Below are 114,250 nucleotides of genomic sequence, written 5' to 3'. Positions count from 1 at the left end.
ATCATTTATCCGGCGGTCGACGAATCAGCGGCGCGGTTGCGTTTCTTTATCAACTCTGAGCATACCGAAGCTCAGATTCGCAGCACGATCAATATTCTGCGTCAACTGTGCGAAGATATTCGCAGTGAAGACTCTGACTTTTTGAGCAACGGCGGCGCCAACGTTTCGGCATAGGCAATTCGGCCGACAGTCAATAACCAATTCCTTCAGCGCAGCAAAAAAGGACGGCCGATTGGCCGTCCTTTTTGATTGCATCTTAGCAACGCCATCGTTTAGCGATGGAAGGTGAACCCAAAGGCGACGCCGCTCATGAAGAGCGACTGCTGTTGATCACCGCTCGAAGCATAGGGGTTGCGACCGACGCCGCGTCCCATATAGATCGTGTTCCAGTTGATGTCGATCGCGAGTTCGCGAGTCAGGTAGTAGGCGGCGCCCAGTGTCCATTCGCCGCCAACAACGCCGGTCGAGTAGGTGTCGTCTTGATTCATGCGATAGACCCAGTTGTTACCGCCGAAGACTTGAGCCTCTCCATACAGTTTCCAGTGACCGCGATGCGTGTACATCCGAGCCCCCAACTGTCCGAGCAGCATATTGTTTTCCATCGCTAGATGGTTATCGACCGGGACGATCTGACGAATCGGGAAGAAACGTTCTTCGTAGGAAACCCGCAAGGATTGATCTTTGAATTGGAAGTAACGGACGCCGATCATCGGCTCGATCCAGAGTCCGCTATGGAACTGATCTAAACGCCACATCTTGTTCAAACCAACGCTCACGGTGGAACCAACGTTCCGTTCAGCGACTTGCGGTCCGTCGATGTGCAGGGTCGATAGCAACCAACCGTGACCTTCGTCCGACATCCAGCCGGCGTCAATCTTGTTACCCCAGGTAACATCCCCTTGGCTGTTGTCCGGGGCCGCTTCACCGCGAGTGACATTCACATAGAAGCGGTGATAGTCAAAGAAGGGGCCGGTCTTGGGATCGACTCCATCCTGACCATAGACTTCGGTGATCGGCGGAGCGAACCACTGGAAGTCGTAGTCTTCTACCGGGACGTCCGTAAACGGCTGGTAGAAACCGGAATAACTTTGGTCGTACTGGGCAAATGCTGTCGTCGCCGCTAGCGAATATGCTACGACGAAGAGTCCCCAGAGCATTTTTCGGTTCATCAACATGTTCCGGTTATACCTTGTAAAGTGCTTCAGCGCTCGAGGGCTTGCCTGCCGCAATTTGATCGGAAAAATCCTGCTGTGCCGGTAGTATCGGAATTCCCATTGACGCGAGTTCAGTAAGATTGCCTTTCTCTGCCGAAAAACCGTCGCAATCGGCAGACTCGTACATCACACAGGGAGCACCAGGAGACATAGGCAAACTGCGACGATTTTAACCCTGAAAACCGCCGATTCGTTGAGCCTGCCGCCGGTCGGTTCTATATTGAAGAAGGTAATTCTTATCCTCCCCGGAGATCGCGATGTCCGCCCGATCCTACTTTTCCCTGCTTCTTGCACTAATCTTCCAGTTCACCTCCGCTTTGCTAGCGGCCCGAGCTGCGGAGACGCCAGAAAAAACGCCGGAGGAAAAGTCGAGCCCGACGTTTCTTCGCATTCATGAAGACGCCAGCGGCGCTCCGCAAGCATTGCAGACCGCGATCGTCCGCTACGTCGATCCGAAAAAGCCGGACGCCTATGTGGACCTGGTCGGCGCCGTTCATATCGGCGAACAGGCTTATTACGACCAATTGAATCAAGAATTCAAAAACTACGACGCGCTCCTCTACGAGATCGTCGCTCCCAAAGGAACGCGAATCCCCAAAGGGGGCCCCAAAAAGAACGGCAGCGCGGTGAGCGGACTGCAAAACGGCATGAAAGACTTGCTGGGACTTGAGTTTCAACTGGAGCAGGTTGACTACACGCCGAAAAATTTCGTCCATGCGGATATGAGCCCCGCAGAAATGGCGGCCGACATGGAAGAGCGTGGGGATGGCTTCTTGCAGATGTTCGCTCGTTTGATGGGAGCAGGTCTGGTCCAGCAGACCAAAGGAGAAGATATGAACACGGCGATGCTGCTGGCGCTGCTGGCCGATGATCGCCAGGTGCGAATGAAACGAATCTTCGCATCCCAAATGGATGACATGGAAGGCCAAATGCGGGCGATCGAAGGGAAGAACGGTTCGACCCTGATCTCGCAGCGCAATGCGAAAGCGTTTGAGGTGCTGCGCGAAGAGTTGGATGCTGGGAAAAAGAAAATCGGCGTCTTTTATGGCGCGGGACACTTCGCCGATATGCATCGCCGATTGGTCGAAGACTTCGGAATGCAGCCTCAGTCGACGCGTTGGCTCGATGCTTGGGACCTGACCAAGTAGTTGACCTGCGCTCTCCATCTGTCAACGCCGCTAGCAACCACCCCAGGCAGCGGCGGTTTACAGGACGATGCGGCTTTCTATACTGGCCGATTACTTTCCGAGACGCCAGCCGAAGGATCGGACCTATTCACTTCAAGGAGGCAATGCGCGTGCCGCTTCTCGCGATCAATCAACTTACAACGTTTCGCTGGTCATTTGAAATGGACGCTCGGCGACTGGCCGAGGCCGGAATCCCAGGCGTGCACGTCTGGCGACAAAAGTTGGTTGACTACGGCGTCGAAAAAGGCGCCCACTTGCTGGAAGAATATGGGCTTAAACCGGTCGCGCTAAGCTGGGCCGGCGGCTTTACCGGCAGCGATGGCCGGACTTTTGCCGACGCACTAAGCGACGGCAAGCTGGCGATCGAACAAGCGGCCGAATTGCAAGCGCCGATCATCGTCGTCCATAGCGGCTCGCGCGGCGGTCACACCGTCAATCACGCGCGGCGATTATTTCTGTCCGCGCTAGGCGAACTGCTGCCGCTCGCCGAAGAACATGACATTCAGCTCGCCGTCGAGCCGATGCACCCCGCGGCAGGCGCCGAGTGGACTTTTCTGCAATCGCTTGCCGATGCGATCGAGCTGACGAAGAAGTTCGAGAGTGACCACCTCAAGATCGTCGCCGACGTCTACCAACTATTCGGCGAAAAGAATCTGATCGAGCAGTTAAAGCAAGCGACTCCTTACCTGGCGTTGGTTCAGCTTGCCGACGCCGACGAAGCCCCGATGGGCGAACCCGATCGCCGCCCGCTCGGCTCCGGCAAACTGCCGCTGCGCGAGATTGTCACCGCGCTGCAATCGGCGGGCTACGAGGGAGCTTTCGATGTCGAGCTAATGGGACTCGAAATTGAGAACACGGACTACGACCAACTGATCTCCCAAACTCGCGGTTACTTCAACGACATCGTCGGCGCGACGACCGCCCCCCAGTCGCAACCGCTGAAATAAATCAGCGTGCCCAAGAGCTTGTACGGATCACAAAATCGACTGTCGCCCGCGGCGCACTTTCGAGATTATGCGGTGAGAAGAAGCCAAAGGCGACCGAGATATGCCGCTCTTCTAAGCGATGCAAATCGTGCGTCGCTGATGAAATCTGCGCGTTTTCTCTCCACCTGTTCCGACGCTTGAACTTTCGAGGATCAACGCGCCGCCGATCTTCCCATTTTATTGCACACACATCGCGTCTCTTGCCCTCCCAGACTTTTCCACCGTCGATTGCCGTGGTTCTCTTACCAGGTTCCAACACGTCGAATCGCGCCGCGCAGCCTGTTGCTGAATTTCACGTCAGCTCTTTGCTGAATTGAAGGCAAGCAGCAGCACTAGTAACGAAATGGGCGCCATCCGAAGGATATCACGTTAAATCTCTAACTCTAAACGTGGCCGTTGCTTGCAACCATTTCGGGTAGTCGGCACGTGCTATTGGCATGGGAAGTGCTTTAGATAACCCCCACTTGTCTTGGCTCCAAGCCTATTCCGTCGAACGGCATGCAAACTCGTTCGATCGCTATTTTTCATTCTCATTGCACAGGGCTTAGTGATCTCATGGCTCATACGATTCGAACCAAACGTGCTTTTACGTTGGTGGAACTCTTGGTGGTGATCGCGATCATCGGCGTTCTCATCGCACTCTTACTTCCGGCCGTCCAGCAAGCGCGCGAAGCGGCTCGGCGGATGCAATGCAGCAACAATCTGAAACAACTGGGACTGGCGCTGCACAACTATCACGACACGTTCGGAACGTTTCCATCAGGCGAACTCACCGTGAGTCGAATCAGTTGGCAGGCGCTGATTTTGCCGATGATCGAACAAGGCGCGCTGCGAGATCAGTTGGATACGGCCGGAGCGTTTATCGGCATCAATGGCTCGACGACGGTTCCGCCTTGGTACGCGATTCCTGCGATTGTCTCTACCGGTACGACGCCGTTGGCCCAAACGGTGATTCCGGGCTATATCTGCCCTTCGGATCCGGCGGATGAATTGAACGAACGTCTGAAGTCTGACGACACGACTTACCCCGGAGCGTTTGGCAAATCGAACTATGTTGGCGCCTACACGGCCGCTCTTTACAACAGTTCGGGGACCAAGACGGCGGACACAAAGGCCACGTTTTACGAAAACTCGAAAATCGGTTTCCGCGATATTATCGACGGAACCAGCAATACGCTGATTGTCGCCGAACGATCGAGTAAGACCCCCTACGTTGGTTCATTGTGGATTGGTTGGCATTCGTATGCACCGGGCGCAACGACCGGCGACAACGCGTTCATGCTGCGGGTCCGAATCAATCGGCTCTCCAATGACTCTCAATATGCAATCAACGGAACCATCAACCATGCTTCTAGTAGTTCGCATCCCGGTGGAGCTCAATTTCTGTTGGGAGACGGTTCCGCTCGATTTATCGGTGAGACGATAGATATCCGGACTTTTTCGGGCCTGGGAACGATCAACGGCAGCGAAGTCCTCGGCGAGTTCTAGACTCGCTGGCGATTGTCTCGTGTTCAATTGTCAAAACGCAAACTAATTTGGGACAACGTTGATGACTCGATGCTTTGCAACACTCGTTCTGATCTTGGTTCCAGTGGTCGGCCTGACCGGCTGCTGGCAAAGTGGGGGCGAATTGGGCCAAGTGACTGGAACCGTCACCTTAGATGGAAAGCCGCTTCCCGAAGCGATGGTCAGTTTTTATCCTGAAGCTGGCGGAAGATCGGCTCACGGCGTAACCGACGGGGCAGGGCAGTATCTGCTCCGCTATACGGGATCTAAAGATGGAGCCCCTCTGGGTCCACATCTCGTCAAGGTCGAAGTCGGGATACCGATGGGAGAAGGCGATTCTCCCGCCGTTCGCAAGGTTCCCCAATTGCCGGCTAAATACAATACGACCTCGGAACTAACCGCCGAAGTCAAATCGGGCTCGAACGACATCGACTTTGAATTGAAGTCCAAGTAGATGATCGCGGCCGTCGCCTTGCTCATGCGAACAGCAAGAGCAAGGCGCACTGCTGCGACACTTTATGGGGATCGCTGCTCAGTCGAACAACGGATTTCGAGTCGCGCAGATTGCTCGCAGGCCAAGCCGGTTATTTCTTTTTGCGAGCACTTTCTTCCGCCGCAGCAATTCGCCCCCGAACTGCTTCCACCTCTTGCGACTGTCCCCAAAAGTAAAGGGTCACGCCCAGGAGCAGTCCGACCAGACTCGCCGAGATGACCGCGAACGGACTTTGCGTGAACGTCGAGTTTTGGACGGCGGCCTGCGTGGTTAATACAAGGCCAACCGCGCTAATCACGAAACCGAGCGCATCCGAAAGAATCTCGCGCAGACTAAAGCCATAGTGAGCAAACACCACCAGTTTTCCGATGACTAGCTGCAGCGCAAAACCGACGACGCCAGACAGCATCAAAGCAAAAGCGATCCAGTGGAAGGCCGGAAATTCCAGCGCTTCGGCGACCCGATAAATCGGGGTCAAAATCCCAGCGCTCGTTTCTTGGGCCGCCTCCGAGTGGTCAACGCTCTTCGCGATTTCGTCCAACTGTTGCGGGAGATCGCTCTTCGGCTCATTGGCTACTTCCGGCTCGGCAGACTCTTCCTTAATCGGCGGCGCTTCCTCCGCCGGAGCCGTTTCTGCGACGGCGGGCGGATCAGGGTTCTCCTCTTGAGCCCAAGCCTGCGGTTGAACGACGCAACATGCCAGAGCGAGCAAAAAGATCAACGTTAGGAGTCGAGACATAACCTTCGCCTTTCTCACAAAATCGAGTCCAAATGGATGGGTAACGCCACGAACCTCGTTCGGGCGATCGCAATTTCGCAAATGTTTCGCTTTTCTAATGAAGACTTTCCTGCTTTCGATGGCGAACTTCAGCCATCGAGCGGTTGAGCTCAAATGGGTATTCGTTGGTCGCAGCGTAAACTTGCTTCGATTTGACCGGCTTTCGCTGTGATGAGGGAAACAGCGCCGCGAGAGGATTGAGAAAGCGGAAGAATGCAACTAAAGTAGTCCTGCGGCTCGTTTTCCGTCTTCGGAGTAGCGAGCCTTCTCGTCAGCATCGATATTCGCCTCAGACAACATCCTCTATCGATCTCCCACCAACCTTCCATTGGAGAACAGCCCATGAATTCTTTCGATGCATCGCGTCGAACTTTCCTGAAGACGACCGCCGCAGGCGTCGCCGCGACTTCTCTCGCTGTGCAAGCCCATCAATCGCAAGCCGCCGACGCGAACTCGAAACTGCGGATCGGCTTCGTCGGAGTCGGCGGACGCGGCTTTGGAGCGCATGTGAAGAGTCTTTCGGCCCTGGCCAAAGAAGGCTCCAATATCGAATTGGTCGCCGTTTGCGACGTGTACGAACACAATCGCAACCGCGCCGCTGACTACATCGAAAAAGAGAACGGCGGCAAGGTCGCTCGTTATGTCGACTTCCGCGACATGTTCGAGAAAGAGAATCTCGATGCGGTGAGCATTGGTACGCCCGACCATTGGCATGCGATTCAGGCCATCGAAGCGATGCAGGCCGGCATGCATGTCTACTGCGAAAAGCCGATGGTCAAGCAGGTCGAAGAAGCGATCGAACTGGTCAGCGTCTGGAAAGACACTGGCAAGGTAATGCAGGTCGGCGTGCAGGGAACAAGTCTGCCGATCTGGGACGCCGCTCGCGAGAAGATTGACGCCGGGATGCTAGGCAAAGTGCTGATGTATCAGACCGAGTATTTCCGCAACTCGGACATCGGCCAATGGCGCTACTACAAACTGTCGAAGGAGATGACTCCCAAAACAATCGACTGGAAGCGTTTCCTGGGCGTCGATGAAGGGCTGGCCGAGGACCAACCGTTCGATCGCGCCGTCTTCGCCCAATGGCGCCGCTTCTGGCAGTTCGGCAGCGGCATGTTCACCGACCTGTTCGTCCACCGCACGACCCAGATGATGAAAGCGACGGGACTACGGTTCCCGGCTCGGGTTACCGGCAGCGGCGGCTTGTATCTGGAATACGACGGCCGCGAAGTGCCGGATGTCGCGACGGTGGTCGCTGAGTTCAACGAAGGTTGCCAAGGTCTGGTTACCGCGACGATGGCCGCTTCAGAAACGCCGATTTCGCAACTGGTCCGCGGTCACAATGGTTCGATCGTCTTTGATCGCCCCGATACCTCGGGAGAATTCACGTTCGTCCCTGAACGTCCGCAGGTCACGCACATCAGCCCGACCGAGCTCCCTTACGAAAAGCAGATCATCAAGGCCGAAAAAGAGGCGCCCAAGGATCAAACCAAAGCGCACTTCGCGAACTGGATTACTGCGATCGAAGAGAACAAGCCGCAGTCGGTAAACAATCCGCCAGACCTGGGCGCTGCGGCGATCGTGCTAGTTAACCTCGGCGCTCGCAGCCACCGTGAAGGGAAGATTTATCGCTTTGACGACGAGAAGATGACCGTCAGCGAAGCGGACGGATCCTGGTCGAAGAAGTGGGAGAAGATCTCCAAAGAACGCGGCAAGCCTGAACATGTCCCCGGCTGGAAAGCAGGCGACACCGGCTCGACCATCAACAATCCCGACCATCAAAGTTTGGAAGGTCCGTGGATCAACGGCAAGGATCCGGCGAAGTAATTCGATCCTGGTTCGATAAATCGGATGAAAGCGGCGTCTCGCAAGAGGCGCCGCTTTTTGCTTGGCTTCGACCCAGGAAAATCGTCACACTAGCCCGTTGCGCGAGCGAGGGAATACGGCTGGCGATTCGAACACGGATTGAAGTGGCGAGCCGTATTCCCTTGCTGCCGCAACGGGCTAGTCTTTGAGTGGATCGTTACTTCTCTGGAATCACTTCCAAACAAACCAACCGATCGTCACCGCGGACATACATCAAGCCGTGCGACAAGATCGGCGCCGCCCATGCGGGATATTTGAGCAGGGGACGCTCGCGCTGGCCGGGCTTGGCTGCCTGTAGCAGATTAACCTCCGACACTAGTTCGTACTTCTCCGGGTTCGCTTTGATCAGCCGCAAGACGCCATCTTCGCTGAGACAAACGAAGTGTCCGTCCGCGTAGAGCAATGACGAGCGTGACAAACCTGCAACGCTCCACATCACTTTTCCCGTTTTCCAATCGACGCAGCGCAGCTCGGCGTTGTTGCTGTGTCGGCCGCTCGATCCGTACAGATATCCCTGGTGATGGATCGCGGTGTTCCAGTGAGTCTGCATCGACTTGTCCCGCTTCTTCTCATCATCTTGCCAAACGATGTCGTAGCCGCCGGTCTTGACCTTCAAGAGCGCACTGCCGGGCCCGTACGTTTCGGAGATGAAAACTTCGTCTCCCACAATTACCGGCGTGCTGGCGTTGACGCTATCCCGAATTCGGGCGCGCCAGGGAAACTGAAAATCGATCACGCCGGTTTCCGGCTGAAACGCGAGCAACCCTGCGCGAGCAAACGCGAAAGCGTACGGTCGGTCGCCGATCTGGGCCCAAGTCAGGCTCGCGTAGCTGGCCAGGTCGTCGCTAATGTGATAGACCACTTCGCCGGTTCGCTTGTTCAATGCGACCACGCAGCTATCATTACCGACGACGCGATCCAAATCAAAGCGGCCAAAATTGTGCGACTCTGGCGGGCTGCCGCCGACCATCACCAACAGCAGGTCGCCAAAAATCACCGGTGAACTGCCGACGCCAAAAAAGTTTTGCACCACCGCGAACTTTTTATTGAGGTCGACCTTCCATAATAGTTTCTGCGTCGAGATCTGCAGGCAATGGAGTTTTCCCTCGGCGCCGTAGATATAGACACGATCCCCCTCGATAATCGGCGACGTGCGTGGACCATTGTTATAGCCAAGCGAATCTTCGTAGGCGGTCGGATATTCGAACTTCCAGAGCAACTCGCCGGTTTCGGCGTTTAGTACGCTCAGTCGCTCGACATCGTCATAACGATCAAATTGAAAAAAACGACCGCGGCTGACCGAACCGATTCCATAGCTAGTGCCCAACTCGCGTTGCCAAACGATGCGTGGTCCCGCGGCCGACCAAGGAGCCGTTAAACCGGTCTCCGGCGACTTACTGTCGCGCGTGGGCCCTAGAAATATCGGCCAGTCGACGCCTGAGTGTCGCGTCGCCAAATCCAGCGGGAGCGTCTCGTCCCCTCGCACGGCCGAGAAGCAAGCGAGAATACCAAATACCAAAGCCGCTAGTGCGGCGATTTTTTTATTTTTCATGGCAGGATAGTTCGGTAGGTAGGTCGATGCGAAGCGAGAGATTGACTACCAGTCTACAATGACAAGCAGACGATTGCTTTCCCAGGTGCTCCGATGCCCGTTTTACGCGTCAACAACTCGATCCAGATTCCTCTGACGGAATTGAAGTTTACCTTCTCACGCAGCAGCGGCCCCGGCGGGCAAAACGTGAACAAGGTCAACTCCAAGGCGATGCTGCGCTGGGCCTTTGACCAGTCAGAGCATATCGACGATCGCGTCAAAGAGCGTCTGCGAACTCGCTGGGGAGGACGCATCAATAAAAACGGCGAGATCATTATCAGTGATGATAATAGCCGCGATCAACGAGCGAACATCGACAGTTGCCTAGAAAAGCTGCGCGTCATCTTGCTAGATTCGGCCGCGCGAGAGAAACCACGTCGCGCCACGCGCCCCAGCCGCGGTTCGGTAGAACGGCGAATCGACGCCAAAAAGCAACGGGGCGAAACCAAAAAAATGCGCCGTCCACCCGGCGCTCCGCCTGAATAAATCGCGTCAAACCGCAACTCCCCGTTTGCTTCTCGCCGGGGGGGCACGTGTAGGTTCTATTAGCACTACAAATCGGCGGCAAGATCCGAGCATTCGATAAATTCGCGCCGCCTAGCTCAAAACAGGCAGCGTGCGCTATAATTTGTCTATGGAAAATCCCGAGCATATCGACTCCATCTTAAATGATTGGCCCTTTGAAAACGGGCACCTCAGCGCGCGAATCGTAACGGGCGATGATGGTCGCGACGTGGTTCAGATGCGGATCGAAATGGGTTTGATGCAAATGGAGGTCGACGGTCGCCCCGATGGAGGCGAGCCGTTCGGTTTTGTAACCTATGCCGACTACCTGCAACAGCGGATCGATGAGGATCCCGATTACATCCTGACCGACGGCGATTGCACCGAAATCGATCGAGAATTCATCCAGTTCTATCACCGCCGCATTTGCTGGCTCGGCCTGCGTGAGTATCAACGGGCCGTTCGCGACGCCGATCAAACGCTGCTGCTGATGGACATCTGCCGCGACCACTCGGACGATGACGAGTGGATCGACTCGCACGAACAGTTCCGCCCCTTTGTTCTCTTCCATCGAATTCAAGCCGCCGCGCTAGCGACGCTTACCGATCTGACGCCGGAACGCGCGATTGAAGTGATCAATCTGGGGCTCGAAGAGATGCGCGAGGTCTTTACTGAATTCGAGTTAGAAGACGAATACGATAACGACGAGCTCGTCAAACGCTTGATCGAACTGCGCGAGCAACTACGCAGCCAATACGAAGTCGGACAGACGCTGCAAGAACAACTGTCCGAAGCAGTCGCCCAAGAAGAATACGAACGCGCCGCCCAAATCCGCGATCGCATTTCAAAACGCGAACGGTAACCTCGCAGGGCGTCTCACGCGGTTTTACTTGCGATCGCCGCGTGGAATCTCAAAGTCTTGATCCGAGTCGTCCCGCGGCAAATCACGCTCGATGACGAACTCAGGAAAAAGCGGACTTCCGTCTCCTAAACCATCCGGCGACTTGCCGTCGTAGCCGACGATAACGACACGGTAGGGCCCCCCGACGACTCCTTTGCCCTCTTCGGTCTTGTATCGCCCTTGCGTAATTCTAGCGCTGGCGCCGGGCCCCGAGTTACCTGCGGTGGTGTTGGGCTCAAAATTGATGTACCCCAACTCCACCGGCTCGCCATTAAAAGTAACGATGCCGGAACATTGGTAGGTTCGCAGACCGGATGGATCGGAAAAACAGCCGACGGCAAGCAAACAGGACAAGAGCAGAGCGCCAAGAGCCGATGTTTTTGCGTGAGAGTATCTCATTCCAATAAACTCGCTGGAGAGGGAGAGAAAATCATGATGGGCGCGACGCGGTTGCGCCGAACGATTCGACGGTGAAACGCGTGTGAAAAAGCCGAACTTAGTATCGACTTCCTACTAAAAGTTTGTGACGACTCCTTCGTCGCGACTACCTAAGACGCGATGCGTTTCCAAGTCCATCGTCTGGCTCATGAATCGAACGGAACCGTCGGCAAAATTTGCATTGCAACCACCGGGATGAAAACTGCCCATTGTCCCGTTTTGAGCGCCGCGATTCGAGAAAGCGGTGTCGATCTTCGATCCATCTTGAGCGAGCGAATTAATCTGCCATCGCGACGCGGTCATTACACCGGCGACGCCGCCGCCGGCGTCGACGCTGCGCACGCTCGACGCCCAGCCAAAATAGGCGTTGGGATAAGTAGCGGAGGCCGCCGCTCGTCCTCCGGGTCGCAATTGATACTTCGTTTCGCCGACAAGATAGGTGTTGGTCGATCCGTCGAGGACATCGCGAAAACTAATCTTGGAATCGACAAAGAGAATGCCTTCGGTAAAAAAGTAGCGATCGGTTCCCGAAGAGCAGATATCCGGCTTTTGCGTCGCGACGTTGCCGATCGCCCCGCCCATGACTCCAAAGTAAGTGCTGTTGTTCGCGTCCGACGCCGAGTTCGGATCGCTAGGACATTGATACGCGGGATTGGGCGTCAAAAAGACCGCATGATTGGCCGCGGAACCATTGGGGTCATCCGTCGGACTATGATCGGCCATCCCCGTAAATCGTGATCCCATTTCGACCTGGGCATGGAGATTCCCCTGTTCCAATTGCGGCAGAATCAGCACCGACCAGGGAGCGCCGTTGTAGGCGGTGGAAGCAGGCCATGTGCACCAATTCGTCGGATAAGACCCGCGTTTGGCCGACATCACATTGCCCGGCGGGAACACGCTGAACGTGTCGTGATAGTTATGCAGCGCGAGCCCCAACTGCTTCAGCTTGTTGGTGCAACTCATGCGACGCGCCGCTTCGCGCGCTTGCTGGACGGCCGGCAATAGCAAAGCGATTAACACGCCGATGATCGCAATAACCACCAACAATTCGACCAGCGTAAAACCGCGGCGTCGAAAATGACGGCCTCGATCGACAAGAACATTCATGGCTAATCTCCTGCGAATAAGATGAGACGGGAAGGATGCGGGACAAGCTTGACTGCGTAGCAAAGGAAATGGGAGTTCGCTGAAACTTGGATACTCGCGAAATGACTCCTTGAATTCTGTTCTGGCGGGGACAGGACCTATCGGAAATAAATCAGTCTGGCGATTTGGCCGAGGCCCAGCCGATACGGCCTGAAATGACGTTCGCCTGTTCGATCGTCACGCGTCGAATCGTCTCGAGCGATGCCTTCTTGAAACGAGCGCTGGGGCCGGTCACCCAGATCGCCGCGATGACTTCATTTCGCCGATTTCGAATGGGGGCGGCGATGCAATTGACCCCTTCGACCTGCTCCTCGCGATCGACGGCGAAACCATGCTCGCGAACTCGTTCCAACTCTTGGATGTAGGCGGTACGATCCGTAATCGTGTTATTCGTATAACGCATGAAATCGATCTGCGCGACGATCTCCTCCATTTCCGCCGTAGGAAGATGCGCAACCATCACTTTCCCCGGCGCCGACGTGTGCAATGGAAATTGGTGGCCGATCTCGACCATTACTTTGACCGCCTGAGGGCTGAGCAACTGCTCGACGACCACGCCGTGCCCTCCACTGAGGACGCCCAGCAAGACGGTTTCTTGCGTCGCGTCTCGCAAACAGCGCATCGGCCCCAATGCTTTTTCCAGCAGGTGCGACTCATTGACCGCCGCGTACCCCAGCGCCAGCAGTTTGGTCGAAGTGCTGTACAGCTTGAGAACCGGCTCTCGATTGAGATATCCGTAATCCGCGAGCGTCGTGACGATCCGAAAGATGCTGTTCTTGGGAATGCCGAGCCGCGCCGCCATTTCTGAAACGCCGAGCGCCGAGGGATCGCCAGCGATCAGTTCCAGAATCTGCAGCGCACGCACCAAGCTAGGAACGTGGTATCGGGAGTTCTCGACGACGTCATCGTGCATTTTCGCGGTAGTCATGGATGTTTCCCAATGGTTGAGCTTCGCTGCTAGTCGGCCAAAGTTGTTTGACATTTAAACTATCGTTTCATATAACAAACAGCAAACAAATTTCTAGATTTTTCGCAAATCATTTCCTTGAGCGACTCTCAGGCGCCGGACGTTGTCCTCGCCGCGCGAGTCTTCGCTGAAATCCCCAGGAGAAAAAGCATGTCGCTCACCGCACGGCATCGATTGAATTGCTTGATCGCAGCGATCCTTTTAGGGAATGTCGGCGCCGCTTTGGCGAACGACGAAGTTGCTCCGCCGGTCATCGAAGCCGACCTGCTGGTCGTTGGCGGCGCCGAGTCTGGCTGCGCGGCGGCGGTGCAAGCGGCCCGCATGGGCGTCAAGCGAATCGTGCTGGTCAACGACACCAATTGGGTCGGCGGGCAGTTCTCTTCCGAAGCTCTGGGAGCGATCGATGAGAATCGAGCGCATGAATACAACGGCAAAGTCCCGATCCCGCGTTCTGGCCTGTTTCGGGAAGTGATCGACGCGATGGAGGATAAGAACGAAGAACTCTACGGAGTGCGTCGCCCTGGGAATACGCGGGTCATTACGACCTGTCGCCCGGTGATCGCCAATGAGGTCTTTGAAGCATTGCTTCAACCGTACGAAGCGTCGGGGCAAATTCAACGCTTTTCTAATCTGCGGGTGAAGTCGGTCACGGTGCAAGACAGCCGAGTAAAGGCTGTAACCTTTGAACCGCTCGCCGAATCGGCGACTCCGTTAAAGGTGCACGCCCAATTGACGATTGACGCCAGCGACTGGGGGGACGTGATCAAGCTTTCTGGCGCTCCTTATGATTTCGGTCTGGACGCTCGCTCCGAATATGGAGAACCGCGAGCGCAAGAATCTCCGGAGCCAAACACCGATGTGAATCCCATTACCTGGTGCATGATTCTCGTCGCTCAGACGGAAGAAGCTTTGATTCCTCAGCCGGCAGGCTACGATGAACGCGACTTTCTCGGGCAATGGAAATGGATCGATGACAAATTCAATTTCGCTTCGCGGCGACTCGTCGATGGTAAAGCGCTCAAAGATCGCCAGCAGGCCGACATCTACCTAATCAATAATCCGCAAGTTGACTATCCGCTGGATGTCTTCACGGCCGACGTAGCCGCCGCACTAGAAGCGATGGAAGCAGGCGCATCAAAGAAACAGTTTGTTGACTTGACGCCGCAGCAGCGGGAGATTGTCTTTCGAGACGCGCGGCTGCGAACTTTGCAATATCTGTACTTCATGCAACAGAAATACCCCTCCTTCCGTACAATGGCGATGAGCGATGAGTTTGGCACCGCCGACAAACTCCCGCCTAAACCCTATGTGAGAGAGAGCCTGCGTCTGAAAGCGCTGCACATGATCAAAGAGCAGGAAGTCGTCGGAGCGGGCGCACAGTCCAACTACGCTCAGACGATGTTTGCCGATGGCGTCTTCTCTTGGCAGTTTGAACTCGATTTCCATCCGACGGCCCGGAAGTGGCTCAGCTCCGAAGGCGCCGCAGGCCCCTGGGACGCGACTTTTCGCGGCCAGAGAAAGTTCGGCGTGGGAGGAACAGGGCTATCGATTTTTCCGCTGCGCAGTTTCGTACCGCAGGAGATGGATGGCTTGCTAGGAGCCCAGAAGAACTTGGGGTACACCAGCATCGTCAGTTCCTCTTGCCGCTTGCACGATCAATCGATGGCGGCTGGTCAAGCGTGCGGAGCGGTCGCGGCGGTTAGCTTGCTAAAGGACGTGTCTCCGCGCGAGATGTGGCGCGATCCCCAATACCTGGCCGAAGTCTGGACCGGCTTGCTCACCCAGAAAGACGCTGCCGCCGTGGTGATCTGGCCCTTCAATGATGTCGATCCCTACGACGATGGATTTGTCGCGATTCAACAATTGGCTGTCCGCCGCTTATTTCCCCTTGCTCCCCATGAAACCAGTTTTCGGCCAGACGCACCGGCCGAAGCAGAATGGGTGGCCGAAGTGGTGAAGCACATACAGTCCCAGGGGTATGACTGCGCCGTGAACGCGATAATGCCGACGAAGACGCGTCGCGAAGCGGCAATCGCGCTTTGGAAAGCGATTCAATCGCAACCCATCCCGGCCTATGAGCGCCAGTCGCCGGACGATGCGGATGGAGACGGGATCGCCGATGCGAACGATGCGCTCCCGTTTACCGCCGGCGAGACCTCGTGGAAGTAATTCGCGAAGGACTCCGTCGCGCGATAGGCGATTAAGCGGCGCCTATCGCCAGGGAAGATAGGTGATCGCCATCGAGAACAACTCGGGAATTCGTATCGCCGTTCCGCCAAAAGCTTGCCAGCCGATGGCGCACCCGCCGACCGCAACGGCCCCGATCGCACAGCCGCCGGCAGCGCCCAAGATCCCAATCGCCAGGCCGCCTGCGGCGAGGATGCCGATCCCGACTCCCCCCAGTCCGATCGCTCCGATCGAGAGCCCGCCAAAGGAGATGAGCCCAATCGAGATTCCACCGGAGGCGAACATGCCGATCGCGACATCGCCAAAGGCGAAGACTCCCCGCGCGACGCCCATCGGCTCGGCGCCTTCTGGCCCGTAGGCGATACTAACGATCGGCAGACCGAAGAACTTTGATTCGGATTGATAACGGTACGGCTGGTGTCGATAAGCGCGACGCATGGCAAATTCTCCCGGGAGTTCGCTTATTCATTCGTCGCCCAAGCGACCTTATTAGAGCACGCGGCCAAAATTTCCCAAGAAAATAAAGCGGCGAGATCAGACGATCCCGCCGCTTTTACCAATCGCTCCCAAGTAGCAAGCTTCGTAGTTCTTAAGGAATCCAGTAGACGGCGCCGGTCACGACGGCGGCCTGAGCGGCGGCGCCTCGCAAGCTGATCGGCACCGGCGGCAGCAAGTAAGGAGCACAGCTGCCGGGGCGATAGTAGCCCAACGCGTACTGACATTCGCTCGGTGGATACATCCCCATCTGGTACGGCAGCACCGCAGCACTGACGAAGAAGTGGGCGCCGGAGAGGAGCGGCTGCGTGATCGGTCCGGTCATGTGACCGTAGCGTTCGAGCGCTCGCTCTTCAAAGTAAAGCGGTTTGTGGCAAAGAGCCGAAGCGGTCCAGTTGACTTCGGTGGTCGCCCAGTGACGGCCCGGGAACGCGGCGTCGGTCCAACCACACTCGTAGGGCAAGTCCCAATAGGCGGCGACAAAGCAGCGATCGTCGGCACTGAGCGTGCGAAGGTCAAATCGTTTGATCTCGCGACCGGTGTCGATCAACACGCGCTGGTTTTTGAAGTCGAGCATCCGGCCTTCGGCCAACAACTCGCCGTTCAACGAAGTCCAGCTGCGGCTCGGAGCTTCGGCCATCGCTTCATTCTTCATTTGCTCCGCGAGTTCCGCGTCTTCTTCATCCGGGCGAAACGCAGGCGTCATATCGAGATTGATCATCGGCAGCTTGAACGCTTTCAAACGATCGACGATCGCATTGCAGTTATCTTTGTCGTCGCAGCAGTTGCGGTCGTTGTAGACCGTGTTGCACGGAGCCGACTGCGGCTGGCGCGGTTGGATCGGCAACCCATCAGGGCCCAGTTCCATCGGTTCTCGATCACTCGACGACGGCATCGGACTGGGGACCTTCGGAGCGTTCATCGGCGGATTGGTCATCGGCAACGGCGGCTCAACGTCATTCGATGGAGCAAGCGGTTGCGGAGCGCCAAATCGGCTCGGCGGAGTCGCAGGCGCGACTTCTTCTTGATCCAATTGCGTCAGCTGATCGCCAAACGGATCGTTGAACGGATCGGCTGGCGACAACTTGCTGGCCGTTTGCACCATCCGCTGACCCGCAGGCGGAGCGAGTTCGACGTGGGCGACCGGTTGCACCGAGCTCGTCTTGTGAACCGGTTTCAGCTCGACAGGCGCGTTGACGCCGGCGGGCGTCGCGACTTCTGGAGCCGTAGAAACTTTGGTCGAGCGGCGCCACTGAAGATGGCTTTGCGGCTGACCATCGGCGGCCCACAGATCGGCCGCCGAAAAGAGGATAACAGCTCCGCACAGCGCTCTAGTCGTTGTTTTGATGAACGTCCGGGCTGTAGTTCGGGGCTTCCTGAGTAATTGCGATGTCATGCGGATGGCTTTCCCTAACACTGGCCGGTGTGACCCGGATGAACTTGGCGTCCCTGCGTAGTTCTTCAATCGTTCGCGTACCGCAGTAGCCCATCCCGGCTCTCAAGCCGCCGACAAGCTGATACACGAACGGACTCAAATTTCCTTTGAAGGGAACTCTCCCTTCGACCCCTTCGGGGACCAATTTGCCCCCGTCGCTGACTTCGCCCTGGCGGTATCGCTCTTTCGAGCCTTTCACCATGGCGCCCAGCGAACCCATGCCGCGGTAAACCTTGAAGGTTCGACCTTGGTACAGGATTACGTCGCCTGGGCTTTCGTGCAGTCCGGCGAACAACCCGCCGATCATGACCACGCTAGCGCCCGAAGCGATCGCTTTACAAATGTCTCCTGAGAACCGCACGCCGCCGTCGGCGATGATCGGAATCCCATGTTTTGCCGCGACCTGAGCCGCATCGCGAATAGCGGTGACTTGCGGCACCCCCACTCCCGAGACCACTCGCGTCGTGCAGATCGAACCAGGTCCGATCCCCACTTTGACCGCATCGACGCCGGCTTCGATCAAGTCGGCACATCCTTCGGCCGTCGCGATGTTTCCCGCGACAACGTCAATAGGCCAGTTCTTCTTGATCTCACGAACCGTCTCGATCACGTTCTTCGAGTGGCCGTGAGCACTGTCGACGACCAACACGTCAACGCTGTTATCAATCAGGCTCTGGACTCGTTCAAAATCCATCACGCCAACTGCAGCACCGACTCGCAACCGCCCCAAACTATCCTTCGACGCTTGGGGAAACCGGTTCATCATGTCAATGTCTTTGATCGTGATGAGGCCGGTCAGTTTGTATTCTTCGTCAACCAGTAAAAGTTTCTCCACCTTTTTAGCCGTTAAAATCTGCTCAGCTTCCGCAAGCGTTACGGTCCCCGTTGCGGTCACCAGGTTGTCTTTGGTCATAACCTCTTCGATACGAAGGGTATGCGACTCAAGAAACCGTAAATCGCGACGCGTCAGGATGCCTACCAGCTTGCCATCAGCTAGCGTGATCGGCATGCCTGAGACGTTGTGCTGCTCCATCACGGCCCGCGCTTCTTGCACCGGAGCGTCCGGCGGCATCGTCACCGGATCGACGATAATCCCGTTGGCCGAGCGTTTGACTTTATAGACTTCTTCGGTCTGGCGCTGGATTGAGAGGTTCTTATGGATGACCCCCAGTCCCCCTTCTTTCGCCAGGGCGATCGCCATAGCGCTTTCGGTGACCGTATCCATCGGCGAACTGATCAGCGGGATGTTCAGCTTGATGTTCGCGGTCAGTTGCGTTTCGGTCGTCACATCGGACGGGACGAAATCACTGAAGCGCGGGACGAGCAGAACGTCGTCAAAGGTGATAGCGGTTTTGGCGAAGATCTCGTCCATGGCGCGGCTCCCGAATCTAGCGTGATCGAAGCAGTGGGGGTAAACCCGCAATTATTGCGGCCCAAGCGACTGCTGGCAACGCTCTCACGGGGAGTCGCAGGCAGGAAAGACGACTATTTACCGACTTTCCCCCGCCTGACCGCTCAGCGATTGCGGCGGCTAAACAGCCCGCGACGGCGAATCGCCGTCGCCGACGTCTGCTCGGCGGGCGTCGCTTCGTAGCTAATTAGATTGGTCGTCGTGCGGTTAATCGTCTTTCCGGACGCGTCGACCGTCGTGCTCGAACTGGAAACAACAAAGCCCGGCACATCGGCGCAATGAATTTCAACCGAAGTTGTCGAAGTTTTCTCCGGAATAATAATCCGAGTCCGAAAAAAGGCGACGGTTTTGTTCTCGGCTAACACAGGGAAAGGCATTTCCAGTGCGATCGGATCGGTCGCGATCGTTTTGGTGACCACGTCCCCGCCGATCGCTTTCGCTTCAAATCGCCGTCTCAATACCCACGGCGCCGTCGACGGACAATACAAAATGTTGCCGCTGATTTCTTCGGATTGACCGGTGATCACCACTTTTCGTAGCTGGCACGGGTAGGTCACGCCGTTGACCGACAGCGCCTCTTGCTCGCCGGGGGTCACCGTCGCCGTATAGCGATCGGGCTCGCCGCTGAGACCGCTACGAAATGAAAGGGTCGGCTTATCAAAGACTTGTCCCCCTACTTCCGATTGCGACGCTGTTTCCAGCACCACATAGTTGTCACCGACCTCTTTCAGACGGATCGTCTGCGTCGACACGTTGATCGCGCCGGCCACGCCATCCTTATAGACCTGCGTCGTATGACGCAGCTTCTTCCACGAGCCGGGGGCAAAACGGGCCCATTCGTGGTGATCGTGGGGAGTGAGAAGATCCGGAGCATCCTGCGCCGCACAAAATGTGACGCTGGCCAGCCAGATCAAAATCGCAAGTCGTAACATCTCACCCACTGATCTAAATTACCGAAACCCCGAAGGCTATGAATTCTCCTTAAACTACGCTGAGGAAGCAGCTTTCGCAATGAATCCCAGAAATGTTAGCCACCAAACGGCCTATTCGGAGGGTTCTTCTAGTCCCAATGGGAACATTCCGGCGATCAAAAAGTCTTGTCTCGGGAAAATTGTTCGCAAGTCGATCTCAATATGCTCCGCCGTCGCACGGACAAACAGCGGATACAAACTCTCCTGCAATCGGGCACACAGCGCCGGGACATCGCCATCGGCAGGGACCAGCGAAATGCAAACGGAATCGATCGGCATGCTGCCTGCGATCAGATGCGCTTTGCATGGCTCCACGGCGACCGATTCGACCAGCGGCGATGCGATGATCTGCTCGGCCAGTCGATTGGCCCGCAGTTCCAGGTTCGCCTGTGAGGTCGTCAGCAACGACAGGAGGGGGATCTCGTCGCTGACCATCTCTCCCATCCGATAGATTTCCAAAGTTTCGGTCAAAGCGGCCAACGAAAGCGGAGACGAAGCGATCAGGGGAAAGAGAGCCGACTGACGAATCTGCTCAATCCACTTCCGCTGACCGACCAGTAGCCCGGCGTCAGGTCCGCCCAACAAGTGATTGCCGGCGGCGATCACCAAGTCGGCGCCCTGCGAGATTGCGGCCTGCACGCTATCGACGCCCAGTTCACGATACTCATCGCGATTCTGTAATCCGCCGACGCCCACGTCGTGCACCAGCGGGATGCGGCGCGATTTGGCCAGCGCCGCCAGTTCGACCAGGCTCGGATGCGTCGAGTTCGACGCGCCGGCAAAGTTACTCGCATCGATCGAGAGGATTGCGGCCGTTTCGTCATCGATCGCTTTTTCGTAGTCGGCGATCGTAGCGCAGTTGCTCGCGCCCACTTCCACCAAGCGTACTCCGGCGCCGGCGATCAGATGGGGCAAATGAATCGCATCAAACGTTTCTCCCAATTGTCCGCGAGCGACGATCAACTTGCGACCCGCCGCTAGTTCGTTCAGCGCCAAGTGCAGTGCAGCCATCCGCGAGTTGACGATCGCCGCTTCGGCGGCCGCCGCTAATTCAGCGATTAGCTTGGCCGTCTCGGCTTGCGAAACGCCGGGCTGGGCGGTCGCTGCAGCGAACTGCGTCGTGTGATAATCTCGCAGGCGAGCATACGCGCCTTGAATCGCGCGTTCAGGAAGCGCACATTTGCCCAATTCTGGCGCCAACACGACGCCGGTCGCGTTGATCGCCGCACGAATTCCGGGAGGCGCATCGCCAGAGAGCCAACGCGAGATCGACTCCGCCATTTGATGCAGCTTGGGCGCTGGAAAATCGGCGACGCGGGTTTTGAAGTCGCGCTGATACCGATCCAAATATGCGCCGACGCTGCTAACCAGCGTGGCCGGGTTCATCGTCTCACGCAACTTTTTCAGCGGCGGTCGTTCAAGCAATTCGCTAACAGTCGGCAATTTGCCGAATAGATTGGTTGGCATTCGTTTTCTCCCGGGGACCTTTTCTTAAATTATTGTCCCTACGAGAGTTGCGGGAAAGGTGCTGCCTGACCCGGCGAGACCGAACCGGCCAATCGTGTGTTACGGCCGCTTGACCTCCGGTCATCGCCTGGATGTCAGAACCGGGGAACGAACGTGCTGATCTAGAGCCCCCGCTTGGAAAGCTCCCCAAATAGCTTTGCCTGGGCGGCAAAAAGCCACGAATAGAGGGTCAGGCATACGATTTGCGATGGTTCTCAATGCAAAACTTCTGCCCCCCCAAAGGTAATCTGATGAAATCATTTCGACTGATGGCTCTTTTAAACGTATTGGTCGGCATCGGCCGGGCCATGATTGGCTATGCGGCGATCACAGGCGGAGGCGCCTATTACGGACAGGGAATCAACAGCCCGCAGATGTACATCGCGAGCGGCGTGATCTCGATCGTGTTGGGCATCGGCAACTGGCTAAAGTGGCAACTCGCGACTGTGGGATCGATTCTGATGATCGCCCTTTCGATCTATGACAGCCAGTATGGAGACGCGAACCAGGATTGGCGATTTTGGGCGCTAGTCGTGTACGCCACCATCTTGACGGTCTTGGTGCTGTGGTCGTACTTCGATACGGCGAAAGAAATGAAAGCGAAGAATTCTTGAGAACGTCATCCCACGCGGCCCCGCGAGATCTCGTTGCTGGACCAGGCAAAATCAATCACGAAGCGATGCAGGCGTGGTGCGCCCGGACGGAAGTAGCTCGGATGATTGTGCTAACCGTGACCAGACTGATCGTACCGCAGCCAACATGTCGCCAAATGACAAAGTTCACCTCGAAGGCACATGCTTTTTTGTTCACGTTTCTGAAGTTCTCACCCAGGGCTGCGTCGCCCGGCGGCGGATGGACTTCAGACATGCTTAAGGACGACGTGTTGGGTCGGAGAAGAGGGGGCGTCGCTTGATCCTAAAGAGGCCGAAATCCCTGCCGGTCTTTGCTTGTCAGCTCAGTTCGGCAGGAATCTCCAGTCGCACCGGAACGAGCACGGACTTGGAGTTGGCGCTTCCGTTTCTGGCGCTCTCGAGCAGAAGTTGCCCCCATTGAAAACCTTGATCCTTCGGGGTCATGGTCGACCGAATCGCCGGATAGGGGAGCGGCTTGGAGGTTCCCTGAAAGTAATCGGCGACCGCCACGGCGACATCCTTTTGCGGCGTGAGGCCGGCCGCTTCAATCGCCTCATAAATGGGTTCGATCATTTGCCAGGGTCGCAGCAAGATCCCCGGCAGATCATCACAGGTCTCGAGGAAATGTTGAATTTCTCCACGGACGATGACCGGATCATGCGGCAAACTGCGAACGATCAGCGCGTTTGCCGAAAGTCCTTCACCCGATGCAATCTCGGCGATCGCATCTGCAACCCGATAATCTCCCGCTCCTAACCCAGGACGCTGGCGGGTAATCATCAGAATTTTGCGATGCCCTTTGGAGAGCAGATAGTTGGCCAGCAATCGTCCCAACTGCGTCTGGTCGCGATCGATACAAGAGAGCCCTTGGCTCGATGCATAGAGACTGCCGGCGACGACCGTCGGCAAACCGGTGTCGCGAACGCCATTTGGACCTTAACCATCGCCTCGATTGCCAGCGGCACTCGCCGGCAGCGGGCTCGATTTCGTCTTCATCGATACCGAGCATATCGCCCTGGATCGCGCCGAGCTTTCTTGGATGTGCCAGACCTACCAACAGCTTGGCATGGCGCCGCTGGTCCGTATTCCTGAGCCAAATCCGAACCTCGCGACCATGGTTCTGGATGGAGGCGCAGCAGGCGTCATCGCTCCTTACGTCGAGACCGCCGAGCAGGTCCGCGCACTGGTTGGCGCCGTCAAGTGTCGTCCGCTGAAAGGAGAGCGACTAGAACGCTACCTGCAGGGAGAGTCGCTGGGGCCGGAATTGCAGCAATATATCGAGCAGCACAATTCGCAACATACGCTGGTGATTAACGTCGAAAGCACGCCTGCGATCGCGGCGATCGACGACCTGCTTGCGGTTAACGGACTCGACGCTGTTTTGGTAGGCCCTCACGACCTTTCCTGCAGTCTGGGCATCCCCGAGCAGTACGATCATCCGCGGTTTGACCAGGCGATGCAAACGATCATCCGCAAAGCACGCGCTCGTCAGGTGGGCGCTGGAATCCATTTCTGGGGCGACGTCGCTCAAGAGGTGGACTGGCTGCGCCAGGGACTCAACATGCTGATCCACAGCGCCGATATTTCGCTGTTCGTCAAACAACTTCGCGCCGAGCTAACCCATATTCAATCTGAACTCGACCCGCTCAACAAAAAGCGGGAATCAGACACGCCAGGCATGATCGCTTAGTTCGCCGTGCGACCAGTCCAGACAGCCGCTGCCCCAATCATCCCCACTAGTTATCGCACTCGCGGAGTATTCATTGATGCCGATTCCGTTCCATCGCATTGCATTGTTTGGCAAATCGCTCGGCGCCGTTCTTATTTGCCTGGCGCTGTTGCCTGCTGTTGGCTGGGCGGAGGGACTGCGAGTCGAATCGGTTGATGTCGAAGTCCTGTTGCATGCGCCGGAAGATGGTACGCATTGGATGCAAGCGCGTCCCGGCAAAATTCCACAGCAAAAGGGGGACCCCCAAACAGACCGACCGATAGAAGTCATCACGCTGCAAGCGATTGATGGAAACGGCACGCACATGTACCACGGCATGAGCAGCATGTGGTCCGACGATCACGGTAAGAACTGGCACGGACCGCAACTTGATCCTGCGCTGGATCGTCGCACGCTGGAGGACGGGCTTATTGAGGTTCCAGTCGACATGACCCCGCACTGGCACGAAAAGTCAGGCAAGCTGCTCTTAACGGGCGCGACGTTTTGGCTTGATCCGAAGTTGAAGAAACATGCGCCCAACGGCGGCAGCGACATCGCCTATTCCGCCTATGATCCCGGTGCGCATCGCTGGGCGCCGTGGAAGAAGGTGGAGCTGCTAGATTCGCCGGAGTTCCATTTTGCTCGTTCTGGCTGTTCGCAGCGATACGACCTTCCGAACGGCGACATCTTGCTGCCGATCTACTTTGGAGGGGGCGGAAACGATAGCCGCCACTCGGCGATGGTGCTGCGCTGTCAGTTTGATGGAGAAACGCTTCGTGTCATCGAACAAGGAAATGCGCTGTCGATCGACATCGACCGGGGCTTTGTCGAGCCGTCGCTCACCAAGTTTGGAGAGACCTTTTTTCTCACCCTGCGAAATGACCGGGGAGCCTATGTCACGACCAGCCAAGATGGGCTTCACTTCGCTCAGCCCCAGCCGTGGGTCTTTGACGATGGCCAGCCGCTCGGGAGTTACAACACCCAACAACACTGGGTGACTCATTCGGATGGGCTGTTTCTCGCCTACACCAGAACAGGCGCCGACAACGATGACATCTTTCGTCACCGAGCTCCGCTGTTCCTCGCGCAAGTCGACCCTGAGAAGCTGGTCGTCCTTCGCCAGACCGAACAGGCGCTCTTGCCAAAGTTGAAAAACGGCTTCGGCAACTTCGGCGTGGCAAACATCTCGCCGGAGGAGACCTGGGTGGTCGCTGGCCGCAGCCGAGCAAAATCAGGAGAACCGAGTCTCTATCTTTCGCGCATCCGCTGGTCGCAGCCCAATGCAGCGCCCTAGCGGCGTCTCCAACGAAGCAGGGGGGGGGCGGCTATTCTGTCGATAGGCGCCGGCTATACTCTTATCTCCATGGATGTGGCGGCGGTTCGTTGGCCATATTGCCAACGCCGATCACCTGCAGTTCCTCATTCGCTATGCCGGACTCACCTTCCACGTCACGCATCCGCCTCGGTCTCTGCTGCATCTTTCACGACCAGCCGATCAAGTTTCGTAACACCACCGTCAAGTCGATCAGCGGCATGCCGCGTGACGCCGGGTTGGCCAAGTTGTCAGCTCTTTGCCTGGCCAATGCTGATGCGTTGCTGCTGGCGCTGCAGTTTTGTGCAGAGCAGGGGATCGGCTCGTTTCGGATCAATAGTCAGATCCTGCCGCTGAAGACGCATGCCGAGTGCGGGTACGACATCCGCGAACTGCCTGACGGAAAAGAAGCCGTTCGCCGCTTTCGGAAATGCGGCAAGTTCGCCGCGGCCCACGATATTCGCACCAGCTTTCATCCCGATCAATTTGTGGTGCTCAATTCGCCGCGTGCGGAGGTGGTCGAGCGCTCGCTGGCGGAACTCGAATATCAAGCGGAAGTCGCCGAGTGGGTTGGCGCCGATGTGGTGAACATTCACGGCGGCGGCGCCTATGGCGACAAGCCGGCGGCGCTGGCGCGGTTCGCCGAATCACTATCGCGCCTCTCCAAACGAGCCCGCAGCCGCTTGACGGTCGAGAATGACGACGTCACCTATACGCCTGAGGACCTGTTGCCGCTTTGTCGGTCGACCGGAATTCCGTTGGTCTACGATGTGCATCATCATCGCTGCAATCCCGATGGTTTGTCGGTCGAAGCGGCGACCGAGCAGGCGCTGGCCACCTGGAATCGCGAGCCGCTGTTTCATCTTTCCAGTCCGCTGGAAGGCTGGAAGGGACCGAAGCCGGGTCGCCACCATGACTTTATCAACATCGTCGACTTTCCCGACTGTTGGCGCGAGCAGACATTGACCGTCGAAGTCGAAGCGAAGGCGAAAGAAGTCGCCGTGCTGAAGCTGATGAAGCAACTAGCGCGCCCCTGGACCGTCTACATGCTGCAGTGCGCCGATGGATCCCTCTACACCGGCGTCACCAACGACCTATCGCAGCGCATCGCCAAACACAACGCCGGCACCGGCGCGCGGTACACGCGCAGTCGTCTACCTGTGGTGGTCGTTTATCAAGAGTCGCAGCCGAATCAAAGCGCGGCCTTGAAACGCGAACTGGCGATCAAAGCTCTGTCGCGAGCGGCGAAAGAGACGCTGATCGGAGATCGGTCCGGATAACGTTGCTGCTAGGCCGACAATTTGCGGTTAGATCTCATCGGAAGCCGCTCGGCGACATCTTCCACGACCTCGGACCTACGGCGATATGCAGCGAGATAGCTGTGTCCGAAAATCGTCAATGTCTTTCCCTTTTTCGTCACGGGTTTCCGAAGGATTGCCGGAACGCAAAAATATCTGCGCAGCCGCTGGAGCAGTTTATCCATCGTGCATAGCAAGCGAACAATCGCTGTAATCCACTACCAACAAATGGCTTATGATCGAGTCGCCCATTCTGGCCCAATCATCACAGGAAGATATCTCACCATAATTCCGTCTTGGCGGAGTCCCGTACGACCTCCGTTGACGCTCCTTTGTAGGATCGCGGTTGAGTTGATTGATCCGAGATCCCCTAGATAGACTTCCATTAAGACGCATTTTACGTGGGCCTAATTTCCCGGAATCTTCTATTCAAAACGCCGATTCGCATTTCATTCTCCAATTTGGGCACATCATTCATTACCTGAGAAAAATCATGAAAAAGAATGCTTTCACTCTCGTCGAACTGTTGGTTGTCATTGCGATCATCGGCGTATTGGTCGCTTTGTTGCTGCCGGCGGTTCAACAAGCACGCGAAGCCGCGCGCCGCATGCAGTGCACCAACAATCTAAAGCAAGCGGGATTGGCCCTGCACAACTATCACGACACCTTCGGCAAGCTGCCGGCGATGTGCGGCGGCACCGGCAGTGGTCCGATCCATAACGACAATCGCCTGGGAGGCTGGGTTGCGCTGCTGCCGTTTGTCGAACAAGGAGCTTTGTACAACCAGATCACCTCCTCGTTGACGATCGGTTCGACCACGTATCCGCCGTACGGCGATAATCCGTGGAACACCAGCTATACGCCTTGGCTGACGAAGCTTTCGTTCCTCCGCTGTCCATCCGATCCGGCGACTCCGGCCGAGACGGACTTTGGGTTCTCCAACTATGCGTTCAGCATGGGAGACCGGCCGGCATGGGCGGGCTCGACCAACCCAACGAGCGGCATGTTCGGCTTCCATAGCTGGAAGAATTTCGCCAGCGTCACCGATGGCTTGAGCAATACGCTGGCCATCGGCGAACGAGCCGTCGGCGAAGCGAACACCACGAAGATCCGGGGCGGCGTCGCGATCGCTTCCGACGCGTGGAACGGCAGTTCGGAATCTGACATCACTCCTACCAGCTGCGCCGCCAAACGGGGACAGAATGGAAACTACCTGAGCAGCGTGACGGTGAAAGAGTACCCGGGGCGTCGCTGGGCGGATGGAGCGCCGCTTTATTCTGGGTTCCTGGCGATTTTGCCGCCAAACAGCCCTTCGTGCGTGCTGGATGACTGGGACGGTCGTCAAGCGATTGTTACAGCAACCAGCTATCACCCAGGCGGAGTGAACGGTGCGATGGGAGACGGATCCGTTCGCTTCTTTTCGGATACCATCGATGCCGGAAACCAATCCCTAGCTCCTGCCAACGGCGCTTCTAACTACGGAGTTTGGGGTGGTCTAGGAACGGTAAGCGGTGGAGAAGTCAATCGTTCGTAGTACGGACATTCTCACTCGCCGGAGTATTGTTTGTGCAATCAGGCGCGCCGGCATGATCAGGGCGCGCCGTGTCTGCCCTTTCCCCATCCGAGACTTGGAACCGACACGATGCGATATTATCTGTTAGGAGCGCTGTTTCTTTTGTTCGCCGGATGTTACGGCGGCTCTCAATTGCCCAATGCCGTACATGTCGCTGGGATCGTGACGCTTGACGGCGATCCGCTAGAAGGAGCGACGATCGCGTTCGCACCGGTCGACGCGACCGGACGATCCGCCACGTCGATGACCGACGAAGGGGGCCGTTTTAACATGGGCACCCTCGCCTTCAATGACGGAGTCGTCCGCGCAAGCTACAATGTTACGATTGCGAAGACCGAGGTCGATACGTCGAACCTGGTCACCGATCCCCAAGCTTACTATGAGCGGACAGGACGGCCGGCGCCGGCGCCAAAGATGACCTATATCGTTCCTAAAAAGTACAACAGCATCGCCAAGTCCGATCTCAGCATCACGGTGGATGAGCCGCGAGATGACCTACGGTTTGAGCTGTCGTCAAAATAACAGAGACAGACGTTTTGATGCGTGAATTATGCGTGGTAATATTGCTGGTTTTGCTCGGCGATTTTGCGGCGGCGGCCGACGCCGTTCCGCTGTCGGCCTTGGATCTTTCCCAGATGTCGTCCGGCTGGAGCGTGCCGAAAGCGAACGCCAACATCATGGGCAAAGCGCTCTCGATCCGCGACAAAAAATTCGCGATGGGGATCGGTACGCACGCTTCCAGTCGCTTGCGGCTGCAGCTTGGACAGAACGCGCTTCGATTTCGCAGCGTCATCGGCATTGACGATAGCGCCGGCGGACAAGGCTCTGTCCAATTTCGCGTCTTCGCGGATCGCCAACTGGTCTTTCATAGCGGGACGGTCACCGGCAAGAGCCCCGCGCAGCGGATTGATCTGGATATTGCCGGCGTCGACCTGCTAGAGCTGGTGGTGGATGACAACGGCGACGGCAGCGCCAACGATCACGCGGATTGGGCCGACGCAAAGCTGACGTTGCGCGACGACAAACGTCTGCCGCAAGCTCTCGCCCCCTTCGAAACGATCGATTTAAAAACCGCGTCGTTCCACCTCCGTTTTGTCGTGGGAGACGATCGGCGGCTCTACCAGGCTCCCATTTGCGCAGCAGAAGAGCAGCTGCCGCCCAGCCGCAACCAAGTCGCCTATCCTCAGGGAGGCGATGGGTATGTATGGGAACCGGCGCTGCAAGTGGTCCACGCGGACGGCGACCGCTCAACTTCGCTCCGCTTTGTGGATGTCGAGCGCACCGGCCTGGAGGACGAACGTGAGCAGGTTCGCATCCGCTTGCAAGATGACGTTTACCCACTGCAGGTCGATCTCTACTTCCGCCTAGATCCGGCTCGAGATGTAATCGAAGAGTGGCGCCATATTCATAATCAGGGAGAAGGGAAGATCGCGCTCGAGCGGATGGCTTCGACTAGCTGGTTATTCGACGCGCCCGATTTGCATTTATTGCATTTCCACGGCGACTGGGCCGACGAGATGAACCCGATCGCCGAAAAACTGACTCCCGGCGTTAAATCGATCGCGTCACTGCTGGGAACCCGAGCGACGCAATTTGTCGCTCCCTCGTTTGTGCTCTCCCTGGATGGACCACCGCAAGAGCAACAAGGCCGCGTCATCGCCGGATCGCTGGCCTGGTCCGGAAATTTCCAAGCGGCGTTTGAGCACAACGGTTCGCAAGTACGAGCCCTTTGCGGCGTCCATCCGTTTGGGTCGACCTATTATTTGGACGCCGGCGAAGGCTTTCAGACTCCGACGATGATCTGGGTCAGCAGCAACCGCGGCCTGGGCGAGATGAGCCGCAAGTTTCATCGCTGGGCGCGGAAACATGGGATTCGTGACGGCGATAAGCCGCGCGATACGCTGCTAAACAATTGGGAGGCGACCGGCTTTGACTTTGACCAACAACGGATCGAAGGCCTGTTACCGCCGGCGGCGGAAGTTGGCTTTGAGCTCTTTTTACTCGATGACGGTTGGTTTGGCGACAAATATCCGCGTGTCAATGATCGCGCCGGGCTGGGAGACTGGCGCCCCAACCCCAAGCGATTTCCAGATGGAATGGAGCCGATCGCGCAATCGGCTATCGAACAGGGCATGCGGTTTGGAATTTGGATTGAACCAGAGATGGTGAATCCCCAGAGCGTGCTGTACGAGCAGCATCCCGATTGGGTCATTCGGCAGCCTCACCGCGACCTGGATTATCAGAGGACGCAACTGGTGCTTGATTTGACGCGTCCCGAGGTCCAGCAGTTTGAACGCAGTGCGATTCAAGAGACGCTAAAGACCCGCGGCGTCAGCTGCGTTAAATGGGACGCTAATCGCTATGTCACCCAGCCTGGCTCCGCTTATTTGCCATCGAACCAACAGACCCATTTATGGATCGACTACACGAACAATCTCTACCAACTGATGCAACAAACGGCCAGGGAGTTTCCACAGACCGAATTGATGCTTTGCGCCGGTGGAGGAGGCCGCGTCGACTACGGCGCGTTGCGTTATTTTCATGAGTTTTGGCCGAGCGACAATACGGACGCTGTGCGCCGCGTGGCGCTGCAATGGGATTACTCCTATTTCTTTCCGGCGATCTCCATCTGCAGTCATACGTCGGAAATGGGGAATCACCCGCTCCATTTTGCGACCGCCGTTTCAATGAGCGCACGGCTGGGAATGGATATCGATCTGGCGGAACTATCTGCGGAAGAAATCGCAACTTGCCGCAGTGCAATCGCGGCGTACAAAAAGTTCCGCGATGTCATTCATCTGGGCGACCTGCACCGCATCGAATCGCCGCACGACGGAGCACGAAGCGTGGTGAACTTTGTCTCGCCAGAGAAAGAACGAGCGATCCTCTTTGCCTATCAGTTAAAATCTGGAGCTCGCCGCGTCGTCAAGCCGCAAGGACTTGATCCGCAAAAAAGCTATCGTCTCTTCGAGCGTCATCCGCAGAGCGGGCGGCCCCCGGTGGCCGCCGAAGGCCAGTCAATGCGGGGACATGAGTGGATGGAGCAAGGGGTACGCTTATCGACTTCCGCAGCGATTCAAGCGACGATTCTTGAATTTACGGCAAACGAAGCAACGTGAATCCGAGCAAGCCACCACGATCCCAAGTTGTGCTCTTGTTGATCGAATCGTCGCGCGGCTATGGTCGAGCGTGCCTGCATGGGGTCGCCGACTATTGCCGGATTCACCGGAACTGGCAGATCCTGCATGTCGAACGCCGTCTGAACGAAGCGCTTCCCGAGGCGATTCAACATTGGAATATCGACGGCGTGATCACGCGGATCGAAACCGATGACGTGATGGAGACGATTGATCGACTCGGCCGGCCGACCGTCGATTTGCGAGGTTCTTACTTTCCCCAACGGGGAGCGACGTTTGATACCGATCATGCCGCGTGTGCTGAGATGGCCGTCGAACACTTTGTCGAACGCGGCCTGCGGGATATCGCCTACTGCGGATATCCCGGGATCGACTTTTCGGACCTGAGAGCGGCGCCTTTTGAGCGGATCGCTCGGCAACATGGTTGTCGCACGCATAGCTTTGTCGGCAGCCAGGTGGATCGCGATGCGATGGTTCGAGAGTTGCTGGGAGAATCAGAAACCAACGAACTCGGCAAGTGGGTTCAAAGTCTACCGCGACCTTGCGGCATACTCGGCTGCAACGACGTTCGCGCGCGGCAAGTCCTGATGAGTTGCAAGCTGGCAGGAGTCGCCGTGCCAGAAGATATCGCGCTATTGGGAATCGACAATGACCTGACCATCTGCAATCTGGTGACGCCGCTGCTTAGCAGTATCGAACCTGATGCGCACCGCATCGGTTACGAAGGCGCCGCAAGTCTGGATCGGCTGATGAAGGGAGAACAGGTCGAGAAACACGTTTTGATTCCCCCCAAGTCCATCGTCGTCCGCGGATCGTCTGACGTGATGGCGATCGCCGACCGCGAAGTCGCCGCGATCGTGCACTATATCAGCGAGCATGCATGCAGCGGGCTATCGGTCGAGATGATCGCCAACCAATTTCACCTCAGCCGCTCGTCCTTGGATCGCCGCTTTCAACAGGAATTGGGCCGCGGCATCAAGTCAGAAATCGACCGCGTGCGAATCGATCACGCCAAGGCGCTGTTGCGATACACCGATCTAAAGCTGATCGCCATCGCGCACCACACTTCGTACTCTTCGGCGGCAAAGCTGGTCTCGGCGTTCAAACGCATTACTGGCGTTACGCCGGGAGCGTTTCGAGCCAATTGGCAGTAAGATGGCGTTGAGGGCGGACGGTACAGACGTGCGCCCCAGAAATTGACTCGACCCAGCAGCTTAAAACTTTGGGCGATCCAACGACATGAACTGATCGACCGTTTCGGGCGGTTCCGGTTCGCCGCCGCCGAACATCGAGCCCCACCAAGAGCTGCTCGAAGATTTCTTCGGCTTCTTTAGGCTCGGGACTACTTTCTTTTTCGGCTTGTCGTTCGCATCATCAAACGGGTTCAAAAAATCGGCCGTTTTGCTGAAGAACTGCTGCGTGCTCGAACCCATCTTCGACAGCGTGCTGGGTTCTTTTTTGGCCGTCCTTTTCGCCGGTTTGCTGGCGAACGGGTTATAGTCGGACCAATCGGCCTGGGCCGGACTGCCGGTTAGCGCTAGTAAAAACAGACCCAACAGCGCCAAACTCATCCATTTTCGATACATGACTCGCTCTCCTTCCGCAGTGTGTTGAGACTTGCGCTGCGGACTTTGTCAAAAATGAAGGTCGGCGTCTAGAGCAGTCTAAGGCCTCCCAAGGCCGCAATCCGCTGACGACGGACCGCCGACGCATTGTCCACTAGGGGGCAATTCTTTAGCATTGAGCGTTTCCTACATCCAACTTGCCAGAAAGTCGGCTGAAAATGAGCAAAATCGGTTTCCTGGGCGCCGGCCAGATGGCGCAAGCCCTTGCCAGCGGCTTTGTGCGAGCCGATCTGGTCCATCCGGCCGATATTATCGCCGTCGATCCGTTTCCGGCGGCTCGGACTAGTTTTGGCCAATTGGTGCCTGGCGCTAGCGTCAGTGACAGCGCCGCCAAACTGGCGGCCGAGGTCGATGTGATCGTCTTGGCGGTCAAGCCGCAGATGCTGCAAGCGGCGATCGCGGGACTTGGCCTGATCGGCGATAACGTGCTGCTGGTTTCGATCGCTGCGGGAACCTCGTTGGCTCGCTTGGCCGAGTGGACCCGGTCGACGCGGATCATCCGCGTGATGCCGAATACGCCGTGCTTGATCGGCGAAAGCGCCTCCGCCTTTTGCGCCGGGGAAGGAGCGACGACAGATGATGTCGCGCTAGTCGAGAAGCTGTTAGGCGCCGTCGGCGTCGTACGGAAAGTCGATGAAAAGCTGATGGACGCGGTCACCGGGCTCTCCGGCTCGGGACCAGCCTATGTCTATGTGCTGATCGAGGCGCTCGCCGACGCCGGAGTAAGGGTCGGCTTGCCGCGCGATGCGGCGCTGCAACTGGCGGCGCAAACGGTCCGCGGAGCCGCCGGCATGGTGCTGCAGACCGGCGACCACCCCGGCGTACTGAAAGATCGCGTCACAAGTCCCGGCGGGACGACAATTGCTGGGTTGCAAGCGCTGGAGGCAGGCGGATTTCGCTCGGCGGCGTATGATGCGGTGATTGCGGCCACCGCCAGGTCGAAGGAATTAGGGGCGGAATAATTCTGCGGGCGCCCCTTTCCCGCGAAACTATAATTTACTGCAGGCGGTTACCAGGCGATTAGCGCCTCAGAGGAGATGTCGAAATGTCTTCGTTGTTTTGCATGATTGACGACAAGCACGTTCCCCTTTACCGGATCTTATGGATCGCGGACGTGCCGCACTTTTGCGGCGCCGAAGATTGCTTGTGCGAAGGTCAGTACGAAGTCCGGTTGGAACAAGGTGAGTCGCTATGGACGAACCGCGAAGAACGGGACACCGTCATTGCTGCGCTCGAGCGTTGGCATGCGGGAGACGATTTTGACGATGTCGAAGGGGAGGAACCCTGGGACTAACGTCTTTTAAAATGTCGCGCCTGTAATCGGCAAGAAATAAAAAAACGGCCGAGCGAGTGATCGCGACGGCCGTATTTCGTGAGATCGATTCTGGGAGCCGATCAAGCGACATCGTCGCTACTTCTTTTTCTTCGCCGTCTTTTTCACGGCCGCTTTGGCCGACTTCTTTTTGGCGGATTTGGCGGTCTTCTTGGCGGAAGTGTCGCTCTTTTTCGCAGGCTCTTTGCCGAACGCAGATTCCCAACCGCTGGAATACTTTTGATTGGAACCAAGGCGAATAATGGACACGGCTCAATACCTCGTAGTTAAACAGATTCTTTGAATTGCTTGGGGCAAGCATTTGTTGGTAACGGATCGCCGCCGCAAGGTCAAGACTCTACGGCGAAGCGAATCCGAAAACGAACGATTAGTGTTTCAGCTTTTTGTACTTGAATCGCGGCGGTTGGTCGGGATTGATGCCGAGACGTTCACGTCGCTGACCTTCGTATGTACTGAAGTTTCCTTCGCACCAGTGAACGTATCCATCTCCCTCAAACGCAAGGATATGGGTCGCCAGACGGTCGAGGAACCAACGATCGTGACTGACCACCACCACGCAGCCAGCATAGTTCATGATCGCTTCTTCGAGCGCTCGCAACGTGTCAACGTCCAAGTCATTGGTCGGTTCGTCCAACAGAAGAACGTTCGAGCCGCGACGCAACAGCGCCGCCAAATGGACGCGATTTCGTTCACCGCCAGAGAGCACGCCCACCTTCTTCTCTTGGTCGGGTCCGCGGAAGTTAAACCGCGAAACGTACCCGCGTGAATGAACTTTGCGATTCCCCATGACGATGGTGTCGTGCCCGCCGGAGATTTCCTGGAAGACCGTTTTCTCGGGATCGAGCGCATCACGCGACTGATCGACGTAACCCATCTCGACCGTCGTACCGATCCGGAACTCGCCGGTATCTGGCTCGGTTTGGCCGGTCAACATGCGAAACAGGGTCGTCTTGCCGGCGCCGTTGGGACCGACCACGCCGATGATGCCGCCGGCTGGAAGGTGAAAGCTGAGATTGTCGATCAAGATATTATCGCCGTACGCTTTGGTGACGTTTTTGGCTTCGATGACCAAATCGCCCAAGTGCTTGCCCGGCGGGATCTGGATTTCGAATTCGTCGTTGCGTTCTTCAAATTGCTCGGCCGACAATTTTTCGTAGGCGTTGATACGCGCCTTACCTTTGGACTGCTTCGCCTTCTGCGAACTGCGAATCCATTCCAATTCATTGGCCAGAAACTTCTGACGCGCCTCGGACTGCTTTTCTTCCAACGCGAGCCGCTTCTGCTTCTGCTCGAGCCAAGACGAATAGTTTCCTTCGTACGGATAGCTGCGGCCATGCTCGATTTCGAGAATCCAGCCGGCGACGTTGTCGAGGAAGTAGCGATCATGGGTGATCGCGACGATCGTCCCGTGATAGGCCTGCAGATGATGCTCCAGCCACAAGATCGACTCGGCGTCGAGATGGTTGGTCGGTTCGTCCAGCAGCAGCAGGTCCGGCTTCTTCAACAGCAGCTGACAAAGAGCGACGCGGCGGCGCTCGCCGCCTGAGAGCTTCGAGACATCGGCGTCGCCGGGGGGCAAGTTCATCGCGTCCATAGCGATCTCGATCTCGCGATCGAGCTCCCAACTGTTGGTCGCTTCGATCTCGTCCTGCAGTTTGCCCATCTCTTCGTAGAGGGCGTTCATCTCTTCATCCTCGAGCGGCTCTCCCAGCTTCATGCTGATTTCATTGAACCGCACGAGCAAATCGCGGCGATGGGCGACCGCTTCTTCGACATTCCCATACACATCTTTTTCGGGATTGAGTTGCGGCTCTTGCGATAAATAACCGACCGTGAAACCGGGGGTCAACTGCGCAACGCCGTCAAACTCCTTATCGATGCCTGCCATGATCTTGAGAATGGTGCTCTTTCCGGCGCCGTTCCTCCCCAGCACGCCGATCTTGGCGCCGGGGTAGAAAGCGAGCCACATCTCTTTGAGGATCTCGCGTTGGCCGAACTTTTTGTTCAAATTCTCGATCGTGAAGATATGTTTTTTACCCATGCAGGAACTCTCTAACGTCTTTCGTAGCTAGCGTTTAGTGGTGATGCGGGTAATGTAGAATCGCAACCGATTATCGCGATTTTAAGCAATCGATCTGCCCGCTGTTTATCGACACGCAGATAGCTTCCCTAAGGAGCGAATTAAGGGTTGTGAGATCGGAATAGCGTGATATCATGATGCCAACGAACATTAGTTCGGGCAAAGACTCTTATCTTAACTCCACGCGATCGTTAGCGGCCTCGACTTCGAGCACCCACCAGCTCGCCCCGCCTGTTGAGACTGTAATACGAGCGATGATCCCGTTCATGGGCGCGACTGTTCCCAACAGTCGCGCCTGTTTTTTTGCGCTGTCGGCTTTCTGCGTTGCCGGACGAGCCAGCAACGGCCCCTGGTCGCCGCTTGGACACGATCCCGCGGCGCCAGTTTTGTGGTGGCACATTCGGCAGCGATTGAGCTTCATTTCATCGTAGCTTGAGGTACAAGCCGAGGGAATTTGGCCCCAAGCTTCGACCCCGGCTTGAAGCACCCAACCGCATTCCCTCGGCTCGCGGCTCGGGCTGTTTTCGGCTTAGCGATACCCACACGGATTGAAGTGGCCAGCCGGATTCCCTCGCTGGCGCTGCGGGCTAGTGTTACGGTGTTCGACTTGATTCCGACCGTGGTTTACCCGCTCTTCATCCGTAGCTTCGCTGCGTTTTTTTCTTCAACCAAATAGCGAAACTTCAAAATCGCCCGAGTTCTATTGTAAGGCCATACAGCCAAAGCTGTCATTCCCGGCGCGGCGTTTCTCTTGGAAGGGCGTTATTCCCACTCGATCGTCGCCGGCGGTTTTGTGCTGATGTCGTAACAGACGCGATTGACCCCTTTGACTTCGTTGATGATTCGCGTCGAGATCCGGGCCAGCACTTCGTACGGCAGGTAGCTCCAGGTTGCGGTCATAAAGTCATCGGTGTTGACGCAACGGACGGCGACTGCATTTTCATAGGTGCGTGCGTCTCCCATCACGCCGACGCTCTGCACCGGCAACAGCACGGCGAATGCTTGCGACGTTTGGCGATAGAGGCCGGCGGCTTTGATCTCGCTGACGACGATCGAGTCGGCCTCACGCAGCACGGACAGTTTTTCTTCGGTGATGTCGCTCAAGCAGCGAACCGCCAGACCGGGACCGGGGAACGGGTGTCGCCAGACCAGATCTTCCGGCAGACCCAACTCCAACCCCAGCTTGCGGACTTCGTCTTTGAACAAATCACGCAGCGGCTCGATCAGCTCGAAGCCGAGCTCTTTCGGCAATCCGCCGACATTGTGGTGCAACTTGATCGTCGCGGCCGGGCCATCAAGAGCAGCGCCGCTTTCAATCACGTCGGGATAAAGGGTCCCTTGCGCCAAAAACTTGGCGTCTTTGATCTTGAGCGCTTCAGCCTTGAAGCATTCGACAAATTGATAGCCGATGCGGCGACGTTTCTCTTGCGGTTCGGTGATCCCGGCCAGCTCTTTCAGGAACTGGTCTTTCGCGTCGACCACATGCAAGTCGGTCTTGAAATGCTTGGTAAACTCGGCGATGACCGACTCGGCTTCTTGCTTCCGCAACAGGCCGTTGTCGACCAAGATGCAGGACAATTGCGGGCCAATCGCTTGATAGAGCAGGGCCGCGACCACCGCCGAATCAACGCCGCCTGAGAGGCCGCAGATCACGCGATTGTCGCCGACACGCTCGCGAATTTCGGCGATCGTCTGCTGGGCGAAGTCGTGCAGTTTCCAAAGTCCTTCGCAATCGCAGACCGAGATGACAAAGTTGCGGAGAATCTGAAATCCCAGCGGCGTGTGGGTCACTTCGGGATGAAACTGCATCGCGTAAAGCGGCAGTTCTTTGTGTCGCATCGCGGCGATCGGACAGGTCGACGTGCTGGCCAACGGCTCAAACGATTCGGTCACGTTCGTGACCTGATCGCCGTGACTCATCCAAACGTCGGTCTCGCTCGGCAAGCCTCCAAACAGATCTTCGTTCGGAGAGATGCTAATCTTGGCGTGACCATATTCACGCTGCGACGTGTTCTTCACCTGGCCGCCAAACGCCTGGCAGATCAGTTGCATGCCGTAGCAGATGCCGAGCACCGGAATCCCCATCGCGAAGATGCCGGGATCGCATTGCGGCGCTCCTTCTTCATAAACGCTGGAGGGCCCGCCAGAAAGAATAATGCCGCGCGGGTTATGCGCCGCGATCCGCTCGACTGAGATGTCGTGCCGAACGATTTCGCAATAGACGTTTTGCTCTCGTACGCGGCGAGCAATCAGCTGGGCGTACTGCGAACCAAAGTCGAGGACGAGTATCTTTTCGTCAGAGATGCGAGAGGCGTCAGAGTTGTGATCAGGCGCAGGAGCCGTCATCGTCATCCTTCCGTCGAAACCGGAAAACGAAAAAGCCCGCCCAGAAACCGGCGGGTGAAGGAAACCGCGTATTATATCGCGATCGCCAAATGCTGCAAACTAGCTCTTCGGCCGGCTTCCTACTGCGGAAAGGCGCGATTGATGAAGATTGCCCAACGCGGCTCTTCGTTGGTTCTTCCCCGGTTTACCCCTGTCGCGGCGCCGCCTAGCATGAAGATCGAACCGCATCTTTGCTGCGCTCAATCAGCCCCCCCTGCGCTCTATTGGATGGAACGATGGAAATCTTGCTGACGAATGACGACGGAATTTACGCCCCCGGATTGGCCGCGATGGAGCGCCAACTGCAAAAACTGGGAAATGTCACCGTGGTCGCGCCCGCGACCGAACAAAGCGGCGTCGGGCACTCCATCACCTTTCTCAGCCCGCTGGTCTGCAAAGAAGCGTACGATGGCGATCGGCATCGGGGTTACGCAGTCGAAGGGAGCCCGGCCGACTGCGTGAAGATCGGCGTTTTCGAGTTTTGCAAAAAACGGCCTGATTTGATCGTCAGCGGCATCAACGGCGGGCTGAACGCCGGGATCAACGTCCTCTACTCAGGCACAGTCGCCGCCGCGATCGAAGGCGCGTTTTTCGGCATCACCAGCGTCGCCGTCTCGTTGGAATGGGACGAAAACCCGCAGTTTGACGTCGCCGCGCTCAAGGGCCGCGAGATTATCGAGAAAATTTTGGCTCAAAAAGGGGAGCCGGCCCAGTTGTTCAACCTTAATTTCCCGACCGCCGCACTGCGGAAAAAATCGATTGTGCAGGTTGTACCGATGGGCTTGGCCCGCTACGGCGAACATTTTATCAAGCGAAAAGACCCCCGTGGACGCGACTATTACTGGTCCACCGGCGATCCCAAGCCCGAACATGGCTCGGAAGAAACCGATCTCTCGGCGCTGGAGAAGGGGGATATCACCCTCACTCCGCTCCACTTTAATTTGACCGAGAGTGCGTATCTTGACCGAATGAAGTCTTGGGATTTGCAAATCGCTGACTAGACTGGAAGTTACCCCCCAGTTCTGCATGGCGAATTTCGTCATGCCGTATGCCGTCGCAAATGAAGCGGCGGCTCTCTGATTTGATCGCCGCAAGTCGTAACGGACGCGCGCGGCGATGCGCCGAACTCCCTGTTCGAAAAATGAACGTAAGCCGCGTTATCGCCGGCCTGTGCTTGATATTTGCCGCCGTATCCTCCAGCTATGCGCAAGATTGGCTGACCTCTCCCAGCTTCTATAGCCATAGTCAGGAAACAGGGGATCGCGTTGCGCAGTACTCGCCCGACCCGGCCGTGAATCAACCGTACAACCCCAGCTATATGAGCTCTGGTTATCGCCAGTTCCGCAGCCGAATCGGCAGCGGCGGCAGCGTCGACAACTATCACATCGTCCAAGAATGGGGCCGACCGGTTCGACCTTACGGCGAATGGTTGCATCCGTATCGCCCCTACTCGGTCCCGTATCAATTGTGGGGCGCACCCTATCAAGGCTTGGGTCCGACCTTCAACAACAATTTTGGCGGCTTTCCCCAACCCTACGGTCCCGCCGGCGGCGGAGGATATGGACCCGGCGGAGGCGGACCCGGAGCTGGTTATGGTCCCGGCGGTGGTGGCTATCCGGGCTACCGCGAAGGGGACATCTGAGCAAAGTCGAATTGAGAACGACCTGCTTTGTTAGCTCAGACTGGACGCCCAAAGATGTTCAGCATCCTCTTGTATCGGACGCCATTCGGAAAAAAGCGTGAAAACGGGCTCGTTGCGCGGCGTAAATTTCGTGCCGAATATCGTCAGGCCAAAGGCTTGACCTACATCCGCTTTCCCGTTTCCGCTTTTCTTCTACTTCTTCCCAATCCGATACAAGCTGTTTTCGGTCCGCAGCACAATCGCACCGTCTAACAACAGCGGGCTCGCCATGATTTGGCCGGCGATTTGGCTTTCGGCGAGCACTTTGAATTCTCGTTCTGGCGCAACGACGATCGTTTTGCCTTCTTCGTTGCAAAAGTAGATCCGCTCTTCGGCGATCGCCGGCGAAGCCGAATAGTTGCCGCCGAGACGTTCGGTCCAGACGGTTTCGCCATTTTCGGTATCAACGCAGGTCGCAATGCCGCGGTCCGAAACCATGAACAACAAATTCTTCCACAGGACGGGAGAGGGCTTGGTCGGCACTTGTTTGTTCATGGTCCAGCCGACGTGCGAATCGGTCACGTCGCCGAGTCCCTCGACGCTCATCGCCCACAGTTCGGCGCGGGTAAAGCCGGTGCAGATATAGACAATTCCATCCTTGAAGACAGGTCGCGGCACGTTCGAAAACCCGTCGCCGTGATCGACGCGCCACAGTTCTTCGCCCGAGAGCGGATCGTAGGCGCAGTCCCACTGGGCGCCGGGGACGATCGCCATTGTCCGCCCCTCCCAGGTGACGACCAGCGGCGTCGCGTACGCCTTTTGCATGTCGCCATCTTCTTTGCGATGCGGGGGACGATCGGTCTTCCACATCTGTTCGCCGGTGGTCGCGTTGAGTCCGCAAACGTATTGCTGGTCGGCGCCGTCACACGTCAAGATCATCACTCCGTCATGCAGCACCGGCGAACTGCCGGGCCCCACATTGTGTTGCAGCGGCAGTTGATTCTTCCAGACGAGTTTTCCTGTGATCGTATCGACACAGCACGTGCCGTAAGTGCCGAAGTGGCAATACAAACGGTCCCCTTCCAACACCGGAGTCGGCGATGCGTAGCTGTTGGTCGAATGAATTGGATCCGGATCTTCGATGTAGAACAGGTCGACCTGCTTGCCGATCTCCCCAGTGGCGTAGTCAATTTCAATCGCACGCAACTGAATCGACGCCGCCAATTCGCTGGTCATCTGTTGGAACTTTGGTTTCCCCTTCAGTTTTTTTTCAAACGCTTCTTTAGAGGCCTCTGTCGTGATCGCGGTGGTCAGCCATAGCTTGCCGTTGGCGAGAACCGGCGATGACCACCCTTTGCCTTCGATCGGCGTTTTCCACGCGACGTTCTCTGCTTCCGACCACTTCAGCGGTACATTGGTCGCTTCGCTGACGCCGTCTCCTGATGCGCCGCGAAACTGGGGCCACGAATCGCCAGCCCAAGCCGGAGAGCAGAAGGTCAGTGCGAACAACGTCGTAGCGACCAATCGATTTCGGAAGGTCATCGTGGGCGAACCTGTCTGGAGATAGCGGAAGGGTAGGGGGGCGGGATGCGGAAACCGAATCAACTAATCACGATGGCAGCCGCCGCCGCCACACTGCGGAGCGCCGCAGCCGCCAAAGGAACTCGGCGGAGCCGCCATCGGCAAGCTTTGCGAAGATCCGCCGCTATGCGCGGCCGGCACGCTCCATGCCTTTTCGAGCTTGGTCGCGCCGCACTGGGGGCACGCAGGAGTTTCCTCGCCGCGAACCAACGTCTCAAACTCGCAATTGCACTGAGTGCAGACATATTCAAACAGCGGCATCGTAGTGCGGCTCCTTCGGGATCGATTTCCCAGCACGGGGGGTTTGTCTTATCATACGGGACGGGGCTTTTTCTCGAATACGCCAAACCGACCGAATTATTATGCCCAAACCTACCGGTTTTTCGCAAATCACCCGGCAGCAGGTTCGCGCCGTCGACCAGATTGCGATCGAGCAATATGGCGTTCCCGGCGTCGTTCTCATGGAAAACGCCGCTCGGGGGTGCGTTGATATTCTAGCCGCGCGCACGGCCCAATGCGTCCGCATCTGCTGTGGAAAAGGGAATAACGGCGGCGACGGGCTGGCGATGGCCCGGCATTTGGACCTGTTGGGGATACCGACCCAAACATTGCTCTTTTGCCCGGCCGAAGAGATCACCGGCGACGCGGCGATTCAACTGAACATCGTGCGGAAAAGCGAGTTGCCGCTAGAGATCATCCCCGCCGACGTGACGGACGAGACGCTCCATCGGTTGCTACTGGATGCCGATTGGATTGTCGACGCGTTGCTGGGGACCGGTATCAAAGGGAACCCGCGTGCCCCCATGGATCGCGTGATCCGCGCGATCAATCGCAGCAACGCCCAACGCATGGCGATCGATCTGCCAAGCGGCTTGGACTGCGATACCGGCACGCCGGGCGATCCGACGGTCGAAGCGACGGTAACGGTGACATTCGTAGCACCCAAGATCGGCTTCACGGCGGAAGCTGCAAAGCCTTATCTGGGAGAAGTGGTCACGGTGGGAATTGGCGCGCCGCGTCAGGCGATCGAGCAGGCGATGGGAGCGGGACATTGAAAGGCATTTAAGCCGAAGGAGTCGGGTACACCGGACCACCGGAAGAGGAAAGCCGCCGATGCAAACGCTGGGTCGTGACCATGTCGCTTTCCGTTTTCGCTTCACGGCTCAGTTGCGGTAACGGTTGGTCATCAATGGCGCCTCGATCAGCATGAAAACCGGGTCGGCCAATTTCATCCCGGTTGGTTTGGGCTCTCCCTGAGAAAGCCCAAACCTAGTTCAATTTTATTCGTCCAGTTCCGACTACTGCGGCAACACCTCCAATGTCGCGGCATAGCTCAAACGACGACTTTGCGCTTGGGGAATTGTCGTCTTCTCATCTTGGGTCGACGTTTCTAACCAGTACATGCCGGGCTCGTCCCACGTAACGCTAAATTCCCCTTCGGCATCGGTCGTAAGATGAGTCGCTTCCGGAGAGTTGCGATAACGCGTTTCCCCGCGAATCACTTGGACCTTCAGCCCTGCGGCGGGCTTGCCGTCGACCAGGAAGCGAAAGCGGCTCTTTTCGCCAGCGAAAAGATCGTTCGGATGGGTGACTGCAATCAACTCGATTCCTTTACCGGTCGGTTTCAAAGCCACCTCGTTGGGAGCGCCGTTGGTGACGAACGTCTCGACGCGTCCGACGCTTTCCGAAACGCGCAGGTCTTGCGCGTCTGACGGCACTTCTTTCGCAAACGACTCAGGCGTACCGCGCCAACGACGCGACTCTCCGTTTTCGTTCCAACTTCCGAAAAGCCCATGATTCAATACGGCGATTCGATACGTTCCTTGCTGCTGCAACTGCAGGTCGAACACGCTCCGATACTTACCGGTCGCTTGATTCGCTGCTTCGACTTGCGCGCCATCGGGGGCGACAATTTGCAGGTTGTCGAGCGACAGCGGAAAGTGATTGAAATAGAATAGATCGTTGGAGACGGCCGCATCGACCGTGATCCAGGGATCTTCTCCCGACAACACCGTCTGCGACGGCAATAGCCAAACGTTATGCGCCACTGCGGTTAGCGAAAACAAGCTGACGAATAACAGCGAAGTCAAAGTCGAACGTAGCACAAGCATCTCCTTGATCGGTCAAATCTAATAAAAATAGGGCAGGCTGGATCAGGGGCGAACCGTCAGCGTCACTTCGCCCAACTCTTTTTCTCCGCTCACAGCGTACGACTGCTCGGCGGTCGCCGGCCAGGAGAACGGCACTTTTACCAACTCGCGACCACCATGCTCGCGGGCCGCTTCGACCACCAATGCGTACTGCCCGGGTTTCAATTGGGCCAACGCGGCTTTGCTGTCGATCGTTAGTTCGTGCTTGCCAACCGGGCGCGTCGCCCCCGAAATTCCGTCGACCGGCATCTCCAACTCACGACCAGAGCGCCGCCACCACTGTCGCAGGTCAGGCAACCACTTGGTGCCTGAGCCTTTTTTCTTTCCCTTCAACTGATACCAAACGGCGACGTTCTGGACGACTTTGGCGTCGGCGTCCTGAACCCAAACCGCGACATAGGGGCGGTGATAGCCGCCGACGTTGAGCTGTGGAATTTCGACGGTGACCTCGAGCTTTTCCGCTGCTTCCGCGGCCAGGATAACGCCGTTACCAAGCAGCGATAACGTCACGGCGACACAAGCGCCAAAGAGACGATTTTTGTTCATAAGCGACTCACGTAATGGGATCGTAGGCGAAAAGGAAAAATCAACGCAAAGGTCAATGCATCAGAAACATCGCGATCAACAGCGGCAGCACAAATCCGAGCCCAACCAACGGCCAGGTCATCCGCCGCTGCTGAGCATGGAAGTACAGCAAGTAAAGCCCGGTCAGGCAAAAGACGAGCGTTGCAATTGCAAAGATGTCAAGAAACCAACTCCAGGCCGTCCCGGTATGGCGTCCCTTGTGCAGATCATTGAAATAAGCGATCCAGCCGCGCGACGTTTGCTCAAACTCAACTTCACCGCTCTCTCGATCGATGCTCAACCAAGCGTCGACGCCGGGCCCTTGCATCGAAAGATAGACGTCATCTTCGGTCCACTCGGCCGGCTTCGGCGGAGTGGAAACCGCCAATTCACGGCGCAGCCAGCGGGTCACTTCGACCGGCAAAAGATGGTCTCCTTCCTCCGGCTGCTGACGCAAAATGTCCATCAGCTTTCCAGGAACCTCGGCCGTTTGGTTGACGACCTGCGGCTCGGACGAGATCTGTGCGGCATGGTTCAGCGTGATACCGGTAACCGCAAACACGATCATGCCAACCAAGCAAATCGCGGAACTGATCCAATGCCATTTGCGCATCGCCTTGTTCCAGTAGGCGCGGCTTTGGCGACGACGCTCTTGGAGAAGCCGCTTTTTCTGCAGGATTTCGGCTGTTTCTGGCATCGACAACTCAGAGAGACGGGCGGTTTATTGAGAACAGGTCTCAACTACTATTGGCCCCATCTTAAGAAATCGTTGAAGAGAAATCAACGCGGCAGAAAATTTGGATGCGAAGTTTAACGCCAAACGCCGCAAAGAGTGTCGCAATAAAACCGAGAGAGCAGGCCTCGTCGCTTGTTGCGCCGATTGAAGCGGGGCCTAGCGGCGGCCTTTCCGCTTGGCGGTTTCTGCCGGAATCTCGAAGTCTTGTTCCGCGTTGTCGGCAGTCAGAACGGCCTCGGTGTGGTGCTCATAGAACTGCATCGCGCGAGATTTCTCCCCTTCGATCGGCTGTATCTCTTCGATCCGCACCATGTTCGGCCCTGACTTGACGCCGCGGCCGCTTTTTTGGGTGCTGTAGTGACCGTCGATAATCTCGGCGAAACCTTGCGGACCACTGTTCCCGGCTCTCACATCTGGCTCAAAATAAATCATTCCCCCCGATATCGGTTGGCCGTCGAAGGTGACGTTGCCGGTAACTTCGATCTCGCCGGGGAAGTCCTGGCTTTTACTGCAACCCAGAGCGAAAGTAATTGCGACGGTCAGGCCGAGCCAACAGGTCAAGCGGCGTGTCGGTAGATGCGTGGGCATGGGGCAGGGTTTCCGTTTAGGAATGAAGCAGGAGGGGGGACGAAGCGATGACAATTGCAAAGGGGGCGACGTAACCCTATTCCGATAGGACTTCGCCGCCATCACGACTAGCGGCCGCTTTGTACGTCGCGATGTCGATTGTTTCGCTATAGAAGCTGACCGAGCCATCGCAACTGACGAACAGGGCGCCGCCTGGGTGATTGCTGCCAAAACTGGTGCTCATCCACTGCCCAATAGGAACATTGATGCCGGCGTCAATGTTCTTGAAACCGCCGGTGGCCGACCTGACGATGCCGCCGTTGCCGCCGCGGTACCAGGGACGATAGTGCGTTTCGACCCCTTTCCACGAGATCTCGCCGACCATCAGCGTATTGGAAGTACCGTCGGTAATATCTCGGAAGCCGATCTGCCCCATCTTTTCGTAAAGTCCCAGCACGCCTTGCAAGGCGTAACCCCCGTAAAAATCGGGCTCGTCGGTCGGATTCTCGTCGTAGCGATAGGCAGCGCCGTTGGCGGCGTTGGTTCCCTTGGGGCCGGCCACGCCATAGTAGTGCGTCGTCAGCACCCCAGGATCCGCATATTGCGCCGCGCGTTCGTCAAAGCTGGGGCAAAAGTAGGTTTCGACCGAATTCGTTCCGGCGCTGTTATTTTGGCTCCAGCCGGTGGCTTTCATATTGAACTGTTCGTAGAGCGCCCCTTGCTCAATAAACGGCAAGATCTTCACCAACCACGGCAGGCCATTGCCAATGTGCATTGCGCCGGCGGGAAACTTACCGAACGTGTCGTGATAGTTGTGCATCGCCAAGCCGATCTGCTTGAGCTGGTTGCTGCATTGCATCCGCCGAGCGGCCTCGCGAGCTTGCTGAACCGCCGGCAACAGCAGCGCAATCAAAACGCCGATAATGGCGATCACCACCAGCAATTCGACCAACGTAAAACCGAGAAGCTTGCGACGGGATGGGGCCAGCATGGAGGGGTCCTTAGCATATAAAGTATCTGAGAATAGCGCAGAAAAAGCATTTTAGTAGTTATTTCGGGGAGAAGCGACGATTCGCCCTGAAATTGCAAAAAAACATGCTCTTTATTTAGAAAAAGAAGACGTTTAGAGCCGCTTCTTCCAGAACGCCATCTCATCCGTCTGAGGATCCCCGCCCACAAATCCGCAGCGCTGATAGAGTCGCCGGGCCGGGTTGTCGTAGCGGACTTCCAACGTGAGATACGAACAGCCGTTCTCTTGGGCTACGCGCGACATTTCGTCAAGCAGCGCTTGCCCGACGCCGCGACCGCGATGTGCGGGATCAACCGCCAAGTCGTGGACGTTGATCACTGGGCGAGCCGAGAAGGTCGAGAAGTTGTAAAAGCCGTTGGCCAGGCCGACGTATTGGCCGTTTTCTTCGGCCAAGAGTCCGACGAATGTGGGGAAGTTTTTCAGCCGCTCGATCAGGTGCTGGTGGACTTCGGGCAACAGCGGCTTGCCGCCCCCCATGACGTCGAGAGCGTATTGCTCAAGCAGACGCATCAGTGCGGCGGCATGCTGGTCGTTGAGTAGGTCCACAGTGACGACCTTACCGGCGAACGGCGCCGGACCTGAAGCAGCGGGCATTAATTACTCTCCCGCGTTGTCGAAGTCGAGATCCTTCCACTTCATAGCGCGGCGGAATGGTTCGATGCGGAGCATCACTTCGCCGTTCTGGAAGACGCGAACCGTGCCATTCGACTCGCTGACCACAATCGCGATCGACTTCGTCTTCTTGCTGATCGCGGCCCCGGCCCAATGCCGAGCGCCCAGTCCTTTGGACAAGGTAACGCTGGCCGACGAGACGTCGACCAACCGGCAAGCCGCTTCGACCACGCCGTCGGCGTTGATGATAAACGCACCGTCCAACTGGGCGATCTCTTTGATCCCCTCGCGGACGCGGCCGTCAAAGATGCTCCGCTCTTTGCGATTGTACCCCTTGATCGGGTCGAAACCGCTCGCGACGCTGTGATGCAGCACTTTGCGATGGTCGCCCACCACAAACATGGTGCCGACCGGTTTCCCCTCGCGGCCTTCGCGGCCGATATCGACCGCCAGATCGATCACATGCTTGAGCGTCTCCAGCGGCACGCTGGTCTCCAAGCGGCGGAGATCGCGCGAGGTCAGGCGGCCGAGATGCTCAGACAGGCGAACCAGGCTGATCGTGTCCAACCGCGACTCGTCGAACCCGCTGTAGAGCGCCACGACCGACGCGCCGGTGGCGATAATATCGTCAGCGACAGATTCGACCAGCGCGTGGGTCAACTTTTCCAGAATCGGGCTTTCGTCCAATTCGACGACGATCGGCATCAGGCCGGCTTCTTTGGCGCCTTCGAGCGCCTCCTCGTTATCGGCGGCGATAATCGTTTTGGTATCGCCGGCGCCGGCTTTGATTTGGTCCCATTCGCAAACGCCCTCCGCGAAGATGAGCAATGCGTCGGCCTCGGCTTGCTTCACCAGCGCAGCGCCGATCCGGAGAAACTCTGCGAATTGCTTGGTGAATTTCTGTTGCTTCATCCGTGGCGGTCAGTTCGGCAATTCGCCGAGTCAGAAGTGCAGGCCCCAGGCCCAATGCGATCGTGAACGCATGGTAGAAAAGATCGCAGGCCTCGGCAACTACGTCGACCGTCGGAAACCATGATCTGCGCTGCGATTAAGGCAATTTCGTCGCGACTTCAGCGCTGCGATGCCCTGGAGGCGTGTCGAAGACGCGTTGGTCGTAGATCGCCAGAGCGTGCAATCCGTGTCCTAGCGGACCGATGCTCCAGTCCATGCGAGGATTTTTCTCGAGGATCGTGGCTAAGTAATCGATCGCTTTTTGCATCCGGGGCGCGGTCAGTTCTTCGTCGGTCAGCGAATAGGCGAGCCATTCGGCGATATGTCCTGTCGTTTGCAGGCGACGCTGCAGATCTGGCTTCGCGGCGCGACCTTCAAACCATTCAGTGCTGAAGCTGCCGTCCGGATTTTGCAGCCGAAAAGTGTACGCGTAGTAGTCATCCAGGAAAATCTTGGCTCTTTCCCAGTGGCCGTCCATCGGCTCTCCCGAGAGTTCGCGTTTGCGGACCGCATAGGAGAATCCCATCAGGCGATGCGTTCCGCCGCAGGCGGCGCCGATCACCGGTTGACGCAATTCTTCGTCAATCAGCCGCTCAATCGTCCAGGTCTGGCCATCGTCACTCTTCCACTGGGCGTCCACCGGCAGATAGTAGGCCAACGAGATCAGCTTGAAGGTCAATTCGCTGGCCGGGCGGCACGTTTCCTTTTCAAACTCGATCAGGTCGGAGATATGAAAAACCTCGTTGCCGACGCGAACTTCGTACGACGGCGTGACATAGCTTTGGGCGAGCATCGCCAAAAATTGGCCATGATGTCCTTGCACGCCGGGCCCTTGGCGAGCTCCCAAACGTCCGCGGTCGACGTAGAAGAGATCGTAGCCCTTACATTTGCCGTTCCAGCAGAGCCAGCCGATCGCATTGACCGAGCGATTTTCGCGACCGCCGGTGCGGACATGCGCGTCAACGCCATACGGCAGCATTCCGTGCATCGTCGCCCAGACGTTTTCTTTCGCGACGTCGATCGGCTGCTTGTAATAGTAGTCCAGCACACGGTGGATTTTACTCCGCAGGCGGACTTGGTCGGCGGTCAGCTTTTTTCGCGGGGGAGCTTCCGGCGCTTTCTCGGCCGGCATCTCTTGTTCCGCAGGGACAAGTTGCTTGGCAGGCGCCGTTTCCGACAGCTTTTTGGGCGCCATTTCGTCCGCTGGCATTTCGAGCGGAATTTCCATCGGCTCGATCGAGCGCGGGGCCGTTTTGGGCTCGCTTTTCATCGATTCGGCGACGCCTGAACCGATCTCGCCGGGCTGTTGGTTCAACGGCAACAGCTTCAGCATCGGCTCTTCGGCGGCTTCCGCTTCGGCCGCTGCACGCTGCTCTTCTGCGGTCAGCGGAGCAATGGGAGCGGGCGCGTCATTGACCGGAGGAGCGGCTTTCTCGGCGCCAAATCGCAAGGCGATACGCAACACCGGTGCATCAAGACTCAGCACGGGAGCTTCGACTTCCGACATCGCCCTACCGGCGTTGGCGGGCGCTTGCAATCCTGGACCGTCCGCCGCCCAGCAGGGTGCGCAAAGGTTAAAAATTGCCAGAAGTGTAAATAACGTCAAAGGTTGTCGCATCATCCGTGCCCTGAGTATCTGTCGAAAGTTTGCTGGTGGGGCAAACTACGCTTTGCTGCAATCGCCTTATTGCAGCTTGGCATACGCAGTTTTCGGACGCAACCGCGAATTGAAATCAGATCGATTCGCGCCGCGCCATTCCTTTTTGCAATCGAGGGGAGCCTCGTCCGCAGAAACGACACATTCGTGCCTGCCGGGCAGGTTGCCGAAGTCCGAATGAAGGAACGAATCGGCATGGCCCGAAGCCGGACTACCGCAAGAAGGAGGGAATCATCCAACTTGTCATGCTGACGTTCTCAGGAGGCGCAGGATTTTCGCCCATCGCATAGGCCTCCCATTTTGACGCGTCGCCGCCATAGTCGACTTGACTATGCTGACGCAGCGACTGGATCGCCACATAGCGGAGCGCTGGATCACGATCTTGCACCGCCGGCAACAATGCTTTGCGAGACTCCGGCGAATCAAACTGCTCGAGCGCTTTGGCGGCGGCAAGTCGGACATCCAGCTCTCGATCGCGGACGATCAAGTCTCCCAACTCTTCAATTGCTTTCGGATCTTTGCCGACCACCATCGTTTCGACCGCCATCACGCGGACACGCATTTCCGAATCGTAGAGGCCGCTCCGTAAACCTTCATGAGCCGCGGGGGTTTGCAGCGTCGCCAACGCTTTCAGAATTTCGATCCGCAGCAGCGGATCTTGCTCTTCTTTGATTTGCTGCGTCAGCTTATTGGCCGTCAGTTGTTTTTCCGAGTCGCTCATTTCCTCGGCGTAACGCGCCATTCGACGAATTTCGTCGCGGCGCTGCGTGGGATTTGGGCCATATTTCGCCAGATCGGCAGGGTCATCCTTGATTCCCCAACCGAACGGGCTGCTAATAGCGCCGTTTTTGGTGCAACCGAGCACGAGTATTAATAGACAGATTGCAAGACTGGCCGACTTCATCGTTGCCCTTCGAAGGATTTTCTAGCTGATTTAGGTCGCAGGGACGCGAGACGATAGCAAAATGAGGAGGAGTCGCCTAGACGAATCCAACTGCCGCTAAAACCGCGCCCCGAGGGAGAAAATTGTGCTTTTCCACGCTTCGCATCCCCCGTCAAAACGTGGTAGGCTTTCCACTTAGGGCTCGCCGCAAAGTCGCAAGGGACAATATTTCCAATTCGGCGACGAATACCATACGACGTTACCGCCTTATTCGCTCATCTGCCGGGAGGGTTTCTTTGGTCGATCCCAAACAACATGCAAGCAATCGGGGCGCGATCGAAACGATCCTGCGCTATATTCCCGGTTTTAGCGGTTACCTAGAGAAAGAGTATCGGCGCGATGCGGATACTCTCACCCGAAAATGGATCGCCGATCGCTTAGATCGAGCGAAATCGCCGCTAGATACGTATGGACGCATGCTGGTCGATCTCGGCCAGATTGACCAGCTACCCATGATTGACCGTCTTCGCGCCAAACTCGACACGGCGATTGGGCGCCTGCGAGGAGCGATGCCGGGCTACAGCGGCTTTTTTGATTTTGTGCAAATCGGCGAAGATCAATTGGATGATCTCTACGACTATGACGGCAGCTTGATCACCGAGGCCGATACCGTCGCCGGCGCGATCGAAAAATTGCCGGCCTCTAGTGATCCGCCAGCCGTTGCGCTGACGCCGCTGATCGCCGCGGTCAACGTGATGCTAGCGAAGCTGGACGAACGCGAAAACATCCTGAAGGGAATCGGATCGGAGCCGCCGACCTCGTAAGGGGACCGCGGCGCCGAGCACTTCGACGAACAAGCAACACGAGGGGGAAACGCAATGGGTATCCGACTAGAAGTCATTCAATATTTTGACGAAACGAATCGCTCGCTCGTCCATCGCGAACCGCCCAGCGGTTCGGCCGACATCAAGTACGGCGCGCAGCTGATCGTTTCCCAAAATCAGGAAGCGATCTTCTTCCGCGACGGCAAGGCGATGGATACCTTCGCCCCGGGTCGCTATACGCTGACGACGCAGAACCTGCCGCTGATTACCAGCATTCTCACGATTCCGTGGGAGAAGTCGCCGTTTCAGTGCCAGGTCTACTTCTTTGGCAAGCAGACCTTCCTGGACCAAAAATGGGGGACGCGTCAGCCGATCACGGTCCGCGACGCCGACTTTGGCATGGTCCGCCTGCGCAGTTTCGGCAAGTTCTCGTACCGCATCAAAGACGCGGCGCTGCTACTGAACACGCTGGTCGGCACGCAGGGAAAATATACGACCGACGAAGTGACGTCGTTTTTGAAGGATGTCATCGTCGCGCGGCTGACCGATCTGCTCGGCACGTCGAAGATCAGCATGCTCGACTTGCCGGCCAAATTTGATGAGATCGCCGCCGGCACGCGCATCAAAGTCGCAGAAGACTTCGCGAAGTATGGTCTGGAACTGGCCGACTTCTTCATCAATGCGATCACGCCGCCGGAAGAAGTGCAAAAGGCGATCGATGCGCGCAGCAGCATGGGCGCGATCGGCGACTTGCGTGCGTTCACCATGTATCAAGCAGCCAACAGCATGTCGAAGATGGCGGAGCAGGGGGGCGGTACCGGAAACAACGCGATGGGAATGGGCATGGGCGCCGGTTTCGGCATGATGATGCCCGGCATGATCCAACAATCGATGCAAGGACACGGGCAGCCGCCGATGGCGCCGCCGTCTGGTCCGACTATGCCGCAACAGCCTCAGCAACCGCAACAAGCCGCGTCGATGATGGCCGCTTCCGGCGCTGGCGCCGCAATGGGCAGCGCCCTGTCGTTTGATGACCTGGCTCCGGCGGCAGCGGCTCACAAGGTCGACCCGCAGCAACTCGTCCAAGCGGTCGCCCAGTCAAACTCGTGGAGCATGTCCGAAGATGGCGACGCGTATGTCGTCACCGTCCCGATCGGCAGTCTGCGAAAACAAAACGTTCATATCTCGTTCGACCGGAAAGATGACGACGGGCAAAGCCTGATCACGTTCCAGTCGTATTGCGGCCCAGCGACCGAACGCAACGCCGTCGCGCTGCTCCGCTACAACACGAAGATGATTCATGGCGCTTTCGCCTTTGTGACGACTCCGGCCGGTGAAATGATCACGGTCCAAGCGAATGAGTTGGCTGATACGGCCGACGTGTTCGGCCTGACGCGCGTCGTTACCGCCATCGCGTGGCAAGCCGACAAGGTCGAAGAAAAGCTGCTTGGCACCGACGAAAATTAACGCGTTCCGCCCTTTGCTCTCGGCCCTCGCGTGAAATTCCGTCTCGTCGCAATCGTCTTGGTGCTCTTGATCGCCGCTGGACTGCTTGCAGTCGGCGGCGATCATCTGACGTTACGTCTGGTGGGCGCTTCCGCACTGCTAGCGATCGGCGCCGCGGCGATCGCGTTGCCGATCGGATCGCTGCTGGCGATCATATTGGCGCGACTGGCGATCCCCGGCCGTTGGCTTGCCCAGGGGATGCTGACGCTGCTGTTGTTTCAGCCGCTCTATCTCACTTGCGGCGCCTGGCGGGCCGCGTTCGGACCGCAAGGTTGGTTGCAGGATCAAATCGGCCCGGCCGCGAATCCCTATTTGCTCGATGGCTGGCTCGGCGCGATCGTCCTGCACGGCGTCGCGGCGATCCCCTGGACCTTCTTCTTTGTGCGGATGCAATTGGCGACCAGCGCGCCGGAACTGGAAGAAGATGCGCTGCTTAATAGCTCCCCCGCTTCGACGCTGCTGAATGTGACGCTGCGCCGCGCTGCCCCCGGCGTGTTGATCGCGGCGCTATGGATCGGCGTCGTCGCGTTCGGTGAGATGACGGTCACCAGCATCTGCAACGTGCGAACCTACGCCGAAGTTCTGTTTACCGGCATCACGCTCGGCGAAGCAGTCGAGCAAACGTCGCTGCCGGTCTGGCCGGCGGTGTTGATCACGTTGCTGATGACGCTTGTCGCCACATCCTTGGCCGCGCAGTTGACGCCTGCCGGTGCGACCAGCATGCCGACCAGGCTCCCGACGTTTCCGTTGGGGCCCGTCGCCAAGTTGGTGGTCGCTACGATTGCTTGGCTGGCGGTCGTCGTGTTGTTTGGATTGCCGATCGGCGCCTTCGTCTACAAAGCAGGCCTGATTGTCGATGTCACTGGTGGCCAGGTGCTCCGTAGCTGGTCCGCTGCGAAACTTGCCGAATTAGTTTTTGCGTCGGCCGACAAATACTCGGGCCTGTTTCAATGGACATTCGCACTTGGCGCCGTCAGCGCCGCGGCGACGCTGCTGATCAGCGTCAGCATGGCTTGGTTCGCATCCCGTCGCCGGTATGGCCAAACGGTGATCGCAACCATCGCCGGCATCTTGTTTGGCGTGCCTGGTCCGATCATCGCACTCTCGCTGATTTGGCTGTTGAATCGTCGCCAGTCGCCGCTGTTGATTCATCTGTACGATCGTACGATTCTGGCGCCAGCGATTGCGCTGGTGATCATCAGTCTGCCGATTTGCTTGTTGCTGCTGTGGCACATCTTTCGGATCGACCCCGGCGAGCTGGACGAAGCGGCGCAGCTCGAAGGTTTCGGCCCTTGGCGGCGACTTTGGCGCATCGGCGTCATGCGACGTCCGGCGGTGTTGGCCGCGACGTATTTGTTAGCATTTGCGCTGGCGACCAGCGACGTCACCGCTTCGTACCTGGTCACTCCGCCGGGGGTCGACACTCTTTCGCGCACGATCTTCGAGATGTTGCACTACGGCGCCGAGGACAACGTCGCCAGCTTGTGTCTGATCAATCTGGCCTTCTCGGCGACGCTGGCGGTGATAACGATTATGCTGCTCAGACCTGCGTTTCGCGCGGCTCAGTCGTGACAGAACGGAAGTAATCGCCACCGAATCCCTCGTTTCGCGACGATCTTGCTTATACTGAAACGATGAACATCGCACGCAAATTATCGCCTGTTCTGGCGCTGCTCGCACTCATTTTGGCCGGCGGCATTTCTGCTTCGGCGGAAGATACGCTCACTTTTCGTCACGACGAAGTCGAAGTGACCAAGACCGGGCGCGTGATCGCTAACGCCGATAGCGGCGTCATCCTCGAGACGCCTGACAGCATGATGTGGCCGATCTTGGCGGACGATTTGATCGCGGCCAAGCAAGACGCCGGCGAGTTTGCGTTGCTCGAGAAGAAAGCGTTGACCGAGAAACTGTTGGCCGAGTTGCCTCCCGGTTTCGAGGTGCACGAAACCGCGCATTATCTGATTTGCTACAACACGTCGCGAGCGTACGCCTACTGGTGCGGCTCTCTCTACGAACGTCTCTATCGCGGCTTCGTCAACTATTGGAAGCAGCGCGGGGTCAGCCTGGTCGAACCGACGCAACCGCTGGTCGCGGTGATCTTTGACAACAAGCAAAACTACGCCGCCTATGGCAAACCAGAGCTAGGAGATGCTGCCGGTTCGATCATCGGCTACTACAGCATGCACACCAACCGCGTCGCGATGTATGACCTGACCGGTGTCGACGCGGTCCGTTCCGCCGGCTCAAGCCAACGCGACATCGCGCGGATCAACAACATTCTCGCACGTCCCGAAGCGACCTGGCTGGTCGCGACCATCGTGCACGAAGCGACGCATCAGCTTGCTTACAACTGCGGGCTGCAGATCCGCCTGGCCGACAATCCGGTTTGGGTCAGCGAAGGACTAGCGATTTATTTTGAAACGCCTGACCTGTCAAGCTCTCGCGGGTGGCGCGGCATCGGCGAAGTCAATCGGATTCGTCTTCCGCAGGCCAAACGCTTGGTCCAGCGTTCCGGCGGGCAAATTGTCGCGGATCTGTTGGTCAATGATGATCAATTTCGGAAAGCCGAGACGGCGCTCGACGCTTACGCACTTAGCTGGGCGCTCAACTACTTTTTGCTCAAGCGGTACCCCGACGCCTATGTCAACTATCTGAAAAATCTATCCCAGCGTCGCCCGTTGCATGATCCTCCGCGCGAAGAACGCATCGCCGAGTTTCAGAAATTCATCGCGAGCGACCTGACCGCATTCGAATCAGAGTTCCGCAAATTTATCGCTGGTTTGCGCTAGGACCTGTCGTTTGTGCGCGCCGTGAAAAGAAACGCGGAAAAACGCCCCCTACCCACCTAAAATCGAATAGCGATTTCCGGCGCATCGATCTAGAATCGGAACTTACCCACACCCTGCGTCTCCAACCGATTGAAGCGTTCTCACCTCACGAGACGCAGTCGCCTGCCAAAGGAGCTTCTTTTTATGCCGAATGAAAACAGCACTCCCAACTCCGATACGCGTCGCGAGTTTCTCCGCAAATCGGCCGCGATCAGCGGCGCCGCCGCGGTCGGCAGCTTGAGCCTGGCTCGCAGCGTTCACGCCGCCGGCGATGACACGATTAAAGTTGCGTTGATCGGTTGCGGTGGTCGTGGTAGCGGCGCCGCCAAAAATGCGACGATGGGCGATCCCAATTTGAAGGTCACCGCGCTCTGCGATATCTTCCCCGATGTCTTGACGCAAGCGCGCGAACGTCTGACCCGCGCTTTGGGCGATCGTTTGGAAGTAACCGACGAAACTTGCTTCTCTGGTTTTGACGGCTACAAGCAAGTGATGGAGACCGATGTCGACGCCGTGTTGCTCTGCACGCCGCCTCACTTCCGTCCGGCGCATTTGCGGGCCGCGATCGAAGCCGGCAAGCACGTTTTCTGCGAGAAGCCGGTCGCTGTCGACGGCCCTGGTTGCCGCCACGTGTTTGAAACGGTCGAAATGGCGCGTCAAAAAGACCTGAGCATCGTCAGTGGTCTTTGCTGGCGTTACGCTCCGATGGTTCAAGAGACCATCGCCAAGATCAAAGAAGGCGCGATCGGCGATATCGTTTCGATTCACGAGACCTATCTGACCGGCACGCTCTGGTATCGCCAACCGACATCTGAATGGACCGAGATGGAAAACCAGGTTCGCAACTGGACCTACTACACCTGGCTCGCCGGCGACATCATTGCCGAGCAGCACATCCATAGTCTCGACAAGGCCCTTTGGCTGAACGACGACGCGGCGCCGCTCGCTTGCGAAGCGGTCGGCGGACGTCAGGTTCGGACCGAAGCGAAATGGGGCAACGTCTACGATCACTTCGGCGTCTCGTACGAGTTCCCCAATGATGTGAAGACCTTCTCCTACTGCCGCCAGATGGCTGGTTGCTACAACGACGTCAACGACTACGTCTACGGCACCAAAGGCAAGGCGCAAATCCTCAGCGGTACGGTCACGCCGAACGAAGGCGAAGCCTGGAAGTACAGCGGCCCCGGCGGCAGCATGTACGACCTTGAGCACAAAGCGTTGTACGAAGGGATGCGTTCTGGCAACATCATCAACAACGGCGTCTACATGACCCGCAGCACGTTGATGGCCATCATGGGCCGCATGGCCGCCTACACCGGCCAGAAGATCACTTGGGACATGGCGCTCAACTCGCAAGAAGACATGACCCCGAAAGCTTACGAATGGGGGGACGCTCCGACACCGGTCGTCGCCATGCCGGGCAAGACGAAATTCGTCTAATAGGCTTTCAGCAAAATTAAGCGAAAAGAAAAGCGGGCCCGCAGGCCCGCTTTTTTTGTGCGCATCGCCCCAAATGCTGTCGAGAATGCCCACTTCTCGCTACTCTGCATAATTCGTGTCCGCAATCCAAGGGATTCGCAATCTAGGTTTGTAAGAGAAGGCCCTCCGGAAACGTCTAGCAGAGCAGAGAAATCGTTATGGCGCAAATCAATCACAAAGTGACGCTCGTCGTCGAGCGCAAATCGGAAGACTGCATCAAAGTGGCCCGCAAAAACGGCGTAAGCCGCGTTCGCCTTTGGAAGAAAGTCCGCCCCGGCGAGCACTACAAAGTCGAGCTACAGGACCACAACGACATTCGCTTTCTGAGCTTTGCAGAGATTGACGCGATGCAGGAAGGGGAGAACTTGCTGGAGTTTGAAGAGCGGAGTTACTAAAGTAAGGCGATGAAAATCGTCGTGTTTTATGTTCTCTGCTGGATCGCGGTCCTCGGTGGAATCGCTGGGTGTGAGCAGCCCCGCGCCGCGCAGGCGCCGACCTTTATCGGCCCCAAGGCGGCGAAGCCCAGACAATCGCCGATCGCCAAACGAGAAGGATGGCTGCCGCGCGACTTCTTTCAATCGGAAGAACCCCTCGACATCGCAAAAGCGATCTCTTCCGGTGATCTGGGGCGCCTTCAATTGCTGCTGGATCAGAATCCCGATCTCGATGCGCCAGGGCGGTATGGCTTTACGCTCCTCTATTGGGCGTTTGTCGAAGGAAACATGGACGCATTCAAAATGCTGTTGGAGCAAGGGGCTGATCCGGACCAGCAATTGGCAGAATATTGTCCCGCCAAAGGATGGAGCGTGTTCAGCGAACGAAACTCCGTATTGATTTCCAGCGTCTATGCGATGCGCCATGATTTCTGGATGGCGGCGCTCCCCTATTCCAAGAATCCCAATCAACCTGGAACGAACGGCCAAAATCTCATTCACTATTACTTTGAAACTTTACAAAGTCGCGGCAGCGAAAAGCACGTCCAAGCGATGATCGATAACGGTGTAGAATTTGATCAACGGGGCGCCTATGGCTATACGCCTTGTCATTGGGCGGTTCATAAATCGCCCAATATCTGCCTTCTCTTGCTCCAAGCAGGCGCCGATCCCAGCATTCGCGATGATCAAGAGCAGGATATTGTTGACGCTATCGAATCGCAGCTGAAACGACTCCGGAATTCTTCAACCGCAGCTGCTGAATTCGACCCCGCCATCAAGTGGCTGCATGCGAACTATCGTCAAGTGCAAACGCCGCTGATCCAACCAACACCGCAAGCACAGAAATAATCGATGCGATTCACCATTCGAGGCTTGCTGCTGCTCACGCTTTTGGTTGCGACATTCGCCTGGTCGGCAGTCGTCTGGCCGCAAGCGAAAAAGACGAAGAATCAACTACGCTCGGTGACCTCGAAAGAAGCGTCTAAGTTGAAAGAGCTTGAAGCAATCGACTTACGAGTTCAAATCTCCGCGGGGGTCTTACAGCGACGGCCGTACCCGTCTCCATTCTTTCTTGACGCAAAGTTACAGCACGACAAGCTGGTAGCGAACAGGGGAGACGAGTGAACGAAACGGTCTGGAAACGATTGAGCCTACTCTTCTGGGGCAATATCCTGGTGATCATTGTCGCGTGCGCGATCACGAACAGCTATGTTTTTTATTTGCTGAAATCGCAGGAAGCGGCGATCACGGAGAAAGAAGCGAATAACGAAAAATTGCGAGATCAACTGCTAGAGGCCGAACGCACTCTCATGACGGCGGAGGAATTCCAAAAGCGTTGGCGCAGCGAAGATCGCAAAGTGCAAGAGATGATGGCCGACTGCACTTCGCGAGACGACTTTATTGTTCGCCAGGGACCTCGAATCGCGTGGCATCCACTGCCCAAGCCTGCTCGCCAAGTAGCGAAGCTCGTGCTTTATCTTCCTGCCGGCAAGCATCGGTTGCTTGTCGCCACGCGAACCAGAGGAACGGCTCCGCCGCAAGACAAGCAGCGCAGCCCCTATGTCTATAACAGGTATCCGACCCGCGAAGAATTTCTAAACAGTCATCCTCGCCATCTATACAAGCCGAAACGATTGGAACTGGGCCCGGGCGCGGAAACGTATGAAATTGTGCTGGAAACGACCGATGAGCGGATGCGTCTCTCGGTACTAGGAAAAGAGAACCAGATCATTCGTGAAACAACATTCCCCGAAATCACAGGCCTGCGTTTTCTTTCCCTCCAGGTCCCGCAAGTTTGCCTTGCCTACCCGGTCGAAATGCAACTCCCCGCTGACTCTTCGCTGGGAAACTTACTTCGGCGGCAACACAATCGTCCGGTAACCGAGCTTGCCTCGGCTACGGCAAACTCCCCTGGTCACGTCGACATTCGAATTTGGATTGAAAGCGATTCGCGTCCCTGCATTCCGGCCATGGAAGTCGCCTCCAGAATCCAAGTCAGTTCACGTCATGGAGTTCGTACTCAAGCTCCCTTCCTCACGTCAGATGAGGTGAGGAAGTATTGCTTGCCCTACGATGGTGGCGATGTCTTGTACATTCGCGAGCCATATTTCACACGCTAAGCTTGCCCCCAACGCTGCTATCACCGAGCCCCGTGGGGGCTAAAGATGCGCTGCTTCGCTGGAACTAAAAATCGGGCGTCAAGATCTCATCCGGCGGTACGACCTTCTTTAGTCGGCAGCTGGACGGCAGCGGCTTCGGTTCTAGCTCAGTGATCCACTTGGCGACTTCTTCGACCGTTGCGACGGTCTGCACTTCAGCCGGCAGACCGGGGATCTTGAAGCGACCACCCAGCAGTGCGATCACCGGGCGACCGTATCGCAGCGCCAGGCAGACTTCGGCGGCGGTTCCTTTGGTTCCGGGAAGCGCAACGACGATGTCAGAGCTGAGGATGTTCACATGGTTGCGACTAGCGACCTGCATTCCCTCGTAACCGGTTTGCGGCAGATGGGTGTAGATCGGGATTTCGACAAACTCGTTCGGATAGTGAAGCCGGCGCGAGTAGGAGCCGCCCGACGCGTCGCCGGGGATAATGCCGATCACACGGCCCGCGCGCTCCTCGACGTTGAAGAATGACTCGCTGACCGCTTTCATCTCTCCACCGCCGCCGCCGGTCAGCAAGTTGTAGCCGGCCTGGGCAATCCAGACGCCCAACTCTTTGGCCAGATCACCGTGCACTTTTTTGCCCGATCCCATCACGCCGACGATCGGGATTCTGCCTCTTCCGTCACTGCTACTCATACGCTCAATGCTTTCTGGGGGCGAGAGACCTCGCGCCGGACCTCAATGTCACTCCATCACGCTAGAGATCAAAGATAGCAGCAGTCGGCTTTCATTTCTGGGGGCCGAATCAGAAATTAACAGAAGAGAATAAACGTTTCGGCTAGACCGGCTGGCGACCGCGGATAAAGCGAAGCTGGTCCGGCTCTAACTCGACTCCCCCCAGCATGTTCGTGTAGCTGTTGCTCATCAAGCGGACCAGGAAACTGGTGAGCGGCCCGGGGAAAATCTTCAACGGGGCGTCCTCACAACGGTGATAAAGTTGCACAATTCCCCATTGGTCCGGTTCTCCCTCGGTCCACCAGCAGTAGAGGTGCCCATTTTCGTCGCTTCCCCAAGGGAAAAGCCCAGGGCATTCGGGGTGCAGAATATATTCGTGCTCGCACGTATCTTTTAATTCTGCGTAACGCGATAGATCTTCGCCGACCTTGTCTCGGCCTTCCTGAGTCAGCAGATTTGCGACGACGAGACCCCGAGGGAACTCGCCTGAGCCGTAGGTCTCGATCAACTGCTTGAAGTCGGTCGGTAGCGTCAGGCCGAACTGCTGTTCGGCGATCGCCCAGTCGCCCGAGGTATCGACTGTTTCAGCCGGAGGCGGAATGAAGTTGAGAATCTCTTCCAGCGCCATGGCCGCGTCTCCACTGACAGATGTATCGGACTGGGGGGGAACTCTAGCCCAGCTTTAACTCCGACTCGCAGCGGCGGATCGCATCGCTCACATGAATCGCTGTATCGGAAAGCTGCAAGCTCTTCGATTCTTTGATCCACTGGTTCACTTTTTTCTCGGCCGAGATCACCGTGCTGTGACTCTTCCGATGAAAGAACTGACAGATGTCCGACAACGCGGCCTTCGTATACTTTCGCGCTAACCACATCGCCAACATCCGGGGATGACTCGCCTTGCGCGACTTGCTGGGGCTACGCAGTATTTTAGCGTCGATCCCGAACGACTTGCAAACAACCTCTTCGATATCGGCCAAACGCACGATCGGCGTACAAGCTCGCACCATGTCGGCTAACGCATTTTCGGCCATTGCGACGTCTACAGGACGGTCCAACGACATCGCAGTCGCCCATAACCGATTCATCGCGCCCGACATCAAGCGAGCGTCGCCGGGCAAATGATCGGCCAGCCAATCGAGCAAACCGCGCGAAGCGTTCATATCGCGAGAGGCGCACAACTTCTCGGCCATCTTGCGGCGCGTGTCTCGATCGATCTCGTGGACTTCGCAAACCAGGCCGCCAGAGAAGCGAGCGATCAGTTCGGGGCCGAGGGCCGAAAGTTCGGTCGGACGCTTGTCGGCGGCCAGCACGATTTGTCCGCCGCGACGCGTGATCGAATCAAGCGTGTGCAGCAGTTCGGTCCGCGTGGCCCGTTTGCCGGCGAAGAACTGCACGTCATCGATGATCAACAAGTCGGCGTCACGGTACTTGCGGCGGAAGTTGGCCACGCCGGAACCGTTTAAAGCGTCGAGAAAGTAGGTCGTAAATTGTTCGGCCGAGAGATAAACGACCCGTTCAAACTTCTTGCTGCGCCGCGCCTCGCCGTAAATGCCTTCTAACAGGTGCGTCTTGCCCGAGCCTTGCGGTCCGCAGATGAACAGCGGATTGATCTCGCCGGGGCGGTTCATAATCATCGATGCGGCGGTCGACGCAAACTTGTTGCACTCGCCGACGATCAGCTGTTCGAGTGAAGAGAACTTGCGACGGCGGCTCAGCTCTTGGCGGGCTTCAACCTTATTGACCGGAGCGACCCCTGCGACAGCCGCTGTCACTTTTTTTCCGGTTCGTGGACCAGACGTGTCCGCCGAGACGCGATATTGAATCACGGTGGAGCCTGGCATCGTGTCAGCGACCGCAGCGTCAATCTGTTCACGGAAGTTACGACGGAGAAAATCAATCGTAAATTGACTCGCCGCTTCGATGAAAAGCTGGTCGCGATCCAATCGGAGCTGCGCACTCGAATTGAACCAAAGATCGAATCGTTCCTGCCCAATGCGCTCGACTAGCGAGATGCGCAAAGCGGACAGGGTGTCGAGATCGATGTCTTCCATGACCACAGGCTGACTCTTTCAGCAGGCTACTAGCTGCAAACCAAAGCGGTTTACACGACGGGGATTCCACGACCAATGGTCGGAACTCTTAACATTGACTGGAGCACGATTTTAAAGCTGCTAGCACTGGTGTCAAACCACTGAACGGCTGCTTCGAGATAAAAAAGAGAGGAACAGAGGACGAGCGATTCCTGCGGTCGTTTTTTTCCGCAGTTTTGACGATCCACGCGCCGCTGGAACCAAACATCTTTTTTTCGCCGTTGCGTGGATAACTTGTTAAAGATCCACCGGCGGCTCGCCGCAGAAAATGCTCCGCCGATTCTAACCGGGCTCCAACGTCTGCAAGAGTCGCGACTTACGTCGCAGAGTGCGCCGTTTTAGAAATCGAAGCCGCATCGTTGACGCGGCCAACCATCAATCGTCGCGTTTCATAACCGAGAAAACCGCTGGCCGAATAGCTGCGGATCGCCGGCTCGTTCCGTTGATCGACCGCCAAAACCAAGCGATCAATCCCACGCTTTTGGGCTTCGGCAAGCGCCAGTTGCACCGCCGCTTTCCCCAAACCCTGATTGCGCATTTCTGGCCGTAGCCCCAAGTAGACGATTTCCAAATGTTGGAAGTCGGGTGTAGGAGCGAGAATCATTACGCCGGCCGGTTGTCCGTTGAACTCAAGCCGTTGCCAAAGTGACAACTCAAACGCACCCGTGTCGCGATAACCGGCGATCACATCCTGAATCGGACGCAAACCGTCAAACTCAGGGCAGTCGAGCGTGCCTGGATACGTTGCGATTAAATCAGGCGCCGCGTCTTCGGTTTGAGCATATGGAACACCTTTTAACGCTGGCTGCGCTAAATCGGCACGCGTCTGGGCTGCTTGGAGAAACAGGTACTCTAGGTGGGTGACCGACTGAAAGCCGGCCTCTTCTAGCAATCGCTGATCGCTGAGCGCATCGGAGGCGATCAGACTTTGCGCCAGAGAAATATCGAGACCTGCTAGATATTGGATGACGGACTGTTGCAACAACTTCGCCACGGCGGGCGCTTCGCTCGGCATCACGCGCGCGGGCCAAACGGTTGCAAAGCGCCCCGGCTGTTCGGTTCCCCAAACGGCGCCGACAATCCTCTCTCCACGGCGAGCGACAAATAAGCCTTCAAAGCTCACTTTTCCCTGCCGCTGGGCCTGGAGAATCGCCGCCAGACGACCGGCCATGGTTCGGCGCAGTCCGCCGCCAAACACCATCCAGATGGCGGCGCCATAACAGGCGGGATCAGCAAGTTCGACGGTCAGCATGTCAGTGGAAATTCTTTGCATCAGTGCAGAATACCCCAAATGGCCCGCTCGAGTCATTATCGGTTTCGCGGGAAGAAGCGGGAAATGCTTTGCCGTATCGAGGGCTTGTAGGTAACAATAGAGATAGGCTGTACTAATATTACCCCTTTCGAATGACTCTAGCGGTGGGGAGTCACCCATGCGAACCCTTATTTTGACCTTAGCGGCCCTGTTGGCGATTCCCAGTTTTGGACACGCCCAAACGGCCTTGGACCAACTGCAAAACCTGATCCGACCTCCGGGAGATCCGGCGCCAACTCCGGCGCCCGCCAACCCGGGCTACCTGGGCGCGACGCTCGACAATCTTCCCGAGGGCGCCCAACAAGCCGGCATCGTCGTCTTGAAAGTCAATCCAGGCGGTCCGGCCGAACAAGCCGGCCTAGAAGCAGGGGATCGCGTCGTTTCGCTCGAAACCGTCGCGGTCAATAGTCTCGATCAGTTCGCCCGCCTGATGCGCAACCAGGTTCCTGGCTCACGGATCAAGATCACGGTCCAGCGCGGCGGAGAGCCGCAGGCGATCTTGGTCACGCTGGGCAATCGCCCAGCCGCTGCTGAGATGTTGCCGCCCCCGGCCAACAACAAACCTCCTGCGAATGGCAACAACAGCAATCCCCTCGATCCGCTCGGCCTAGAAGACAACACAAGCAACCCACTTCCACCTCCGGCGATGCAGCAGCCGCCCCAGCGCGGCAAATTGGGCGTTCGGGTCCTTCCGGTGACCGATCAGTATCGAGAAGCGACCGGCACTGCGGTCCGACGGGGAGCCGTGGTCGAAAGCGTATCGCCTGGCAGCGCCGCGGCGTTTGCCGGAATTCCGGTCGGTTCGGTCATTGTGGCGCTCAACAATCGCCGCGTGAACGAGCCGCAAGATTTACTCTCGATCTTGTCGACGATGCCTGCGGATCGCGATGTGCCGATCAACTACTACGTCGGCAATCGGATGCTGCAATCGAACGTTCGTCTAGACGGACAACCGCCGACCTTGGTCAACGAAACCCCCAATTCGCCGCAGGCCGGCCCATTCTCCAATCGTCCCGCGATGCAGATGCTGAATCGAGCGTTATCGGAACTGGGCGCCAATCCGGTTCCGCCGGTTCAAGATCAGTCAGAAAACGTCCAACTGCGCAACCGCGTCGCCGAGCTAGAAGCGGAAGTCGCCCGACTGCAACGACTAGTCAATCAACTGCAAGTCGAAAACGGCGGGCTGAACCAATAAACGTCGTCATGCCCTTGCGGCGTCGGCGTCGCAAGGGCATTTCTTGAATGCGGATGGCGAAGTATTCCGGTTTGCTACGGTTTCCCCCAGCGCTGGGAGTTCTTCGCCTCTTCGACTGTCTCGGTCATCTGCGGGCTCAGCCCGTAGTAGCGTGACGGGCGATTGATCTCGAGCGCGACATTCAAACGCGTGTGCGGCTGCGACGCGTTGATGACCATCGCATTGCGTAGCATCAACACGCTGGTCGGATCGCCGTTCCATTTCACCAGGTAAAGTCCGGCGTCGAGCGTTGGTTCATGCTTGAAGCCAAAGTGCCGAGTCAGCATCTCGACCAAACGACGCTCATCGCCGGTCGTTCCATGAAACGTAATCCGCTGCACATGTCCATCTCGATCAAAGTAATAGGTGATCGAGCCGGCTAGGTCATCGTACTGCGATCCGGTCACCAGCGGCGCGCGAAGTCCTTCCAGGTTCAAATCGGCTAGTGCGGTGGAAACCCGGGGCCAACGCGTCGCTACCCAACGCGAATCGGCGTTGAAGTTGAAGACCTCCAAAAAGTCCTGCACCGGTGGGCCGGTCACCGGCGCGTTCAGCGCATCACTGCCGGTCAGGGACGGCGTCATAAATGGGTTCGGCTGCTCGGGCGGCATTTCGTGCGACGCCGGAGCTTCGATCGACGCGACCGGCTTCTCGGCGCCAGACTTTTCTCCTGACGGGAGATAGCTGCTCGCCTGCGTCCAGATCGACTCGACCGTTTTACGGGCTTCGGGATGATAGAACGAATAAGGGCCGCCGAAGCACGCGGCCATTATCGCGGCGTAGGTTAAGTTGCGGCGGATCATTCGATTCTCTCCTCTGACAGAGCGGTTCCTCTTTCGGTATCGACATCTGCTAGCGATCGTCCCGACAAGAATGCCGTACAGGGGCACGACCGTCATTCCCGGCGAAGCTTTCCAGGTTAGAATGTTCGTTTCTTTCGTTATCCCCCCAAACGTCATGTCCGCCGAATCTGCTGAAATCGATGATCTTCACTGGCTCGTCCGTGAAGAGGCGGCCGAGATCTTTGCGACCTTTCCCAAGCCGGAACTATCGCTGCCGCAGTTGTCGCAACTGCGCCGCGAACTTGGCCCCGAGCGCGCCACGCTGATCGCCGAACAGCTCGAGCTTCGTCAGCGCGGCGGCGTGAAGTTCTCCCGAGCCGACGAGATGTTTTTTACGCGGGTTGGGCTCGAACAAGCGACGGACGAAGTTCTCGCGCGGTACAAAGCGCAGCGTTTCGCTGCGCCCCAGCAAATCGCCGATCTCTGCTGCGGCGTAGGCGGCGATCTGTTGGCGTTGGCCACGGGGCGAACCGCGACGGGAGTCGATCAATCGCCACAGTTAGCCTTGTTGGCCCAAGCCAATTGCGCCGCGTATGGCCAGCCCATCACATCCGCATGCGCCGATGCGGCCGCTGTTGATCTAGCCGCTTATGACGCTTGGCACTGCGATCCTGATCGCCGCGCGACCGACCGAAGGACCACGCAGCTGGATTCGTTTTCTCCCTCGACCGAGCAACTGGTCGGCATGCTGCAGAAAAACCCCAACGCCGCGATCAAGTTGGCGCCGGCGACGCACGCGCCCGAAGCCTGGCTCGCCGCGGCCGAACTTGAGTGGATCAGCAGTCGCCGCGAGTGCCGGCAGTTGGTCGCCTGGTTTGGCGACATGACTCCACAGCCAGGCTCACGCCGCGCGACGCATGTCGATCGAGACGGCGTCGCGCACAGTTTTGTCGCGTCTGACGAAACAGCGTTGCAAGTCGCCGCGGAGGTCGGCGCGTATGTAATGGAGCCGGGCCCAGCACTGCTCGCGGCGGAACTGGTCGACCACTTCGCGGCCAAGCATCAACTGGGACGCCTATTGCCGCGAAGCGTCTACCTGACCGGAGACGCGCCGCTGGCAACTTCGCTCGTCTCCCAATTCCGCGTGCGTGAGCAAATGCCGATCGATCGCAAATCGCTCACCAAAAAGCTGCGAGAGCAGGGGATCGGACGCGTCGAATTGAAAGTCCGCGGGCTCGACATTCGCCCCGAAGCGTTTCTGAAAAAGTTAAAGCTTTCGGGCGACGCTGTGGCGACCATTATCCTAACGCCGACTGCCAGCGGCAATCGAGCTATTCTTTGCGACCGCGTTTGAGTCTGGCTATACTTTGGGACTTACGGATAGAAGGTGGTCCACGGAGCTCCGACGCGCTGATGCCCGACTTCGAGCAAGAAGATAATCCATTTGCGTCGCCGCAGATCACCGAGCCGATGACCGTCGTCTCGCAGATGCCGAAAGCGGTCCACCATGACGAGCTGCCGTCGCGCTGGCTCCGACTTGGTGCAGCGCTAATTGACTCAATCATCCTGCTGGTCATTTGCATGCCTGCCGCACTGGTCATGATCTTTGTCCTCGGCAGTTTGGGAGATTTGAGCCCATGGTTGATTCAGATCCTCAGCAGCATCATCGGCTTTGTGATCGGCGTAACGGCGTATTTGCTGGTGAACGGCTACATGCTCGCTCATTCTGGGCAAACCGTCGGCAAGTATGCCTGCGGTATCAAGATTGTTCGGTACGAAGACCAAGAGCTAACGACGCTCGGCCATCTCATGTTGCTCCGTTATACGCCGATGACGCTGCTCGGACAGATTCCGTACATCGGCATCATCTTTTCGCTGGTGGACATCTTGATGATCTTTAACGCCGAAAAACGCTGCATGCACGATTACATCGCGGGAACGATTGTGGTGAAAGCCTAGATGAACGAGCCAGAACCGCAAAACCCGTTCGCATCGCCGGCAACCGATTCGCGGAATGAAGATCCGCTGGCGGCGCAATTAAGCGATCTGCCGACACGCCAGATTCGTTTGTCGGCGGCGATCATTGATTTTATGATTGTCGATCTGCCTGCAATGTTTGTCGGCGGCTTTTTGCTGCCGACTGTCGAAGCGGCATTCTTGCCTTTCGACGAGACTGGGAACGTGATCGAAACTTGGTATTCAGACTGGCTCTTCGTGGGAACAGCTATTTTCACCACGCTCTTTTTCTATTTGCTGGTCGAAGGCTACTTGGTCGCAACACGCAGCCAAACCGTGGGCAAAGCGGCGATGGGAATAAAGATCATTCGCCGCAATGGCCAACCCGCTGGCTTTATGCGGCTCGTTTTCGTCCGCTACTTTCCTTGGCTGTGCTTCTACTATGCTCAGATTTTCTCTCTCCAGATCCCGATGTTCGGCCTTTGGTTTTTCGTCCGACTCAGCTTTTCCTCGATTCTGCTGGACCCGGCATTTCTCCTGACAAAAGAAAAACGCTGCCTGCATGACTACTTCGCCGGCACGATTGTGGTGAAGGCCTAGATGAGCGAACCTGAGCCGCAAAACGCGTTTACATCGCCAGCGGACGACTCGGACTTGGTTCAAGCAACGCCGGTCTACGCGCGGCCACAAACCGAAGACCTGCCGTCCCGCTGGTTACGCTTGGGCGCCGCGTCTTTGGATCTGCTGATCCTTGTCGCGTTGGCGATACCAATCAGTATCTTCTACGCTCTTATCGGGCCGATTGAAATCCGCGTCGCACCCGAGAAGGAGTTTCTCGTGCCGATGGTCATGGCGCGCTAGTGCGCACCGAATCGAAGCACAAAGCGACAAGAGGTTTACTCATAAAAAAAGGGAGCGTAGACACGCCCCCGGGAATTCGACATTCGTTCTTCGGAACCCAACTATTCCAAGACCGATTTCTCATGCTTCGGCTTCGCCGGAGTCGGCGCTTCGGCCGTGCGAACTTGTTCGGTCAGCAGTTCTTCCTGCATGCGGCCCAAGAACTTCATCATGCTCGCTTCCCCTTGGAAGCCGATGACGGTTTCGTCCATCTCCAGGTCTTGGCGAATGATGCGCCCCTTGTCGATGTCAAACTTGATCTTGCCGTTGGCCAACTGCTGAATCAGCTCGACCTTGATTTCTGGGTTCTCGATCGGGGTCAAGATCTGCGTCTTCATGTCGATCGTCGCGACGCCGTTGGAGACCGCCTCTAGGGTGAATAGCTGCCGCGTCTTCACCTTCTTCAGTTGTTGCTTCGAGGTCCGAATCTGCACGTCGGTCGGCGAATCCCATTTGGCGCCGATTTCGACCGGCTCTTCCGGCAACACGACGGTCACCTGGTTAAACGGGGCGGTGGCGCTTTCTTGCAGTTCTTCGCGTTCGACCAACAGGCCATTCTTGCTGATCGTAAATCGCGAGAGCGGCACCCCGACCGATTTGGCGGCCCGTTCAAAGATGGGGGAGGGGGGATCTTGCGAGGCGCTGTCGTAAACCTGCTCTGGTCGATCGGTCACCTTGTTCCACATGTTCAGGTCTTCGATCGAGTGGACCAGCGTGATGTTGCCATCGTCGTCGATCTTTTCGACCTTCCAGTTTTTGGTTGACGCGGTCCGCGACTGGGCGGTTTGCTGATTGCCTTGGATCTTGGTCTGCACATTCACCAGGTGAGTCACCTTGCTGCGCAGAACGTCTCCTTCGGCATATTTGTACTTCAGGTCGTACTTTTCGTCGGCGATCGCGAACGTCGCCAAAGTTGCAGTAAGAACCAGACCGAAAAATCCATTTCGCGTCATCTCGGGCATCCTTGCGTTGAATCTGCTGCGGGAACGACCGACTAGCGGCCGTTATCGATTCTCCCTCCCCAACCTAACTTCTCGCGGAGGGTTCGATAGTAATTGTGACTTGCAATCGCGATTCGTTTAAATCGCTGTTCGGCTCGATCGACCACGACTCGCAGTTCGGGAGTCAGCCGCGCCAGTACACGGCCATCGACCACGACCGACAGGTTCGCTTCGGCGCCGGTCACGCGAATCTCGTAGGTTCGCTCGGCCGTATCCACCACCGGGCGGACCGTCAACGTATGGGGACTAATCGGCGAAACGACAAACGCGTGCAAGTCGGCTCGCAAGATCGGCCCGCCAGCCGACAGGTTATGGGCGGTCGACCCAACCGGGGTGCTGACGATCAAACCGTCGCAGTTATAGGTGGTCGCCAATTTTGAGTCAACGTAAAGATCGATCGTTTGGATCTGAAACGGCGGCCCGCCCAAAATCGCCGCCTCGTTCAGCCCGATCGCCTCGCCGATGAGGTCCTCTCCCTCAAATACGCGGCACCGGAACATCATATGCTCGATCACAAAGCAGTCGCCGCGACAAATGTTGGGCAATTCGGCGCACATCTCTTCCGGCGAAAACTCCGCCAGAAAACCAAGTTTACCCATATTTACGCCGGCCACCGGCACCTGACGATGCCCCATGCTGCGCGCCGCCGCCAACAGCGACCCGTCGCCGCCGAGCACAATCGCGAAATCGGCGTCGATCTCCGAGAGTTCGGACTTCCAGTCAAGATCAACGTGGACCAGCTCGGCATACTGCGGAATGATCTGCTGCAACCGGACCGCTTCTTCGCGCACGTGCTCACGATCGCCGGCGCCGATCAGCATCACCCGCGGCTTCTGAGGAGACGAAAGCCAGCTTGGCTTCCCCGGCAATGGTGGTTGGAGATTTGGCATACGGCTATCTTCCGCTGCCGGAAAAGGAGAAACAAGCCGGGAAATGTGGGGAATGACGAATGTCGAATGACGGCCGGAGATTCCCAACAACCTGAACACTAGCCGATTCCAACAACTAAATCGAAGTCGAATAACTCCATTGAATTGAACTAATTCGCGCCGCTTGGTTGTCAAATTTCTCCATCGCACAAGTCGCTGTAATCATCCCAACAACACCTTCCGTAGTAGGAATGACCATCTAATCGCAAGAAAACACATCCGAATTGAGAACGACGCAAGTGAACCCCGTAAATTAGGCCTAAGAGACCCTTTTCCACCTTTTAAGCAAGCATCCCAGTCAATAGAATACCTTCCCACGCTGTTTTCGATTAACAGTGAATATTCTCTCGTCGTTCTTCTCATTCTCCCATTCCATGAGAGCTGGTCCCATGAAACTTCGTGCTCGCTCCCACCAAGGTTTTACCCTGGTTGAACTGTTGGTCGTGATCGCCATTATCGGCGTTTTGATTGCTTTGTTATTGCCGGCCGTGCAACAAGCGCGCGAAGCGGCTCGGCGGATGCAATGCAGCAATAATCTGAAGCAGTTGGGTTTGACGATCCACAATTTTCATGACACGTTCGGCTATTTGCCGCCGGCTGCGTTGGGCAATGAGTACGCCAGTTTTTACCCGCTGATCATGCCGTACATGGAACAGCAGAATATCGTGGATCAGATCGATCTGACGCAGAAGATGACGACCGGCGACAACTACACGTTTATCAACTCCGATGCGGCCGCGGTCCCCGGGCTGCTGTGCCCTAGCCGTCGTAGCGGGACGTCGATTTCGGTGTTGGGCGCCGCGACCGACTATGCGATCACCGGCAACCGAGAAAGCAGCGACGATTGTGATCGTCTGGACGGCGATAATGCGACGCCCAGCCGTCACTACAGCACGATGATCTTGGCCAAAGGCGGAGCCGAGGACGGCAGCGGTCGCTTTGTGGGTTGGAGATCGCAAACGTCGTTCGCCAGCATTACGGACGGCTTGTCGAACACATCCGTGCTTGGAGAGAAGTACGTGCCGGTCAGCCGGATCAACGCTCACGCCAACGCCGGCGACGGAACGTTGTACTATTGGCACGTCGACGACTGGAAGACCTGGATGATCATACGCAACGCGAAGTTCCCCATGATGCGTGGTCCCGATATCACCGATGATAACACCAATTATCGCAAGAGCTTTGGCAGTCTTCACCCCGGCATCAGCCAGATGCTGATGGGCGACGGCAGCGTCAAAAATGTCGCCGTGAACGTCAACCCTGAGTTTACTCTGCTGATGGCTGACCGCCGCGACGGTCGTGTGAACAACTACGACCAATAAGCTTCGCAGCGGCAGTTTCCCATGATCGCTGGCGGACGAAACGCGACCGCCGGCGATGATGACTTGCACTCCACGTGAACATCAGGTGACAACTCATGTCTCAATCCAATTTACGATACGCTCTGCTGGTTTCGCTGCTTGCGCCTTGCCTTGGTGGATGCTTTGGCGATGGGGGGATGTCCCAGGTCCAGGGGACCGTCACTTTTGAAGACGGATCGCCCGTTTCCGGCGGAACGATCGTCTTCGCCGCCGTCGAAGGCAACTCCAGCTCGATTGGCTATTTACAAAAAGATGGAACTTACGAGCTAGGAACCTTCGGTGAGTCGGATGGCGCACCGCAAGGCAAATACAACGTGACGATTACCGGCAGCTCCAGCTACGGCGGACAGTCGGCGATCGCCAGCAAATACGGCGTCATCGGCCAATCGCAGTTGCAAGCGGAAGTGGTCGACGGGACAAACTCGATCGACTTTCAAGTCGATCGGGCCAAATAACGGCGACGATCTTCCAACCAGTTCGAAAATTTCTAAAATAAAGTCGGCGGTGCTCTGGGTCGCTGACTGTGCGAGCGTCTTATTTTTTTGCGGAAAGAGAAAGGGGATCCGCCGACACGATCTGACACCAGCTCGCGGTCCGCCTCTTTTCACAGCTCAGGAGGCGTTAGCAATGCCCACTTAGCTCAAAGTGATCTCCGACAGGGATTGGATTGACTCAAAATTGTGCGGCTTGCGACGTCCAATGTAGAGTGATTCGCAGATCGAAATATCTTTCACCGCGGCATTGCGGAGGCCGTACATCGAGGGAAACTTCTGCTCAATGACATCTGGATCGATCTTGATGCGGCCCACCTTTTCGATTTGCAACCGTTTAAAGTGCGCGGAAGAACAAGTTCCAGGCATCGTCAAATCCCAACCCTGGTGCGCAAGAAGCATCTCTCTCGTAGGTTTTTCGTCCAGGTAGAGACGTCGGTCCAGGATGATCGGACAATAAGACGCAAGGAAGCCAAAGATCAATTCACATTTTACAAGGACCGCGGCGCCCCAGTCCTGCTGTTCTTGTTTTCCGAAACGAGCTGTAAGAGCTCGGCTCCAATAAGGATTAAGCGTCCCCATAGCGTCCTTCCCAGGCACGACAATCATCCCTTTCGCCAATGGAAATACGATGATGTCGCCCAACTCCATCGTCAACTTCTCAGGCGCCGCCAGGGTCTTTCGTACTCCGTCGATAGGCTGCACCAACTTCTCACGCAGTTTTTGCAGAGATTTCTCCCGCTTGCGCACGTCCGCCGGGCCCATTTCCTGATGCAACGGCAGCTGAATATCGACACCTGAATCAACGATCGCGATCGCTCGCTCAAAGGCTTCACGCGCATCGACGCGCCAGTTGTACAATTGGTCGGCCAGCACCAGCCAAAATGTCGTATGTCCCTCATCGTTTGGATCCAGGGAGGCTTCTGGATACATTTCGCAAGCCAACTCTACAACGCGCGCCGGCTCCACGGGGATTTTTGCAATCGCCCTGACCATCGGTTTTAGATCCCGCGCCATGTCATTGGCGTACAGCCCCGGTCCCCAGGTTCCCATAGGTCGCAGCTCTTATTTGGAATGTCGATTTCAAGACTGATTCGCACCTCGCTGGCGCTGCGCGGGCTAGTGGTGTAGTGTTGCGATTTTCGCATCCGTTGGCTTCAGGGGGACACTGTACACCGATTACAGCACTGTGCAGCAATTACGACCCCGCCGTCAGCGAATCGTCCCCATGCAGCGAACTGATCTTCGCCGCCATCTCGCGGCAAACCTGGGCGATCCCTTCGGCGGTCAAAAAGATTTCGGCCAAACGTTCTTCGCGTTCGCCGTGATCGATGAACGTGTCGGGGATGCCGAGTCGTTTGACGCGGCTCGCGTCAACGCCTTCATCGGCGCACGCTTCCAGCACGGCGCTGCCGAAGCCGGTCATCAATGCGCCTTCTTCGACGGTCACCACAAACGGCGAGGTCTTCACGGCGCCGACAATCGTCTCGCGATCGATCGGTTTGCAGAAGCGAGCGTTGATCAGCCCGACGTTCAGCCCTTCGCTCTTTAGCGTTTCGACGGCGCGCTGGGCGTCGGCTAGTTGGGCGCCGTAACAGATGACGGCGCCATCGGCGCCGGTCGACATGACTTCGGCTTTGCCCAACCCTATCGGCGTGCGATTGCGCTCGACCGTTTCGGCGTTGGCTTTTGGATAGCGGATCGCCGACGGATGATCTTGCAGCAGCGCGAAGTCGAGCATCTCGCCTACTTCTTCGGCGTCGCCCGGCGCCATGACGATCATGTTGGGGAACAACCGCATGTAGCCGATGTCGTACGAGCCGTGATGCGTCGGACCATCGGCGGCCGTCAGACCGGCGCGGTCCATCGTAAAGACGACCGGCAAGTCTTGCAGCGCGACCTCTTGGAAGATCTGATCGAAACTGCGCTGTAGGAAGGTGCTGTAAATGTTGACGATCGGACGCAGCCCGGTCTTCGCTTGTCCGGCTGCGAACGCGACGGCGTGCGATTCGCAAATGCCGGTATCAAAAAAGCGATGCGGGAACTCATCGCGAACCGGCTCCATCTTCGTTCCTTGGCACATCGCCGCGGTCATGACGGTCACCTTGTCGCATTTGCGCATCTGCTCGGCAATCGCGTCGCGCGCGTAGTTGGTGTACGCTTTGGCGCCGCCCGACTTCTTCGGCACCACGGTGCCGTTGTCATCGATAAACGCCGGCGGCGTATGAAAGAAAACCGGATCGGCTGCAGCCGGTTGATAGCCGTGCCCCTTTTCGGTCACCACGTGCAACAGCACCGGACCGGGCAAGGTTTTGACCATCTCCATGTACTTACGCAGCAACCCGATGTTGTGGCCATCGATCGGGCCAATGTAGCTGAAGCCAAGTTCTTCGAACAACATGCCGCCATGCAGTCCGGCTTTGACCGCTTCTTTGCACTGGGCCAACAGCCGTTCGGTCGGATCGCCCAGCAGCGGAACATGATTCAGGATCTTGAGCACTTCGCTCTTGACGCCGGTATAGAACGGATTCATCCGCAGCCGGTCAAAGTAGTCGGCCACGCCGCCGACGCGCGGGCAGATCGACATCTTGTTGTCATTCAACACGACTAGCAAGTTGGCGTTCATGCCGCCGGCGTTGTTCAGCGCTTCAAAGACGATGCCCGAGGGAAACGCTCCGTCGCCGATCACCGCAACGGCGTGACGATCTTTCTCACCTTGCAAGTCGTCGCCGCTGCGCAGACCAAGCATCGTCGAGACGCTTGATCCGGCGTGGCCGGTCACAAACAGGTCGTAGTCGCTTTCGGCCGGATTGGGATAGCCCATCAATCCGCCGGTGGTCCGGATCGTGCCGAACTCGTCATAGCGTCCGGTCAGCAACTTATGCGGGTAAATTTGGTGCCCGGTGTCCCAGATGAGACGATCGCGGCTGAAGTCAAACGTGCGATGCAGCGCGATCGACAGTTCGACCACGCCTAGGTTCGACGCAAAGTGGGCCGTGCGGGTGGCCACTAAACTGCAGAGCACGTCCCGGATCTCGGCAGCAAGCTGCTCCAATTGTTCGTTGGAGAGATTGCTGAGATCAGCGGGCGATTCGATTTTTGAAAGGATCTGGTGCATCTCGTTTAGTGGTTCCTTTCCAGGATGTACTGCGCCAACGCTTCCAAGTGGTTGGCTCGCTCGCCAAAATCGGCCAGCGATTGCTTGGCTCCCGCTATCAGCGATTCGGCCTGGCGGCGGCTTTCTGCGACGCCGATCAGTCCGGGGTAGGTCAATTTTCCACGTTCGGCGTCTTTGCCAACGCGTTTTCCCAGCGCCGCTTCGTCCCCTGCATAGTCGAGCAAATCATCCACAATCTGAAAAGCCAGACCGATTTGCTCTCCATACAAGTTTAATTGGGCGACCTGTTGGTCATCGGCTCCAGCGGCGATCGCGCCCAACCGTAGCGAGACGCAAATCATCGCGCCCGTCTTGCGGCGGTGGATCGCTTTCAGCATTTCCACGTCGCCGCTTCCAAATTGTTCGTTTAAATCGTCCGCCTGACCACCCACCAGGGCTGTGGCTCCGGCCGCTTTCGCCAATTCTCGGCAAGATCGAGCCGCGACGAGGGGATCTTGGTAACCATCCGCGACGATCTCTAAGGCTCGCGCCAATAAGGCGTCACCCGCCAAAATCGCGGTCGCTTCGTCAAACGCCTTGTGACAGGTCGGCCGACCGCGACGCAGATCGTCGTCGTCCATCGCCGGCAAATCGTCGTGGATCAGCGAATAGGCATGGATCATTTCAACCGCACAAGCAGACGGCATTGCCTGCGTTCTATCAGAACCGCAAGTCTCGGCGGCCATTAACGTTAGCAAAGGCCGTAATCGCTTGCCGGGCGCCAAAAGGCTATAGCGAATCGCCTCTTGCAGGCGATCCGGGCAGCCCTCGCCAAAACTGCTATAGACATTGAGAGCCTGATCGACCTCATCTCGCAAGGTGTCCGAGTATTCATGCAGCGTAGCGAGCGAGGCAGACGTCATGTCAGGCAATCGTACTCATCTGGAGGGGCGTGAAGTGCGTCATCACGCCGTAAACCATTTCGTTCAAAGCGATAAAGGTATCTTAAAAAAGTCTGGGCCCTTCGTCTATCTCGTCTCCCTCATCGGTGCGGGCCTTGCCGCCGCGACGCTTGGTCCGCGACTCCGCCTTTTCGGCCAAAGTCGTCTCCCCTTCGTCAAAATCGTCGGTCACCGGCTCTCCGTCGGCATTAAAACCAGAGAGGACCTCGATCTTGCGTTCGGCCCGTTGGAGTAAGCCGTAGCAAGATTTCAGCTTGCCGACTCCCTGTTCATACAGCTTCAGCGACTCTTCCAGTCCCGCTTCGCCAGACTCCAGTCGGCGAACCAACGTTTCTAGCGTCGCCAGTTCTTCTTCAAACGCGGGCGCATCGGCCGCATCACCGCTCGTCTTCTTTTTCGCCATTACTCTGCTTTCTTCTGCTCAGAATCAACCGACTCGACGCGACTGGTCAGTCGCCCCGAGGGCAAGATGGTTTCAATTTCGTCGCCCACCGCGACATCTTCGGCCTTCTTAAGTACGCCGCCATCCAAGTTGCGGGTGACGCTGTACCCGCGAGCCAACACCGCCAACGGCGAAAGCGCCTCAAGCCGCGCCGTCGTCTGGCGAACTCGCTGCTGATTCACTTGCAACTGCCGCCGCATCGCCGCCAACAATCGTTCGTCCCAACCATCCAACAAGCGCTGCGCATCATGGACGAGCGAGAACGGCCTAATAAAGGCCCGTCGTTCGGCCAACGCATCCAACCGGCGCCGCGCCATTTGGGCGCGTTGCCGCAGCGACTGCGAGAGCCGCACGCGATAGTTGTCGAGCGCCTCGCTCACTTCGCTTTGCGAAGGAACGCATAGCTCGGCCGCTTCGCTGGGAGTCAGCGCGCGCACGTCGGCCGCTAGGTCGCTCAGCGTCACGTCAATCTCGTGCCCCACGGCCGAGATCACCGGAATCTCGCACTCGGCAATCGCGCGAACCACCGGCTCTTCATTAAAGCACCACAGATCTTCCATGCTGCCGCCGCCGCGGGTCGCGACCAACACATCGGCCCGGGGACGCAGCTTGGCCGCCTTCTTGATCGCGGCGGCAATTTCGGCCGCGGCTCCAGCGCCTTGCACGCGTGTCGGGATCACCAGCACATCGGCGCCGCGCCATCGCCGGCGCAATACTTCGAGAAAGTCACGGATCGCCGCGCCGGTTGGACTGGTCACCACCACAATCCGCCGCGGAAAGCGGGGCAGGGGACGCTTTAATCCAGGATCAAACAACCCTTCAGCCGCCAACTTCTGCTGCAGCTTTTGCAGGGCCAGCTGTAACGCGCCGACTCCTTGCGGCTCGATCTGGCGGATCACCAGTTGATAACTGCCGCGCGGCGCGTAAACGTCCAAATCGCCGCGGCAGATCACCTGCTGCCCATCTTCCAGATCAAAGTTGAGCTTCGACGCCGTCCCTTTCCACATCACCGCGCGAATCTGGGCCGCGTCATCCTTGAGGGTCAGATAGATATGCCCAGACCGCGGCTGCGCCAGATTCGAGATCTCACCGCTGACCCAAACCGCCGGAAACGCCGTCTCCAGCGTCCCTTTAATCAGCGCCGTCAGCTGCGCCACGGTCAAAACCGGCGGCTTCTCTCCAGCGGCTTCCCACGAGGGAACGTCAACATCCATGCGGCGCGTTTGGGTGGAATAGGGGCTTGTAAGGGAAGAAATTCGTAAACGGCTAGGGTAACAGATCTTGCGAATCAGATCAGCAGGCGGCCGCGTCGCCGCCAGAAGGCTGCGCGGCGCCATTGCGGCGCCAAGTCTAATTACAAACAGGATTTATCTGGTAACATACATACAGGCCTGGATCGCCCCGCCACTTGGCGATTACCCCGATTTCCACTCCCTTCAGGAAAAATCCATCATGTCTCGCAGGGGTTTCACTCTGGTTGAATTGTTGGTCGTGATTGCGATCATCGGCGTTTTGATCGCTTTGTTGTTGCCGGCGGTGCAACAAGCGCGCGAGGCGGCCCGGCGGATGCAGTGCACTAACAATTTGAAGCAGATCATGTTGGCGACGCACAACTTTGAAAGCACCTACGGCAATATCGTGCAGGGAACCCAGCGCGGCGATGGGACTGGAATATCTGATTTGTCGGCGCATTGGGGCTGGGGAGCGTTTCTGCTTCCCTTCATCGAACAGAACGCGATGTACGAGCAACTGGAACTCAATGATTTGCAGGATACCGCCAATCACTTACGAGCGGCGATCAATGACGCAAACAAACTGGCCGTGATTCAGACGCCGATCACCGGTTATCGCTGTCCCAGCTCGACCATGCCCGACTTGAATGTGGGCTGCGACGAAGATAGCGAGAACATTCGCGGATTGCTCCCCGTTACAGGCGGCGTCGGCGTGCCGGCCGCATCCAGTTCTTACGTCGGCAACTCAGGGCACCGCAATCTACCGCGTTGGGACCGTAATTACGGCACCGGACCGTTGGTTCCGGTTGGAGAATATTCGTACCTCAAACACCCGCCGCTGCGGTTCGCCGATATCGTGGACGGGCTCTCGAACACGATCTTCTTTGGCGAACGCGCCTGGGTCCTGAACGCAAACAACGGCACGCAAGTCGTGGCCGGCGCAGCGACGTGGGCAGGGGCAAGCTCCCTCTATGACCAATCTGCAGATTCGACCGCGAACTGGGTACACACAGGCGCCCTGGCGAGCGCTCGCGCACGTATCAACGAAGCGACCGGCGCGACCTACGACTATTCGCGACGCTCGTTTAGCAGCCAACACCCCGGCGGCGCCAACTTCGCCCTGGGAGATGGTTCGGTAAGATTCCTGCCGGAGACAATCGAGCATAAAGTCCAAACGTGGCCGGCGTTTGGGGGTGAGTGCGTATTCGACTATCTCTTGCACCGCGCGGATGGTCAGCCTGTCACGATGCCCTAACCAACAGCCGAGAGAAAACTTCATGCGGATTCTTTATCGATGTTGGCGGGGATGCTGGCCGACGATGGGACTGCTGCTGGTCCTCACCTGGGGATGCGGCGGCGATCAGATTGACCCTGAATATAAACCCGTTTCAGGAACGGTGACGCTGGATGGGCAACCGCTGCCGGATGCGCAAATTTCCTTCGTTCCCCCAGGGACGGGAAGTTCGGGAAGCGGCTTCACGGACGAGTACGGCAAGTACGAGCTTTACTACGCCGCGCGACGCGGTGGCGCCAAATTAGGCGAGAACCGGGTCTTCATCACCAAGAACAAACCCTCAACCGGTAAGCGAGGAGAGTTCGCCGGAGTGAGCGAAGCCGATATGGAAATGCTGCCGGCCCGCTACAATCGCAAAACCGAATTGACGGCGACTGTCGAAGACAAACGAAACGAAATCAACTTCGACCTGAAATCCAAGTAAGAAGCACAGGCGCTGGGGCCACGATTGTGCGTGACTGAACGGAGTCGAAGGGCCGGATTTGTCTTACTCGCCCAAGGCGGTATCGATGGCGGATCTCTTGGCGAAACTCGGTCAAATCGCCATGCAGGGGGACGGCCTCTTCCTCTCCTGCGCGGTAGTAGCGGTGATCGGTTTCGTCCTTTCCACCAAGAAGCGAGAGTTCTTCGTATTGGTGACGACCGCCGCATTTGCCGCGATCGTGGCAGCGCCGACAATGACCGGAAGACCGAACGCTTGGGCAGCTTATGAAGTCGATGAACTATTGACGCATGTTATCGGGCGACACTGGCCCACATGGACCGGGATCATCGTCGGATGCGTTATCGGACAGCTTGCGGCCCGTCGCAAAGAAGAGAGCTCCCTGGGAATAGCGGTCGCTTTGAGCGTGGACATTTCATTTTGTACTTCACTTGTTTTAGAGATCGCTAACCAATCAGTCTTTTGATCCCTCTGGTATTCCCATCCAGCAACCGGGCCAATTTCATGGAAAACCAGAAGATCGATTTGGAACAAGTAAGACTGCGCTACATTGCATGGCTCGAGGCAAACAATCGTTCATTCCGCGCTCCGCGGGATCGCTTCGTAAAATCAATGGATTGGATCGAACTCGATACCGTGGTAAATGCGGAAGGCATATTACGATTTTGGGAAGCACCGGATTCCAGTAGACCATCGGCGCACCGCATTTTAGGCGAACTTTTTGAAGCCGGCATACTCGTCAAGATGCCTGAAGAAAGAGCGATGACGTATACCGTGAAATGCGAATTTTTTAACGACTGCGACAATCCTGACTTATCTTGAGCAGAGCGAAAGCTGCACAACCGAGACTTTTTCAAAGGTATTTCAATGACGGCAGATGGAATCAAAATGTCGTTTCCGCTGCAACTGCCAACGGGAGTCGAGATATCAAACGATCTGGCGGGATGTGAAATTGCCCTGCAGGAATTTCAGCGTTTCGGAGAGATGTCCGTTTACACGCTCTATCGCGAAGACATGGAAGACATGAACGCCAAGCTTTGCCTGTCATTCGCGGGGGCTTGGCCGCTTTTTCCCAGAATGTGCTAGACGATCCAGTCCATGACGTTTCTGGAAATCGACACTGATCGCCTCTCTGAACCGAAGTTTGTGGTTCGAGACGATCTCGACTCCATTCAATGCCGTTTCTTTTCGTTTTGGTTATCAACGCGTCAGCAAAAGTTTTGCGGTAGCGATGTGATGCCCTGGAGCAAAGCAGACACAACTTTATGTCGGTATTAGGCACAGCATCCCAGGCGCCGTTGCTCCGTCTTCCTTAGCAACGTCACCCGGCCTAAAAAAAGTCTTCGCCGGGATGGGTCAAACGATAGGCGTCCGCCTGTTCTCTCGCGATCAAATGCTCTGAAAGGGAAAGCTGATTGTAGGCCCAAAATCGCACTTCTCGGCAGTCGTGGGAAAGTTCCTGGACCAGTCGCGGCACGTATTGAGCCAAGTCCGCGTCTCCGAGCAGCTCGACGAACTTGGCTCGCGTCGGAGGATCCGTCTCGGCCTGCAGCAGCACGACAATCTCGTCGATGTGCTGAATTAGATTGTCCCCTTGAAGCCAGTGATATCCTTCTTCATACGTCATGGGATCCTCGCTACGCAGCATTTGAATCGCTTGTGCAAATTCGGTTGGATTCATCGCTTGAGACCCTGTTTGCCGCCTCCTTATTTTCCTGGTCATTCACTCTCCCCAGGGCGCTTCATCAGTAACAACTCCTTCACTTCCACCTCATCCGCTGGGCGCCCGCAGCGCCCACCGTGCCGGCGCGACGACGATAAAAAAAGGGCCGACAGGATGTCGGCCCTTTTCGTGGTTTGCTCAACCGTCGCCGCCTTTACGGCTTTTCGACGGTGATATCCCAGTGGGTGTTGTCGGGGATTTTGAATTCGAGTCCGGAGGTCTCCGGTTTCTCATACTTGGAATGGATTAACAGCTGCCGATTGAAGGGGCGTTCTCCCCAATCCGCCGGCGGAGCCGACTTCGCGTTGACAATCGCCACACGGTACGTCCCGCGCGGTGCGCCATCTTCGTTTCCGAAAGTGGTCAGCTCGAAGGTGCCGTCCGACTTGATCAATCCTCGCGGTTGCACGGTGGGATCTTCTCCTCCATAAAGCATGAGGGTACCGGCCGTCAGTGGAGAGCCGTCCGCAAAATGGACGGTTCCCGTGACCTGGTCGGTAGCTCTGCCGCCGCACCCAAGGCTGCCGACAAGGGGAATTGCCAACAGCGCGGCGAAGACAACTTTGAATCTTTGAAGCTGCGTCTGATCTTGAAATTTTATCATGGTAAAGTCACTGCCTCTCCATCTCCGGCATAGCCAAGGGCAAGAAGGATGTCGGCGTTGACCGTAGCGGCAATTCCCTTCACGGATCCATCGCCAAACACAAAATTACAAGTACCGGGATGCCAACTCCCCAAAGCGGAAACATCGTCCGCCAACTCTTCTTCTCCCCATTGAGGCGAAGGGGCGATGCCGCCAGGTGCGTCGACAGAACCGGCGATCCAATATTCGCCATAGCTGCTTGGTCCGGCAGCGGCGTTCCAGTAGGGCCACCCATCACGGCCATTTAGCTTGTGGTATTGAGAACCTGCCGTGCCGAGTTCGACCGGCGTGATATGCTTTTCCCCAATGAGCACCGTATTGCTGGTGCCGTCGCGGAGCCAAGCAAAGGTGTCGCGGGGACGCCAGCCGGCATTCGGGTCGGTCCCGCTGCCGCTTACGTTCGCATTACTAGTCGTTCTTGCGACTCGCAGTCCTTGACGCTGTTTGGTGGAGGTAGGATCGACCCACATTCGCCACTTCTCGCCTGTCCCTGCCATGATGATCGCATAGTCGCCTGCGACGTAACCGTTGCTCGTGAAACCATTGCCGGCTGAGCGTCGTGTTGGGCATAGGTACCCCTCGATGACGGCCGCTTTGAGGACGCTGTTATTGGAAACGGTCGCCGCTTCAAACTCAGCGCTTATCCCGCCTGCTACATCCGTAAAGTTAGATCGTTTGTAGCTAGAGGCCTCCATATCGAGTTGATCCGCGATATTCCCTTGCTCCAAGTAGGGAAGCAGAACGGCCCATAGCGTCATCCCTTTTGCGCCGGTAACACACGGCGGAAGCCCGCTATAAGTATCATGGAAGTTATGGATCGCGAGCCCGATTTGCTTCAGATTATTGGTGCACCGCATCCTGCGAGCAGCTTCCCTCGCTTGCTGCACCGCTGGAAGCAATAACGCGATTAGAACGCCGATAATGGCGATCACCACCAACAGTTCCACCAAGGTGAAACCGCTGCGCGTGCGAGAATTGGGAGGTAAACCGACCATCAGACAAGACCCCTCTTGATAAAAAACGAAGAGTTGAGAAAAGAATGCCAACCACCATCACGGCCATGAACTATACAGCCATCAGCGTGGCAAGGGCGTTCCGATATTTTATGGCCATTTACAGTTGCGTCTAGTAGATGGGGGGGATTATTTGCTAAGAACCCCCTAAGGGAAGATCATTTCCCCCAGTGCTTGGTAACACGATCCAGAATGCATTTTTTCGGATCCATTGTCTCGTCAAACGGCCAAGTAAAGAGAGTTGCAGCAGGCCGATCGCGATTGAAGAAAAAGGCGCCAAGACAACGATGTGTCGCCGATTACTCCCCTGGCCGCGCCATCTGAAATAGTTCCTTCACCTCCACATAATCGGCCAAATACCCACAGCGTCCCACCGTTCCCGCCGCGACGATGTCAAACAGGCCCTCTTTCAAGAACGCCTTGTCGATGTGAACGGCGACGACCTGGCCAAAGATCACCGTGTTGGGCGTTGCTTTGCCATCCAAATCTTTCAGCGGCAGCATCTGCAACAGCTTGCATTCGAATGCGACCGGCGTATCGGTGACGCGCGGCGGTCGGACCAAGCGTGATGAGGTCATGGTTAGGCCGGCCTGCTCGAACTCGTTGATTCCATGCTCAAACGGAAACGAAGTTTCGTTCATGGCAGCGGCGTGCTTTTTGGTGACCAAGTTAAAGACGAACTCCCCGGTCGCCGCGATGTTCTGCTGGCTATCCTTCGGGCCGCCGCTCGAGAAGCCGATGATCGGCGGTTCGTAGCAGAACGCGTTGAAGAAACTGTACGGCGCTAGGTTCACCTTTCCTTCGGCGTCGATGCTTGAGATCCAACCAATCGGCCGCGGCGCGATGATCGCGTTCAACGGGTTGTGCGGCAAGCCATGTCCGTGCTGCGGCTCGTAATAGTAGTAGTCGCTCATCAATGATTTTCCTCGGCGGGTCAACGGGTCACTCCTGCGCAAACTACATTATTCCTTCCAAGCCGAATATCCCCGGCATGAGCTATCATGCCTTTGGTCTAACGATGACGGAGTGAATTTTCACCCAGTCCGGACGGATCATCCGATGCGTCAAAATTGGTTGATTGACAATCCGCACGGCAGTTGCATTGACGACCAGGTTTTGCTGCGAGCATCGATTCGAGCGGTTACAATAGCCTCTCAATCCATCGCAGTAGAAATCTAAACGCGATAGGCGCGGATGAGCGATTTTACCGAGATCATGAACTCGATCGATCCAGACGATCCGCAGGCGGCGGAGCGATTGATGCCGCTGGTCTATGACGAGTTACGAAAGCTTGCAGCCGCTTATCTGGCCAGAGAACAGCCAGGCCAGACGCTTCAAGCGACGGCGCTGGTGAATGAAGCCTACCTTCGCTTGGTGGGCCATAACGGGGAACCGGTATGGAAAAATAAGGGGCACTTTTTTGGGGCCGCCGCGCTCGCGATTCGCCGCATCCTGGTGGATAATGCGCGACGCAAGAAGAGTCGGAAACGAGGAGGCGGCGCGGTTCGACACGATCTCTACGACGAGATGTCTTGGACGCTGCCGGAACCGGTAGAAGATCTGCTCGCTTTAGACGAGGCCCTCTACAAGCTTTCCGACATCAAGCCGCAGGCCGCCGAGTTAGTGCAACTTGTTTATTTTTCTGGCCTTACACGTTCTCAAGCCGCAGAAGCAATGGGTATCTCGACGCGTTCGGCGGACCGCTTATGGGCTTATTCGAAAGCCTGGTTGCGACGGGAAATTCGCGGCAGTAACGACAATTCTTAAAAAGCTTGGCGTCTCTCCCAGCCGTTCTACGCACTGAAGAACATGACGCAATGTTCGATCGCGTTGGCCGGAAATCGCTTCGCCGCTTTTTAGATATCTTTTTGGCGGCGTGATCCTCTACACTGGCGTAAGCCGTGCGGTGCGATCGCTGAGAAAGTCATATTGCAACCAATTATTGCTAGACATATCGTCTCAGATATGCGAAGGGCCTATGGACGAACAATCCATCTTTCTCGCCGCACTCGAGATCGCCGACTTTCAAGCACGAGCGATTTACTTGGACCAGGCTTGTGCGAACGATCCTTCGTTACGCAAGCAGGTCGACGCACTCCTCGACGAGCATGAGCAATCCGACCTGTTTCTTGATGTGCCGATCCTCAAGCAGATGGCGCATGATCGCCCTTTGGAGGCGACCAGCGGTCTGCGTCTCGAGGAACAACAAGATATCGAACTATCGTTTCTGGAACCTTCGTCCGTTCCCAACTCGCTTGGTCGGCTCAAGCATTACGAGATTCGCGAAATGATTGGTCGCGGCGGCTGCGGAATTGTTCTGAAAGCATTCGACGAGAAGTTAGAGCGGATTGTTGCGATCAAGGTCATGGCCCCGGAATTAGCCGCAACTTCGCCGGCTCGGCAGCGATTTCTTCGCGAGGCCCGCGCCACTGCGGCGATTCGACATGACAACGTCGTCAACATCTATGCGGTGGAGGAGCAGCCGCTTCCTTTCCTCGTTATGGAATACATCGATGGCGAGACATTACAGCAACGACTGGATCGGACTGGACCGATTGAAGCGTCGGAGGTGCTGAAGATCGGCCTGCAAATCGCCAGCGGTCTGGCGGCTGCTCACGCCCAAGGCTTGATTCACCGGGACATCAAGCCGAGCAACCTGCTGATCGAAGGAGGAAGCGATCGCCTGAAGATCACCGATTTTGGCCTGGCCCGCTCGGTCGACGACGCCAGTATGACCCAAAGCGGCGTGATCACCGGAACGCCGCTGTACATGTCGCCGGAGCAGGCGATGGGATTCAAGTTGGATCATCGTTCGGATCTGTTCAGTCTCGGCAGCGTCCTCTATGCGATCTGCAGCGGCCGTCCCCCGTTTCGTGCTGCGTCGACCGTCGCCGTGATGATCCGCGTGATCGAAGACGAGCCGCGTCGGATCGACGATATCCTTTCCCAAGTGCCGCAGTGGCTCATCGCAATCATCGCCAAACTCCATGCAAAACGACCGGGCGATCGTTTCCACACGGCCCAGGAGGTTCACGACCTGCTCGCGAATTGTCAGTCTCAACTAGAACGACAGGGTCACGTGAAATTGCCGGAAGAGGTTCTTGCGATGCTCATGAAGCGTCAGCCGCCCCCCCACAAACAGACCCCGAAAAATTGTGCGCCGCCGTCCGTTAGCAATCGCAGTCTCGCGAGGCCAACACGCTACCAACAAGCCGTCGCCGTCGTGCTGCTGATCCTGCTGGTGAGCCTGGGCGCGACCGAAGCTTCCGGCGTGACGCAAGTCGGCAGCACTGTGATCCAACTTTTCTCGCCCGCTGGGACGCTGGTCGTCGAAGTCGATGATCCTGCCGTCAGCGTCACCATTGACGGCGAAGATCTGGTCATCACCGGCGCCGGCGCGAAAGAAATCCGCTTGAAGCCGGGACAATACAACGTGCAGGCCAGCAAAGATGGCAAGGTGATCCGGCAGCAATTGGTCCGAGTCACCAGGGAAGGGCGGCAAATCGTACGCGTGAGCGCCGAGCCGAGCATCGCTGCGATGTCGGAGCCTGCTGCCAATCTTGCATCTACGGAGGATGCTCCCATCCAATACGCAAGCGATTCGGGAAATTGGAAGACCGATGACTACGCAAACTTCGCCACCGGCAAGTGGGTGAGCCTGATCCAGGATAAAGAAGAATTCGAGCGTCGTGTGGAGGAGTTGGAGGCGTATGGAAAAACGTCAAAAGCGACTTTTCACGATGGCGGCTTGGATTGCCATTTGACGTCGTTCTTCTTCCCCGCCGTGAGCGCCAAACAGTTCATTTTTCGGGTTCGCGTTCAGTATCAAGGGGGTCCGAGTCACTGCGGCTTAATCGTCGAACAACCCGGTCCGTCTTATCTCTGTTATTGGAATTGTGAGAATGGAGCAGGAAGATTCCTTGGCCTTGGCAAGACGGAGGACAAGAAATGGAAGGACCTTATCGCAGGCACTCTCCCCTTCCGTCTGCCGGAGACCTTCGAATTTGTCGTCGCCTCCATCGATCACAAAATCACTACGTATCTGGAAGGAAAGCAATTCCTCGAGTTCGATCTCCCACACGACGCCGACGAAAAGTTCATACCAGGAGTTTATGCTCACAGGGACGGAGCCAGAGCGATCTTTAAAGACATCGAGTTCATGATCCTACCGAATGACGCCGCGCGGACAAGCTTTCCCGGCAAAGATAACCCGGACTACCTTGCGGCGCAGTATGTGCGATCCAGAGGGGGACGCGTTGGCTTAAGTGGTCACGAGGAGGAATACGGATCGACGACCATCCTGCCATCACCTCCAGTAAAACTAAAGTCGGTATTCTTTAATCAGGCAATCGAGTGCACCAATGAAGAGTTCGCCGTTTTCGCGGATTGCCAGGACATCGAAGCGCTCACGCTCTGGGCTGTGCCGACCATTTCTGCAGACGGATTAAAGCATTTCCGGCGATGCCGAAATCTTAAAGTTCTCGCACTCCCTCATTGCGACAATATTGGCTCGGGTCTGTCTCATTTATCCGAGTGCGACAAAGTAACAAATCTAATGCTTTGGGCGACCCCAATCACCCGCGAGGACTTTCTCGCGTTCGCGGATTGCAAACTCCAAGGGGTCCTATTGTCTTATACACCCGTCAAAGACGAATGGCTTACTCACTTGACGCATCCCGAAGCTTTTACCGACCTTGGTTTTAGTTTCACTCAGATCGGTGACGAAGGTCTGGCGGCATTTCAAAACAGTAAAAAAATCGTGAACTTACACCTGGAACACACAAAGATAACCGACGTGGGACTTGCCTACTTTCACGATTGCCGCGAGTTGAAGTCTATCCGACTTCGTCAAACTTCAGTGACGGACGCCGGCGTGCTCCCTTTTAAACATTGTTCCAAGTTGGAAGAACTAAGCCTAGCGACGACCAACGTAACCGCCGCGGCAGTTGAAGAACTGAGAGCAGCACTTCCCAATTGCAAAATCACTTGGGATGGAGACGCCAAAACTGAATCGCCAGAAGAAAAAAATTCGGACAATCTCGCCGCTAAATATGTCTTATCCATCGGAGGAATTGTCCGGCTCAATGGCGGTGGAACCGATATCCACTCGGCAACCGAGCTTCCCCCCGCTCCCTTTCGACTCACGCATGTCAACTTTAATTTGTGCAAGAAGGCGACAGACGATGGATTGGCTGTTTTCGCCAACTGTAAAGACATTGTTTCACTGACGATGCGTTTCACGCCCAACGTAACGGGTCGTGGTTTAGCCTATTTCAAAAATTGCAAAGACTTGAAAGAACTCAACTGTAACTACAGCCCGTATGTCAGTGCGGGATTGCCGCTTCTAGCGAACTGCAAGAATTTGGAAAAAATTAGTCTGATGGGCGTTAAGTTTACTCGTGAAGAATTACGTCCCATTGCGGAGCTTCCCCTCACCTTTGTTAACCTCGGTGCGACGCCGGTTCAGGACGAATGGCTCTCTGATTTTACGAATGCTGAAAGTCTGACTTACTTGAATTTTGCCTCTACGAAGATTGGAGACAAAGGGCTCGCCGCATTTCAAAATTGCAACGCACTCCAGCAGTTATCTTTGCAGGATACAAATATTACGGACGAAGGCTTGGCCTATTTCTACGACTGCCGCGACTTGGAAATTCTCCAACTCCAAAACACGAAAGTCCGTGATTTTGGCTTGCTCCGCTTCAAGTCATGTCAGAAGCTCAAACAAGTGGAGATCTCGAAGACCCGCGTCACTGCGGCCGGCGTTGACGAATTGAAGAAATCACTTCCGTATTGCACCGTTGTCTGGGACGACGTCGCTTCAAAATAGGCGATGATGTCGACCGCTATGCCGCTTTGCAGACCTCGGCAGACGGCGCCGGGCGAAACAGATTCGCTTCGCTCAGATCGATCGTTCCAGCGGCCGCTTGAATCCAAAAGGGATCGCGCAGCGCCGCTTCCCGACGACCGGCCAACGGGGCGCTGCGTGGCTGGGCGGGGACTTCTCCTTCCAGACGTAGCCCCGATTCGGCCCAGTCTTCGGCCACCGTGGTGATTTGGTTGAGGATGCGTTCGACGCGCTGGCGATGCTGTTCCAATTGGTCGCGGGTTTGATTCGGCGGGATCGTGATGCCGGGGCCCATCAATCCGCGGCCGCGGGAGAAGAGCCGCGGGATCGCGAATTGGTCCCAGGTTTTGGCGCGCTTGGGGCGATCAAAACCAAAGCCCATCGGGATCAGCGGAAGGCCCAGTCGTGACGCTAAAAAGATGGCGCCGGGCGCTAAACGACGACGCGGGCCGCGCGGACCATCCGGCGTGATCGCCAGGTGCATGTTTTTTGATTTTTCGAGCAGTTCTAACAGCGCGCTCGCGCCGCCGCGCTGCGACGATCCGCGGACGGTGTCAAAGCCCATCATCGTCGCGGTATGGGCGAGCCACTCGGCGTCACGATGCTTGCTGAGCAGCATCGCGATGTTGCAATAAGGGCGCAGGTAGAGCGGAAAGCTGATGTACTCGTGCCAAAAGATATAGATGCGGGGGCGATCATTCGACGGATGCGCTGGATCCAACTGCGGATCGTGATAGGCGACGCGCAGGTCAAGCGTATCGAGCCAATGCCGGATCGTCTCATGCAGCGCGAAGCCGCCCAGTCTTAACAGCCAACGATTATCAAGCGCCATGCGAGCTTCCTATCTCGCGATCCGCCCACGGCGGATCCGACTACGGGAGCAACGCCGGCAACATCCACTCGCCGGTAAAGACCTCCGTCGCTCCTCCGGTCTTATACACGCAATTGTCAGCTTCGTTCCACTCCAATTGCAGGTCGCCTCCTAGCAGATGATTCAAAATTTTCCGCTTGGTTCTTCCCGTCAGTACGCCAGCGACGCAAACCGCCGAGGCGCCAGTACCGCATGCTAGCGTTTCGCCCGAACCACGCTCCCACGTGCGCTGGCGAACTTCGTTCGGCGAGACGACCTCGACGAACTCCACATTCACGCGAGACGGGAAATAGGTGGAACGTTCGATCTGCGGGCCAATTTTCAAAACCAGTTCGTCAGTCGCTTTTTCGACAAAGATCACGCAATGCGGATTCCCCATCGACACGCAAGTCACGTCGAACGATTGACCCGCGATCTCGATCTTTTGATTGACCACGGGATTGGAGTCAAAGATGGTCGGAATCTTTTTGCCTTCCAAGATCGGCTGGCCCATGTTCACGCGAACTTGGCGAGCCAGACCGTTTTCGGTCTCGATCTGCACCGTTAGAACGCCGGCGCCGGTTTCCAACTTCAAAGTTTCTTTTTTGGCGATGTCATGATCGAACACGTACTTGGCGACGCAGCGGAGCCCGTTGCCGCACATTTCGGACTCGCTGCCATCGGCGTTGAACATCCGCATCCGCGCGTCCGCAACTTCCGACGGAGTAATCAAGATCAAACCATCCCCGCCGATCCCAAAATGGCGATCCGAGACCAATGGCGCAATCGTCTCTGGCGCAGCCGGCAGTTGTTCGGCAAAGCAGTTGACGTAGACGTAGTCGTTACCGATACCGTGCATCTTGGTGAAGCGCATTCACTCATTCCATCGCGAGAGTTAGAGGACGTACATCCCCGATTTTATCGGTTAGAGCCCCCAGAGGGTACGCCGGGTTCACGGCCAAGCCGGCAGCGCACGAGCGCAGAAAGGGGGGGCAGGTCTTTTTTTCGGTCTGCATCCCTTTTTTCGCCAGCAAGTTGCTTGAGGAAGACCGTTTTGCGAGGTAGATGAAATTGGTGCTCCGCGCATCGCTTACCAGGCGATTCGCCTTGACAATGCGCTAAATCTGCTTTTTCCCAAACCTGCGAGCATAATCATGACGCTACCCGTTCTGCAGCAACATTCGCACGATATTGACTATCACATCATCGGCGACGACATGCAGTTGGTCGAGGTCGAACTCGATCCCGGTGAAACGGTCATCGCCGAAGCGGGCGCAATGAACTACATGCAGGAAGGGATTACTTTTTCAACCAAGATGGGAGACGGCAGCGATCCCGATCAAGGACTGGTAGGCAAGTTGTTCAGCGCCGGCAAACGGATGGTCAGCGGCAACTCGCTCTTCATGGGTCATTTCACCAACGAATCATCGACCAAGCGCCATGTCGCATTTGGGGCGCCGTATCCCGGCAAGATTCTACCGATCGAACTGTCGGAAATTGGCGGCACGCTGACCTGTCAAAAAGATTCGTTCCTCTGCGCTGCGATGGGAACGCGATTAGACATTGCGTTCCAGAAACGCCTGGGCGCCGGCTTTTTTGGGGGTGAAGGTTTCATCCTGCAACACCTGACCGGAGACGGCAACGCGTTTCTGCATGCCTGCGGAGCGATCATCACGCGAGAGTTGAAAGGAGAAACCCTGCTGGTCGAAGCGGGGAGCCTGGTCGCGTTCACGCAAGGCATCGACTACGACATCGAACGCGCCGGCAACCTGAAGTCGATGCTGCTCGGCGGCGAAGGGCTCTACCTGGCGAAGCTGAGCGGCCACGGCACGGTCATGATGCAAAGCCTACCGTTCTCGCGCATGGCCAACCACATTTTGGCCCGGGCCGGCGGAAAAGGGTAACCAAGTCCGTTGGGATGCCCAACCAGTCTGTACGAGACGGGTTGGGGCCGACCGTGTTTTGAAAAATGCTCCATCCAGCAACTAGCCGCTGATGTCGAGAACACGACCGGTTTGGCCTGAAGGGTCGAGACCTTTGTGGTTCTTTGGCGGCTCTTCGTCTTCTGGATGCTCGGTGTCGGCCAACAGCTCTTCGGCTTCGTCTTGGATTTCCCAGAGACGGCGACCGTCGGCATCACGATCGCTGACTTCTTGGCTTTCGTCGGGATCGCCGACGCCGGAAGCTTTGATCGCTTTTTGGTCGGAATCGGCTTTCCGAGCCTGATTGCTGGTCGCCTGGCGATTTTGATCGACTTCGCTTGACGCGTTTTGCGCAAGCGGCGAGGCGGCCAGCGAACTGACGATGGCGGCTCCCGCGGGTCCAATGCTCATCGTTATCTCCTTAGGCAGAAGGAGTTAGGGATCTAACGATCCCTGTAAATGCACGTTCATTTCGACGGCGAATGGGGAGAGAAATTCGCCTATGAAGCGTAGGTTATGGAGAGCGAAAGTCCAGTTTTAACGATCGCGTGATTGCCCGTGTTACTTCTATATCGACCAACCGCGGGTTTGGTTCATCCCATCGTTGGCCGAAATCGGCAAAAAGCCGCCGATTAGCAAGATTTCGCTGCGGTCGTTAGGCGCCGCCCCTTGGAATGCGAAGCCGGCGGTTTCTCGTCAATCCATTGCATCGCTGCGCCACGTTGCCGGAATCAGGACCGCAATCTGCGTTTATTGGAAATGCTCACCACCATATATTGCAGCAATTCAATTTATCAAATATCCTAAATCATACTTCATTTTTTCTTGCCTCGGGATGCCCCCATGCCTACCTTTTGCCTATCACGCAACCGACGTCAGGTCGGTTTTACGCTGGTCGAGCTGTTGGTCGTCATCGCGATCATCGGCGTTCTTATCGCGTTACTACTGCCGGCAGTCCAACAAGCTCGCGAAGCGGCGCGGCGGATGGATTGCTCGAACCGGCTGAAGCAGTTTGGGATTGCTTACCACAACTATCACGATACGCATGGGAGTTTCCCGTCGGGTCACATCGTGAATGGTCAGAACAGCCCCTGTATCGATCAACCGAACGCGAGTGGAACTCGCGCCCCTTGGTCGGTCTTGATTTTGCCCTTTTTGGAACAACAAAACCTGCACGATCAATTTCGTTTCGGCGAACAATTTTCGATCAATAACCAGCACCAAGGAACCGCCGTCAATCACGCGCTGCAGTGGTCCACCAACACCGCTTTTCACTGCCCTAGCGATCCCTTGGCGGTCGACATGCATCCCAGCTATCTGGCCTGTGCCGGAGGCGGTCCGCCTCCCAGCGGTACTGTCCCGACGATCGATCAGGGCTGCAAAGCGACCGCAACTTCTTCGTTTGTCCTGTATTACAACGGCGTCTTTTGGGTTAATTCCAAGACGAAGTTCAGCAACATGCTCGACGGCACTTCGAACTCGTATCTGATGGGAGAAAGCTTCTACGTCGTTCATCCTTCAGTCGACGCGTTTTCACTGCAAAAGCATAGTTCGTGGGCAGGCGGCGTCTTCTATCGCGCGGACTATCGCTACTACACCAACCTGGCGGCGGCGGTCGAACCGATCAATCAACCGGTCAGCGGCATTTCGACCAAAGGGGCCAACAAATCAGAAGCCGTCGTCGGTCGCACGTTCGGCAGCTTTCACCCCGGCGGCTGTAACATGTTGCTGGGAGACGCCAGCGTTCACTACATGAGCCAGACGATGGACATCAACACGCATCGCGCCTATGGGGCGATCGCCGACGGCGGCCCGATCGGAGGTTTGCCCTAATGTTGCGAATTCTAAAGTGTGCTTTTTCGCTGAGCTTCATCACGACCGCAGTCGCTTTTTGCGGATGCGGGGGCCCTACCACCGGCACGCAAATTCATGGCCACGTGACCTACGATGGACAGCCGCTCGAAGCCGGCAGCATTTCCTTTGAGGCCGACGCGTCGAAGCAGAACAGCGGTCTGGCGGCCTACGCGCCCATTGTGGGCGGCGAGTTTATCACCAACCCAGAATTCGGCGTCAGCGAGGGCGCCTATGTCGTTCGCGTGATGCCGCCGGCCGTTGGATCAGGACAGAAGTCAACGTCTCCGCTGCGTGACGTATTTGTCACCGAGACAACGATCACCCCAGAAACCAAGTCGTACGACTTCGAGATCCCGGCCGGCAAATAACGGGCCTCGTCTTCCACTCTCAACAAGAGGTCGGTCGCGAAAGCCCTTATTGAATTAACGGGGGATGCCGCCGACGACCGGTGGCTGCCGTGCAGTAGAACCGCCGCCGGAGTCGGTCATCGTGCCGACCGGAAAACGGATCGGCTGGTCTGGGAAGAGCTGCTCCAGGGTTTCGTTGACCGCCGGGAAGATCTCTTGCCGCGTCTCGGGATGATCCAGCGTTCCGTTGACATGAATCACCATCAGATTGCGGCCTGCTTCACCCAGCAAGGGGCGGATGACCGGGATTTGATAGCGATTGTTACCTAGTTCGCTATAGAACCGCATCGAGATTCGACCGTCGAGATTCGCTTCGCCGGCGCCGGTCAGCGAGATCGCGTCGCCGCTCAGCGTCATTCGATTCAGATAGACGTAATCCCCTTTGATCTGAAAATCAATGTCGCTGGTATGAAACGCGGTGTTGTCCGGAGTACGCGCGGCGAACACTTTGAGCAACGAAACGGCCAACGGCAATTGATAAAGATTGCCGTCGCGCAGTTGGACTCGGCCATTTCCTTGAAAAGTATGCGTGCCGAGAGAATTGCCGGCCAGGCGCATCTCAGCGAAGATGCGCCCCGTGTTGCGTCCGGGATTCGTCTGGCCTAAGTCGAGCAGCGTTTGCTGCAGTTTCCCTTCGGTCAGTTTCAGCTGCAAACTGAACGGCTGGTTCTCTTGCAGCAGTACGCTGCTGTCGATCGCCAACTGTCCGCCAAAGGTGGTCGCTAGGATGCTCTGCGGAGTTCGCCCTTCACGGCGGGGAACCTGCGATCCGATGACGGCGTGATCTGAACTGATGAACATGGGGCCGGTGATCTTGGTCAGCGGAATATCATTGTACAGCAGCGAATCGATCGAAAACTCGCCGAACGTAAACGCTCCCTCGGCGGTCGCTTCGCCCGTCAGTCGCAATGCGCCATAGACCCGATTCAACACGACTCCAGCGGTCACGTCGCAGCCAGCCAAAAAGAAATCCAAGTCCCAATAGGCGTCAGGGGGCGCATTTTCTTCCGCTCCGCCGACCAACGTAAATGCTCCGCGCATGTTCACCGGCGTCGATGGTTTTAATCGACGCACCGACGCGGCTAACGAAGCCGGTAGAGCCGTCAGCAGATCCCGTTCAGGAAAGAGCCGATCGACTTGCACATCTTGAAAACGAAGCTGCCAACGACCGTCGGGCAGTTCCTGGCAATCGCCGCCGGTGGCGATTTGCACATTGCCATGCCGCGCCGTTACGCCCAGCAGTTGAACCACGCCGCGGCGAAAATGAACGGCGCCAACCACGTCGTCCATCAGCCACGGAAAGCTGCGTGGTTCGATCGAGATGGTGCGACTCGCGGTGCTGTACTTCCGCTCGCTTTGCAGCAGCTCGTCGCGACGCCATTTTTGGGCGCGAATATCAACATCCAGCTTCCCATTTTCATCGGGAAACGCGACCGCCAAGTCCATGTGATCGATCGTGCCGCGGGGACGCAATTCGTCCCATACGCGCCGCGAAGTGGCCGGCAGCGCCGAACGGAGCTCATCTTCCAGCGGAATATCGGTACAAGTGAAATTAAGCATCAACTTGCCGCGGGGATCCTCGGTGCGCGTCCACGATCCGCCGCAGACGACATAGCCCGAGTCGTTGACTCCTTCGAGCCGTTCAATCATCGTTTTGTCTTCGGTCCAAACGACGCGGCCATGGATCTTTTGGATCGGATAAGGAAACTCTTCATAGGTGACCTGGGCGTCGACGATATCGAGCGTTAGCCGCTTATCCTGATCTTCGTCCCCTTTGTAGCATTGAACCAGGAAGTCGAAATTGGTCGTTCCGCTTGGTTGCATTTTTTGGGCGATTTCGCTCGCTTTGGAACTCGCCGCCGCCAACGCTTTCAGCAACGCTTCGTCGCACTGGATGGGTTCGACCGAAGTGAACCGGGCGAACCCTTTCGCTTCGGGGCCCAGGTCGCGCAAGCTGGCGATGATTTTGATCGGCGCTCTGCCGGCCCGAGCCGCCAAATTCAGATCGAGGACGCCGTTCTTGTAATCAATTCGCCCCTTGGCGGCATGCACCGGATATGGGAACTTGTGATAGATAAATCGCGAATCCAAGCAGGTGACGTGCAACTCCGGCTTCCACGAGATTCCGTCAAAGTCGGCGATCACCTGGGCGTCAACGGCGCCGGACGGTTGATAGTGGAGCCAATGCTCGCGAAAGGCCGGAGGTAACGCTTCTTTGATTTTATCGTGCAAGATGTAATTGCAGAGATTCGCTTCGAAGTGGACGGGCGCCGCGTCGCTCCAACCTTGTCGCACGAGCGAAGTGACGATCGAACCATCGCCGACATTGGCCGACAGACGCTCGACATTTAGCCCCGCCGCATTGGCGACAAACGAGCCGAATATTTCGGAAACAGGGAAGGGGAGCGAGCGATCCTTCCAGCGTCCTTCGCTCAACTCGCCGCTGACCTCAAATCGACAAGGCGCAATCTTCGACGGCGTCGCGACCGAAAACGTTAAGTCAACTCGCGCATCCAGCGGTTCCATTTTGGCCGCTTTCTGCTGCACGCACTGCGGCAAGTCGCGGAACAAATCCGACGTGATCCGCAATCGATCGACGCTGCCTTGGATCATGCCAAACTGAGATTCGGGCTCGAGAACGCCCGAGATTTTCGCCGCTTCAAAATGCTCGCTGCGCAACGTACCTTCGACCGCCAGGCGCTTCTTGCCATCGGCGGCGAGCTGCGGATCTCGCAGCGGTTTGATCGTCAGATCGATTGGATCGAGACGCAACCGAGCGCCGCTCACCGAGTCGTACAATTCAAATAGGCCGTCATGTATTTCAATGAGCGGATCACTGTCGCCAAATTTGGGGAGGGGAAACATCGATTGCAAATTGATTCGCCCATCCGCTTGCAGCGCGGCCGAGATGCGCACGCGCTTCACGACGATCCGCGCGACATCCAACTTGCCGGTAACAAGATCGCGCGGGTCGGTGTTGCAGTAGACGAACATCTCGTCGATGTCGAGCAATTCGCCGCTATGGCCGGCGACGTTCTTTTCGGCGAAACGGAGCCCGCGAATTTCGACTCCCTGGCCCTCATGAAATTGAGCCGACGCGACCGAAACATCGAGATGCTGATAATGCTCGGCGAAACGACGTTCCACGCGAATCCGAATTTCGTCGTTCAGGTTGTGGTACAGATACAATCCGACCGCCACGGCGACCATCACTGCGGATAGCGCCGTCCATTTGCAAAAGAGCCAGCTGGTATGCACGAACCGTTTCAACGGCGTACGAAATCCTTTCCCGCATGCGGCCGATTTGCCGCAAGTCGTGTCGTAGGCGATCGTTCCATGATCGCCGCCTAAGCGGCTATCTTGGCAAAATTCGCTCGCAGGGTAAAGCGAAGCTTTCGTGATAGCTTGGTCAACGTGCGCCACGGTTCTGCGAGCCGTGTGAAGCTGGGTAATGTCGTTACTTGCTTGAGCACGGCTTTCAGAGCCGTGGCGCACGATTGTGTTACGCAGGCGAATCCGAATCGGCCTGAGGATCTTTCGCAAATCCCCAGCGATAAATCAGTAAAACTGCGGCGCCGGCTGCTAACACGGTCAGCGGCAGCATCGGCGGCTGGCGATAGCGGATCGAACTGACAAAGATCATGTGGAGTAGCGAAAAGTAGAAGATAGGCAATCCACACAACCAAACGCCAAGGCTGTGTCGGCGATAAATCACGAGCCCGGCCAAGCCCAAAAGCAAGATAGGTAAGTAGCCAACCGCGATAATCAGGCGGAATTTCACACTCTGAAAGCTGGTCTCGTTGGGCCAGAAGTTCCAATATCGCAGTAGTTTACGCCCTGCCAAACTGACCACTTCACTCGGGTGCTCTTTCCCCCACGCGATCGACGCCGCTTTCATCCGATCGTCAAGCCGTGTCTCCAACGTGCCGACCAGCGGACCATCGCTCGCGGCGTCGGCTGCGAGTTGCTCCGCACGGAACGACTCCACAAAAGCCATGTCGCTGCCGCCGTCCGAGTTCGGGCGGATACCGTCGTACAAGCTGGCGCCAACCTGCAGCGAAGTCGGAACAAATCGACCAGCGACTTGATAATTGCGAACCCACCAGGGAGACATCGCCGCCATAAACGTCAGACCCAGCGCCAGCATGATCTCCAGCTGTCGCCGTCGCTGCGACACTAACAATAGGCAAATCGGCATCGCAAAAAAAGGAAACAGCATCCAACTGGGTCGAGTCAGCACCGCGGCCGCCATCGCGAGCCCGGCGACGATCGCCCACAGCAGCGAGCGGCGTCGCGATGTCGCCTGATACGCTTCGTTCCAAAATAGGATCTGCAGCAGCATCCACGGGCAAAATGCAACTTCGCTCAGCACAAAGGCGCTCATCGCCAATCCGCCGGGATAGAGCGCCGCCAAGAGCGTTGCGATCAAGCCGGCTGCGGTCGAGAAAAACCGGGCCGCCAACATTCCGCACAGCGCCACGGTAATCGTCCCCAGCACAACGCCCAACATTCGCAGCGTCAGCGGATGGGGTTCGTCACTGAACCAATAGAATGGCGCGAGCAGCACCGGATAGCCGGGCGTGCGGAAGACAAAGGAATCCCCGTAGCGGTAATCTTCGCCGTGCGCGACCTGCCGCGCCAACGTTTCGTACGAGAGACTATCGCCGAAAAAGAAGCGATCACCAGCCGGAATTCGACTTTGCCACCAGACGGCGGCGCCGACTCGCAGCCCGACTGCGAGAAGCAGGATCACCCAAAACCAGCGACTGGCGAATAGCTTTAACATCAGGCGAGCAGCTCGTGGACGAGTGACAGGGAGGTTTTGAAATCGAAAGGACGGCAAGCAAGGGGAAATCCGAGAGCCTTAAACTAGCAAGCCCTGAGAATATGCGAACTCTCTGTGGATTTTGCGAATCTGGGAAAAAAAACGCCCGAAATCTCAACGCTGTAATAGTTTACTTCCCGCTAGCACTCGCTATACTCGAAATTTTGCTATACACTCGCCCAGCGACCGGTAGGTTTTTGCCTGACGTTGATAACGTCTTGCCCCGGCATCCGTCCTCCGGCGGTCGTGCGATTTGTTCCCCCACCACCTCCCATTATGCACTGAAGCGAAGAGGAGCCTCCCCGATATGAATGAAAAGTCGGCGCCAAGCGATGGAGAAAAGAAGTTTCTCTTCTGGGCCTGTTTTATCTCGCTCATCACCACCGCGTTCGGATTTATTGTCCGCGCGATCATCATCGATGAATGGGGAACCGTTTTCAATCTGACCGAAACGCAGAAGGGTGAAATCTTCGGCGTGGGACTCTGGCCGTTCGCGATCAGCATCATTCTGTTCAGCTTGGTGATCGACAAAATTGGTTACAAGACGGCGATGTACTTCGCGTTCGCTTGCCATGCGTTGTCGGTCGTAATGACCATCGTGCTGCCGATGTACTTTGACCCGTACTGGAGTCTCTATTTCGGTACGTTTATCGTCGCGTTGGGCAATGGAACGGTCGAAGCCGTCGTGAATCCGGTCGTTGCGACCCTCTTTCCCAATGAGAAGACGAAATGGCTCAACATGCTGCACGCCGGCTGGCCGGGCGGTCTTGTCTTGGGCGGTATCATCACGATCGGCATGGGTCCAGAAGGTTTCCTGTCTGACATCTTCAACGCTGGCGCATCGATGGCCTGGCAATACAAAGTCGCGCTGATCTTGATTCCGACCATCGTCTACGGATTGATGATGTTGCCTTGCAAGTTTCCGGTCAACGAACGAGTCGCTGCAGGCGTTTCTTACGGCGATATGTTGGCCGAGTTCGGTATGGGCGGTGCGTTGATCGTCGGCTTCTTGATGTTCAGCGAATTGGGCCGCGTTGCGACCGAGTTGCTCGGCAAAGGCGGCGTCGAATCAGCGAGTGGATGATCTACGTCGTCTGGGGCTGTATCATCTTGACGACCATCGGCATGGGTGCGATCACCAAGTTCGCGATGGTCGCCCGCTCTTCCTGTCATGCTGCTTATCATGGTGCCGCTGGCGACAACCGAACTGGGCACCGACAGTTGGATTACCTCACTGATGGAACCGGTCATGACCAAAGCGGGCTACGCCGCAGGTTGGGTCATCGTGTACACCTCCTTGATCATGATGATCCTGCGATTCTTCGCCGGTCCGATTGTCCACAAGATCTCGCCGCTGGGGCTCTTGGCCGCTAGTTCGGTGATTGCGATCGTCGGTCTGGTCTTCCTCTCGAAGGTCGACAGCATCGCGTTGATCTTCGTCGCTGCGACCATTTATGGTCTCGGAAAGACGTTCTTCTGGCCGACGATGCTCGGCGTGGTCGCAGAACAATCGCCTCGCGGCGGTGCTCTCACGTTGAACGCCACCGGCGGCGTCGGCATGTTGGGCGTCGGTGTGGTGGGAGCCGTGTTCCTCGGCTACTTCCAAGACTCTGCCCAAGTCGCCGCTTTGCAAGACAAACCGGCGATCTTGAAGCAGGTTGAAGAAGAGAAGACGTGGGTCTTTGGCAAATACAACGCGGTCAACGCCGATGCGGTGAAAGAGCTTCCCGAAGCGGAACAAGCGGAAGTGACCGTCGCCAGTGAAACGGCGAAGAAAGACGCGTTGTTCGCCGTCGCGATCTTCCCCTGCATCATGCTCGCGTGCTACCTGGCGTTGATCGTCTACTTCACCAGCCAAGGCGGCTATAAGGCGGAAGTCTTGGTCGGCCACGGCGCCGAAGACGCCAAGTTCACCGGTGGCGTCGAAGGACCAGCCGACGCTTAGCCGTCCGCGAAAAAATCGAAACTACTCAAGGGGAGTCAGCGTCAGCTGCTCCCCTTTTTTTTCGGCCCGAATGCCGCCTGGCAACTCGAACGGGGCAGGGGAGTCGCCGGTGATCAGCGTCCACAAAGCTTCCCATTTTTCGCGACTCATGGACTGACGCGGCCACGCATGCTGTTTCCATAGCAGGACGCAGGCCTCCTTGGCCAAAAAGGGAGGGGCAGTGCCCAGCTTCTTCGCATCCAGGGTCACGCTCTCGTCGGTCTCTCGCATCAGGCAGACATCCAACAGTTGGCTTGCCTGGGTCTCGACATACTCACGGCACTCGGCGGCGCCGATCGCCAATCGCAGTAACGACTGATCGACTTGCGGTAAATAAGCGTCTCGCAACAGCGGCAACAGGTCGTTACGTAGTCGATTCCGAAAGAAACGGGATTCATCGTTGGTCTCGTCGTGCCGAAAGGTCTGTCCAAGATCGGCCAAGTAGGCTTCGACCTCGGATCGGCGAATCGACAACATCGGCCGCAACAGACTAATCCCCAGCTCCAATTCTCTGGCTCGCGGGATACCGGAGAGCCCTGCGAGGCTGGTTCCGCGCAAAATCCGGTGCAGTACGGTTTCGATCTGATCATCGGCGGTGTGGGCAGTGACGACATACCGCGCGCCGTGGTCCATCGCAAAAGTCCGCAGAAAGCCATAACGCGCCGAGCGAGCCGCCGCTTCAATGCCGTCGGGTCCGGACAGCTCGAAGTCAACACGCCCCAAAATGCCCTCGATTCCCAATTGCTGGGCGAGCTGCGCCACAAACTGGGCGTCCGTGTCCGATTCTTTGCGCAGGTTATGATCCACATGCACGGCAATCAGGCGCCCAGGACCTGATTCTCGAATCGCCGCTAGCGAGCGGAGCAGCGCCACGCTATCAGCGCCGCCGCTGACAGCGACCATAACGGTGCAATCCGACCAGGAATGCGGGGGCCAATTTGCGGCGACGGCCTTCTCAAACGGATGCATCCCGTGTGGTTTTCCGGAAAGGGGGAAGAAAGGGGGGAAGGCAAATCTTCCCAGCATGGCTCTCGTCTGTTAACATACCTTAAACGGTTTCGCAGCGTTAAGTTGCGGCGAGCCGTTACAGATGACAATTACCCATCGCACCAAGCGACTTTTTCGGCTAGCCCCGCTTGCCGATAGACCGCCGCGCGACAGGCGGAAATTGCCTTCGAGCCACCTGGATCTGGTTCCGGAAATCTAGTCCCAGCGAAAAGCGAGACGAACCGATGCAACCACTACTCCTTCTCTTTATGCGTCTGGTGATACATATTTGCCCGAGCAAATGCTATGTGCTTGGGCCGGCCAGTGCGCTGAAAAGAAGCGGTCGCAAGTTCAATCCGCATTCGCCTTCCAAGCTTGTGGTGGCTTTGCCGCTGCTAGGTTGGCTAGAAATTGACGCCGAAACATTGCCGACCGAATTTCTAGCTCGATGCGGCTCTAGCCAACTCGAGCGCGGCAGCCCGCCGCGGTCAGCATCTGGTCGCCATCCTGACCGCCAGCGAGCCAACCGCTAAAAACGCGGTCGCTTGTCGCTCGACTGTCAATTTCCCTCTGAAACCGCGAGGCCGACCCCGCAGCGGCGCATTATGCGCTTAAGCCGGCGCCGGAGTCGCTCCCATTTCCATTGAGGGAGATATACTACGTGCCAGACGCTATTATTTACGCGATCTTCACCGTCGTCGGCTTTGTGCTCGCGATTGTGCTCGTCAAGATCGTTGACCGGTTACGGAAAAAGGACGCCGAGACCGAAGCTCAGCAGATTCTGGATCGCGCCAAGCAAGACTCTGAAAACTTGCTGAAAGAGGCCAAGATCCAAGCCAAAGAAGAGGCCATCGACCATAAAGCGAAAGCCGAATCCGATCTCAATCGCAGCCGCGACGAGATCCGCGAACGCGAAAAGTCGCTCGACCGCCGCGAAGAAGCGATCGAACAGCAAGCGAACCATCTCCGCAAACAAGAACACATGGTCGAGACGAAAGAGCGTCGACTGACCGAGAAAATCGAAGACACCGGACGCAAAGCGGAAGAACTGAAAGCGATTACCCGCGAGCAGCAGGAACGCTTGCACAAGATGAGCGGGCTCAATCGGGACGAAGCCAAGACCGAACTGCTGCGTCTGCTCGACCAAGAGCTGCAAGGCGAAACCGGCGCACTGATCTTGAAGCACCAGCGCCGCATCGAGGAAACCTGCAAGCAGCAAGCGCAAGACATGCTGCTGACCGCGATCCAGCGTTTCGCTGCGGCCCACACCGCCGAATCGACGACCAGCGCGATCGACATTCCGACCGACGACATCAAAGGTCGCATCATCGGTCGTGAGGGGCGCAACATCCGCTCCTTTGAAAAAGAAACCGGCGTCGACGTCATCATCGACGATACGCCCGGCGTGGTGATTGTCAGCGGCTTTGATCCGGTCCGCCGCGAGATCGCGCGTATTTCGCTCAACAAGCTGATCGCCGATGGCCGTATTCACCCGACGCGGATCGAAGAAGTCGTCAAAGAGACGCAAGGCGAAATCGAAGACGTCATCAACAAAAAGGGAGAAGAAGCGGCCAGCGAAGCGGACGTGATGGGACTGCATCCCCGTCTGATTCATATGTTGGGCCGACTCCATTTCCGCACCAGTTACAGCCAAAACGTGCTGCGACATTCGATCGAAGTCGGCTTTATCGCCGGCATGCTGGCCGAGATGATCGGACTCGATGCGCGAATCGCTCGTCGAGCCGGACTGCTGCACGACATTGGCAAAGCGGCCGATCATGAGTTGGAAGGGGGCCACCCGAAAATTGGCGCCGACCTGCTGAAACGTCACGGCGAATCGCCCGAGGTGGTTCACGCCGCGTTTGGCCATCACGACGAGATCATTACTGAGTATCCCTACACCATGTTGGTCGCGACCGCCGATGCGACCAGCGCATCACGGCCTGGCGCTCGCCGCGAAACGTTGGAACGCTACATCAAGCGGATGGAAGAACTCGAATCGATCGCGCGAGGTTTCAACGGCGTCGAACAGGCGTTCGCGATTCAAGCGGGACGCGAGCTGCGCGTGATCGCCAGCAGTCGTGACACCGATGACGATAAAGCGGCGAAAATCTCCCGCGATATCGCCAAAGCGTTTGAAGACCAACTGACTTATCCCGGCGAAATCAAAGTGACCGTCGTGCGTGAATCACGATTCACCGAGTTCGCCCGCTAAAAGTAGTCGAAGGAGAGATTGTGCGGATATTGCACATTGGCGACATCGTCGGCAAACCGGGACGCGACATCGTGCGGATGGCCTGCTACGGACTCCGCAAGCGCGAGGGGCTCAGTTTGATCGTGGCCAATGCCGAAAACGCCTGCGGCGGCTCGGGACTGACCCCAGCCGCTTACAAGGAAATCATCGACTGCGGCATCGACTGCATCACGATGGGCGACCATATCTACCGTCGCAAAGAGTTGTTCCAAACGTTGCAGTCACAGAACAACATCGTCAAACCGGCCAACTTCCCCAAAACGGCGCCGGGCAAAGATTTCGCCATCGTCGAATCGGCCAGCGGCATCCGGGTCGCCGTCATCAGCATTATGGCGCGCGTCTTCATGCGGCCGGTCGATTGTCCCTGGGAAGCGGTCGATCGCGTGCTATCGCTGATCCCTGCTAGCGTCAAAGTTCGCTGCGTCGATTTTCACGGCGAAGCGACCAGCGACAAACAGGTGATGGGGCGTTACCTTGACGGCCGGGTCTCGTACGTGCTGGGAACGCATACCCATGTGCCGACAGCCGACGAGCAGATCTTCAAAGGGGGAACCGCTTTCCAGTGCGACGTCGGCATGACAGGTCCGCATGAAAGCATCATCGGCCGCAACATCGAACGAGTCACCGAAACGACCATTACCTTTCGGCCTACCCAGTTTGACGTCGCTCGCGACGATGTCCGTCTGACCGGGTCGATTGTCGATATCGATCCCGAAACCGGCCGAGCCACCGGGATCCGCCGAATCCAGATTCGGGAAGAAGAAGCGAAAGCGCTGCAAGCCGAATACCCCCAAGATGCGTCTCGCTGAGGTTTTGATCTTGTCGCCAACCAGTGAGTCCGCTAACCTCCGTCGCCTGATAGCTTTATGAGCGCTGAGTCGCCGTCGTCTGGTTCGCTTGGCTGGTTCCGCAGATCCCTGCTGGGACTGACCGGAGTGATTGTCGCCGGACTCCTGGCTACGGCTGCGATGCTAACGCCGAACTCACAGGGACTGGGAACGCACCAGCAACTTGGTTTGCCCCCTTGTTCTTCCCGAGTTTGGTTTGGCGTCCGCTGCCCAGCTTGCGGCATGACTACTTCGTGGGCTTACCTGACCAAAGGGAACGTCGTCGGTTCGATTCGCTCGAACGCCGCCGGCTTTTTGCTTGGGCTCGCCGCGATGGGCAGTGCTCCATGGATGCTGATCACGGCGCTGCGAGGACGTCCTCCGCTGGGCTATCCCAACGAGGTCGCGGCCTTGATTGCCGTCAGCGGCGTCGCTGCGGTGATGGTGGCCGAATGGCTTTACCGAGTGATGTGACGAACAGGCTGTTACCAATAAATCACGCGTCAGGATGACGCCCGACACACATTCCGCTGGAAGAATTTCGATGGATCGAACCGACAACTTCCGACGTTCAATCGCCTTATTGATCTTGTTGACCCTGGTTCCCTCGGTCGGTTGCATCAACCTGGTCTCAAGTCTTCTCTATCCGACCAACGAAACTCCGGCTCGGTTCAGCGGCATGAAAGAGAAGAAGGTCGTCGTGGTTTGCATCGCCAGCCCTTCGTTCCGATCCGAGACCGACACGTCGCGCAATATAGCCACGATGGTTGAAAAACTGTTGGGCGCAAATGTCCCCGATATCGAGATCATCTCGCAGCAAAAAATTGACGATTGGCAAGATACGTCCAACTGGGACCGGCTGGATGCTCGCAAGCTGGGCAAAGGCGTCGGCGCCGATATCGTAGTGGCGATCGATCTAGCCCATCTCGAGATCCAAGAACATCCGTCGATGTACAAAGGCAAGGCCGACTTCTCGGTCAGCGTATTTGACATGTCGAACAAAGGCAAAGTCGTCTACGAATCGACCGACCAAACGCTGGAGTTTCCGGCCAACGGCACCTTTTCGTCGGCCAGCCTGACCGAAGACAAGTTCCGCCGCAAGTTTATGCAGTCGATCTCAGTCTGGATCGCCCACGACTTCTATAAACATGACGCGCACGATTATCTGGCCATGGACGAAACATTCGTCACCAACCGGTAATTCGGTCGAAAGATTGACCCCAGCGGAGCGGCGGCTTACGATTGAGGTAAGTATCTACGTCGTATCTACTTAAAATCGATCACCCCGCCCAGTCAGCGCTAATCCTATGCCGCTCATCCAATCCTTCGCCTCTGTGACGCTCGTCCTCTGTTTCGCCCTGATCTCGCTCGCCCAAGCGCCTGCTGGAGCCAAATCGAAGATTCCGCCGCCCGAGAATATCTCGTTGCAGACCAAAGATGGCGTAACGCTGCGGGCGATTTATTACCCGAGCCCCAACGAGAAAAAAGCGGTTCCCGTCATCATGCTGCATGGCTGGAAAGGGAAGAAGGAAGACGTCGCCGGTTTGGCCGGAGTTCTGCAAAAGCAAGAAGGCTATGCGGTGATTGTGCCCGACCTGCGCACGCACGGCGCTAGCCAATGGACGTATCAGCTGAACGATCGGGTGAGCAAGACGATCGAATCGGACGACCTCAAACGCCAGCAGATGCAGCTTTTTATGAACCAAGATATGGAAGCGGTAAAACGCTTTTTGATGGAAGAAAACAACAAGGGTAAATTGAATATCGAACTGCTGACAATCATCGCCGCCGATGATTTCAGCAGCATCGTGGCCGCCAACTGGACCGCCAAAGATTGGAGCTGGCCCATTTTGGCCGGCCTGAAGCAAGGGCAAGACGTCAAAGCGCTGGTCCTGGTTTCGCCTGAGACGACCTTCAAAGGCTTTAGCGCCGTCCAAGCGCTGAATCACTTTTCGTTGCAGACCAAGGTCTCGATCATGCTAGTCGCAGGCGAAGAATCACGGAGTTTTAGCGATGTGAAGCAAATCGAACGCCAATTGGCTCGCGGCCGACTCAACGCCGCCGCCGACAGCCGAGACCTATTTCTCGCCGCCAAGCCGTCCGACGCCAAGGGGACGGCGCTGCTGATGAATCCATCGGTCAACGTTCTGCGCGATATCAAATTTCTGATTGATACTCGCGTCATCGCTCGGGCGGACGAATTCCCCTGGAGCGATCGCTCGAGCCCGCTCAGCAAGTAAGCGGACGAGCTCAAACCGTCACTCGAGACGCGATATTTCGCCATATCACGTCCGGTTAACCCGGATAGCTCCGTTGAGTCTATCCGGGAACCTAAGGCAGGAGCCGTGCGAAACGACTCCGATTTCGCTACCGCGGAGTCAGCGGCACCAGGCGCAGATGCGAATGACTGCCGAGCGGTTGAAGCGGCTGCATCGCCGTGGGAGTTGCGGTCTGCGTTCCTTGCCGGATCGAGTCAACCTCGCTGGCGGCGGGGATGTCGATCTCTACTTTGAGCGGCAGTAGTTGCGGATCGCTTAAAACATCGCGGTTCGCCTCGAAGATCGCCCAATCGAGATCGGCTCGCCCCAAATAACGCTCGGCAAGTTTCGGCAACGTGTCCCCATCGACAAGCCGGTGACGGCGCCGCGGCTGGGCCGGCGCCAAGGATTGCGGCGGCGCGTGCGCGACATGCGATGACGGCGGTTGTTGCGTCTGCCGCATTTCGGCTGGCGGCATGATCGGCTTGTTCACCACGATCGATGTCGTCTGCGGCTGCCAACGCGACTTCGGGTCGTTGGCCGGCTCTCTCGGCGCGTCTGGCGATTCGACCGACGATTGGACGTGACGCGGCTCTGGAGCCTCGTAGACGTCGCGAGCCGGAATTTCGACCGGAATTGCGAAGGATTCCACCGAGCCGCTTGGTGCGTCACGCCGAGCGATGGAGACCCGCTGATAGCCTTGGGGACTCAGATCGATCAATTGTCGCTGCGTGCTGCTCGACGAAATTGGAGCCGGATATTCGCCGGTCAGCTTCGGCGCGGTGACCGCCGCCGTATCGAGCCCGCCGGAAGTTGGTTCCAAAGAAACCATTTTTCGAATCGGCGGCAATGCGATCTCAGGCTGCGATTCGTTTTGATCCTGTCCAATAAATGCATCCACACGCGGCGAATCGGCATAACCCGACGAACCCGACTGGGGAGAGGAAAGCTCGGAGCGAGACCAATACGGCATCGCGGCGCCAACGCCGATCACGCCGATGGCCGCCATTGTCAGTAGTTTCGAATTGCCCAGCATGATGACTCCCAAGTATGGGGCCTACATGAAGCGGTGAGCGCAATCCGTCGCTACAAATCCTGATGTATCCGTCTAGCAATAGATTATCGACCCATTGCTAGCACGGATGCGGCGATTTCCTCTAGGAAATCCAAATTCTCAGAAACGGCGTTCTTCGCCTAGCGTTTGCGTCAACTTTGCCGCGGCGAACTCTCCCGACTTTGCGAATCAATCGCTGTAGGGAGACTATGCCGCACACGGTTGTCGCACGTCGCCAAGCATTGGTACGACGCGGCGAACTTCCCAGGTCGCACAAAAAAAGGGGGACGCCGAAGCATCCCCCTTTTATTTGTCAAACTTTATCGCTTGCGGGTTTTAGGCCGCGGCGCCACGCTTCTTTTCGCGATTCATCAACCAGACCAACACCGGCGAAGCGATGAAGATCGAGCTGTAGGTACCGACAAAGATGCCAACCACCAAAGCGAACGAGAAGCTATGCACTCCCTCGCCCCCCAGGAAGAAGAGGATCACCACCACGATGAACGTGGTTAACGATGTCAGAATCGTACGGCCGAGCGTTTGATTGATCGACGCGTTGACCATGTCAATCGTCAATTCATGACTCTTGCCGCGAACCTCACGAATACGGTCGAAGACGACGATCGTATCATTGAGCGAGTAACCGATCAGCGTCAGGAAAGCAGCGACCACCGGCAAGCTGATCTTCATTTCGTCGATCTGCAAAAAGCCGAAGACATACTGCAACCAGGTCGTCAGCGCCAAAGCGCCCAACGTGATTAACACGTCATGCACCAGCGCGACCACGGCCGCGAGACCGAACGCCAGATTCTGAAAGCGGAACCAAATGTAGGCGACCACGCCGACGAGGCTCAGCACCAAAGCGAAGATCGCCATCTGCTGCATGTCGCCGGCGACCTGAGCGCCAATGTTGCTAGACGACGGCCAAACCGGCGTGCTCGACAATTCGTTACGAATCGAATCAAAAATCTTGCTGGCGTTCTCTTTGGCGCCAGACAGTTGAACCGTCCACTCGGTGCCGCTTACGCTACTGTCGAGCGGAATCGCCAGACCGTCGCGAAGCAGGTGGATTTGCGGACGTTCGATTCCCAACTGGTCAGCCGCTTGCAAAACCAAACTCTGCAACGTTTGGGCCGTGATTTTCTCGTCAAAAGTAAGAGTCGACTCGAACTGCAGCGGGGCGATCTTTGTGCCCGCGTCGATGATCGGCTCTTCATCTGGATCCGTCTCTTCCAGCGGAACTTCCGCTGCCGGCGTTTCGGCGGCAGGAGTTTCCGTCATCGGCGCCGGCTCTTTCATTTCGGCCGCCGGAGCTTCCGGCTGCGACTCTACTTTCGCAGGTTCGGCAGGGGTTTCCGTTTTCGGAGTCTCGCTCATCGGAGCTTCCGTCTGCGGCGTCTCCTCTTTCGGAGCAGGCGTTTCCGCCGGCGGTTCTGCATCGCCTTCTTGAGCCAACGCCAGCATCTCGTCACTCGGCAAATCGGTGCGACGCGTGCGATTGCTCGACTGCGCGTCGGCAGCCGGTTCCTCGGGCGCGGCTTCGCTGGTCGCCTCGGGAGGCGCCGTTGTTTCCGGTTCCTCATCGCCCTTGATGGCGTCCACTTCGCTTACCGAGACGTTATGCATGATCAACATGCTCTCGCCGCTTTCGGTGCGGAAGATGTTTTCCAATTCGGCCTGAACGACCTGCACGCCTTCCGGAATATCTCCGGTCACATAGCGAGGCTCGTCGACCGCGAATTTCAAATTCAGACGCTCGGCCGTCTTCAAATCGCCAGCGCTTTCGATCGACATCGTGCCGCTGGTCGAATTGGAGGTGTCGCGAATCTGGATACCACCGCGATTGGCGGTCAGATCGGCGTTCAGTTGCGTTCCCGAATTGTTGATCGCGACCGTAATTTCACGCAGCGAGTCAGCGCCGCTGAGATCGACCGTAGCCGACTTACCAGTTCGATCGGTCACTTTGATCGAGCCCAGCTTCCCAAGCCCGGTCAGCGAAGTGTCGATCTTGTAGATCTGGTTTTCTTTTCCTTCCAGCGTCACCGAGCTGATCGAAACGTCCGGCAATTTCTCACTGACCATTTCGCGAACCGTAGCGATCGGCAACGCTTCTTTCAAATAGACCTGCACCGATGAACCGCCGTTGAAGTCGATGTCGAAGATCGTCTTGCCGCGAGCACCGACAGCGATCACGCCGATGACGATCAACACGAGCGAAATGCTCATCGCCATTTGACGCTTGCCGAGGAAGTCAAACTTCGCTCCGCTCGCGGTCGGCATCATCTTCAAGGTCGTCAACCAACGCTTCTTCTCGGCGATGTCAAAGAAGACTCGCGAACAGAAGATCGCAGTGAACATACTCATCACAATACCTAGAACCAGCGTCACGGCGAATCCGCGGACTTGATCGGTACCGATGCGATACAGAACCAGCGCGGTGATTAAGGTCGTCAAGTTCGCATCCACGATGGTCGTGGTCGCTTTGCTGAAACCGTTGACCAACGCCATGCGTAACGATGCGCCATGATTGAGCTCTTCGCGGATGCGTTCGTAGATCAAAACATTCGCGTCGACCGACATGCCGACGGTTAGCACCAAACCGGCGATGCCCGGCAGCGTCAGGTCGGCGTTGAACAAAATCATCGCCGCCAAAATTAGCACCAAGTTCAACAGCACCGCCGCACACGCGACCAAACCGGCGACTCGATAGTAGATCGCCATAAACACCAACACCAAAGAGAGGCTGATCCCGACCGCCCATTGGCCCTTGCGAATGGTGTCGTCACCGAGCGTGGCGCTGATCGTCTGTTCGCTGATCGGTTCTTTGCGAAGCACGACCGGCAATTTACCGGCCTGCAACACGCCGGTCAGCTTTTCGATATCGGCTTCCGTAAAGCGACCAGTAATGATGCCGCGATCACCGATCACGCCCTGCACCGAGGGCGCCGAAACGATGTAGTCATCCATTACGATGCCCAATTGGCGTTCGCGGGTATCGTCGGGCAGATTGTCGCGAGTCAGCTTCGACATCAGCGAAGCGCCGGTGCTGTTCAGGTTGAACTCGACCGCGAGCGATCCATTGTTCGTATCGTAGGTGCGACGAGCCGCGGTGAGATAACCGCCGGTGAGCGGCTTCGGCTCCATCTTCATCAAAACTTGCAGCGGCTGTCCGGTTGATTGACCGCCGCGAACGAGAAAGCCCGCCGAAGTTTGGACCGGCGAGCCATCGGTGGACGCGGTAAACGAGCCAAAATTGGGCCACTGGTACTCGCCTTCTTCATCTTTGCGAATGCCGACCCACTTTCCTTCGGCTCGCCCAGTCGAGCTGACGACGTAACGTTCGCCGCGCTGCTTCGATTCACGAGCGCGATTCAACAGGGTGACATGATCGTTGGCGTTGGCGACAATCATGAACTCCAGCATACCGGCCGTCGTGATCTTGTCTTTGATCACCGCCAGATCCGCGGACTCTGCGTTGGGAATGATCACTTCGACTTGCTTACTGCCGTAAGCGCGAATAACCACTTCACGGACGCCGGACGGGTTGACGCGATTCTTCAGATTCGCGAGCAACTCGTTCATGTTGTAAGCCGTTCCGCCATCTTGATCGGCGGTCGACTCGGTCTCAGACGGCTTCTGATCCTCGCCGGTCTTCTTCTGTTCGGCCAGGTAGATCTTCGTTTCGTCTTCGTCGATTTCGTAGATCAGGATCACGCCGCCCTGGAGGTCGATCCCAAACTTCGGCGGCCAATAGCGAACGACCGCGGTAACGCCGATGACCATCGTGCAGAAGATCACCGCCAATCGCCAACCGTAAGTCGGCATGCGAAGCGTATTGGCGAGGAAGATGCCCGCGGCGATCGGAACGCCCAAGATCGCGAGCGCCATCACCAATTTCAAGAGCGACGAGCCATTTTCGCCGTCGGCGACCGCTGGATCCTCGGCAGCAGTCTCCGTCGGCGCCACCGGATCACCCGGGGCTGTCAGCGCTGCATCTTGTGCTGACGCTTGAGCGGTCAGCGAGATGTCTCCAAGCCAGCTTTCTGTGTTGACGTCGGGACCCCATGCCATGGCGGCGGCCGTCAAAACCAACGCGAGCGTCATTGCCACGTATTTTTGCATCTTCGATAACTCCAGTATCGCACGACGGCCGATTTGCCGCCGCATTCGTGTTTTATGATCCAGCCGAAGCTTTAGTCTTCGTCTTGCTGATCGCTTTTGCCGCTTTTATCACTCTTGTCCAGAACACGCGCGATGGCGCGCACTTTTAATCGCATTTCGGCGTTCGTCTTTTCGTCGATTCGGACAACGAGTTCGCCTTGATCTTTTTTCACGCTCACCACGGTCGCCAGGATGCCGCCGATCGTCTCGATGCGATCGTTCTTCTTCAAATTGGCGATCATTTCATCCATTTCTTTGCGCTTCTTTTGTTCAGGGCGCATCAAAAGGAAAAAGCCAATCAGCAACAAAGCGGCCGGAGCCAACCACATCAGGGACTCAAGCACGCTCGCTTCCGGCTTTGGGGCCGCTTGGGCGAGTAGTACGAAGTAGGTAGCAGTCAAATCCACAGCGCTATCACTTTCCCGTGGTTTCCGCACTCCCCAGCTGCGGGAAGGCGCGGCGTCGACCTTTCCGCAGAAAGTTCGACCGCCTCAAGGCAAGGTCCGATTAAGGACGTGAAACTCCACATAATAAGACTTCACAAAAATGACGGCAATAGCAGCAATGCCGTCGACCACCAACGACGCGGCTCATTCATCACCGTTTCGCCAGGAGTTCATCTTCTGCTCATAAAAGGCTTCAAAGCGATCTTCTTCAATCGCTTGACGTGCTCCGGCCATCAATTGCTGGTAATAGGCCAGGTTTTGCAGCGTCAATAAAATGGGCCCCAGCATCTCTTTCGCCATAAATAAATGCCGGATATAGCCCCGGCTATGTTGGCGAACTCGCTCAGGGGAAGTCGGCGAGATCGGTCGCTTATCGGTCTGATACTTGGCGTTACGCAGTCTGAGCGTCCCTTCGTCGGTAAACGCCAGCGCATTGCGGCCGTTGCGGGTCGGCATCACGCAGTCGAACAAATCGACGCCCCGCCGCACTCCTTCCAACAAATCCTCCGGACGCCCGACCCCCATCAAGTATCGCGGACGGTCCGTCGGCAACACCGGGCAAGTCACATCCAAAATGCGATACATTTCGGGCGGCGGCTCGCCGACGCTGAGCCCGCCGATTGCGTAACCGGGAAACTCCAGCTTTCCCAATTCTTCTGCACAATAAATGCGAAGTTTTTCGTCGAGCCCCCCCTGAACGATTGCAAACTGCGCCTGATCGTCGCGCGTCGCGGCCTGCT

Annotated in this window: 107 protein-coding genes (2 of these 107 cut by a window edge); 54 read left to right on the top strand and 53 right to left on the bottom strand. The window is 57.0% G+C overall.

The window, feature by feature from the left end; all coding sequences use genetic code 11:
* Nucleotides 1-174: the 3' portion of an aminotransferase class I/II-fold pyridoxal phosphate-dependent enzyme gene (locus DSM3645_RS12545; RefSeq protein WP_002652554.1), read on the top strand. The gene continues 3,201 nt to the left of window position 1, outside the view; 174 of the gene's 3,375 nt are visible here — the last part of the coding sequence; its start codon lies beyond the left edge, outside the window; the stop codon is at nt 172-174.
* 98 nt (nt 175-272) lie between these two features.
* On the opposite strand, the gene DSM3645_RS12540 is transcribed toward DSM3645_RS12545, so the two are convergent.
* The gene (locus tag DSM3645_RS12540; RefSeq protein ID WP_131282506.1) at nt 273-1,169 is read right to left on the bottom strand and encodes a hypothetical protein; all 897 of its coding nucleotides are present in this window, start codon (nt 1,167-1,169) and stop codon (nt 273-275) included.
* 302 nt (nt 1,170-1,471) lie between these two features.
* Here DSM3645_RS12540 and DSM3645_RS12535 point away from each other — a divergent pair, with 302 nt between their 5' ends.
* The 4 genes from DSM3645_RS12535 to DSM3645_RS28220 all read left to right on the top strand — a co-directional run bounded on the left by DSM3645_RS12535 (nt 1,472) and on the right by DSM3645_RS28220 (nt 5,347).
* Complete coding sequence (locus tag DSM3645_RS12535) at nt 1,472-2,362, top strand: hypothetical protein (protein ID WP_050769366.1); 891 nt, start codon at nt 1,472-1,474, stop codon at nt 2,360-2,362.
* Nucleotides 2,363-2,505: 143 nt separating this feature from the next.
* Nucleotides 2,506-3,348 (top strand): sugar phosphate isomerase/epimerase family protein, encoded by an 843-nt coding sequence (locus DSM3645_RS12530; RefSeq protein WP_002652550.1) that lies wholly within the window; start codon nt 2,506-2,508, stop codon nt 3,346-3,348.
* Between the two features lie 594 nt (nt 3,349-3,942).
* Nucleotides 3,943-4,875: a DUF1559 domain-containing protein gene (locus DSM3645_RS12525; RefSeq protein ID WP_002652549.1), complete on the top strand. Its 933-nt coding sequence runs from the start codon at nt 3,943-3,945 to the stop codon at nt 4,873-4,875.
* Nucleotides 4,876-4,936: 61 nt separating this feature from the next.
* The gene (locus DSM3645_RS28220) at nt 4,937-5,347 is read left to right on the top strand and encodes a carboxypeptidase-like regulatory domain-containing protein (protein WP_050769365.1); all 411 of its coding nucleotides are present in this window, start codon (nt 4,937-4,939) and stop codon (nt 5,345-5,347) included.
* Nucleotides 5,348-5,477: 130 nt separating this feature from the next.
* Here DSM3645_RS28220 and DSM3645_RS30920 read toward each other — a convergent pair whose 3' ends face one another.
* The gene (locus tag DSM3645_RS30920; RefSeq protein WP_002652547.1) at nt 5,478-6,125 is read right to left on the bottom strand and encodes a hypothetical protein; all 648 of its coding nucleotides are present in this window, start codon (nt 6,123-6,125) and stop codon (nt 5,478-5,480) included.
* Between the two features lie 381 nt (nt 6,126-6,506).
* On the opposite strand from DSM3645_RS30920, the gene DSM3645_RS12510 reads away from it, so the two are divergent.
* The gene (locus DSM3645_RS12510) at nt 6,507-7,991 is read left to right on the top strand and encodes a Gfo/Idh/MocA family oxidoreductase (protein WP_002652545.1); all 1,485 of its coding nucleotides are present in this window, start codon (nt 6,507-6,509) and stop codon (nt 7,989-7,991) included.
* Nucleotides 7,992-8,187: 196 nt separating this feature from the next.
* Here DSM3645_RS12510 and DSM3645_RS12505 read toward each other — a convergent pair whose 3' ends face one another.
* Nucleotides 8,188-9,582, bottom strand: coding sequence for a PQQ-binding-like beta-propeller repeat protein (locus DSM3645_RS12505; RefSeq protein WP_002652544.1), 1,395 nt, complete (start codon nt 9,580-9,582; stop codon nt 8,188-8,190).
* A gap of 93 nt (nt 9,583-9,675) precedes the next feature.
* Between DSM3645_RS12505 and arfB the strand changes: the two genes are divergently transcribed.
* On the top strand, nt 9,676-10,107 hold the full coding sequence (arfB, locus tag DSM3645_RS12500; protein ID WP_002652543.1) for an alternative ribosome rescue aminoacyl-tRNA hydrolase ArfB: 432 nt from the start codon (nt 9,676-9,678) through the stop codon (nt 10,105-10,107).
* A gap of 148 nt (nt 10,108-10,255) precedes the next feature.
* Entirely contained in the window at nt 10,256-10,987 is a 732-nt protein-coding gene (locus DSM3645_RS12495; protein WP_002652542.1) for a UvrB/UvrC motif-containing protein, read from the top strand.
* 24 nt (nt 10,988-11,011) lie between these two features.
* On the opposite strand, the gene DSM3645_RS28215 is transcribed toward DSM3645_RS12495, so the two are convergent.
* From DSM3645_RS28215 to DSM3645_RS12480, 3 genes are all read right to left on the bottom strand, one after another.
* Entirely contained in the window at nt 11,012-11,425 is a 414-nt protein-coding gene (locus DSM3645_RS28215; protein WP_002652541.1) for a hypothetical protein, read from the bottom strand.
* Nucleotides 11,426-11,539: 114 nt separating this feature from the next.
* Complete coding sequence (locus DSM3645_RS12485; RefSeq protein ID WP_002652540.1) at nt 11,540-12,571, bottom strand: DUF1559 domain-containing protein; 1,032 nt, start codon at nt 12,569-12,571, stop codon at nt 11,540-11,542.
* 151 nt (nt 12,572-12,722) lie between these two features.
* Complete coding sequence (locus tag DSM3645_RS12480; protein ID WP_050769363.1) at nt 12,723-13,538, bottom strand: IclR family transcriptional regulator; 816 nt, start codon at nt 13,536-13,538, stop codon at nt 12,723-12,725.
* A 189-nt stretch (nt 13,539-13,727) separates the two neighbouring features.
* Here DSM3645_RS12480 and DSM3645_RS12475 point away from each other — a divergent pair, with 189 nt between their 5' ends.
* A complete protein-coding gene (locus DSM3645_RS12475) occupies nt 13,728-15,746 on the top strand; it encodes an FAD-dependent oxidoreductase (protein WP_002652538.1) in 2,019 nt (672 codons plus the stop codon).
* 42 nt (nt 15,747-15,788) lie between these two features.
* Here the strand turns inward: DSM3645_RS12475 and DSM3645_RS12470 are convergent, their stop codons facing one another.
* The 5 genes from DSM3645_RS12470 to selA all read right to left on the bottom strand — a co-directional run bounded on the left by DSM3645_RS12470 (nt 15,789) and on the right by selA (nt 21,543).
* Nucleotides 15,789-16,202, bottom strand: coding sequence for a hypothetical protein (locus DSM3645_RS12470; RefSeq protein WP_002652537.1), 414 nt, complete (start codon nt 16,200-16,202; stop codon nt 15,789-15,791).
* A 151-nt stretch (nt 16,203-16,353) separates the two neighbouring features.
* Nucleotides 16,354-17,655: a hypothetical protein gene (locus DSM3645_RS28210; RefSeq protein ID WP_002652536.1), complete on the bottom strand. Its 1,302-nt coding sequence runs from the start codon at nt 17,653-17,655 to the stop codon at nt 16,354-16,356.
* Complete coding sequence (guaB, locus tag DSM3645_RS12460; protein WP_002652535.1) at nt 17,591-19,066, bottom strand: IMP dehydrogenase; 1,476 nt, start codon at nt 19,064-19,066, stop codon at nt 17,591-17,593. Before guaB ends, DSM3645_RS28210 begins: the two co-directional genes overlap by 65 nt.
* Before the next feature lie 143 nt (nt 19,067-19,209).
* Nucleotides 19,210-20,037 (bottom strand): hypothetical protein, encoded by an 828-nt coding sequence (locus tag DSM3645_RS12455; RefSeq protein ID WP_002652534.1) that lies wholly within the window; start codon nt 20,035-20,037, stop codon nt 19,210-19,212.
* 111 nt (nt 20,038-20,148) lie between these two features.
* Nucleotides 20,149-21,543: an L-seryl-tRNA(Sec) selenium transferase gene (gene selA, locus DSM3645_RS12450; protein WP_002652533.1), complete on the bottom strand. Its 1,395-nt coding sequence runs from the start codon at nt 21,541-21,543 to the stop codon at nt 20,149-20,151.
* A gap of 290 nt (nt 21,544-21,833) precedes the next feature.
* Here selA and DSM3645_RS12445 point away from each other — a divergent pair, with 290 nt between their 5' ends.
* Entirely contained in the window at nt 21,834-22,196 is a 363-nt protein-coding gene (locus DSM3645_RS12445) for a hypothetical protein (RefSeq protein ID WP_002652532.1), read from the top strand.
* A 336-nt stretch (nt 22,197-22,532) separates the two neighbouring features.
* Here DSM3645_RS12445 and DSM3645_RS12435 read toward each other — a convergent pair whose 3' ends face one another.
* Nucleotides 22,533-23,123, bottom strand: a complete 591-nt coding sequence (locus DSM3645_RS12435; RefSeq protein WP_002652531.1) for a LacI family transcriptional regulator — start codon at nt 23,121-23,123, stop codon at nt 22,533-22,535.
* A 43-nt stretch (nt 23,124-23,166) separates the two neighbouring features.
* On the opposite strand from DSM3645_RS12435, the gene DSM3645_RS12430 reads away from it, so the two are divergent.
* The 7 genes from DSM3645_RS12430 to DSM3645_RS12400 all read left to right on the top strand — a co-directional run bounded on the left by DSM3645_RS12430 (nt 23,167) and on the right by DSM3645_RS12400 (nt 32,396).
* Nucleotides 23,167-23,904, top strand: coding sequence for an HpcH/HpaI aldolase family protein (locus tag DSM3645_RS12430; protein ID WP_002652530.1), 738 nt, complete (start codon nt 23,167-23,169; stop codon nt 23,902-23,904).
* 76 nt (nt 23,905-23,980) lie between these two features.
* A complete protein-coding gene (locus tag DSM3645_RS12425) occupies nt 23,981-25,216 on the top strand; it encodes a hypothetical protein (RefSeq protein WP_002652529.1) in 1,236 nt (411 codons plus the stop codon).
* Nucleotides 25,217-25,350: 134 nt separating this feature from the next.
* Nucleotides 25,351-26,514: a UV DNA damage repair endonuclease UvsE gene (gene uvsE, locus DSM3645_RS12420; protein WP_002652528.1), complete on the top strand. Its 1,164-nt coding sequence runs from the start codon at nt 25,351-25,353 to the stop codon at nt 26,512-26,514.
* Nucleotides 26,515-27,025: 511 nt separating this feature from the next.
* On the top strand, nt 27,026-28,066 hold the full coding sequence (locus DSM3645_RS12415; RefSeq protein ID WP_002652527.1) for a DUF1559 domain-containing protein: 1,041 nt from the start codon (nt 27,026-27,028) through the stop codon (nt 28,064-28,066).
* Nucleotides 28,067-28,174: 108 nt separating this feature from the next.
* On the top strand, nt 28,175-28,627 hold the full coding sequence (locus DSM3645_RS28205) for a carboxypeptidase regulatory-like domain-containing protein (protein ID WP_002652526.1): 453 nt from the start codon (nt 28,175-28,177) through the stop codon (nt 28,625-28,627).
* Nucleotides 28,628-28,644: 17 nt separating this feature from the next.
* Complete coding sequence (locus tag DSM3645_RS12405) at nt 28,645-31,224, top strand: alpha-galactosidase (protein WP_081444807.1); 2,580 nt, start codon at nt 28,645-28,647, stop codon at nt 31,222-31,224.
* A gap of 29 nt (nt 31,225-31,253) precedes the next feature.
* Nucleotides 31,254-32,396: a XylR family transcriptional regulator gene (locus DSM3645_RS12400; protein ID WP_050769362.1), complete on the top strand. Its 1,143-nt coding sequence runs from the start codon at nt 31,254-31,256 to the stop codon at nt 32,394-32,396.
* 60 nt (nt 32,397-32,456) lie between these two features.
* On the opposite strand, the gene DSM3645_RS12395 is transcribed toward DSM3645_RS12400, so the two are convergent.
* On the bottom strand, nt 32,457-32,828 hold the full coding sequence (locus DSM3645_RS12395; RefSeq protein ID WP_002652523.1) for a hypothetical protein: 372 nt from the start codon (nt 32,826-32,828) through the stop codon (nt 32,457-32,459).
* Nucleotides 32,829-33,025: 197 nt separating this feature from the next.
* Here DSM3645_RS12395 and proC point away from each other — a divergent pair, with 197 nt between their 5' ends.
* Both proC and DSM3645_RS12385 read left to right on the top strand, forming a co-directional pair.
* Complete coding sequence (gene proC, locus DSM3645_RS12390) at nt 33,026-33,829, top strand: pyrroline-5-carboxylate reductase (protein WP_002652522.1); 804 nt, start codon at nt 33,026-33,028, stop codon at nt 33,827-33,829.
* A gap of 83 nt (nt 33,830-33,912) precedes the next feature.
* A complete protein-coding gene (locus DSM3645_RS12385; RefSeq protein ID WP_002652521.1) occupies nt 33,913-34,161 on the top strand; it encodes a hypothetical protein in 249 nt (82 codons plus the stop codon).
* 117 nt (nt 34,162-34,278) lie between these two features.
* Here the strand turns inward: DSM3645_RS12385 and DSM3645_RS30915 are convergent, their stop codons facing one another.
* From DSM3645_RS30915 to guaA, 3 genes are all read right to left on the bottom strand, one after another.
* Nucleotides 34,279-34,449 carry a hypothetical protein gene (locus tag DSM3645_RS30915; protein ID WP_002652520.1) on the bottom strand — a complete coding sequence of 57 codons (171 nt, stop codon included), beginning with the start codon at nt 34,447-34,449 and terminating at the stop codon, nt 34,279-34,281.
* Nucleotides 34,450-34,567: 118 nt separating this feature from the next.
* Entirely contained in the window at nt 34,568-36,241 is a 1,674-nt protein-coding gene (gene ettA, locus DSM3645_RS12380) for an energy-dependent translational throttle protein EttA (protein WP_002652519.1), read from the bottom strand.
* Nucleotides 36,242-37,042: 801 nt separating this feature from the next.
* A complete protein-coding gene (gene guaA, locus DSM3645_RS12370; protein ID WP_116344485.1) occupies nt 37,043-38,626 on the bottom strand; it encodes a glutamine-hydrolyzing GMP synthase in 1,584 nt (527 codons plus the stop codon).
* A 275-nt stretch (nt 38,627-38,901) separates the two neighbouring features.
* Between guaA and surE the strand changes: the two genes are divergently transcribed.
* Both surE and DSM3645_RS30910 read left to right on the top strand, forming a co-directional pair.
* Nucleotides 38,902-39,666 (top strand): 5'/3'-nucleotidase SurE, encoded by a 765-nt coding sequence (surE, locus tag DSM3645_RS12365; RefSeq protein ID WP_002652516.1) that lies wholly within the window; start codon nt 38,902-38,904, stop codon nt 39,664-39,666.
* Nucleotides 39,667-39,806: 140 nt separating this feature from the next.
* Complete coding sequence (locus DSM3645_RS30910) at nt 39,807-40,307, top strand: hypothetical protein (RefSeq protein ID WP_131282502.1); 501 nt, start codon at nt 39,807-39,809, stop codon at nt 40,305-40,307.
* Between the two features lie 192 nt (nt 40,308-40,499).
* Here DSM3645_RS30910 and DSM3645_RS12355 read toward each other — a convergent pair whose 3' ends face one another.
* Both DSM3645_RS12355 and DSM3645_RS12350 read right to left on the bottom strand, forming a co-directional pair.
* On the bottom strand, nt 40,500-41,828 hold the full coding sequence (locus DSM3645_RS12355; RefSeq protein WP_002652514.1) for an outer membrane protein assembly factor BamB family protein: 1,329 nt from the start codon (nt 41,826-41,828) through the stop codon (nt 40,500-40,502).
* A 63-nt stretch (nt 41,829-41,891) separates the two neighbouring features.
* A complete protein-coding gene (locus tag DSM3645_RS12350; RefSeq protein ID WP_002652513.1) occupies nt 41,892-42,128 on the bottom strand; it encodes an FmdB family zinc ribbon protein in 237 nt (78 codons plus the stop codon).
* A 101-nt stretch (nt 42,129-42,229) separates the two neighbouring features.
* Between DSM3645_RS12350 and DSM3645_RS12345 the strand changes: the two genes are divergently transcribed.
* A complete protein-coding gene (locus DSM3645_RS12345; protein WP_002652512.1) occupies nt 42,230-42,922 on the top strand; it encodes an NAD(P)H-hydrate epimerase in 693 nt (230 codons plus the stop codon).
* 243 nt (nt 42,923-43,165) lie between these two features.
* Here the strand turns inward: DSM3645_RS12345 and DSM3645_RS12340 are convergent, their stop codons facing one another.
* The 9 genes from DSM3645_RS12340 to DSM3645_RS12300 form a co-directional block, all read right to left on the bottom strand.
* Complete coding sequence (locus tag DSM3645_RS12340; RefSeq protein ID WP_002652510.1) at nt 43,166-43,978, bottom strand: DUF4198 domain-containing protein; 813 nt, start codon at nt 43,976-43,978, stop codon at nt 43,166-43,168.
* Nucleotides 43,979-44,020: 42 nt separating this feature from the next.
* Entirely contained in the window at nt 44,021-44,563 is a 543-nt protein-coding gene (locus tag DSM3645_RS12335; protein ID WP_002652509.1) for a DUF2271 domain-containing protein, read from the bottom strand.
* Between the two features lie 52 nt (nt 44,564-44,615).
* Complete coding sequence (locus DSM3645_RS12330; protein ID WP_002652508.1) at nt 44,616-45,278, bottom strand: PepSY-associated TM helix domain-containing protein; 663 nt, start codon at nt 45,276-45,278, stop codon at nt 44,616-44,618.
* 195 nt (nt 45,279-45,473) lie between these two features.
* A complete protein-coding gene (locus tag DSM3645_RS12325; RefSeq protein WP_002652507.1) occupies nt 45,474-45,905 on the bottom strand; it encodes a hypothetical protein in 432 nt (143 codons plus the stop codon).
* Between the two features lie 76 nt (nt 45,906-45,981).
* Nucleotides 45,982-46,875 carry a DUF1559 domain-containing protein gene (locus tag DSM3645_RS12320; protein ID WP_002652506.1) on the bottom strand — a complete coding sequence of 298 codons (894 nt, stop codon included), beginning with the start codon at nt 46,873-46,875 and terminating at the stop codon, nt 45,982-45,984.
* A 132-nt stretch (nt 46,876-47,007) separates the two neighbouring features.
* Nucleotides 47,008-47,508, bottom strand: a complete 501-nt coding sequence (locus DSM3645_RS12315; RefSeq protein ID WP_002652505.1) for a GNAT family N-acetyltransferase — start codon at nt 47,506-47,508, stop codon at nt 47,008-47,010.
* A gap of 3 nt (nt 47,509-47,511) precedes the next feature.
* Entirely contained in the window at nt 47,512-48,438 is a 927-nt protein-coding gene (locus tag DSM3645_RS12310; protein ID WP_002652504.1) for a DNA integrity scanning protein DisA nucleotide-binding domain protein, read from the bottom strand.
* Nucleotides 48,439-48,574: 136 nt separating this feature from the next.
* Nucleotides 48,575-49,984, bottom strand: coding sequence for a hypothetical protein (locus tag DSM3645_RS12305; protein WP_050769361.1), 1,410 nt, complete (start codon nt 49,982-49,984; stop codon nt 48,575-48,577).
* Between the two features lie 361 nt (nt 49,985-50,345).
* On the bottom strand, nt 50,346-51,038 hold the full coding sequence (locus DSM3645_RS12300; protein ID WP_081444806.1) for a HEAT repeat domain-containing protein: 693 nt from the start codon (nt 51,036-51,038) through the stop codon (nt 50,346-50,348).
* A 275-nt stretch (nt 51,039-51,313) separates the two neighbouring features.
* On the opposite strand from DSM3645_RS12300, the gene DSM3645_RS12295 reads away from it, so the two are divergent.
* The 8 genes from DSM3645_RS12295 (at nt 51,314) to DSM3645_RS12255 (ending at nt 60,208) form a co-directional block, all read left to right on the top strand.
* On the top strand, nt 51,314-51,841 hold the full coding sequence (locus DSM3645_RS12295; protein ID WP_002652501.1) for a hypothetical protein: 528 nt from the start codon (nt 51,314-51,316) through the stop codon (nt 51,839-51,841).
* A gap of 54 nt (nt 51,842-51,895) precedes the next feature.
* On the top strand, nt 51,896-53,308 hold the full coding sequence (locus DSM3645_RS12290; protein WP_002652500.1) for an SPFH domain-containing protein: 1,413 nt from the start codon (nt 51,896-51,898) through the stop codon (nt 53,306-53,308).
* 30 nt (nt 53,309-53,338) lie between these two features.
* Nucleotides 53,339-54,919, top strand: a complete 1,581-nt coding sequence (locus DSM3645_RS12285; protein WP_002652499.1) for an ABC transporter permease — start codon at nt 53,339-53,341, stop codon at nt 54,917-54,919.
* A 62-nt stretch (nt 54,920-54,981) separates the two neighbouring features.
* Nucleotides 54,982-56,136, top strand: coding sequence for a DUF1570 domain-containing protein (locus DSM3645_RS12280; protein ID WP_002652498.1), 1,155 nt, complete (start codon nt 54,982-54,984; stop codon nt 56,134-56,136).
* A 183-nt stretch (nt 56,137-56,319) separates the two neighbouring features.
* Nucleotides 56,320-57,615, top strand: a complete 1,296-nt coding sequence (locus DSM3645_RS12275; protein WP_002652497.1) for a Gfo/Idh/MocA family protein — start codon at nt 56,320-56,322, stop codon at nt 57,613-57,615.
* A gap of 197 nt (nt 57,616-57,812) precedes the next feature.
* Nucleotides 57,813-58,049 carry a hypothetical protein gene (locus tag DSM3645_RS12270; RefSeq protein ID WP_002652496.1) on the top strand — a complete coding sequence of 79 codons (237 nt, stop codon included), beginning with the start codon at nt 57,813-57,815 and terminating at the stop codon, nt 58,047-58,049.
* A 9-nt stretch (nt 58,050-58,058) separates the two neighbouring features.
* Nucleotides 58,059-58,937: an ankyrin repeat domain-containing protein gene (locus DSM3645_RS12265; protein ID WP_002652495.1), complete on the top strand. Its 879-nt coding sequence runs from the start codon at nt 58,059-58,061 to the stop codon at nt 58,935-58,937.
* A 272-nt stretch (nt 58,938-59,209) separates the two neighbouring features.
* Nucleotides 59,210-60,208 carry a hypothetical protein gene (locus tag DSM3645_RS12255; RefSeq protein WP_002652493.1) on the top strand — a complete coding sequence of 333 codons (999 nt, stop codon included), beginning with the start codon at nt 59,210-59,212 and terminating at the stop codon, nt 60,206-60,208.
* A gap of 64 nt (nt 60,209-60,272) precedes the next feature.
* Here the strand turns inward: DSM3645_RS12255 and DSM3645_RS12250 are convergent, their stop codons facing one another.
* The 4 genes from DSM3645_RS12250 to DSM3645_RS12235 form a co-directional block, all read right to left on the bottom strand.
* Nucleotides 60,273-60,887, bottom strand: coding sequence for an SLOG cluster 4 domain-containing protein (locus tag DSM3645_RS12250; protein WP_002652492.1), 615 nt, complete (start codon nt 60,885-60,887; stop codon nt 60,273-60,275).
* Nucleotides 60,888-61,029: 142 nt separating this feature from the next.
* Complete coding sequence (locus DSM3645_RS12245) at nt 61,030-61,554, bottom strand: SMI1/KNR4 family protein (protein ID WP_002652491.1); 525 nt, start codon at nt 61,552-61,554, stop codon at nt 61,030-61,032.
* 43 nt (nt 61,555-61,597) lie between these two features.
* Complete coding sequence (locus tag DSM3645_RS12240) at nt 61,598-62,980, bottom strand: DnaA ATPase domain-containing protein (protein ID WP_002652490.1); 1,383 nt, start codon at nt 62,978-62,980, stop codon at nt 61,598-61,600.
* Between the two features lie 355 nt (nt 62,981-63,335).
* On the bottom strand, nt 63,336-64,292 hold the full coding sequence (locus DSM3645_RS12235; protein WP_161603331.1) for a GNAT family N-acetyltransferase: 957 nt from the start codon (nt 64,290-64,292) through the stop codon (nt 63,336-63,338).
* A 157-nt stretch (nt 64,293-64,449) separates the two neighbouring features.
* On the opposite strand from DSM3645_RS12235, the gene DSM3645_RS12230 reads away from it, so the two are divergent.
* Nucleotides 64,450-65,526 carry a PDZ domain-containing protein gene (locus DSM3645_RS12230; protein WP_002652488.1) on the top strand — a complete coding sequence of 359 codons (1,077 nt, stop codon included), beginning with the start codon at nt 64,450-64,452 and terminating at the stop codon, nt 65,524-65,526.
* Between the two features lie 74 nt (nt 65,527-65,600).
* On the opposite strand, the gene DSM3645_RS28195 is transcribed toward DSM3645_RS12230, so the two are convergent.
* Nucleotides 65,601-66,368, bottom strand: coding sequence for a DUF6690 family protein (locus DSM3645_RS28195; RefSeq protein ID WP_002652487.1), 768 nt, complete (start codon nt 66,366-66,368; stop codon nt 65,601-65,603).
* Nucleotides 66,369-66,522: 154 nt separating this feature from the next.
* Between DSM3645_RS28195 and DSM3645_RS12220 the strand changes: the two genes are divergently transcribed.
* From DSM3645_RS12220 to DSM3645_RS12205, 4 genes are read left to right on the top strand one after another with little or no spacing between them, the layout of a single operon-like run.
* Nucleotides 66,523-67,701 carry a class I SAM-dependent methyltransferase gene (locus DSM3645_RS12220; protein WP_002652486.1) on the top strand — a complete coding sequence of 393 codons (1,179 nt, stop codon included), beginning with the start codon at nt 66,523-66,525 and terminating at the stop codon, nt 67,699-67,701.
* A 59-nt stretch (nt 67,702-67,760) separates the two neighbouring features.
* Nucleotides 67,761-68,306, top strand: a complete 546-nt coding sequence (locus tag DSM3645_RS12215) for an RDD family protein (protein WP_002652485.1) — start codon at nt 67,761-67,763, stop codon at nt 68,304-68,306.
* Nucleotides 68,307-68,903 carry an RDD family protein gene (locus DSM3645_RS12210; protein WP_002652484.1) on the top strand — a complete coding sequence of 199 codons (597 nt, stop codon included), beginning with the start codon at nt 68,307-68,309 and terminating at the stop codon, nt 68,901-68,903.
* Entirely contained in the window at nt 68,904-69,164 is a 261-nt protein-coding gene (locus DSM3645_RS12205) for a hypothetical protein (RefSeq protein ID WP_002652483.1), read from the top strand. It begins immediately after the preceding gene.
* A gap of 101 nt (nt 69,165-69,265) precedes the next feature.
* Here DSM3645_RS12205 and DSM3645_RS12200 read toward each other — a convergent pair whose 3' ends face one another.
* On the bottom strand, nt 69,266-70,156 hold the full coding sequence (locus DSM3645_RS12200) for a DUF6263 family protein (RefSeq protein WP_131282496.1): 891 nt from the start codon (nt 70,154-70,156) through the stop codon (nt 69,266-69,268).
* Nucleotides 70,157-70,197: 41 nt separating this feature from the next.
* Nucleotides 70,198-71,094 (bottom strand): NAD(+)/NADH kinase, encoded by an 897-nt coding sequence (locus DSM3645_RS12195; protein ID WP_050769360.1) that lies wholly within the window; start codon nt 71,092-71,094, stop codon nt 70,198-70,200.
* 428 nt (nt 71,095-71,522) lie between these two features.
* Between DSM3645_RS12195 and DSM3645_RS28190 the strand changes: the two genes are divergently transcribed.
* Entirely contained in the window at nt 71,523-72,455 is a 933-nt protein-coding gene (locus DSM3645_RS28190; protein WP_002652480.1) for a DUF1559 domain-containing protein, read from the top strand.
* A 95-nt stretch (nt 72,456-72,550) separates the two neighbouring features.
* Entirely contained in the window at nt 72,551-72,949 is a 399-nt protein-coding gene (locus tag DSM3645_RS28185; protein WP_131282493.1) for a carboxypeptidase regulatory-like domain-containing protein, read from the top strand.
* 180 nt (nt 72,950-73,129) lie between these two features.
* On the opposite strand, the gene DSM3645_RS12175 is transcribed toward DSM3645_RS28185, so the two are convergent.
* From DSM3645_RS12175 to xseA, 5 genes are all read right to left on the bottom strand, one after another.
* Nucleotides 73,130-74,002, bottom strand: a complete 873-nt coding sequence (locus DSM3645_RS12175; protein WP_131282490.1) for a hypothetical protein — start codon at nt 74,000-74,002, stop codon at nt 73,130-73,132.
* A 181-nt stretch (nt 74,003-74,183) separates the two neighbouring features.
* On the bottom strand, nt 74,184-76,103 hold the full coding sequence (gene dxs / locus DSM3645_RS12170; protein WP_002652477.1) for a 1-deoxy-D-xylulose-5-phosphate synthase: 1,920 nt from the start codon (nt 76,101-76,103) through the stop codon (nt 74,184-74,186).
* Nucleotides 76,104-76,108: 5 nt separating this feature from the next.
* Nucleotides 76,109-77,005 (bottom strand): polyprenyl synthetase family protein, encoded by an 897-nt coding sequence (locus DSM3645_RS12165; protein WP_002652476.1) that lies wholly within the window; start codon nt 77,003-77,005, stop codon nt 76,109-76,111.
* Nucleotides 77,006-77,087: 82 nt separating this feature from the next.
* The gene (xseB, locus tag DSM3645_RS29415) at nt 77,088-77,447 is read right to left on the bottom strand and encodes an exodeoxyribonuclease VII small subunit (RefSeq protein WP_002652475.1); all 360 of its coding nucleotides are present in this window, start codon (nt 77,445-77,447) and stop codon (nt 77,088-77,090) included.
* Nucleotides 77,447-78,700 (bottom strand): exodeoxyribonuclease VII large subunit, encoded by a 1,254-nt coding sequence (gene xseA, locus DSM3645_RS12155; RefSeq protein ID WP_002652474.1) that lies wholly within the window; start codon nt 78,698-78,700, stop codon nt 77,447-77,449. Before xseA ends, xseB begins: the two co-directional genes overlap by 1 nt.
* Before the next feature lie 238 nt (nt 78,701-78,938).
* Between xseA and DSM3645_RS12150 the strand changes: the two genes are divergently transcribed.
* The 5 genes from DSM3645_RS12150 (at nt 78,939) to DSM3645_RS12130 (ending at nt 81,540) form a co-directional block, all read left to right on the top strand.
* Nucleotides 78,939-79,973: a DUF1559 family PulG-like putative transporter gene (locus DSM3645_RS12150; protein ID WP_002652473.1), complete on the top strand. Its 1,035-nt coding sequence runs from the start codon at nt 78,939-78,941 to the stop codon at nt 79,971-79,973.
* A gap of 22 nt (nt 79,974-79,995) precedes the next feature.
* Entirely contained in the window at nt 79,996-80,436 is a 441-nt protein-coding gene (locus DSM3645_RS12145) for a carboxypeptidase-like regulatory domain-containing protein (RefSeq protein ID WP_050769359.1), read from the top strand.
* Nucleotides 80,437-80,521: 85 nt separating this feature from the next.
* Nucleotides 80,522-80,920, top strand: a complete 399-nt coding sequence (locus tag DSM3645_RS12140) for a hypothetical protein (protein WP_002652471.1) — start codon at nt 80,522-80,524, stop codon at nt 80,918-80,920.
* A gap of 38 nt (nt 80,921-80,958) precedes the next feature.
* Nucleotides 80,959-81,276 (top strand): hypothetical protein, encoded by a 318-nt coding sequence (locus tag DSM3645_RS12135; RefSeq protein WP_002652470.1) that lies wholly within the window; start codon nt 80,959-80,961, stop codon nt 81,274-81,276.
* Nucleotides 81,277-81,342: 66 nt separating this feature from the next.
* Nucleotides 81,343-81,540 (top strand): hypothetical protein, encoded by a 198-nt coding sequence (locus DSM3645_RS12130; RefSeq protein WP_131282487.1) that lies wholly within the window; start codon nt 81,343-81,345, stop codon nt 81,538-81,540.
* Between the two features lie 244 nt (nt 81,541-81,784).
* On the opposite strand, the gene DSM3645_RS12125 is transcribed toward DSM3645_RS12130, so the two are convergent.
* The 4 genes from DSM3645_RS12125 to DSM3645_RS12110 form a co-directional block, all read right to left on the bottom strand.
* The gene (locus DSM3645_RS12125) at nt 81,785-82,135 is read right to left on the bottom strand and encodes a HEAT repeat domain-containing protein (protein ID WP_002652467.1); all 351 of its coding nucleotides are present in this window, start codon (nt 82,133-82,135) and stop codon (nt 81,785-81,787) included.
* A 196-nt stretch (nt 82,136-82,331) separates the two neighbouring features.
* A complete protein-coding gene (locus tag DSM3645_RS12120) occupies nt 82,332-82,781 on the bottom strand; it encodes a hypothetical protein (protein WP_040351803.1) in 450 nt (149 codons plus the stop codon).
* Nucleotides 82,778-83,815, bottom strand: a complete 1,038-nt coding sequence (locus DSM3645_RS12115; protein WP_002652466.1) for a DUF1559 domain-containing protein — start codon at nt 83,813-83,815, stop codon at nt 82,778-82,780. Before DSM3645_RS12115 ends, DSM3645_RS12120 begins: the two co-directional genes overlap by 4 nt.
* Nucleotides 83,816-84,132: 317 nt before the next feature.
* Entirely contained in the window at nt 84,133-84,747 is a 615-nt protein-coding gene (locus DSM3645_RS12110; protein WP_002652465.1) for a flavin reductase family protein, read from the bottom strand.
* Nucleotides 84,748-85,027: 280 nt separating this feature from the next.
* On the opposite strand from DSM3645_RS12110, the gene DSM3645_RS12105 reads away from it, so the two are divergent.
* Both DSM3645_RS12105 and DSM3645_RS28180 read left to right on the top strand, forming a co-directional pair.
* Nucleotides 85,028-85,600 carry a sigma-70 family RNA polymerase sigma factor gene (locus DSM3645_RS12105; RefSeq protein ID WP_002652464.1) on the top strand — a complete coding sequence of 191 codons (573 nt, stop codon included), beginning with the start codon at nt 85,028-85,030 and terminating at the stop codon, nt 85,598-85,600.
* Between the two features lie 211 nt (nt 85,601-85,811).
* A complete protein-coding gene (locus DSM3645_RS28180; RefSeq protein WP_002652463.1) occupies nt 85,812-89,663 on the top strand; it encodes a serine/threonine-protein kinase in 3,852 nt (1,283 codons plus the stop codon).
* A 16-nt stretch (nt 89,664-89,679) separates the two neighbouring features.
* Here the strand turns inward: DSM3645_RS28180 and DSM3645_RS28175 are convergent, their stop codons facing one another.
* On the bottom strand, nt 89,680-90,513 hold the full coding sequence (locus DSM3645_RS28175) for a lysophospholipid acyltransferase family protein (protein ID WP_002652462.1): 834 nt from the start codon (nt 90,511-90,513) through the stop codon (nt 89,680-89,682).
* 40 nt (nt 90,514-90,553) lie between these two features.
* Nucleotides 90,554-91,405: a diaminopimelate epimerase gene (dapF, locus tag DSM3645_RS12090; RefSeq protein WP_002652461.1), complete on the bottom strand. Its 852-nt coding sequence runs from the start codon at nt 91,403-91,405 to the stop codon at nt 90,554-90,556.
* Nucleotides 91,406-91,685: 280 nt separating this feature from the next.
* Between dapF and DSM3645_RS12085 the strand changes: the two genes are divergently transcribed.
* Nucleotides 91,686-92,435 carry a TIGR00266 family protein gene (locus tag DSM3645_RS12085; protein WP_002652460.1) on the top strand — a complete coding sequence of 250 codons (750 nt, stop codon included), beginning with the start codon at nt 91,686-91,688 and terminating at the stop codon, nt 92,433-92,435.
* 81 nt (nt 92,436-92,516) lie between these two features.
* Here the strand turns inward: DSM3645_RS12085 and DSM3645_RS12080 are convergent, their stop codons facing one another.
* A complete protein-coding gene (locus DSM3645_RS12080; protein WP_002652459.1) occupies nt 92,517-92,864 on the bottom strand; it encodes a hypothetical protein in 348 nt (115 codons plus the stop codon).
* A gap of 432 nt (nt 92,865-93,296) precedes the next feature.
* Between DSM3645_RS12080 and DSM3645_RS12075 the strand changes: the two genes are divergently transcribed.
* Both DSM3645_RS12075 and DSM3645_RS28170 read left to right on the top strand, forming a co-directional pair.
* Complete coding sequence (locus DSM3645_RS12075; protein ID WP_002652458.1) at nt 93,297-94,286, top strand: DUF1559 domain-containing protein; 990 nt, start codon at nt 93,297-93,299, stop codon at nt 94,284-94,286.
* The gene (locus DSM3645_RS28170; protein WP_002652457.1) at nt 94,286-94,675 is read left to right on the top strand and encodes a hypothetical protein; all 390 of its coding nucleotides are present in this window, start codon (nt 94,286-94,288) and stop codon (nt 94,673-94,675) included. Before DSM3645_RS12075 ends, DSM3645_RS28170 begins: the two co-directional genes overlap by 1 nt.
* Before the next feature lie 54 nt (nt 94,676-94,729).
* Here DSM3645_RS28170 and DSM3645_RS12065 read toward each other — a convergent pair whose 3' ends face one another.
* Complete coding sequence (locus tag DSM3645_RS12065) at nt 94,730-98,137, bottom strand: AsmA-like C-terminal domain-containing protein (protein ID WP_002652456.1); 3,408 nt, start codon at nt 98,135-98,137, stop codon at nt 94,730-94,732.
* A gap of 79 nt (nt 98,138-98,216) precedes the next feature.
* Nucleotides 98,217-99,500: an ArnT family glycosyltransferase gene (locus DSM3645_RS12060; protein ID WP_002652455.1), complete on the bottom strand. Its 1,284-nt coding sequence runs from the start codon at nt 99,498-99,500 to the stop codon at nt 98,217-98,219.
* Between the two features lie 346 nt (nt 99,501-99,846).
* Here DSM3645_RS12060 and DSM3645_RS30905 point away from each other — a divergent pair, with 346 nt between their 5' ends.
* Both DSM3645_RS30905 and DSM3645_RS30900 read left to right on the top strand, forming a co-directional pair.
* The gene (locus DSM3645_RS30905) at nt 99,847-100,623 is read left to right on the top strand and encodes an MFS transporter (protein ID WP_002652454.1); all 777 of its coding nucleotides are present in this window, start codon (nt 99,847-99,849) and stop codon (nt 100,621-100,623) included.
* A gap of 87 nt (nt 100,624-100,710) precedes the next feature.
* A complete protein-coding gene (locus DSM3645_RS30900; RefSeq protein WP_002652453.1) occupies nt 100,711-101,484 on the top strand; it encodes an MFS transporter in 774 nt (257 codons plus the stop codon).
* A 21-nt stretch (nt 101,485-101,505) separates the two neighbouring features.
* Here DSM3645_RS30900 and tilS read toward each other — a convergent pair whose 3' ends face one another.
* A complete protein-coding gene (gene tilS / locus DSM3645_RS28165) occupies nt 101,506-102,426 on the bottom strand; it encodes a tRNA lysidine(34) synthetase TilS (RefSeq protein WP_161603330.1) in 921 nt (306 codons plus the stop codon).
* 745 nt (nt 102,427-103,171) lie between these two features.
* On the opposite strand from tilS, the gene rny reads away from it, so the two are divergent.
* The 5 genes from rny to DSM3645_RS12020 all read left to right on the top strand — a co-directional run bounded on the left by rny (nt 103,172) and on the right by DSM3645_RS12020 (nt 107,831).
* Nucleotides 103,172-104,725: a ribonuclease Y gene (rny, locus tag DSM3645_RS12040; RefSeq protein WP_002652450.1), complete on the top strand. Its 1,554-nt coding sequence runs from the start codon at nt 103,172-103,174 to the stop codon at nt 104,723-104,725.
* Between the two features lie 20 nt (nt 104,726-104,745).
* Nucleotides 104,746-105,573, top strand: a complete 828-nt coding sequence (locus DSM3645_RS12035) for a TIGR00282 family metallophosphoesterase (protein WP_040351801.1) — start codon at nt 104,746-104,748, stop codon at nt 105,571-105,573.
* Nucleotides 105,574-105,630: 57 nt separating this feature from the next.
* Nucleotides 105,631-106,065, top strand: coding sequence for a DUF2752 domain-containing protein (locus tag DSM3645_RS29410; protein ID WP_081444803.1), 435 nt, complete (start codon nt 105,631-105,633; stop codon nt 106,063-106,065).
* 70 nt (nt 106,066-106,135) lie between these two features.
* A complete protein-coding gene (locus DSM3645_RS12025) occupies nt 106,136-106,792 on the top strand; it encodes a hypothetical protein (RefSeq protein ID WP_002652447.1) in 657 nt (218 codons plus the stop codon).
* 106 nt (nt 106,793-106,898) lie between these two features.
* The gene (locus tag DSM3645_RS12020; RefSeq protein WP_040351800.1) at nt 106,899-107,831 is read left to right on the top strand and encodes an alpha/beta hydrolase; all 933 of its coding nucleotides are present in this window, start codon (nt 106,899-106,901) and stop codon (nt 107,829-107,831) included.
* A gap of 127 nt (nt 107,832-107,958) precedes the next feature.
* On the opposite strand, the gene DSM3645_RS12015 is transcribed toward DSM3645_RS12020, so the two are convergent.
* The 4 genes from DSM3645_RS12015 to tgt form a co-directional block, all read right to left on the bottom strand.
* A complete protein-coding gene (locus tag DSM3645_RS12015) occupies nt 107,959-108,885 on the bottom strand; it encodes a LysM peptidoglycan-binding domain-containing protein (protein WP_131282484.1) in 927 nt (308 codons plus the stop codon).
* 354 nt (nt 108,886-109,239) lie between these two features.
* Nucleotides 109,240-113,025 carry a protein translocase subunit SecD gene (gene secD, locus DSM3645_RS28160; RefSeq protein WP_161603329.1) on the bottom strand — a complete coding sequence of 1,262 codons (3,786 nt, stop codon included), beginning with the start codon at nt 113,023-113,025 and terminating at the stop codon, nt 109,240-109,242.
* Between the two features lie 71 nt (nt 113,026-113,096).
* The gene (gene yajC, locus DSM3645_RS12000) at nt 113,097-113,471 is read right to left on the bottom strand and encodes a preprotein translocase subunit YajC (RefSeq protein ID WP_131282481.1); all 375 of its coding nucleotides are present in this window, start codon (nt 113,469-113,471) and stop codon (nt 113,097-113,099) included.
* A 183-nt stretch (nt 113,472-113,654) separates the two neighbouring features.
* Nucleotides 113,655-114,250, bottom strand: partial view of a tRNA guanosine(34) transglycosylase Tgt gene (tgt, locus tag DSM3645_RS11995; RefSeq protein WP_002652442.1) — the 3' portion only. The gene runs 523 nt beyond the window's last position; 596 of the gene's 1,119 nt are visible here — the last part of the coding sequence; its start codon lies beyond the right edge, outside the window — the gene reads right to left on this strand; the stop codon is at nt 113,655-113,657.

This window comes from Blastopirellula marina DSM 3645 (genome assembly GCF_000153105.1).
In the GTDB taxonomy this organism is placed as follows: Bacteria; Planctomycetota; Planctomycetia; order Pirellulales; family Pirellulaceae; genus Blastopirellula; species Blastopirellula marina.
This window is presented reverse-complemented; position numbering and strand designations above follow the sequence as displayed.

What these genes read in the sequence shown, in the direction of transcription:
- DSM3645_RS12540 (WP_131282506.1), bottom strand. Translation starts at nt 1,169, where the DNA reads ATGAACCGAAAAATGCTCTGGGGACTCTTCGTCGTAGCATATTCGCTA.
- DSM3645_RS12535 (WP_050769366.1), top strand. Translation starts at nt 1,472, where the DNA reads ATGTCCGCCCGATCCTACTTTTCCCTGCTTCTTGCACTAATCTTCCAG.
- DSM3645_RS12530 (WP_002652550.1), top strand. Translation starts at nt 2,506, where the DNA reads ATGCGCGTGCCGCTTCTCGCGATCAATCAACTTACAACGTTTCGCTGG.
- DSM3645_RS12525 (WP_002652549.1), top strand. Translation starts at nt 3,943, where the DNA reads ATGGCTCATACGATTCGAACCAAACGTGCTTTTACGTTGGTGGAACTC.
- DSM3645_RS28220 (WP_050769365.1), top strand. Translation starts at nt 4,937, where the DNA reads ATGACTCGATGCTTTGCAACACTCGTTCTGATCTTGGTTCCAGTGGTC.
- DSM3645_RS30920 (WP_002652547.1), bottom strand. Translation starts at nt 6,125, where the DNA reads ATGTCTCGACTCCTAACGTTGATCTTTTTGCTCGCTCTGGCATGTTGC.
- DSM3645_RS12510 (WP_002652545.1), top strand. Translation starts at nt 6,507, where the DNA reads ATGAATTCTTTCGATGCATCGCGTCGAACTTTCCTGAAGACGACCGCC.
- DSM3645_RS12505 (WP_002652544.1), bottom strand. Translation starts at nt 9,582, where the DNA reads ATGAAAAATAAAAAAATCGCCGCACTAGCGGCTTTGGTATTTGGTATT.
- arfB (WP_002652543.1), top strand. Translation starts at nt 9,676, where the DNA reads ATGCCCGTTTTACGCGTCAACAACTCGATCCAGATTCCTCTGACGGAA.
- DSM3645_RS12495 (WP_002652542.1), top strand. Translation starts at nt 10,256, where the DNA reads ATGGAAAATCCCGAGCATATCGACTCCATCTTAAATGATTGGCCCTTT.
- DSM3645_RS28215 (WP_002652541.1), bottom strand. Translation starts at nt 11,425, where the DNA reads ATGAGATACTCTCACGCAAAAACATCGGCTCTTGGCGCTCTGCTCTTG.
- DSM3645_RS12485 (WP_002652540.1), bottom strand. Translation starts at nt 12,571, where the DNA reads ATGAATGTTCTTGTCGATCGAGGCCGTCATTTTCGACGCCGCGGTTTT.
- DSM3645_RS12480 (WP_050769363.1), bottom strand. Translation starts at nt 13,538, where the DNA reads ATGACTACCGCGAAAATGCACGATGACGTCGTCGAGAACTCCCGATAC.
- DSM3645_RS12475 (WP_002652538.1), top strand. Translation starts at nt 13,728, where the DNA reads ATGTCGCTCACCGCACGGCATCGATTGAATTGCTTGATCGCAGCGATC.
- DSM3645_RS12470 (WP_002652537.1), bottom strand. Translation starts at nt 16,202, where the DNA reads ATGCGTCGCGCTTATCGACACCAGCCGTACCGTTATCAATCCGAATCA.
- DSM3645_RS28210 (WP_002652536.1), bottom strand. Translation starts at nt 17,655, where the DNA reads ATGACATCGCAATTACTCAGGAAGCCCCGAACTACAGCCCGGACGTTC.
- guaB (WP_002652535.1), bottom strand. Translation starts at nt 19,066, where the DNA reads ATGGACGAGATCTTCGCCAAAACCGCTATCACCTTTGACGACGTTCTG.
- DSM3645_RS12455 (WP_002652534.1), bottom strand. Translation starts at nt 20,037, where the DNA reads ATGTTACGACTTGCGATTTTGATCTGGCTGGCCAGCGTCACATTTTGT.
- selA (WP_002652533.1), bottom strand. Translation starts at nt 21,543, where the DNA reads ATGCCAACCAATCTATTCGGCAAATTGCCGACTGTTAGCGAATTGCTT.
- DSM3645_RS12445 (WP_002652532.1), top strand. Translation starts at nt 21,834, where the DNA reads ATGAAATCATTTCGACTGATGGCTCTTTTAAACGTATTGGTCGGCATC.
- DSM3645_RS12425 (WP_002652529.1), top strand. Translation starts at nt 23,981, where the DNA reads ATGCCGATTCCGTTCCATCGCATTGCATTGTTTGGCAAATCGCTCGGC.
- uvsE (WP_002652528.1), top strand. Translation starts at nt 25,351, where the DNA reads ATGCCGGACTCACCTTCCACGTCACGCATCCGCCTCGGTCTCTGCTGC.
- DSM3645_RS12415 (WP_002652527.1), top strand. Translation starts at nt 27,026, where the DNA reads ATGAAAAAGAATGCTTTCACTCTCGTCGAACTGTTGGTTGTCATTGCG.
- DSM3645_RS28205 (WP_002652526.1), top strand. Translation starts at nt 28,175, where the DNA reads ATGCGATATTATCTGTTAGGAGCGCTGTTTCTTTTGTTCGCCGGATGT.
- DSM3645_RS12405 (WP_081444807.1), top strand. Translation starts at nt 28,645, where the DNA reads ATGCGTGAATTATGCGTGGTAATATTGCTGGTTTTGCTCGGCGATTTT.
- DSM3645_RS12395 (WP_002652523.1), bottom strand. Translation starts at nt 32,828, where the DNA reads ATGTATCGAAAATGGATGAGTTTGGCGCTGTTGGGTCTGTTTTTACTA.
- proC (WP_002652522.1), top strand. Translation starts at nt 33,026, where the DNA reads ATGAGCAAAATCGGTTTCCTGGGCGCCGGCCAGATGGCGCAAGCCCTT.
- DSM3645_RS12385 (WP_002652521.1), top strand. Translation starts at nt 33,913, where the DNA reads ATGTCTTCGTTGTTTTGCATGATTGACGACAAGCACGTTCCCCTTTAC.
- ettA (WP_002652519.1), bottom strand. Translation starts at nt 36,241, where the DNA reads ATGGGTAAAAAACATATCTTCACGATCGAGAATTTGAACAAAAAGTTC.
- guaA (WP_116344485.1), bottom strand. Translation starts at nt 38,626, where the DNA reads ATGACGGCTCCTGCGCCTGATCACAACTCTGACGCCTCTCGCATCTCT.
- surE (WP_002652516.1), top strand. Translation starts at nt 38,902, where the DNA reads ATGGAAATCTTGCTGACGAATGACGACGGAATTTACGCCCCCGGATTG.
- DSM3645_RS30910 (WP_131282502.1), top strand. Translation starts at nt 39,807, where the DNA reads ATGAACGTAAGCCGCGTTATCGCCGGCCTGTGCTTGATATTTGCCGCC.
- DSM3645_RS12355 (WP_002652514.1), bottom strand. Translation starts at nt 41,828, where the DNA reads ATGACCTTCCGAAATCGATTGGTCGCTACGACGTTGTTCGCACTGACC.
- DSM3645_RS12350 (WP_002652513.1), bottom strand. Translation starts at nt 42,128, where the DNA reads ATGCCGCTGTTTGAATATGTCTGCACTCAGTGCAATTGCGAGTTTGAG.
- DSM3645_RS12345 (WP_002652512.1), top strand. Translation starts at nt 42,230, where the DNA reads ATGCCCAAACCTACCGGTTTTTCGCAAATCACCCGGCAGCAGGTTCGC.
- DSM3645_RS12340 (WP_002652510.1), bottom strand. Translation starts at nt 43,978, where the DNA reads ATGCTTGTGCTACGTTCGACTTTGACTTCGCTGTTATTCGTCAGCTTG.
- DSM3645_RS12335 (WP_002652509.1), bottom strand. Translation starts at nt 44,563, where the DNA reads ATGAACAAAAATCGTCTCTTTGGCGCTTGTGTCGCCGTGACGTTATCG.
- DSM3645_RS12330 (WP_002652508.1), bottom strand. Translation starts at nt 45,278, where the DNA reads ATGCCAGAAACAGCCGAAATCCTGCAGAAAAAGCGGCTTCTCCAAGAG.
- DSM3645_RS12325 (WP_002652507.1), bottom strand. Translation starts at nt 45,905, where the DNA reads ATGCCCACGCATCTACCGACACGCCGCTTGACCTGTTGGCTCGGCCTG.
- DSM3645_RS12320 (WP_002652506.1), bottom strand. Translation starts at nt 46,875, where the DNA reads ATGCTGGCCCCATCCCGTCGCAAGCTTCTCGGTTTTACGTTGGTCGAA.
- DSM3645_RS12315 (WP_002652505.1), bottom strand. Translation starts at nt 47,508, where the DNA reads ATGCCCGCTGCTTCAGGTCCGGCGCCGTTCGCCGGTAAGGTCGTCACT.
- DSM3645_RS12310 (WP_002652504.1), bottom strand. Translation starts at nt 48,438, where the DNA reads ATGAAGCAACAGAAATTCACCAAGCAATTCGCAGAGTTTCTCCGGATC.
- DSM3645_RS12305 (WP_050769361.1), bottom strand. Translation starts at nt 49,984, where the DNA reads ATGTCGGAAGTCGAAGCTCCCGTGCTGAGTCTTGATGCACCGGTGTTG.
- DSM3645_RS12300 (WP_081444806.1), bottom strand. Translation starts at nt 51,038, where the DNA reads ATGAAGTCGGCCAGTCTTGCAATCTGTCTATTAATACTCGTGCTCGGT.
- DSM3645_RS12290 (WP_002652500.1), top strand. Translation starts at nt 51,896, where the DNA reads ATGGGTATCCGACTAGAAGTCATTCAATATTTTGACGAAACGAATCGC.
- DSM3645_RS12280 (WP_002652498.1), top strand. Translation starts at nt 54,982, where the DNA reads ATGAACATCGCACGCAAATTATCGCCTGTTCTGGCGCTGCTCGCACTC.
- DSM3645_RS12275 (WP_002652497.1), top strand. Translation starts at nt 56,320, where the DNA reads ATGCCGAATGAAAACAGCACTCCCAACTCCGATACGCGTCGCGAGTTT.
- DSM3645_RS12270 (WP_002652496.1), top strand. Translation starts at nt 57,813, where the DNA reads ATGGCGCAAATCAATCACAAAGTGACGCTCGTCGTCGAGCGCAAATCG.
- DSM3645_RS12265 (WP_002652495.1), top strand. Translation starts at nt 58,059, where the DNA reads ATGAAAATCGTCGTGTTTTATGTTCTCTGCTGGATCGCGGTCCTCGGT.
- DSM3645_RS12250 (WP_002652492.1), bottom strand. Translation starts at nt 60,887, where the DNA reads ATGAGTAGCAGTGACGGAAGAGGCAGAATCCCGATCGTCGGCGTGATG.
- DSM3645_RS12245 (WP_002652491.1), bottom strand. Translation starts at nt 61,554, where the DNA reads ATGGCGCTGGAAGAGATTCTCAACTTCATTCCGCCTCCGGCTGAAACA.
- DSM3645_RS12240 (WP_002652490.1), bottom strand. Translation starts at nt 62,980, where the DNA reads ATGGAAGACATCGATCTCGACACCCTGTCCGCTTTGCGCATCTCGCTA.
- DSM3645_RS12235 (WP_161603331.1), bottom strand. Translation starts at nt 64,292, where the DNA reads ATGCAAAGAATTTCCACTGACATGCTGACCGTCGAACTTGCTGATCCC.
- DSM3645_RS12230 (WP_002652488.1), top strand. Translation starts at nt 64,450, where the DNA reads ATGCGAACCCTTATTTTGACCTTAGCGGCCCTGTTGGCGATTCCCAGT.
- DSM3645_RS28195 (WP_002652487.1), bottom strand. Translation starts at nt 66,368, where the DNA reads ATGATCCGCCGCAACTTAACCTACGCCGCGATAATGGCCGCGTGCTTC.
- DSM3645_RS12220 (WP_002652486.1), top strand. Translation starts at nt 66,523, where the DNA reads ATGTCCGCCGAATCTGCTGAAATCGATGATCTTCACTGGCTCGTCCGT.
- DSM3645_RS12215 (WP_002652485.1), top strand. Translation starts at nt 67,761, where the DNA reads ATGCCCGACTTCGAGCAAGAAGATAATCCATTTGCGTCGCCGCAGATC.
- DSM3645_RS12210 (WP_002652484.1), top strand. Translation starts at nt 68,307, where the DNA reads ATGAACGAGCCAGAACCGCAAAACCCGTTCGCATCGCCGGCAACCGAT.
- DSM3645_RS12205 (WP_002652483.1), top strand. Translation starts at nt 68,904, where the DNA reads ATGAGCGAACCTGAGCCGCAAAACGCGTTTACATCGCCAGCGGACGAC.
- DSM3645_RS12200 (WP_131282496.1), bottom strand. Translation starts at nt 70,156, where the DNA reads ATGACGCGAAATGGATTTTTCGGTCTGGTTCTTACTGCAACTTTGGCG.
- DSM3645_RS12195 (WP_050769360.1), bottom strand. Translation starts at nt 71,094, where the DNA reads ATGCCAAATCTCCAACCACCATTGCCGGGGAAGCCAAGCTGGCTTTCG.
- DSM3645_RS28190 (WP_002652480.1), top strand. Translation starts at nt 71,523, where the DNA reads ATGAAACTTCGTGCTCGCTCCCACCAAGGTTTTACCCTGGTTGAACTG.
- DSM3645_RS28185 (WP_131282493.1), top strand. Translation starts at nt 72,551, where the DNA reads ATGTCTCAATCCAATTTACGATACGCTCTGCTGGTTTCGCTGCTTGCG.
- DSM3645_RS12175 (WP_131282490.1), bottom strand. Translation starts at nt 74,002, where the DNA reads ATGGCGCGGGATCTAAAACCGATGGTCAGGGCGATTGCAAAAATCCCC.
- dxs (WP_002652477.1), bottom strand. Translation starts at nt 76,103, where the DNA reads ATGCACCAGATCCTTTCAAAAATCGAATCGCCCGCTGATCTCAGCAAT.
- DSM3645_RS12165 (WP_002652476.1), bottom strand. Translation starts at nt 77,005, where the DNA reads ATGACGTCTGCCTCGCTCGCTACGCTGCATGAATACTCGGACACCTTG.
- xseB (WP_002652475.1), bottom strand. Translation starts at nt 77,447, where the DNA reads ATGGCGAAAAAGAAGACGAGCGGTGATGCGGCCGATGCGCCCGCGTTT.
- xseA (WP_002652474.1), bottom strand. Translation starts at nt 78,700, where the DNA reads ATGGATGTTGACGTTCCCTCGTGGGAAGCCGCTGGAGAGAAGCCGCCG.
- DSM3645_RS12150 (WP_002652473.1), top strand. Translation starts at nt 78,939, where the DNA reads ATGTCTCGCAGGGGTTTCACTCTGGTTGAATTGTTGGTCGTGATTGCG.
- DSM3645_RS12145 (WP_050769359.1), top strand. Translation starts at nt 79,996, where the DNA reads ATGCGGATTCTTTATCGATGTTGGCGGGGATGCTGGCCGACGATGGGA.
- DSM3645_RS12140 (WP_002652471.1), top strand. Translation starts at nt 80,522, where the DNA reads ATGGCGGATCTCTTGGCGAAACTCGGTCAAATCGCCATGCAGGGGGAC.
- DSM3645_RS12135 (WP_002652470.1), top strand. Translation starts at nt 80,959, where the DNA reads ATGGAAAACCAGAAGATCGATTTGGAACAAGTAAGACTGCGCTACATT.
- DSM3645_RS12130 (WP_131282487.1), top strand. Translation starts at nt 81,343, where the DNA reads ATGTCGTTTCCGCTGCAACTGCCAACGGGAGTCGAGATATCAAACGAT.
- DSM3645_RS12125 (WP_002652467.1), bottom strand. Translation starts at nt 82,135, where the DNA reads ATGAATCCAACCGAATTTGCACAAGCGATTCAAATGCTGCGTAGCGAG.
- DSM3645_RS12120 (WP_040351803.1), bottom strand. Translation starts at nt 82,781, where the DNA reads ATGATAAAATTTCAAGATCAGACGCAGCTTCAAAGATTCAAAGTTGTC.
- DSM3645_RS12115 (WP_002652466.1), bottom strand. Translation starts at nt 83,815, where the DNA reads ATGGTCGGTTTACCTCCCAATTCTCGCACGCGCAGCGGTTTCACCTTG.
- DSM3645_RS12110 (WP_002652465.1), bottom strand. Translation starts at nt 84,747, where the DNA reads ATGAGCGACTACTACTATTACGAGCCGCAGCACGGACATGGCTTGCCG.
- DSM3645_RS12105 (WP_002652464.1), top strand. Translation starts at nt 85,028, where the DNA reads ATGAGCGATTTTACCGAGATCATGAACTCGATCGATCCAGACGATCCG.
- DSM3645_RS28180 (WP_002652463.1), top strand. Translation starts at nt 85,812, where the DNA reads ATGGACGAACAATCCATCTTTCTCGCCGCACTCGAGATCGCCGACTTT.
- DSM3645_RS28175 (WP_002652462.1), bottom strand. Translation starts at nt 90,513, where the DNA reads ATGGCGCTTGATAATCGTTGGCTGTTAAGACTGGGCGGCTTCGCGCTG.
- dapF (WP_002652461.1), bottom strand. Translation starts at nt 91,405, where the DNA reads ATGCGCTTCACCAAGATGCACGGTATCGGTAACGACTACGTCTACGTC.
- DSM3645_RS12085 (WP_002652460.1), top strand. Translation starts at nt 91,686, where the DNA reads ATGACGCTACCCGTTCTGCAGCAACATTCGCACGATATTGACTATCAC.
- DSM3645_RS12080 (WP_002652459.1), bottom strand. Translation starts at nt 92,864, where the DNA reads ATGAGCATTGGACCCGCGGGAGCCGCCATCGTCAGTTCGCTGGCCGCC.
- DSM3645_RS12075 (WP_002652458.1), top strand. Translation starts at nt 93,297, where the DNA reads ATGCCTACCTTTTGCCTATCACGCAACCGACGTCAGGTCGGTTTTACG.
- DSM3645_RS28170 (WP_002652457.1), top strand. Translation starts at nt 94,286, where the DNA reads ATGTTGCGAATTCTAAAGTGTGCTTTTTCGCTGAGCTTCATCACGACC.
- DSM3645_RS12060 (WP_002652455.1), bottom strand. Translation starts at nt 99,500, where the DNA reads ATGTTAAAGCTATTCGCCAGTCGCTGGTTTTGGGTGATCCTGCTTCTC.
- DSM3645_RS30905 (WP_002652454.1), top strand. Translation starts at nt 99,847, where the DNA reads ATGAATGAAAAGTCGGCGCCAAGCGATGGAGAAAAGAAGTTTCTCTTC.
- DSM3645_RS30900 (WP_002652453.1), top strand. Translation starts at nt 100,711, where the DNA reads ATGCTGCTTATCATGGTGCCGCTGGCGACAACCGAACTGGGCACCGAC.
- tilS (WP_161603330.1), bottom strand. Translation starts at nt 102,426, where the DNA reads ATGGTCGCTGTCAGCGGCGGCGCTGATAGCGTGGCGCTGCTCCGCTCG.
- DSM3645_RS29410 (WP_081444803.1), top strand. Translation starts at nt 105,631, where the DNA reads ATGAGCGCTGAGTCGCCGTCGTCTGGTTCGCTTGGCTGGTTCCGCAGA.
- DSM3645_RS12025 (WP_002652447.1), top strand. Translation starts at nt 106,136, where the DNA reads ATGGATCGAACCGACAACTTCCGACGTTCAATCGCCTTATTGATCTTG.
- DSM3645_RS12020 (WP_040351800.1), top strand. Translation starts at nt 106,899, where the DNA reads ATGCCGCTCATCCAATCCTTCGCCTCTGTGACGCTCGTCCTCTGTTTC.
- DSM3645_RS12015 (WP_131282484.1), bottom strand. Translation starts at nt 108,885, where the DNA reads ATGCTGGGCAATTCGAAACTACTGACAATGGCGGCCATCGGCGTGATC.
- secD (WP_161603329.1), bottom strand. Translation starts at nt 113,025, where the DNA reads ATGCAAAAATACGTGGCAATGACGCTCGCGTTGGTTTTGACGGCCGCC.